The 113,642-nt window shown below is 62.7% G+C and carries 102 protein-coding genes and 2 pseudogenes (2 of these 104 cut by a window edge); 61 read left to right on the top strand and 43 right to left on the bottom strand.

Features of this window, described 5'->3' with window-relative positions:
- Positions 1-334 carry the 5' portion of a hemerythrin domain-containing protein gene (locus tag NIBR502773_RS02420; protein ID WP_141155263.1) on the bottom strand. It extends 152 nt beyond the left edge of the window, so only the first 334 of its 486 coding nucleotides appear in the window; the start codon lies at positions 332-334; its stop codon lies beyond the left edge, outside the window.
- A gap of 256 nt (positions 335-590) precedes the next feature.
- Between NIBR502773_RS02420 and NIBR502773_RS02415 the strand changes: the two genes are divergently transcribed.
- Positions 591-797: a PLD nuclease N-terminal domain-containing protein gene (locus tag NIBR502773_RS02415; protein ID WP_141155262.1), complete on the top strand. Its 207-nt coding sequence runs from the start codon at positions 591-593 to the stop codon at positions 795-797.
- A gap of 61 nt (positions 798-858) precedes the next feature.
- Here the strand turns inward: NIBR502773_RS02415 and NIBR502773_RS02410 are convergent, their stop codons facing one another.
- Both NIBR502773_RS02410 and NIBR502773_RS02405 read right to left on the bottom strand, forming a co-directional pair.
- Positions 859-1,419: a type 1 glutamine amidotransferase domain-containing protein gene (locus tag NIBR502773_RS02410; RefSeq protein ID WP_141155261.1), complete on the bottom strand. Its 561-nt coding sequence runs from the start codon at positions 1,417-1,419 to the stop codon at positions 859-861.
- Between the two features lie 30 nt (positions 1,420-1,449).
- Positions 1,450-1,953: a DUF4142 domain-containing protein gene (locus tag NIBR502773_RS02405; protein ID WP_065927205.1), complete on the bottom strand. Its 504-nt coding sequence runs from the start codon at positions 1,951-1,953 to the stop codon at positions 1,450-1,452.
- Positions 1,954-2,139: 186 nt separating this feature from the next.
- On the opposite strand from NIBR502773_RS02405, the gene NIBR502773_RS02400 reads away from it, so the two are divergent.
- Together NIBR502773_RS02400 and NIBR502773_RS02395 are read left to right on the top strand one after the other, a co-directional pair.
- Complete coding sequence (locus NIBR502773_RS02400; protein ID WP_115488268.1) at positions 2,140-2,352, top strand: hypothetical protein; 213 nt, start codon at positions 2,140-2,142, stop codon at positions 2,350-2,352.
- Positions 2,353-2,354: 2 nt separating this feature from the next.
- Entirely contained in the window at positions 2,355-2,789 is a 435-nt protein-coding gene (locus NIBR502773_RS02395) for a DNA methylase (protein ID WP_141155260.1), read from the top strand.
- Positions 2,790-3,140: 351 nt separating this feature from the next.
- Here NIBR502773_RS02395 and NIBR502773_RS02390 read toward each other — a convergent pair whose 3' ends face one another.
- Positions 3,141-3,926 carry a DeoR/GlpR family DNA-binding transcription regulator gene (locus tag NIBR502773_RS02390; RefSeq protein WP_141155259.1) on the bottom strand — a complete coding sequence of 262 codons (786 nt, stop codon included), beginning with the start codon at positions 3,924-3,926 and terminating at the stop codon, positions 3,141-3,143.
- A 121-nt stretch (positions 3,927-4,047) separates the two neighbouring features.
- On the opposite strand from NIBR502773_RS02390, the gene NIBR502773_RS02385 reads away from it, so the two are divergent.
- Entirely contained in the window at positions 4,048-5,205 is a 1,158-nt protein-coding gene (locus tag NIBR502773_RS02385) for an alpha-hydroxy acid oxidase (RefSeq protein WP_141155258.1), read from the top strand.
- A 195-nt stretch (positions 5,206-5,400) separates the two neighbouring features.
- Here the strand turns inward: NIBR502773_RS02385 and NIBR502773_RS02380 are convergent, their stop codons facing one another.
- Complete coding sequence (locus NIBR502773_RS02380) at positions 5,401-6,327, bottom strand: alpha/beta hydrolase (protein WP_141155257.1); 927 nt, start codon at positions 6,325-6,327, stop codon at positions 5,401-5,403.
- Between the two features lie 164 nt (positions 6,328-6,491).
- On the opposite strand from NIBR502773_RS02380, the gene NIBR502773_RS02375 reads away from it, so the two are divergent.
- The 5 genes from NIBR502773_RS02375 to NIBR502773_RS02355 all read left to right on the top strand — a co-directional run bounded on the left by NIBR502773_RS02375 (position 6,492) and on the right by NIBR502773_RS02355 (position 11,317).
- Positions 6,492-7,079: an NUDIX domain-containing protein gene (locus tag NIBR502773_RS02375; protein WP_027607152.1), complete on the top strand. Its 588-nt coding sequence runs from the start codon at positions 6,492-6,494 to the stop codon at positions 7,077-7,079.
- A 106-nt stretch (positions 7,080-7,185) separates the two neighbouring features.
- On the top strand, positions 7,186-7,776 hold the full coding sequence (locus NIBR502773_RS02370) for an antibiotic biosynthesis monooxygenase (RefSeq protein WP_115488263.1): 591 nt from the start codon (positions 7,186-7,188) through the stop codon (positions 7,774-7,776).
- A complete protein-coding gene (locus NIBR502773_RS02365; protein ID WP_027607150.1) occupies positions 7,773-9,611 on the top strand; it encodes an amidohydrolase in 1,839 nt (612 codons plus the stop codon). Before NIBR502773_RS02370 ends, NIBR502773_RS02365 begins: the two co-directional genes overlap by 4 nt.
- Before the next feature lie 27 nt (positions 9,612-9,638).
- A complete protein-coding gene (ycaC, locus tag NIBR502773_RS02360) occupies positions 9,639-10,256 on the top strand; it encodes an isochorismate family cysteine hydrolase YcaC (RefSeq protein ID WP_027607149.1) in 618 nt (205 codons plus the stop codon).
- 179 nt (positions 10,257-10,435) lie between these two features.
- Positions 10,436-11,317, top strand: coding sequence for a LysR family transcriptional regulator (locus NIBR502773_RS02355; RefSeq protein WP_065927198.1), 882 nt, complete (start codon positions 10,436-10,438; stop codon positions 11,315-11,317).
- Here the strand turns inward: NIBR502773_RS02355 and NIBR502773_RS02350 are convergent.
- Both NIBR502773_RS02350 and NIBR502773_RS02345 read right to left on the bottom strand, forming a co-directional pair.
- The gene (locus NIBR502773_RS02350) at positions 11,304-12,341 is read right to left on the bottom strand and encodes an AraC family transcriptional regulator (RefSeq protein WP_027607147.1); all 1,038 of its coding nucleotides are present in this window, start codon (positions 12,339-12,341) and stop codon (positions 11,304-11,306) included. The two genes, NIBR502773_RS02355 and NIBR502773_RS02350, sit on opposite strands and share 14 nt — an antisense overlap.
- 1 nt (position 12,342) lies before the next feature.
- On the bottom strand, positions 12,343-13,257 hold the full coding sequence (locus NIBR502773_RS02345) for a GGDEF domain-containing protein (RefSeq protein WP_024074876.1): 915 nt from the start codon (positions 13,255-13,257) through the stop codon (positions 12,343-12,345).
- A gap of 434 nt (positions 13,258-13,691) precedes the next feature.
- Here NIBR502773_RS02345 and NIBR502773_RS02340 point away from each other — a divergent pair, with 434 nt between their 5' ends.
- From NIBR502773_RS02340 to NIBR502773_RS02320, 5 genes are read left to right on the top strand one after another with little or no spacing between them, the layout of a single operon-like run.
- A complete protein-coding gene (locus tag NIBR502773_RS02340) occupies positions 13,692-16,205 on the top strand; it encodes a TonB-dependent receptor (protein ID WP_141155256.1) in 2,514 nt (837 codons plus the stop codon).
- Between the two features lie 46 nt (positions 16,206-16,251).
- Positions 16,252-18,117 carry a phytase gene (locus tag NIBR502773_RS02335; protein ID WP_141155255.1) on the top strand — a complete coding sequence of 622 codons (1,866 nt, stop codon included), beginning with the start codon at positions 16,252-16,254 and terminating at the stop codon, positions 18,115-18,117.
- Positions 18,118-18,164: 47 nt separating this feature from the next.
- Positions 18,165-18,857, top strand: coding sequence for a protein TolQ (gene tolQ / locus NIBR502773_RS02330; protein ID WP_141155254.1), 693 nt, complete (start codon positions 18,165-18,167; stop codon positions 18,855-18,857).
- Positions 18,858-18,871: 14 nt separating this feature from the next.
- Positions 18,872-19,318, top strand: a complete 447-nt coding sequence (gene tolR, locus NIBR502773_RS02325; protein WP_141155253.1) for a protein TolR — start codon at positions 18,872-18,874, stop codon at positions 19,316-19,318.
- The gene (locus NIBR502773_RS02320; RefSeq protein WP_141155252.1) at positions 19,315-20,088 is read left to right on the top strand and encodes an energy transducer TonB; all 774 of its coding nucleotides are present in this window, start codon (positions 19,315-19,317) and stop codon (positions 20,086-20,088) included. The genes tolR and NIBR502773_RS02320 overlap by 4 nt, the downstream gene beginning before the upstream one ends.
- A 5-nt stretch (positions 20,089-20,093) precedes the next feature.
- Here NIBR502773_RS02320 and NIBR502773_RS02315 read toward each other — a convergent pair whose 3' ends face one another.
- The 6 genes from NIBR502773_RS02315 to NIBR502773_RS02280 form a co-directional block, all read right to left on the bottom strand.
- Entirely contained in the window at positions 20,094-22,214 is a 2,121-nt protein-coding gene (locus NIBR502773_RS02315) for a TonB-dependent receptor (protein ID WP_141155251.1), read from the bottom strand.
- Positions 22,215-23,409: 1,195 nt separating this feature from the next.
- Positions 23,410-24,354, bottom strand: a complete 945-nt coding sequence (locus NIBR502773_RS02300; protein ID WP_141155249.1) for a D-isomer specific 2-hydroxyacid dehydrogenase family protein — start codon at positions 24,352-24,354, stop codon at positions 23,410-23,412.
- Entirely contained in the window at positions 24,351-25,520 is a 1,170-nt protein-coding gene (locus NIBR502773_RS02295) for an acyl-CoA dehydrogenase family protein (RefSeq protein ID WP_141155248.1), read from the bottom strand. Before NIBR502773_RS02295 ends, NIBR502773_RS02300 begins: the two co-directional genes overlap by 4 nt.
- Positions 25,521-25,559: 39 nt before the next feature.
- Positions 25,560-26,243, bottom strand: coding sequence for a peroxiredoxin-like family protein (locus tag NIBR502773_RS02290; RefSeq protein WP_141155247.1), 684 nt, complete (start codon positions 26,241-26,243; stop codon positions 25,560-25,562).
- Entirely contained in the window at positions 26,240-27,604 is a 1,365-nt protein-coding gene (locus tag NIBR502773_RS02285) for an LLM class flavin-dependent oxidoreductase (RefSeq protein WP_115488253.1), read from the bottom strand. Before NIBR502773_RS02285 ends, NIBR502773_RS02290 begins: the two co-directional genes overlap by 4 nt.
- Positions 27,605-27,615: 11 nt before the next feature.
- Positions 27,616-28,590, bottom strand: coding sequence for an ABC transporter substrate-binding protein (locus tag NIBR502773_RS02280; RefSeq protein ID WP_141155246.1), 975 nt, complete (start codon positions 28,588-28,590; stop codon positions 27,616-27,618).
- Positions 28,591-28,668: 78 nt separating this feature from the next.
- On the opposite strand from NIBR502773_RS02280, the gene NIBR502773_RS02275 reads away from it, so the two are divergent.
- On the top strand, positions 28,669-28,923 hold the full coding sequence (locus NIBR502773_RS02275; protein WP_141155245.1) for a hypothetical protein: 255 nt from the start codon (positions 28,669-28,671) through the stop codon (positions 28,921-28,923).
- Here NIBR502773_RS02275 and NIBR502773_RS02270 read toward each other — a convergent pair.
- Entirely contained in the window at positions 28,911-30,494 is a 1,584-nt protein-coding gene (locus NIBR502773_RS02270; protein ID WP_141155244.1) for a rhodanese-related sulfurtransferase, read from the bottom strand. The genes NIBR502773_RS02275 and NIBR502773_RS02270 overlap by 13 nt on opposite strands.
- Complete coding sequence (locus NIBR502773_RS02265) at positions 30,491-31,102, bottom strand: cysteine dioxygenase (protein WP_141155243.1); 612 nt, start codon at positions 31,100-31,102, stop codon at positions 30,491-30,493. Before NIBR502773_RS02265 ends, NIBR502773_RS02270 begins: the two co-directional genes overlap by 4 nt.
- Positions 31,103-31,318: 216 nt before the next feature.
- Here NIBR502773_RS02265 and NIBR502773_RS02260 point away from each other — a divergent pair, with 216 nt between their 5' ends.
- Positions 31,319-32,224: a LysR family transcriptional regulator gene (locus NIBR502773_RS02260; RefSeq protein WP_027608694.1), complete on the top strand. Its 906-nt coding sequence runs from the start codon at positions 31,319-31,321 to the stop codon at positions 32,222-32,224.
- 164 nt (positions 32,225-32,388) lie between these two features.
- A complete protein-coding gene (locus NIBR502773_RS02255; protein WP_027608693.1) occupies positions 32,389-33,183 on the top strand; it encodes a class II aldolase/adducin family protein in 795 nt (264 codons plus the stop codon).
- 130 nt (positions 33,184-33,313) lie between these two features.
- Here the strand turns inward: NIBR502773_RS02255 and NIBR502773_RS02250 are convergent, their stop codons facing one another.
- Positions 33,314-34,390, bottom strand: a complete 1,077-nt coding sequence (locus NIBR502773_RS02250) for an LLM class flavin-dependent oxidoreductase (protein ID WP_141155242.1) — start codon at positions 34,388-34,390, stop codon at positions 33,314-33,316.
- Positions 34,391-34,647: 257 nt separating this feature from the next.
- Here NIBR502773_RS02250 and NIBR502773_RS02245 point away from each other — a divergent pair, with 257 nt between their 5' ends.
- Positions 34,648-35,268 carry a phosphatase PAP2 family protein gene (locus tag NIBR502773_RS02245; RefSeq protein WP_373682408.1) on the top strand — a complete coding sequence of 207 codons (621 nt, stop codon included), beginning with the start codon at positions 34,648-34,650 and terminating at the stop codon, positions 35,266-35,268.
- Here NIBR502773_RS02245 and NIBR502773_RS02240 read toward each other — a convergent pair.
- Together NIBR502773_RS02240 and NIBR502773_RS30805 are read right to left on the bottom strand one after the other, a co-directional pair.
- Positions 35,220-35,552 (bottom strand): hypothetical protein, encoded by a 333-nt coding sequence (locus tag NIBR502773_RS02240; protein ID WP_141155240.1) that lies wholly within the window; start codon positions 35,550-35,552, stop codon positions 35,220-35,222. The two genes, NIBR502773_RS02245 and NIBR502773_RS02240, sit on opposite strands and share 49 nt — an antisense overlap.
- A complete protein-coding gene (locus NIBR502773_RS30805; RefSeq protein WP_223841602.1) occupies positions 35,549-35,857 on the bottom strand; it encodes a phosphomannomutase in 309 nt (102 codons plus the stop codon). Before NIBR502773_RS30805 ends, NIBR502773_RS02240 begins: the two co-directional genes overlap by 4 nt.
- A 230-nt stretch (positions 35,858-36,087) precedes the next feature.
- Between NIBR502773_RS30805 and NIBR502773_RS02230 the strand changes: the two genes are divergently transcribed.
- The 18 genes from NIBR502773_RS02230 to NIBR502773_RS02145 all read left to right on the top strand — a co-directional run bounded on the left by NIBR502773_RS02230 (position 36,088) and on the right by NIBR502773_RS02145 (position 55,295).
- A complete protein-coding gene (locus NIBR502773_RS02230) occupies positions 36,088-36,528 on the top strand; it encodes a low molecular weight protein-tyrosine-phosphatase (RefSeq protein WP_065941932.1) in 441 nt (146 codons plus the stop codon).
- Between the two features lie 41 nt (positions 36,529-36,569).
- Positions 36,570-38,789 (top strand): polysaccharide biosynthesis tyrosine autokinase, encoded by a 2,220-nt coding sequence (locus NIBR502773_RS02225; protein WP_141155239.1) that lies wholly within the window; start codon positions 36,570-36,572, stop codon positions 38,787-38,789.
- Positions 38,790-38,794: 5 nt separating this feature from the next.
- Positions 38,795-40,108 carry a lipopolysaccharide biosynthesis protein gene (locus NIBR502773_RS02220; protein ID WP_141155238.1) on the top strand — a complete coding sequence of 438 codons (1,314 nt, stop codon included), beginning with the start codon at positions 38,795-38,797 and terminating at the stop codon, positions 40,106-40,108.
- Complete coding sequence (locus NIBR502773_RS02215; protein WP_141155237.1) at positions 40,105-41,280, top strand: O-antigen ligase family protein; 1,176 nt, start codon at positions 40,105-40,107, stop codon at positions 41,278-41,280. Before NIBR502773_RS02220 ends, NIBR502773_RS02215 begins: the two co-directional genes overlap by 4 nt.
- Entirely contained in the window at positions 41,277-42,440 is a 1,164-nt protein-coding gene (locus NIBR502773_RS02210; protein WP_141155236.1) for a polysaccharide pyruvyl transferase family protein, read from the top strand. The genes NIBR502773_RS02215 and NIBR502773_RS02210 overlap by 4 nt, the downstream gene beginning before the upstream one ends.
- On the top strand, positions 42,437-42,988 hold the full coding sequence (locus NIBR502773_RS02205) for an acetyltransferase (RefSeq protein ID WP_027608684.1): 552 nt from the start codon (positions 42,437-42,439) through the stop codon (positions 42,986-42,988). The genes NIBR502773_RS02210 and NIBR502773_RS02205 overlap by 4 nt, the downstream gene beginning before the upstream one ends.
- 14 nt (positions 42,989-43,002) lie before the next feature.
- Positions 43,003-43,962, top strand: coding sequence for a nitroreductase family protein (locus NIBR502773_RS02200; protein WP_159440249.1), 960 nt, complete (start codon positions 43,003-43,005; stop codon positions 43,960-43,962).
- Position 43,963: 1 nt separating this feature from the next.
- Positions 43,964-44,899 (top strand): glycosyltransferase family 2 protein, encoded by a 936-nt coding sequence (locus tag NIBR502773_RS02195; protein ID WP_027608682.1) that lies wholly within the window; start codon positions 43,964-43,966, stop codon positions 44,897-44,899.
- A 69-nt stretch (positions 44,900-44,968) separates the two neighbouring features.
- A complete protein-coding gene (gene gmd, locus NIBR502773_RS02190) occupies positions 44,969-46,090 on the top strand; it encodes a GDP-mannose 4,6-dehydratase (protein ID WP_027608681.1) in 1,122 nt (373 codons plus the stop codon).
- Positions 46,091-46,092: 2 nt separating this feature from the next.
- Positions 46,093-47,070 carry a GDP-L-fucose synthase gene (locus tag NIBR502773_RS02185; RefSeq protein WP_065925164.1) on the top strand — a complete coding sequence of 326 codons (978 nt, stop codon included), beginning with the start codon at positions 46,093-46,095 and terminating at the stop codon, positions 47,068-47,070.
- The gene (locus tag NIBR502773_RS02180; protein ID WP_141155235.1) at positions 47,070-48,278 is read left to right on the top strand and encodes a glycosyltransferase WbuB; all 1,209 of its coding nucleotides are present in this window, start codon (positions 47,070-47,072) and stop codon (positions 48,276-48,278) included. Before NIBR502773_RS02185 ends, NIBR502773_RS02180 begins: the two co-directional genes overlap by 1 nt.
- A 5-nt stretch (positions 48,279-48,283) precedes the next feature.
- The gene (locus NIBR502773_RS02175) at positions 48,284-48,742 is read left to right on the top strand and encodes a GDP-mannose mannosyl hydrolase (RefSeq protein WP_141155234.1); all 459 of its coding nucleotides are present in this window, start codon (positions 48,284-48,286) and stop codon (positions 48,740-48,742) included.
- Positions 48,743-48,765: 23 nt separating this feature from the next.
- Positions 48,766-50,175: a mannose-1-phosphate guanylyltransferase/mannose-6-phosphate isomerase gene (locus NIBR502773_RS02170; RefSeq protein WP_141155233.1), complete on the top strand. Its 1,410-nt coding sequence runs from the start codon at positions 48,766-48,768 to the stop codon at positions 50,173-50,175.
- A 178-nt stretch (positions 50,176-50,353) separates the two neighbouring features.
- Entirely contained in the window at positions 50,354-50,593 is a 240-nt protein-coding gene (locus NIBR502773_RS02165; protein WP_141155232.1) for a hypothetical protein, read from the top strand.
- Positions 50,594-50,680: 87 nt separating this feature from the next.
- The gene (locus NIBR502773_RS02160; protein WP_141155231.1) at positions 50,681-51,793 is read left to right on the top strand and encodes a polysaccharide biosynthesis/export family protein; all 1,113 of its coding nucleotides are present in this window, start codon (positions 50,681-50,683) and stop codon (positions 51,791-51,793) included.
- 12 nt (positions 51,794-51,805) lie between these two features.
- Entirely contained in the window at positions 51,806-52,459 is a 654-nt protein-coding gene (locus NIBR502773_RS02155; protein ID WP_257228116.1) for a YjbF family lipoprotein, read from the top strand.
- Positions 52,456-53,223, top strand: a complete 768-nt coding sequence (locus NIBR502773_RS02150) for a capsule biosynthesis GfcC family protein (RefSeq protein ID WP_141155230.1) — start codon at positions 52,456-52,458, stop codon at positions 53,221-53,223. Before NIBR502773_RS02155 ends, NIBR502773_RS02150 begins: the two co-directional genes overlap by 4 nt.
- Positions 53,220-55,295 carry a YjbH domain-containing protein gene (locus tag NIBR502773_RS02145; RefSeq protein WP_141155229.1) on the top strand — a complete coding sequence of 692 codons (2,076 nt, stop codon included), beginning with the start codon at positions 53,220-53,222 and terminating at the stop codon, positions 55,293-55,295. Before NIBR502773_RS02150 ends, NIBR502773_RS02145 begins: the two co-directional genes overlap by 4 nt.
- A 190-nt stretch (positions 55,296-55,485) precedes the next feature.
- Here NIBR502773_RS02145 and NIBR502773_RS02140 read toward each other — a convergent pair whose 3' ends face one another.
- From NIBR502773_RS02140 to NIBR502773_RS02110, 7 genes are all read right to left on the bottom strand, one after another.
- Positions 55,486-56,877, bottom strand: coding sequence for an undecaprenyl-phosphate glucose phosphotransferase (locus NIBR502773_RS02140; RefSeq protein WP_141155228.1), 1,392 nt, complete (start codon positions 56,875-56,877; stop codon positions 55,486-55,488).
- A 224-nt stretch (positions 56,878-57,101) separates the two neighbouring features.
- On the bottom strand, positions 57,102-57,674 hold the full coding sequence (locus NIBR502773_RS02135) for a winged helix-turn-helix domain-containing protein (RefSeq protein WP_115488236.1): 573 nt from the start codon (positions 57,672-57,674) through the stop codon (positions 57,102-57,104).
- 32 nt (positions 57,675-57,706) lie between these two features.
- Complete coding sequence (locus NIBR502773_RS02130; RefSeq protein WP_141155227.1) at positions 57,707-58,399, bottom strand: EAL domain-containing protein; 693 nt, start codon at positions 58,397-58,399, stop codon at positions 57,707-57,709.
- On the bottom strand, positions 58,392-59,120 hold the full coding sequence (locus NIBR502773_RS02125; RefSeq protein ID WP_115488234.1) for a winged helix-turn-helix domain-containing protein: 729 nt from the start codon (positions 59,118-59,120) through the stop codon (positions 58,392-58,394). Before NIBR502773_RS02125 ends, NIBR502773_RS02130 begins: the two co-directional genes overlap by 8 nt.
- A 297-nt stretch (positions 59,121-59,417) precedes the next feature.
- Positions 59,418-59,960, bottom strand: a complete 543-nt coding sequence (locus NIBR502773_RS02120; RefSeq protein ID WP_065941947.1) for a thioesterase family protein — start codon at positions 59,958-59,960, stop codon at positions 59,418-59,420.
- A 175-nt stretch (positions 59,961-60,135) separates the two neighbouring features.
- A complete protein-coding gene (locus NIBR502773_RS02115) occupies positions 60,136-60,483 on the bottom strand; it encodes a hypothetical protein (RefSeq protein WP_141155226.1) in 348 nt (115 codons plus the stop codon).
- Between the two features lie 145 nt (positions 60,484-60,628).
- The gene (locus NIBR502773_RS02110) at positions 60,629-61,351 is read right to left on the bottom strand and encodes a pirin family protein (protein WP_027608665.1); all 723 of its coding nucleotides are present in this window, start codon (positions 61,349-61,351) and stop codon (positions 60,629-60,631) included.
- Positions 61,352-61,532: 181 nt separating this feature from the next.
- Between NIBR502773_RS02110 and NIBR502773_RS02105 the strand changes: the two genes are divergently transcribed.
- Together NIBR502773_RS02105 and NIBR502773_RS02100 are read left to right on the top strand one after the other, a co-directional pair.
- On the top strand, positions 61,533-62,483 hold the full coding sequence (locus NIBR502773_RS02105) for a GlxA family transcriptional regulator (protein ID WP_115488232.1): 951 nt from the start codon (positions 61,533-61,535) through the stop codon (positions 62,481-62,483).
- A gap of 95 nt (positions 62,484-62,578) precedes the next feature.
- Positions 62,579-64,102, top strand: a complete 1,524-nt coding sequence (locus NIBR502773_RS02100) for a winged helix-turn-helix domain-containing protein (protein ID WP_141155225.1) — start codon at positions 62,579-62,581, stop codon at positions 64,100-64,102.
- On the opposite strand, the gene NIBR502773_RS02095 is transcribed toward NIBR502773_RS02100, so the two are convergent.
- Together NIBR502773_RS02095 and NIBR502773_RS02090 are read right to left on the bottom strand one after the other, a co-directional pair.
- On the bottom strand, positions 64,049-66,811 hold the full coding sequence (locus NIBR502773_RS02095; RefSeq protein WP_141155224.1) for a winged helix-turn-helix domain-containing protein: 2,763 nt from the start codon (positions 66,809-66,811) through the stop codon (positions 64,049-64,051). The two genes, NIBR502773_RS02100 and NIBR502773_RS02095, sit on opposite strands and share 54 nt — an antisense overlap.
- Positions 66,812-66,869: 58 nt before the next feature.
- The gene (locus NIBR502773_RS02090) at positions 66,870-67,268 is read right to left on the bottom strand and encodes a helix-turn-helix domain-containing protein (RefSeq protein WP_027608661.1); all 399 of its coding nucleotides are present in this window, start codon (positions 67,266-67,268) and stop codon (positions 66,870-66,872) included.
- 204 nt (positions 67,269-67,472) lie between these two features.
- Between NIBR502773_RS02090 and NIBR502773_RS02085 the strand changes: the two genes are divergently transcribed.
- The 7 genes and pseudogenes from NIBR502773_RS02085 to uvrA all read left to right on the top strand — a co-directional run bounded on the left by NIBR502773_RS02085 (position 67,473) and on the right by uvrA (position 78,533).
- Entirely contained in the window at positions 67,473-68,381 is a 909-nt protein-coding gene (locus NIBR502773_RS02085) for a LysR family transcriptional regulator (protein WP_027608660.1), read from the top strand.
- 92 nt (positions 68,382-68,473) lie between these two features.
- Positions 68,474-69,090: pseudogene (lexA, locus tag NIBR502773_RS02080) on the top strand (transcriptional repressor LexA).
- Positions 69,090-69,704, top strand: a complete 615-nt coding sequence (gene imuA / locus NIBR502773_RS02075; RefSeq protein ID WP_141155222.1) for a translesion DNA synthesis-associated protein ImuA — start codon at positions 69,090-69,092, stop codon at positions 69,702-69,704. Before lexA ends, imuA begins: the two are co-directional and overlap by 1 nt.
- A gap of 7 nt (positions 69,705-69,711) precedes the next feature.
- Positions 69,712-71,127, top strand: coding sequence for a DNA polymerase Y family protein (locus tag NIBR502773_RS02070; RefSeq protein WP_141155221.1), 1,416 nt, complete (start codon positions 69,712-69,714; stop codon positions 71,125-71,127).
- Positions 71,103-74,195, top strand: coding sequence for an error-prone DNA polymerase (locus NIBR502773_RS02065; RefSeq protein WP_218938956.1), 3,093 nt, complete (start codon positions 71,103-71,105; stop codon positions 74,193-74,195). The genes NIBR502773_RS02070 and NIBR502773_RS02065 overlap by 25 nt, the downstream gene beginning before the upstream one ends.
- A gap of 109 nt (positions 74,196-74,304) precedes the next feature.
- Positions 74,305-76,017, top strand: coding sequence for an ATP-binding protein (locus NIBR502773_RS02060; protein WP_065948183.1), 1,713 nt, complete (start codon positions 74,305-74,307; stop codon positions 76,015-76,017).
- Positions 76,014-78,533 (top strand): excinuclease ABC subunit UvrA, encoded by a 2,520-nt coding sequence (gene uvrA, locus NIBR502773_RS02055; protein WP_141155219.1) that lies wholly within the window; start codon positions 76,014-76,016, stop codon positions 78,531-78,533. The genes NIBR502773_RS02060 and uvrA overlap by 4 nt, the downstream gene beginning before the upstream one ends.
- A 119-nt stretch (positions 78,534-78,652) precedes the next feature.
- Here uvrA and tkt read toward each other — a convergent pair whose 3' ends face one another.
- Entirely contained in the window at positions 78,653-80,710 is a 2,058-nt protein-coding gene (gene tkt / locus NIBR502773_RS02050) for a transketolase (RefSeq protein WP_141155218.1), read from the bottom strand.
- A 175-nt stretch (positions 80,711-80,885) separates the two neighbouring features.
- Between tkt and NIBR502773_RS02045 the strand changes: the two genes are divergently transcribed.
- Entirely contained in the window at positions 80,886-81,110 is a 225-nt protein-coding gene (locus NIBR502773_RS02045; protein WP_141155217.1) for a DUF465 domain-containing protein, read from the top strand.
- Positions 81,111-81,268: 158 nt separating this feature from the next.
- On the opposite strand, the gene NIBR502773_RS02040 is transcribed toward NIBR502773_RS02045, so the two are convergent.
- Entirely contained in the window at positions 81,269-82,645 is a 1,377-nt protein-coding gene (locus NIBR502773_RS02040) for a VOC family protein (RefSeq protein WP_141155216.1), read from the bottom strand.
- 288 nt (positions 82,646-82,933) lie between these two features.
- Here NIBR502773_RS02040 and NIBR502773_RS02035 point away from each other — a divergent pair, with 288 nt between their 5' ends.
- Positions 82,934-84,343: an OprD family outer membrane porin gene (locus tag NIBR502773_RS02035; protein ID WP_115488223.1), complete on the top strand. Its 1,410-nt coding sequence runs from the start codon at positions 82,934-82,936 to the stop codon at positions 84,341-84,343.
- A 69-nt stretch (positions 84,344-84,412) separates the two neighbouring features.
- Positions 84,413-87,049: a glucosidase gene (locus NIBR502773_RS02030; RefSeq protein WP_141155215.1), complete on the top strand. Its 2,637-nt coding sequence runs from the start codon at positions 84,413-84,415 to the stop codon at positions 87,047-87,049.
- A gap of 67 nt (positions 87,050-87,116) precedes the next feature.
- Here the strand turns inward: NIBR502773_RS02030 and NIBR502773_RS02025 are convergent, their stop codons facing one another.
- On the bottom strand, positions 87,117-87,431 hold the full coding sequence (locus tag NIBR502773_RS02025) for an SCP2 sterol-binding domain-containing protein (RefSeq protein ID WP_141155214.1): 315 nt from the start codon (positions 87,429-87,431) through the stop codon (positions 87,117-87,119).
- A 56-nt stretch (positions 87,432-87,487) separates the two neighbouring features.
- Positions 87,488-88,198, bottom strand: coding sequence for a histidine phosphatase family protein (locus NIBR502773_RS02020; RefSeq protein WP_141155213.1), 711 nt, complete (start codon positions 88,196-88,198; stop codon positions 87,488-87,490).
- 195 nt (positions 88,199-88,393) lie between these two features.
- Here NIBR502773_RS02020 and sohB point away from each other — a divergent pair, with 195 nt between their 5' ends.
- Positions 88,394-89,419 (top strand): protease SohB, encoded by a 1,026-nt coding sequence (gene sohB / locus NIBR502773_RS02015; protein ID WP_090403324.1) that lies wholly within the window; start codon positions 88,394-88,396, stop codon positions 89,417-89,419.
- Positions 89,420-89,917: 498 nt separating this feature from the next.
- Here sohB and NIBR502773_RS02005 read toward each other — a convergent pair whose 3' ends face one another.
- Positions 89,918-91,426: an MFS transporter gene (locus NIBR502773_RS02005; protein WP_141155212.1), complete on the bottom strand. Its 1,509-nt coding sequence runs from the start codon at positions 91,424-91,426 to the stop codon at positions 89,918-89,920.
- Between the two features lie 150 nt (positions 91,427-91,576).
- Between NIBR502773_RS02005 and NIBR502773_RS02000 the strand changes: the two genes are divergently transcribed.
- A complete protein-coding gene (locus NIBR502773_RS02000; protein ID WP_027608644.1) occupies positions 91,577-92,473 on the top strand; it encodes a LysR substrate-binding domain-containing protein in 897 nt (298 codons plus the stop codon).
- On the opposite strand, the gene dhaL is transcribed toward NIBR502773_RS02000, so the two are convergent.
- From dhaL to NIBR502773_RS01965, 7 genes are all read right to left on the bottom strand, one after another.
- Complete coding sequence (gene dhaL / locus NIBR502773_RS01995; RefSeq protein ID WP_115488218.1) at positions 92,430-93,077, bottom strand: dihydroxyacetone kinase subunit DhaL; 648 nt, start codon at positions 93,075-93,077, stop codon at positions 92,430-92,432. The two genes, NIBR502773_RS02000 and dhaL, sit on opposite strands and share 44 nt — an antisense overlap.
- Before the next feature lie 3 nt (positions 93,078-93,080).
- Positions 93,081-94,082, bottom strand: a complete 1,002-nt coding sequence (locus tag NIBR502773_RS01990) for a dihydroxyacetone kinase subunit DhaK (RefSeq protein ID WP_141155211.1) — start codon at positions 94,080-94,082, stop codon at positions 93,081-93,083.
- 85 nt (positions 94,083-94,167) lie between these two features.
- A complete protein-coding gene (locus NIBR502773_RS01985; protein ID WP_092485323.1) occupies positions 94,168-95,283 on the bottom strand; it encodes an alcohol dehydrogenase catalytic domain-containing protein in 1,116 nt (371 codons plus the stop codon).
- A gap of 27 nt (positions 95,284-95,310) precedes the next feature.
- Positions 95,311-96,066 carry an SDR family oxidoreductase gene (locus NIBR502773_RS01980; protein WP_065941969.1) on the bottom strand — a complete coding sequence of 252 codons (756 nt, stop codon included), beginning with the start codon at positions 96,064-96,066 and terminating at the stop codon, positions 95,311-95,313.
- 88 nt (positions 96,067-96,154) lie between these two features.
- A complete protein-coding gene (locus tag NIBR502773_RS01975; RefSeq protein ID WP_141155210.1) occupies positions 96,155-97,162 on the bottom strand; it encodes a substrate-binding domain-containing protein in 1,008 nt (335 codons plus the stop codon).
- 36 nt (positions 97,163-97,198) lie between these two features.
- On the bottom strand, positions 97,199-98,176 hold the full coding sequence (locus NIBR502773_RS01970; RefSeq protein ID WP_027608638.1) for an ABC transporter permease: 978 nt from the start codon (positions 98,174-98,176) through the stop codon (positions 97,199-97,201).
- Complete coding sequence (locus NIBR502773_RS01965; protein ID WP_065941970.1) at positions 98,173-99,660, bottom strand: sugar ABC transporter ATP-binding protein; 1,488 nt, start codon at positions 99,658-99,660, stop codon at positions 98,173-98,175. Before NIBR502773_RS01965 ends, NIBR502773_RS01970 begins: the two co-directional genes overlap by 4 nt.
- Positions 99,661-99,943: 283 nt before the next feature.
- Between NIBR502773_RS01965 and rpiB the strand changes: the two genes are divergently transcribed.
- The 3 genes from rpiB (at position 99,944) to NIBR502773_RS01950 (ending at position 103,430) form a co-directional block, all read left to right on the top strand.
- On the top strand, positions 99,944-100,405 hold the full coding sequence (gene rpiB / locus NIBR502773_RS01960; protein WP_016969738.1) for a ribose 5-phosphate isomerase B: 462 nt from the start codon (positions 99,944-99,946) through the stop codon (positions 100,403-100,405).
- 63 nt (positions 100,406-100,468) lie between these two features.
- On the top strand, positions 100,469-101,449 hold the full coding sequence (locus NIBR502773_RS01955; RefSeq protein ID WP_027608636.1) for a sugar-binding transcriptional regulator: 981 nt from the start codon (positions 100,469-100,471) through the stop codon (positions 101,447-101,449).
- Between the two features lie 412 nt (positions 101,450-101,861).
- Positions 101,862-103,430, top strand: coding sequence for a TerC family protein (locus tag NIBR502773_RS01950; protein ID WP_115488215.1), 1,569 nt, complete (start codon positions 101,862-101,864; stop codon positions 103,428-103,430).
- A gap of 88 nt (positions 103,431-103,518) precedes the next feature.
- Here NIBR502773_RS01950 and NIBR502773_RS30800 read toward each other — a convergent pair.
- A pseudogene (locus NIBR502773_RS30800) lies at positions 103,519-103,740 on the bottom strand (thioredoxin); the annotation flags it as partial.
- A gap of 75 nt (positions 103,741-103,815) precedes the next feature.
- Positions 103,816-104,064: a hypothetical protein gene (locus tag NIBR502773_RS01940; protein WP_027608634.1), complete on the bottom strand. Its 249-nt coding sequence runs from the start codon at positions 104,062-104,064 to the stop codon at positions 103,816-103,818.
- Positions 104,065-104,396: 332 nt separating this feature from the next.
- Here NIBR502773_RS01940 and NIBR502773_RS01935 point away from each other — a divergent pair, with 332 nt between their 5' ends.
- The 8 genes from NIBR502773_RS01935 (at position 104,397) to NIBR502773_RS01900 (ending at position 110,831) form a co-directional block, all read left to right on the top strand.
- Positions 104,397-105,245, top strand: coding sequence for a transporter substrate-binding domain-containing protein (locus NIBR502773_RS01935; RefSeq protein WP_065941972.1), 849 nt, complete (start codon positions 104,397-104,399; stop codon positions 105,243-105,245).
- 52 nt (positions 105,246-105,297) lie between these two features.
- The gene (locus tag NIBR502773_RS01930; RefSeq protein ID WP_115488214.1) at positions 105,298-105,960 is read left to right on the top strand and encodes an amino acid ABC transporter permease; all 663 of its coding nucleotides are present in this window, start codon (positions 105,298-105,300) and stop codon (positions 105,958-105,960) included.
- 11 nt (positions 105,961-105,971) lie between these two features.
- Positions 105,972-106,634, top strand: coding sequence for an amino acid ABC transporter permease (locus NIBR502773_RS01925; protein ID WP_065941973.1), 663 nt, complete (start codon positions 105,972-105,974; stop codon positions 106,632-106,634).
- Positions 106,631-107,413, top strand: a complete 783-nt coding sequence (locus NIBR502773_RS01920) for an amino acid ABC transporter ATP-binding protein (protein WP_027608630.1) — start codon at positions 106,631-106,633, stop codon at positions 107,411-107,413. The genes NIBR502773_RS01925 and NIBR502773_RS01920 overlap by 4 nt, the downstream gene beginning before the upstream one ends.
- A 16-nt stretch (positions 107,414-107,429) precedes the next feature.
- On the top strand, positions 107,430-107,819 hold the full coding sequence (locus NIBR502773_RS01915; protein ID WP_012723821.1) for a RidA family protein: 390 nt from the start codon (positions 107,430-107,432) through the stop codon (positions 107,817-107,819).
- A 107-nt stretch (positions 107,820-107,926) separates the two neighbouring features.
- Entirely contained in the window at positions 107,927-108,691 is a 765-nt protein-coding gene (locus NIBR502773_RS01910) for an IclR family transcriptional regulator (RefSeq protein WP_065942123.1), read from the top strand.
- Positions 108,692-108,700: 9 nt separating this feature from the next.
- Positions 108,701-109,909: an amino acid deaminase gene (locus NIBR502773_RS01905; protein WP_141155208.1), complete on the top strand. Its 1,209-nt coding sequence runs from the start codon at positions 108,701-108,703 to the stop codon at positions 109,907-109,909.
- Between the two features lie 10 nt (positions 109,910-109,919).
- On the top strand, positions 109,920-110,831 hold the full coding sequence (locus tag NIBR502773_RS01900) for a sugar kinase (protein ID WP_108572844.1): 912 nt from the start codon (positions 109,920-109,922) through the stop codon (positions 110,829-110,831).
- Positions 110,832-110,913: 82 nt separating this feature from the next.
- Here the strand turns inward: NIBR502773_RS01900 and NIBR502773_RS01895 are convergent, their stop codons facing one another.
- Positions 110,914-111,189, bottom strand: a complete 276-nt coding sequence (locus tag NIBR502773_RS01895; protein ID WP_010564624.1) for a peptidylprolyl isomerase — start codon at positions 111,187-111,189, stop codon at positions 110,914-110,916.
- Between the two features lie 31 nt (positions 111,190-111,220).
- On the bottom strand, positions 111,221-113,642 hold the 3' portion of the coding sequence (locus tag NIBR502773_RS01890; protein ID WP_141155207.1) for a PAS domain-containing protein. It continues 86 nt past the right edge of the window; 2,422 of the gene's 2,508 nt are visible here — the last part of the coding sequence; its start codon lies beyond the right edge, outside the window; the stop codon is at positions 111,221-111,223.

Here is a 113,642-nt window from a genome sequence, read left to right as displayed (position 1 = left end):
GGTGCTCCAGCAGTTCCTTGACCACTTTGACGCGTCCGGAAAACTCGGTGGTCGACGGTTCGGTCTGCTTCAGGTCGGGCAGCACCAGGGCGTCAACGGTGCGGTGCTCTTCCTTGGCCTCGTGGTACATGATGTCCTGTTCCTTGCCGCCGGCCTTTCTGAACGCTGGGTAGAGGATTTCTTCTTCCAGCCTGGTGTGCAGGCTGATTTCCGCTTCCAGCTTGGCCAGCAACTCCGTGCGTTTTTTAACCCCGCGTTCGGTGGATTCACTCAGTTGCGTCAACAGGGCCTTTACGCGTTCGTGGTCGGCTTTGAGCAGGTCAATGGCATTCATCGGTGACACCTCACGGGAAACTCAGGGCGCGTCGATATGCACGCCTCGTCCAGTGCAGTGGTGCATCAGGCGTACCAACTTGAGTGTTTTTAAATTGGCCTTTCAATTCAATTGGTTGAAGAGGATTGCAGAGAGAGCCTGTCGTGCAGGTTGCATGGTCTGCCTGGGGGCACGTTGCATTCCACCACCCAGGAAAATTTAAATGAACCCTCGCGGCCGATGCTTGAACTAACGCATACGACCTAGGAGGTGAAGCATGGAAATTCAATATATCTGGATTGCGTTGGCGGTGATTCTGCTGCTGTTGGAATTGTGGGCGATCAATATCGTATTGCGCAGCACCAGTGGCTGGGAGACCAAGGGCTTATGGCTGGTGATCCTGATCTTCGTACCGCTGGTGGGCCTGATTGCGTGGGCTATGTTCGGGCCCAAGCGGGAGATGCAGGAACAACGTAAAAGCTGAGTGGCAGGGGTAACGCAAAACAGGCGCCGAAAGGCGCCTGTTTGCGTTCAACGTGGGCGGTTCAACCAGCGACAGCCTGGGCAATCGCCTCGTTGAAAGCAGGCAGATCGTCCGGTGTACGCGAGGTGATCAAGGTCCAGCCATTGGCCTGGCATTGCTTGACTTCGGTATCGACCCACCCGGCCGCGCCGGCGTTTTCCAGGTCGATGCGCACGCTTTTGTACGAGGTCAGGGTCTTGCCCTTGATCACGCCGGCGTCGATCAGCGTCCATGGGCCGTGGCAGATCGCCGCGATGGTTTTACCGGCTTGGGCAAAGTCCTTGATCAGGCGCAGCGCCGCCGCGTCCTGGCGCAGGGTATCGGCATTGACGGTACCGCCAGGGATCACAAGGGCGTCAAAGTCGCTGCTGGCCACGTCTGACAGCTGCACGTCGGATTCCACGGTTTTGTCCTTTTCAGTGTCGCCGACAAAGGTCTGGGTGGAGCCGCCTTTGCTGGACGCGTGGATCACCGTGGCGCCATGGCCGCGCAGTGCTTCCAGGGGCTTGAGCAGTTCATCGCGCTCGATGCCGGTGTTGGAGGTGATGACCAGAATCTTCTTGCCGTTGAGTTGCGAACTCATGATCGAATGTCTCCTTGAGTCAGGAATGAATTAATGGTCGTGCTTGGCTTGCAGCTCCTTGGCCATTTTCAAATGGGCTTCAAGGGTTGGCAGCGTCTTGGTGGCGAAGGCTTTCAGCTCGGCATTGTCCGAGGAAGCAGCTTCCTTCTTGAACAGCTCGACGGTTTTTTCATGGGCGTCGACCTGGTTGTTGGCGTAGGCCTTGTCAAATGATTCGTCGCGCAGTTCCAGGATGGCTTTCTTGGCCTTGTCAGTCAGCGCCGCGTCATCCGGCACTTCGATGTCGAGTTTTTTTGCCAGGGCCATGAGTTCCTGATTGGCCTTGGTATGGTCGGTGACCATGTGCTGGGCAAACGTTTTCACGTCGGCCGAGCTGCTTTTTTCGAGGGCCAGTTTGCCGGCTTCCACCTCGGTGATACCGCCTTGGGCTGCGTCATCGACGAAGCTGTTGGAGGTGGCGGCCATAGCGTTGGATATTGCGCCGGCAACCAGTACGAAAGTCAGGCCCATTTGTTTCATCAGCAGAGTGGTCATGATGGAGCTCCTTGAAAGTGGCGGGATGCCGTTACCTGACTGTTGAGCCGAGGCCGGGCCAAAAGGTTTAAATTTTTTTGTTCCTGTTTGTCCGCGGCAATTTCCTTGAACTATCGACATTCACAGGCCTCTGCTGCGTAAGTGCCCGCCGCTTTCGCGGGCCTTCAACTGCCAGGAGATTTCACTGTGACTGCCGATAAAACCCCAGACCCGATCAGTTCCGAACAGGCGCAAAGAGGTACTGATAAAGCCGCCAAGGGCCAGACGCTGGAACGCCCGAATCCCAGCACCGAAACCGTCGACAAAGTGCTGACACCCACCTCGATCAAGGACACCGAACGCCAGGCCGACGCCATCAACGAACGGGCGAATGAGGTCGAGCGCAAGCTGGGGCACTGAGCATGGCCAAGGCTATTTCAGCGACTGAACTGGGCATCGATCTCACGCCTGGGGATGACGCCAGCCTGTTCAAGTGGTTTGTCGCCAGCTTCCTGATGGGCAAGCGCATCCAGGCGCCAATTGCGGCCCAGGCCTACAAGGTGATCGTTGAAGAAGAGGGGCGCGATACGGCGCGCAAGCTGCAACATTGCACCTCCAAGGAATTGGTGGCGATGTTGGGGCGTGCCCACTACGTGCGGTACGACGAAAGCACCGCGCAGCGTCTGCTGGACCTGAGTGCCAAGCTGAACGCCGAGTACGCCGGCAAGATCAGCCACATTCGCAGTGCCAGCGAAAACCGCCAGGCGTTCGAAAAGCGCCTGGGTGAATTTGACGGCGTGGGGCCCAAGACCATCGAGATTTTCATGCGCGATGCGGCCAAGGTGCTGTCGTGGTGAGCGGGCTTGTTGTGGCTAGTGAGCTTGCTGTGGTGAGCAAGCTTTTTTTGTGGTGAGCGGGCTTGTTGTGGTGAGCAAGCTTTTTTGGGGTGAGTGAGCTTGTTGTGGTGAGCGGGCTTGCCCCGCGCTGGGCTGCGAAGCAGCCCTAAAACCAGTCACCGCGTTCAGGCAGGATAATGGCGGTGGCCTTATGAGGGGCCGCTACGCGCCCCAGCGCGGGGCAAGCCCGCTCACCACAAAAAGCCTGCTCACCACAGCAAGCCCGCTCACCATAAAAAAGCTTGCCCACTACAAAAAGCCTGCTGGCCACAACAAAGCCTGCCAGCCACACCGCCATTTGATGCCCTGTACCTACTCGACCTCCACCCGCAACACCTCCAACCCCAACTGCTCATACGCCTCCACACTCGGCACATGCCACTCGGTAATCAACGTGTGAATACGGTTGCATGGCGCCACCACAAACGGTTCCACCGCACCGAGTTTGTCGGCCATGGTCACCGCCACCACATGGGAGGCGCTGTCGAGCAGGGCCTGCTTGACCGCGACTTCATCAAAATGCAGCGAGCTGATGCCCACTTGCGGATGCAGTGCGCACACTCCGGTAAACAGCAGGTCGGCCTTGATGCTCTGGATCAGGCGCACCGCCTCGTGACCGCTGGTGGACAAGGTGGCCGGGTTGAGTTGGCCGCCGGCAAGTATCACCTTCACATCGCGATGGTCGGCCAGGGCGATGGCGATCATCGGTGATGGCGTGACCACCGTCAGGCGGATCGAGTGCGGCAATGACTGGGCGATCTGCAAGGTGGTGGAGCCGGAATCGAACAGCACGATCTGGCCGTCTTGCACCTGATCGGCGGCGAGTTGCGCGAGTTGACGCTTGGCTTCATTGGTCTCGCCGACGCGGGTGAAGAAGTCCTTGCCGGTGTCCTTGGGCCGGGGCAGGGCGCCACCGTGCACGCGCTGCAACAGGCCGGCGGCGGCGAGTTCGCCGAGGTCGCGGCGGATGGTGTCCTGGGACACGGCGAAGTGGTCCACCAGCTCCGAGGCAGTGACTTTGCCGTCGCGTTCCAGCAGTAACAGGATCTTTTGTTTGCGCAGGGACGGCAGGTCCATGGCGTGATGGGTGTTATGCATGTTTGTGCGCTTTTTTGCGGGTTTGTGCGAGATTAGTCTGCGATCGATATAAACGCAATGGCTGGTTGCCCACTTGTGGGGCGGTTACTCTCTGTGCTCAGTTCAGGGAGAGGTGACCTAGATGTCGTTGATGACAACCATCGAAGATTTACGCAAGCTGGCGCAAAAGCGGGTGCCACGGATGTTCTACGATTACGCCGATTCCGGGTCCTGGACTGAAAGCACCTACCGCGCCAATGAAAGCGATTTTGCCCGGATCAAATTCCGCCAGCGCGTGGCGCGCAATATCGATGAACGTTCGATCCGCGCCACCATGCTCGGCCAGGACATGGCCATGCCCGTTGCCCTGGCACCGACCGGCCTGGCGGGCATGCAGCATGCCGATGGCGAGATTCTTACCGCCCGCGCCGCCGCTGCGTTTGGCCTGCGCTATACCTTGTCGACCATGAGTATCTGCTCGTTGGAGGACATCGCCGAACAGGTCGGCAAGCCGTTCTGGTTCCAGCTGTATGTGATGCGCGACCGTGGCTTTGTCGAGCAATTGATCGAACGTGCCAAGGCGGCCGGCGTGGACGCACTGGTGCTGACCCTGGACCTGCAGATCCTCGGGCAGCGTCACAAGGATTTGATCAACGGCTTGTCGGCACCGCCCAGGTTGACCTTGCCGAACCTCCTCAACATGGCCATCAGGCCGCGCTGGGTGATGGGCATGCTCGGTACCCGGCGGCGTGGCTTCGGCAATATCGTCGGGCATGTGAAGGGTGTGGCGGACATGCGGTCGCTGTCGTCGTGGACCGCCCAGCAATTCGACCCGCGCCTGAGCTGGGACGATGTGGAATGGATCAAGCAGTGCTGGGGCGGCAAGCTGATCATCAAGGGCATCCTCGATGTGGAAGACGCGCGCCTGGCCGCCGATTCCGGGGCGGATGCACTGGTGGTGAGCAACCACGGAGGCCGCCAGTTGGATGGTGCACCATCGAGCATCAGCCAGTTGCCGGCGATTGTCGATGCGGTGGGCGAGCGCATTGAGGTGTGGCTGGACGGCGGCATTCGCTCCGGCCAGGACGTGCTCAAGGCGATGGCACTCGGCGCCAAGGGCACCATGATCGGTCGCCCGCATTTGTATGGGCTGGGTGCGATGGGCGAAGCGGGGGTGACCAAGGCGCTCGAGATCATCGCCCGTGAATTGGACGTGTCGATGGCGCTGTGTGGCTATAACGATATACGCGATGTGAATCGTGAGATTTTGCTGCCGGGCACATTTCCAGAAACCGTTTAATCAGCAAAAAAATCGTAAAAAAATAAAAAGAGTTGTCCACGAAAACCGTGGGTATCTCTGTGGATAACTTTGCGAACGCCCGGCAGGGTTGGCGATTTAACCAAAGGTTAATATTTGATCAACTGCCGGCGAGGGCCAGTATGAGCAGGGTTTGCGCTTGACAGCCAAGCGCGAACCCAGTGCCGAAAAACGGATTTATGACTCGTTGTCACGGCCGGTTGCATGGGTGACAACCTGGGCGGGCATCTTCGCTTGCATCAGGTTGTCGAGCGCCTGGCGATAGCTGCGACCGGCCAGGCTCATGCTGTTGTTGTGGCTGGCACCCGGCACCAACAAGAGGCGTTTGGGTTGTCGGGCTGCTTCAAATAGTTGCTCGCTGAAACGGGGCGGCACATAGCGGTCATCCAGGCCATGCACCACCAGCAATGGCATATGGATATCGGCGATCTTGTCGATGGAGTCGAACTTCTGCGACAGCAACCAACGCACCGGCAGCGAGGTGTTGGCCACCGCCGTGGCCACATCGGCCAGGGAGGTGAAGGTGGATTCGATGACCAGCCCACGTACCGGCAGTGGCGTCTGCTTGCCCAGTTCGGCGGCCAGGTCGATGGCTACCGCGCCGCCGAGGGAGTGCCCGTAGATCAGGCGCTTGCCGGGGTCCGGCTGCAGCACCTGGAAGCGTTCCCAGGCGATGCGCGCGTCTTCGTAGACCGTGGTTTCGGAGGGCAGCTCGCCGTGGCTCTGGCCAAAACCGCGATAGTCGATGGCCAGCACCGAGTAACCCAGGGCGTGCAACTGCTCGATGCGAAACAGCTGCCCGGTGAGGTTCCAGCGTACGCCATGCAGGTAGAGGATCGCCGGTGCGTCCTTGTTGGCGGCCGGGTACCACCAGCCATGAATGTTCTGCCCCGATTTGAAACTGGCGGGCTTGAGTTCGAATTCCTGCACCGCCTTGGGCAAGCCGCTGTACCAACTGGCGGTGCCGGGTTCGATGCGAAACACCAGCTCGCGCTCCTTGTGTTGCAGCACCGCGCAGCCCACGGGCAGGCCGACGATCAACAGTGCCATGCACAGCAGGGGAAACCAGCGCAGGCTCAGGCGCGATAGAAAACGAGAGGGCATGAAGATTCCAGGGCAAAGGTGAAGTGGGGGTTTTACCAGATGGCCTGCACAGGCAGGTATAAATTCGACGGCCGCGCAGGGGGATTGCTTGCAAAGTGTTACAGCATTTGACGCCATCGATGCCGGCGCGACATGCTCGTGCTCTTTTGAACAAAGGCCTGACCATGGACAACAGCCCCGTTCGCATCACCGCCGAAGAGACCCTCTCGGACAACTGGTACCTGCTGAAAAAATACAGCTTCGACCTGCGTCGCCGCGACGGCAGTTGGCAAGCCCAGACCCGCGAGGTGTATGACCGCGGCAATGGCGCGACTATCCTGCTGTACAACCGCGAGCAACGCACCGTGTTGCTGATTCGCCAGTTCCGCATGCCCACCTTCGTCAATGACTACCACGGCTATCTGATTGAAGCGGCGGCGGGGCTGCTGGACAACGCCAGCCCCGAAGAGCGCATTCGCCTGGAGGCCGAGGAAGAGACCGGCTACCGCGTCGGCCATGTAGAGAAGATCTATGCGGCGTTCATGAGCCCCGGGTCGGTCACCGAGCGGATTCACTTTTTTCTCGGCGAGTACCAGCCGGGGGACCGGGTCGGCCATGGCGGTGGCCTGGAAGAGGAGGGCGAGGACATCGAGGTGCTGGAGCTGGGTTTCGAGCAGGCACTGGCCATGGTGCAGAGCGGCGAGATCGCCGACGGCAAGACCATCATGCTGTTGCAGCACCTGGAGTTGCGCATGCTGAAAGAAGGCTGGTGAGCCCTTTCCAGCCATCCCCCTCAAACAGCACGTACATGCAATTTTCCTGACGCTGTCCTCGGCAAACTCCCCTCATCGCTGACATTTCAAGGCAGAGGGGCATCCCATGGACCCAGCACCACAGACAGGGCCCGACGAAGTCGTCACCCTGGTCGTCAAACACCTGATCAAGGCCGGCCGCGAAGCCGACTACGAAGCCTGGCTGCGCCGCACCGTACGCATCGCCGGCGAGCGTCCCGGCCACCTGGGTGTCGATGTGGTGCGCAGCAAACAGAACGGCCTGGCGCTGTTCACCTGCGTATTGCGCTACCGCTCCACCGATGACCTGGAAACCTGGCTCAATTCCCCCGAGCGCAACACCCTGATCGCCGAAGCCACGCCGATGCTGGCCGACGGCGACAAGACCGAAATCGGTGCGGTCAACGAGTTCTGGTTCACGCCCCTGGCCGACAGCGCCGCCAAGCCGCCGCGCTGGAAGCAGGCGGTGGTGACCCTGTGCGTGATCCTGCCGCTGACCCTGCTGGTGCCGATCGTATGGGCCCCGATCCTCGGCCTGCACCCGTTTCTCTCCAACTACGTGGTCGCGACCTTCCTGGTCACCGTGACCATCGTCCTGCTGGTGGTCTACCTGCTGATGCCGGCCGCCACCCGCCTGTTCGCTCCCTGGCTTGAAGCCTCTGTAAAGGAAACCCTATGAACGCCGATCTGATTCTGTTCAATGGCCAGTTCCACACCGTGGACCGAGAAAACCCGCGGGCAACCGCCGTCGCCATCCGAGAGGGGCGCTTCGTTGCCGTCGGCACCGATGGCGAGGCCATGGCCCTGCGTGGCAGCGGCACCCAGGTCATCGACCTCAAGGGCCGCACCGTGATCCCCGGCCTCAATGACTCGCACCTGCACCTGATCCGTGGCGGGTTGAACTACAACCTCGAGTTGCGCTGGGAAGGCGTGCCGTCCCTGGCCGATGCCCTGCGCATGCTCAAGGAGCAGGCCGACCGAACCCCGACCCCGCAATGGGTGCGGGTGGTCGGTGGCTGGAACGAATTCCAGTTCGCCGAAAAACGCATGCCGACCCTGGAAGAACTCAACCAGGCCGCACCGGACACCCCGGTGTTCGTGCTGCACCTGTATGACCGTGCCTTGCTCAACCGCGCCGCCTTGCGCGTGGCCGGCTACACCAAGGACACGCCGAACCCGCCGGGTGGCGAGATCGTGCGCGACAGCCACGGCAACCCCACCGGCATGCTGGTGGCGCGGCCGAATGCGATGATCCTCTACTCGACTCTGGCCAAAGGCCCGAAACTGCCGCTGGAATACCAGGTCAACTCCACCCGCCAGTTCATGCGTGAACTCAATCGTCTCGGCCTGACCAGCGCCATCGATGCCGGCGGTGGTTTCCAGAACTACCCCGATGACTACGCGGTGATCGAGCAACTGGCCAAGGATGAGCAACTGACGGTACGCATCGCCTACAACCTGTTCACCCAGAAGCCCAAGGAAGAACTCAGCGACTTCAAGAACTGGACCGGCAGCGTCACCCTGCACCAGGGCGATGACTACCTGCGCCACAACGGCGCCGGTGAAATGCTGGTGTTCTCGGCCGCCGACTTTGAAGACTTCCTCGAACCCCGTCCCGACCTGCCGCTGACCATGGAGCAGGAGCTGGAACCGGTGGTGCGCCATCTGGTGGAGCAGCGCTGGCCGTTCCGCCTGCATGCCACCTATGACGAGTCCATCTCGCGCATGCTCGATGTGTTCGAGAAGGTCAACCGCGACATCCCGTTCAATGGCTTGCCGTGGTTCTTCGACCATGCCGAAACCATCACCCCGAAGAATATCGAGCGGGTCCGCGCCCTCGGTGGCGGTATCGCGATCCAGGACCGCATGGCGTTCCAGGGCGAATATTTTGTCGAGCGCTACGGCGCCAAGGCCGCCGAAGCCACGCCACCGATCAAGCGCATGCTGGCCGAAGGCGTGCCGGTGGGGGCGGGCACCGATGCCACGCGAGTCTCGAGCTACAACCCGTGGACTTCGCTGTATTGGATGGTCAGCGGCCGCACCGTCGGTGGCCTGGAGCTGCACGCCGAAGGCCTGCCGCGCCTGACCGCGCTGGAACTGTTCACCCATGGCAGCGCCTGGTTCTCGTCCGAGCAGGGTAAGAAAGGCCAGATCAAGGTCGGCCAACTGGCGGACGTGGCGGCGCTGTCGGCGGACTTTTTCAGCGTCGATGAAGAAGCCATCAAGTGGATCGAATCGGTGCTCACCGTGGTTGGCGGCAAGGTGGTCTACGGCGCCGGCGACTTCGAAGACTTTGCACCGCCACGCGTACCGGTGCTGCCGGACTGGTCGCCGGTGGTCAAGGTGCCGGGGCACTGGCGCCCGAGTTCGCCTGTGCAGGCTCAAGTACACCAATGCAGCGGCCCGTGCGGCGTGCATTCCCACAGCCACGAAAAGGCGCGCCTTTCCAGCGTGCCGGTCAGCGACTTCCAGGGTTTCTGGGGGGCGTTTGGCTGCTCGTGCTTTGCGTTCTGATACCTAAACCCACAAAGGAGTTAACCCATGACTTACAAGCGCTTGAACAAAGATGACGCCGTAGTGCTGTTGGTGGATCACCAGACCGGCCTGATCTCCCTGGTGCAGGATTTCTCCCCTAACGAATTCAAGAACAACGTACTGGCTCTGGCCGATGTGGCGAAGTTCTTCAACCTGCCAACCATCCTGACCACCAGTTTTGAAGGCGGTCCCAACGGCCCACTGGTGCCGGAACTCAAGGCACTGTTCCCGGACGCGCCGTACATCGCCCGTCCTGGTCAGATCAACGCCTGGGACAACGAAGATTTCGTCAAGGCGGTCAAGGCTACCGGTCGTAAGCAGATCATCATTGCCGGTGTGGTGACGGACGTGTGCGTAGCGTTCCCGACCCTTTGCGCCCTCGACGAAGGCTTCGAGGTGTTCGTGGTCACCGACGCCTCCGGCACCTTCAACGAAACTGTGCAACAAGCCGCCTGGGCGCGTATGACCGCCGCCGGTGCGCAACTGGTGAACTGGTTCGCCGTGGCCTGCGAGCTGCAAGTGGACTGGCGCAACGACATGGAAGGCCTGGCCAACCTGCTGTCGCCGCGCATCCCCAACTACCGCAACCTGATGAACAGCTACTCGGCGTTCACTGCCAAGTAACCGGTTTTCAAGCCTTTAGGTGATCAATGTGGGAGGGGGCTTGCCCCCGATAGCGGTGTATCAGTCAAAGCTATTGAGACTGACAGACCGCTATCGGGGGCAAGCCCCCTCCCACATTTGATTTGTGGTGTTGCGACCATCCAGTTATAAATCTCCAAACTGTCCACCGAGAAGCGACAATGAACCCCTTCGAAGACATGCGCCTGTTCTGCCAGGTCATGGAATCCGGCAGCTTCACCGCCGCCGCCGAACAATTGGGCCTGTCCAAGCAATTCGTCAGTCGCCGCCTGATCCAGCTGGAGGATCGCCTCGGCGTGCGCCTGCTCAACCGCTCCACGCGCCGCCTGGATGTCACGCCCCTGGGCCAGAGTTACTACGAGTCCGCCTTGCGCCTGCTCGGTGAAGTCGAGCAAGTGGAGCAGGGCATCGCCGGCCAGAACAGCGAACCGCGCGGCACCATTCGCCTGAGTGCGCCGTTGTCGTTCGCCATGGCGCACCTGGGTTGCCTGTTGCCGGTGTTCTTGCAGCGCCATCCCCAGGTGTCGGTGGAAGTTGACCTCAGCGACCGCCCGGTGGACCTCATCGGTGAGGGCTACGACCTGGTGCTGCGCATCGGCACCCTGGAAGATTCCACCCTCATCGCTCGGCGTATCGCCAGCATCGAGCGCGTGTATTGCGCCAGCCCCGAGTACCTGGCACTGCGCGGTACGCCGCTTAAACCCGAAGACCTCGCCGAACACGACTGCCTGCCCTACGGCCATGGCCGCCAGGTGCAATGGCGCTTCAAAGGCAAGCTGCAAGCACTGAATGTCACCGGCCGTATGCGCGTGAATAACGGCGAGTTGCTGCGCGATACCGCCGTCGCCGGCCTGGGCGTCACCTACCTGCCGACCTTTATCGTCGGCGACGCCTTGAAGGACGGCCGGCTGGTCACGCTCCTCGATGATTTTGCCCCCGAAGCCCTGACCCTGTCGGCGGTGTATCCCCAGCACCGGCAAAGCTCACGGCCGGTGCAGGCGCTGGTGGAGTTTTTGCGCGAACGCCTGGCTAGCGGCTGTTGAACAGCTGGCGGATCAGGTTCGGGGTGCTGCCGGTCCAGCGCTTGAATGAGCGCCGGAAGTTCGCCGCATCGTTGAAATTCAGGTACGCCGCCACCTCATCATTGCTGTAGCCCTTGACCTGATACAGGTGCAACGCCACCTGCTTGCGCACCCGGTCCACCTGCTGTTGAAAACCGGTGTCGTGCTTGTGCAGCTTGCGCTTGAGGGTCGCCGGGCTCATGGCGAAGGCCTGGGCCGCCTGTTCCAGGCTGGGCGGCTGGCGCACCTGGTCGCGCAGGTACTCGTAGAGGCAGTCGAGAAAGCTGCCGGCAAAGCCCAGTTGCTCGATCTGCTCGCGGGCTTGGCGGCGTGCAACCTGGCCGGCCGTGGCCGAGGCGCCCGGCCAGGTGCGGGTGAGGTATTCGCGCGGGATCGTCATCATGTCCAGCGGGCGCTCGAAGCGCGTGTCCTCGCCCAGGTGCACCCAGTACTGTTCGATGTAGCGCGGTTCGGCATGGCTGAAACTGCACGCCCACGGCAGGCGCTCGCCGCTGAGCCATTGGCTCATGGCAACCAGCGAGGTCATGCTGGCTTCCAGCAGGAAACGCCAGTGCTCGCCGGCGCCGCAACTGTCCAGCCAGTACAGGTAGGCGTGGTGCTCATCCAGCTCCAGTTGCAGGCTGGCCAACGGGCTGAGCAGCACCTGTTGCTGGATCAGGATCTCCAGGGCCTGGTGCAGGTTCTGCGCATGGCCAAGGGCGTGGCTGGCGGCACCGTAATAGCCCGGTAGCAGGCGCTGGCCAAACAGGAAACTGCTGTCGTCGGCGTCCAGTAACTTGCGGCTGTTGCCGATCAAGCCGAAAAACTGCTGCGGGCTCAAGTGCGCGGTGCCGGCCAGGATGTCCTCGTGAAACAGCCCGGTGCCGCGTAGCAGGCGATGGCTGTCGATGTCCCGGGACAAGGCCAGGTCGATCAGCGTGGCGGGTTGGTAATGCCCTGGAATGAAGCGGCTGTCGGCTTCATACCAGCTGGTTTTGACGGCCATCTCAGGCACTTTTCGCAAGGGGTTGCTTGGCCCTGGCCAAGGCCAGGTTCAGGCGCTTGAGCAAATCCTGGGGCGGTTCTTCAAGGGCCATGACCACGGCGGTGGTCGCCGCCAGTTGCAGGCGTTCGCCCTGTTGCCGGGTCTTGTGGGCCAGGCCGCGCACCGCTTGCTGCAACTCCAGCGCCAGCTCCTTGGCCTGGCGTTCGCCGGTGTTGGGCAGCAGCACCACAAAACGGTCGCCGGCCAGGCGGCACAGCAGGTCCTGGCGGCGCAGGTTGAGCAGCAGCAAATGGCTGAGGGCCTGCAACACCGCGTCGCCTTCGGCATGCCCGTAGGCCTGGTTGATGGCGGCGAAGTTGTCCAGGTCCAGGGCCAGCAGCGACAGCGGTTGTTGCTGCTCGCGGCTGTCCTGCAGGCTGTCGGCCAGCTGGCGCTTGAGGTAGTCGGCGCCGGCCAGCGGCGTGAGTTTGTCGAACAGTCGATGTTCACGGAACAAGCGCTCGCGCTTTTCCATCTGCGCGCTGATCGCCAGTTGTTCGCGGTGCCAGTGGTAGATGCCGATGGTCAGCAGGATCATGCCCACCGGCATCGGCCCGGACTCGAGCCAATGGTCCCAGGTGATGCTGTCGGGCAGGCGGATAAATTCGTCGAGACTGTCGATCCACCAGGAGAAAAAGATGCACGACAGGCCCAGCGCCAGGTAATTGGTGACGCGTCCTGCGGGGCGGCTTTTTAGCACCAGGCCCAGCCACACCAGGGCGAGCAGGGCGGAACCGCCTTCGCCGAAGATATCCAGCCACACCCATTCGCTGACGCTTTTCAACTCGCCGCAGGCCAGGTGCAGGATCAGCCCGAGGTTGGCCGCGATCAGCAGCAACGAGAGTTTCCAGCGGTGGGGCTTGAGCACGGAAAACATGGCCGCAGGTCCTTGGGCAAATGAGTGGTGGGCGCCAGCACAGCAGATGGATGTGACCGTTGGATGACGGTGGAGGAGGGTCGAATCAGCTCAGCTCAAACACACGGGCGATCAAAAAATGTGGGAGGAGCTTGCTGTGGTGAGCAGACTAGCTGTGGTGAGCGGGCTTGCCCCGCGCCGGTCTGCGAAGCAGGCCCCCCGTATCCTCAGTGAACCCGTCGGGGGGACAAGCCTCCTCACCACAGCAAGCCCCCTCCCACTGGGGATCTACACAGGTCATATCAGCTCATTTGCACCTGCAGGACTGCTCTAAACCCAGGTTTACAGGCCTTCGCGCCGACCCCTGTCACAGAACCGTCATCCCCCACCCCTAGCGTGCCCTCCCAGTTGCCGGGCCCCTTGCCTGGCGCCAACGGATTCTTGGGGAGGATTGCATGTACAAGCGCACCGGGCTCGTCAGCTTTACGCTTACCGCCTTGGCCCTGGCGATGGCCAGTGAACGGTTGAGCGCCGCCGAAGCGAGCGCCACCGAGCACGTCGAGGTGGTCGGCCAGGCCGCCGCCATCGACCAGGCGCTCAAGGAACAACGCAGCGCCGACAGCATCAAGAGCGTGGTGCATGCCGACGGTGTGGCCCAGTTGCCGGATCAGAACGTCGCCGAAGCGGCGCAGCGCCTGCCGGGCATCAGTGTGGAGCGCGACCAGGGCGAAGGGCGTTTTGTCAGCGTGCGCGGCCTGGGCCCGGACCTCAACAGCGTAACCATCAACGGCACCCTGGTGCCCGCCCCGGAAAGCGCGCGCCGCGCCGTGGCCCTCGATGTGCTGCCCTCGGAACTGGTGCAGTCGCTGTCGGTGATCAAGACCCTCACCCCGGACATGGACGCCAACTCCCTCGGTGGCACCGTCGATGTGCAAAGCCTCTCGGCCTTCGACCATAAAGGTTTGTTCTACACCGGCAGCAGCGAAGCCAGCTACGACAAGAACACCCGCCAGACCAGCCCGAAATTCTCCGGTGCCGCCAGTAACCGTTTCAGCCTCGGCGACGGCATCGACAACTTCGGCGTCGCCGCGGCACTGAGCTGGCAAAAGCGCGACTTCGGCTCGGACAACGTCGAAACCGGCGGCGCCTGGGACTTCACCGACGGCGCCCGGCTCAATGAGTTCGAACAGCGCGACTACGACATCAGCCGCGAACGCGCCGGCGGTGGCCTGAACTTCGACTACAAGCCCGATGACCTCAGCAGCTACTACCTGCGCACCCTATACAGCCGCTACACCGACACAGAAACCCGCAACTCCACCAGCATTGAATTTGCCGACCCCCAGGCCCCGGGCCAACTGGGCGATGCCGAGGGCAAGCGCAAGCTGAAAAACCGTGAGGAAACCCAGGAAATCCAATCCTATGTATTCGGCGGCGAACGCATGCTCGGCCTGTGGACCTTAAGCGGCCAGGCCGGCTACAGCCAATCCAGCGAAGACAGCCCGGCGCATATCGCCGGCGCCACCTTCGACGGCGGCGACTTTGCCAACAGCGGTTTCTACGACAAGGACAAACCCCGCCCGATCATCGGCAGCGGCTTCTACGACGCCAGCAACTTCAGCCTCGACAAGGTCGACTGGGAAAAACAGAACACCACGGACACCGAGAAAAACCTGCGCCTGGACCTGGCCCGCGACTATGACCTGAGCGGCTATGCGTCCCAGGTCAAGTTCGGCGGCAAGGTCAGCCGCCGCAACAAGGACAACGACCTGGAGGCCTGGGTCTACGAAGACTTCGACACCCTCGGTTTCAGCGCCGACCAACTCAACCTCACCCGGTTCCAGAAGGGCAGCGTCGACTATCGCCTGGGCAACTACGGCCCCGGCATCAGCCCCAGCGCCATCAAGCAGCTGATCGGCAGCCTCAACCCGGCGGATTTCTATGACGAGACCGAATCGCGGGTCAACGACTTCACCATTCGCGAGGACATCAACGCCGGCTACCTGATGAACACCCTCGATATCGACGACTGGCGCTTTATCGCCGGCCTGCGCTACGAGGGCACCGAGTTCGAAGCCAAGGGCACCGGCGCCACCGATGGCGTGTTCACCCCCACCGAGACCAAACGCCGCTATCACCATTGGTTGCCGGGGCTGCATGCGCGCTACCAGATCGACAAGAACACCCAGGTGCGCGCGGCCTGGACCAAGTCGGTGGTGCGCCCGACATTCGGCCAGCTGGCGCCGGGTTTTGTGATCGACGATGACGAAGCCACCTTCGGCAACCCGGACCTCAAGCCCCTGGAATCGAGCAACCTTGACCTGGGTATCGAGCACTTCATGGGCCGCGCCGGGACCGTATCGGCATTCGTGTTCTACAAGGACATCAAGAACTTCGTCTACAACACCGACCTTGCCGGCACCGGCGCCTGGACCAATTTCTCCGAGGCCCACACCTACGCCAACGGCGACAGCGCCAAGCTCTACGGCCTGGAACTGGCCTACTCACAGAAGTTCGACTGGCTGCCCGCACCGTGGAACGGCTTGCTGATCGGCGCCAACAGCACCTTCAGCCGCTCCAGCGCCGATATCGAAGGCTTCGACGCCGCCAGCGGCACGAATCGCAAGCGCAACATCAGCCTGCCCAACCAGTCGGACACCGTCGGCAACCTGATGCTCGGCTGGGAGGACGACAAGCTCAGCCTGCACCTGTCGGCCAACTACAAGTCGGCCTACCTGTATGAGCTGGCCTCGATCAACGACAAGGCCCACGACCTGCACGTCGACGCGCAGACGTTCGTCGACTTCAGCGCGCGCTACTCGCTGACCAAGAACCTGCAAGTCAGCTTCGAGGCCCAGAACCTCACCGATGAGTCGTACTTCGTCTACACCGGCCACCGCAGCTACAACGGCCAATACGAAGAGTACGGCCCGACCTACAAAGTGGGCCTGACTTTCACTCATTTTTGAATTCAACACATTTGATCTCCATTGTTTTTGAAGGATTTGCTTGTCCATGAGAATTTCCAAGCTGTACCTGCTGATTGCCCTGGTCACCAGCGGCCATGCGTTCGCCGCCGACCTGGCGCTGACCCCGTGGGCACCCAGCCTGAAGGCCGAAGCCGTGGCCTTCCTGCCCAATGGCACCGAGCGCTTGGCCGCCAGCACCCGCGACGGCCTGCAACTGCTTGACAGCCAGGGCGCCGAGCTGGCGCGTTTCAAGGGTAACTTCAGCAGCCTCGACACCCGCGCCGCAGGTGCCCAGGTGCTGCTCGCCAGCCTCGACAACGAGCGCCAGCAGGCGCTGCTGATCAGCCTGGACAGCGCCGGCAAAAACTGGGGCAAGCCGCTGTACCTGCCGACCCGCGACTACCCGGTAAATGGCCTGTGCCTGTACCGCGACGCCGCGGCCAACCTGTTTGTGTTCCTGGTGGGCGAAGAGGGCAAGGGCGAGCAATGGCTGGTGGGCAACGGCGCGACGCTGCTCACCGACCCCCAGCGTGTACGGGGTTTGCCGCTGCCGCCGTCGGCGCAGTTCTGCCAGGTGGACGATGCCACCCAGCAGTTGCTGGTGAATGAAGAGAATGTCGGCTGGTGGGCCTACCCGGCGCACCCGGAAGCCGAGGTGAAACGCACGCCGGTGGCGCTGTTCGACACTCCCAAGCGCGAAGCCGGGGCCATGGCGCTGGTACCCGGTGGCCTGGTTGCGCTGGACCCGAAGACCGCCCGGTTACACCTGTTCCAGCACACCGGCGAGCGCTGGGTGGAGCAATCGAGCCTGGGCCTGCCGGGCCTGAAAGAGCCGGAGCAATTGGCGCTCAATGGCCGCCAGTTGCTGGTGCGCGACGATGACAGCGGCACGCTCTACCAGGCCAGGCTCGACTGGCAGGCCAAGCCCGTCGCGGCGGCGCCGGTGCTGCCGGAAGTCGCGGCCTTGCGCCAGAGCGACCCGGTCGGCCGCCAGGGCGACGCGGCGGATGACCCGGCGATCTGGATTCACCCGCAAACCCCGGCCAACAGCCGTGTGCTCGGAACCAACAAGAAACAGGGCCTGCTCGCCTACGACCTCGACGGCAAGCTGTTGCAGGAACTGGCGGTGGGCCGCCTGAACAACGTCGACGTACGCCCCAACTTCAAGCTTGGCGCGCAAACGGTGGACCTGGCGGTGGCGAGCAATCGCGATCACAACAGCCTGAGCCTGTTCAGCATCGACCGTCAGAGCGGCGAGCTGCGTGAGGCCGGTGAAGTGCCCACGCCGCTCAAGGAAATCTATGGCATCTGCCTGTTCCAGCCCGCCAGCGGCGAGATCTACGCGATTGCCAACGGCAAGGACGGCACCTTCCTGCAATACCGCCTCAGTGCGCCGGACGGCCGTGTGCACGGCGAGCTGGTGCGTCAGTTCAAGGTCGACAGCCAACCCGAAGGCTGTGTAGCCGACGACCAGCGCCAGCGCCTGTTTATCGGTGAGGAAGACGTCGGCGTGTGGGCGGTGGATGCGCGCGCCGATCAACCGGCGACGTTGACCAGCGTGATCAAGGTCGGCGCGCAATTGCATGCGGATGTCGAGGGCCTAGCGCTGTACCAGAGCGATAAACATGACTACCTGGTGATCTCCAGCCAGGGCAATGACAGCTACCTGGTGGTGGATGCCGAACCGCCGTTTGCCGTGCACGGCGGCTTTCGCGTCGGCTTGAACGCCGCTGCCGGTATCGACGGTGCGTCGGAAACCGATGGCCTGGAAGTCACCGCCATCAACCTCGGCGGGCCATGGAGCCAAGGCATGCTGGTGGTGCAGGACGGGCGCAAGCGCATGCCCGAGCAGACCCAGAACTTCAAGTTCGTGCCCTGGGCCGAGGTCACCCGCGCATTGAAATTGCCGTGAACCGTCATCAACCGGTCATCACTTTTTAATCGAATGGGAGATTCACCATGCACGCGACGATGGAACATATGACGATCTGGGGTTTGATCAGCGACGCCAGCCTGTTGGTCAAGGCTGTCATGCTCACCTTGCTGTTGGCGTCCTTGCTCAGCTGGTACCTGATTATCCAGCGCGGCAGTGTGCTGCGCCGTCTGGAGCGGCAGTTGAATACGTTTGTGCAGCGCTTTCGCGCCGCGTCGGATTTGCAGGCACTGTCCCGTGAGCTCCAGCAGGCGGGCGAGGGCGGCATTGCGCCGATCTTTATCGCCGGGGTCCAGGAATACCAGCACTTGCACAGCCATGACCCGGCGGTGCTCGAAGGCGTGGAGCGGGCCTTGCAGGTGGCGATCACCGAGCAGGAAATCGAGCTGGAAAAGGGCCTGCAATTTCTCGCGACCGTGGGTTCGGTCAGCCCGTACATCGGCCTGTTCGGCACGGTGTGGGGCATCATGAATTCGTTTATCGGCTTGTCCCAGGTGCAACAGGCGACGTTGTCCACCGTAGCGCCGGGCATTGCCGAAGCCTTGATCGCCACGGCCATTGGCCTGTTTGCGGCGATCCCGGCGGTGATCGCCTATAACCGCTTCGCGGCGCGCGGCCAGACCCTGCTCACCCGTTACTACGCGTTTGGCAATGAGCTGCAGGTACGCCTGCACCGCACCCTGCGCGGTACGTCGATCAACCTGGCCGTCGCCGCCTGAAAGGAGCAACTCCCATGTTAGTCAGGCCGCAACGCAAACACGGGCCCAAGGCCGAGATGAACGTGGTGCCGTATATCGACGTGATGCTGGTGCTGCTGGTGATCTTCATGGTCACCGCGCCGATGCTGACCCAGGGCGTGAAGATCGACCTGCCCAAGGTCGCCGCCGAGGCGTTGGCCACCGACACCCGCCAGCAGATCCTCACGCTGTCGGTAAAGGCCGACGGCGGCTACTACTGGAACCTCGGCGGCGAACTCGATACCCAGCACCAGACCGACAGCGCCGTGAGCCTGGATGAAATGGGCGCCAAGGTCATGCAGGTGGTGGCGGCGCGCGGCGACACCCAGGTCTATATCCGCGCCGACGACAACGCCGGTTACGGCCGTGTGGTCGCGGCCATGGCGGTGTTGCAGAAGGGTGGTGTCAGCAACCTGGGGCTGGTGACCGAGGCCCCGCAATGACGGCGATGATCATGCACAGTCCCACCCTGACGATGGCGCCCCGGGAGGCTTCCGGGTTTTGGAGAAACAGCCTCGCCGCCAGCCTGGCGGTGGCGCTGCACGTCGGCGTGCTGGCCGCGTTGATGCTGGGCTGGTCGACGGAGAAGCCCGTGGCGGATGCCCCTCGGGTGATGCACACGCAGTTGGTCATGCTGCCACCGGCGCCAGCACCCGAGCCTGAACCGGTGGTGGCTGCCCCCGCACCGCCGGAACCGGTGGTGATACCAGTGCCGGTGCCGGCAAAGCCCACGGTCGACCCGCAGGTCCAGGCGCAAAAACTCGAGAAAGCCGCCTTGGCGCGTAAACGCGTCGAAGACAAGAAGATCGAGCAGCAGCAGGAACGCCTGGCCAGCGAACAACGCCACCGCGAGCTGGAACAACAACGCCTCGATCAGCAACGCCTGGCCGCTGAAAAAGCCCGGGCAGCCACACCCGCGCCAGCCCCGGCGCCGGCCTTCGACAGCCGCCAATACCAACCCCTGAGCAAGGAGGCACCGGACTATCCCGAGCGCGCCCTGGACAAGAACATCGAGGGCGACTGCACCTTGGAGTACAGTGTCAACACCCAAGGCCGCGTGGAAAATCCCAAGGTGCTGGACGGCTGCCACCCGTTGTTTATCCGGCCTTCACTGGCGGCGGCGAACACCTTTCGCTACCAGCCGAGGATCGTTGACGGCAAGGCCGTGGCCGTACCGGCGGTGCGCAATACCTTCCACTACCGCATCAAGTAACGCACTCAGAGGTCATAGCGCACCGACAGCAACAGCGTGCGCGGATCGTTGACCGAGTAATAACGGGCGCCGCTGGACGGCACATAGCCCACCGATTGCGGGTAAGCGCGGTCCAGCAGGTTTTTCACCGCCAGGGTGGTGGTCCAGTGGCCGTCGCCGCTGATGTAGCGAGTGTTGGCGTTCCAGAAGGTTTGCTGCGGCACTTCCTGGATGTCGTCGTTCAGCGCGTTGGCGTAGGACTTGGTCTGGAACTGCGCATCCGTGCCCGCCAGCCAGGTGCCCGGCAGGCCTGCGGAAATGGTGTAGTTCAGGCCGACACTGGCGTTCCAGCGCGGCGAGAACACCAATTGCTTGCCATTGGCATCGACCCCGGCACCGCTGGCGTTCTGGAAGTCGTCGTACTGGCTCTCCAGGTAGCCGAGGTTGGCGCTCAGTTGCAGGTCGCGGCTCAGGGCGGTGAGGGTTTCCAGCTCGACACCGTAGGTGTGGGCCTGGCCGACGTTGGTGCGCAGGCTCACCCCCAGCGCCGGGTCGTAGGCGTTGGTCTGCAGGTCTTTGTAGTCGTTGTAGAACAGCGCGACGTTGGCCCGCAGGCGCTGGTCGAAGAAGTCGCCCTTGAAGCCGGTTTCCCAGGTGGTCACGTCTTCCGGCGAAAACGCCTGCTCGGCGGCGGCGCGGGTCGGCGCACGGTTGTCGTATCCGCCGGCCTTGAAGCCCTTGGCGACGTAGGCGTACTGGTTGAGGTGCGGCGTCCAGGCATATTCGAAGCCGATTTTCGGGCTGGTGGACTGCCAGGATTTGCTCGACTCGGCCGCGAAGTTGGTGCCGGTAATCTGCCGGTCGGTATTGATCGCGTAATTGGTGAACTCGAAGTTCTTGTGTTCGCGGGTAAAGCGCAGGCCGGCGATCAGCGACAGCTGCGGGGTGATCTTGTAGGTGCCCTGGCCATACAGCGCGTAGCTTTCGGTGTTGGTGGTGCTGTACTGGCCCTGGCCTATCACCCGGTTGCGTGCTATGGAGTAGGTGAGGTTGTCGCGGTCGGCATCGAAGCGTTCGCGGTACAGGTACAGGCCGGTGCTGAAGCTGAAGTCGTCGTAGTCACCGTTGAGCTGGAATTCCTGGGTGGCGTAGTTTTGCTTGTAGAGGATCAGGTTGTTCTGGATCAGCGCGGCCTGGCCAGAGTTGTCGTAGTCCACCGGCTGGTTGAAGGACGACCAGGCAGTGACCGATTTGACATTCAAGTGATCATTGATCGCGTAGATCGCGCGCAACACCGAACTGCCCTGGTCAAGGCGGTTTTTCGGGTCGAGGCTGCTGTAGCTCTTGAACTTGTCGAAACGGCCGTTGGCGTCGAACGGCGAGTAGCTGGTGGTGTCGCCACGGTCAAAGGTGCCGGCCAGGGTCAACTGCACATCCCAGGGTGAATCCTCGGGCTTGTAGCGCAGCTTGCCGCGGTAGGACTGGATATCGACGTTGTTGACATCCTTGCCCCGGGTCGGGTTGGACACCGTGCCGTCGCGGCTCAGGCGGAGCGCCGAAAAGCTGCCGAACAACGCGTTGTCCACCAGCGGGCCGCTGATCAGGAAACGGCCGTTCTGCGCATTGTAGTTGCCGGCACCGAGCTCGACGAAACCACGGGTTTCCTGGTTGGGGTCGCGGGTGATCACGCGGATCGCCCCGGCGCTGCTGTTGCGCCCGTACAGGGTGCCCTGGGGGCCGCGCAGCACTTCGACGCGCTCGACGTCATTGAAGTCGAGCATCGAGGAAATCGCCCGTGGGATGTACAAGTCGTCGGCGTACACCGCCACGGCGGCTTCCTGGATCGGGTCGGTTTCACCGATGCCGCGAATGCCATAGGTCTGGGCGCTGTAGGAGATCGACTGGCGGCTGAGGGTCAGGTTCGGCACCTGGCCCGACAGATCGCGCACGCTGCGGATCTGCTTGTCGTCGAGGCTCTTCTCGTCGAAGGCGGAAATCGCCAGTGGGGTTTTCTGCAAGTCTTCACTGCGGTGCTCGGCCGTGACATTGACCACCGGCAGCGCGGCGTCATCGGCGTGGGCGTACGCGCCGAACAGGGCGAGGGAGACAGCAAGGGTGAGGCGATTGGGCGCGGCGATGTGGCTCATGGTAGGTCCCTGAGAAAGTGGTGGTTCAGGCAAGGCCTCCACCTGGTCAGGGGTCGGTGCTGGACATAACAATATGGATAGGAAAGGCGTTCGTAAAAGTCCGTTTTGTTATATGTTAATTATTAAAAATATGCAGTTAATGGTTATTTATAATGCGTATATCTGATGATATTCCTCGCCTGGCCGCATAACCAAATGTGGGAGGGGCGGTGCGACGATTCGACTTGCTCCCGATGGCGGCCTTCGGGCCGACCATGTATTTGGAGTTGACCGAGTACATATCCGTTGCTGCGGTAACGGCTGCCTATGGTTCCGCTCTTACAGCGGCTCACTTTTGGAGGGACCCAAAAGTAAGCAAAAGGTCCTCGCCCCAACACTCGGCACCTCGCCTAGGCTCGGTGTGCCCGAACGAAGGCTTTGGAGCGTGGGCCGCCGCGATGGGCCATCCCTGGCCCAGCGCGGCTAACCCGGCGTCCTGCCGGGTTACCCACGCTCCAAAGCCTGCGTTCGGCCAGCGTGTTTGACGGGGCGATTTGAGATCAAGAGCTAAAGCGCGGCGGCCTTAGAGCCGACCGGAGTTGGGTCTGGTGTACTCGGTAAATGTGGGAGGGGGCTTGCCCCCGATAGCGGTGAGTCAGTCAACCCAAGTATCACTGACCCACCCTCATCGGGGGCAAGTCGAATCGTCGCACCGCCCCTCCCACATTTGGATCTCCACATATCAGCTAGAACTCGGTCTGCTTTTGCTCTGCTTTTGCTCTGCTTTTGCTCTGCTTTTGCTCTGCTTTTGCTCTGCTTTTGCTCTGCTTTTGCTCTGCTTTTGCTCTGGCTTTTGATCTTGATCTCAGGCGCCCCGTTAACCACGCTGGCCGAACGCAGGCTTGAATCCGTGGGTAACCCGGCAGGACGCCGGGTTAGCCGTCCTGGGCCAGGGATGGCCCATGACGGCGGCCCACGGATTCAAGCCTTCGTTCGGGCATACCGAGCCTAGGCGAGGTACCGAGTGGTGGGGCAAGAGCCCTTTGGTTACTTTGGGGCTTTTCCAAAGTGACCCGCCGTAAGGGCGGAACCAATAGCGGCCGTTACCGCAGCAACGGATATGTACTCACCCAAACCCCAAAAAGCGGTCGGCCCGAAGGCCGCCACGGGAGCAAGTCGAATCGTCGCACCGCCCCTCCCACATTTTTGAACGGCGTCAGGCGTTAGCCAGATTCGCCAGTGCGATCCCTGAAACGTAGCGCTCCAGATTCGCCAAGAACGTATCGGCAATCTCGTTGCGGCTATTGGTCGAAATCGCTGACGTGTGCGGCGACAACCGTACCCGTGGGTGGCTGTACAGCGGGTGCCCGTCCGGCAAGGGCTCCGGTTCGGTCACGTCGAGCGATGCCAGGCCGATCTGGCCGTTATCCAGGGCCTCCAGCAACGCCTCCTGATCGAGCAGGCCCCCACGTGCGATGTTGATCAGGTGCAGTCCCGGCCTGGCGCTGCCCAGCACATCGCGGTTGATGATATGCCGCGTGGCGTCGGTCAGTGGCGCGGCCACTACCAGGTGGTCGGCGCGGGCGAACAGGTCGTGGATGTCCTGGGCGGCGTCCACGCCGGCGCCGAACGGTGCCTGGCTCTGACGCAGCGCGACCACCTTGATGCCCAGGCCCAGGGCTTTTTGCGCCAGGCTTTCACCAATCGCGCCAAAGCCGAGAATGCCCAGGGTGGTGCCCTTGAGGGGGCGCAGGGCGGTGAAATTCCATTGCGAGTCCTTCACCCAGATGTCCGGCAAATGCTTGGAGGCGGCAAAGATCGCTGCCAGGGCGAACTCGGCCAGGTTGTCGGCGGCGCTGCCTCGGGAGGTGGTCACCGGCGGGCCGTTGAACAGCCATTGCGGGTAGAAGTCGATGCCCGATGAGACCAGGTGCACCCATTGCGCGCCGTAGGGCCAGCCCGGTGGCGGGGTGTCCGGTGCGGTGTAGCCGCGCACGTTGATCGGGCGCAGCAGCAGGATATTCGCCTGGGGCGGCAGGTCGCTTGGCACGCCTGCCGGCACGCCGATCACCTGGGCTCCGGGGCGGATCGCAGTGAGGCGCGTGCGGATCACGTCGTTGTAGTCTTCGTCCAACTGGCTGGCAATAATCACCTGGCTCATGTGCGCTCCTTCTGGCGTTGGGCGAACACGGCTTTACCCACGCCCTGCAGCACCGCATCGTTCTGCGGGGTATGCACGCGACTGCACAGCACATCGCGGTAGTGGCGTTGCAGCGGGCTATGGCGTGACAGGCCGGGGTTGCCGGAGGCCTCGATGGCCAGCTCCACGGCACGGATGGCGTTGTGGGTGACCAGGTACTTCAACTGCGCGGCGTTGGCGGCCGGGGTGTGGCCGTCGGCGGCGGCGTCGAGCAGGCTGCGGTTGGCGAACAGCAGGGTGTCGATATGGCCGACGGTTTCCTGGAAACGCGGCAGTGTCGACAACGCCGCACCGAGATTGGATGGCTGGCGCTCTTCCAGCCAGTTCACCAGCCAGTCCCGCGCAGCCTGGGCCACGGCGTCATACACCGAGGACAGCAGCACCGACATCCACAGGAAACCCTCGGCATCCAGTTCCGGTTGCGGCGCGCTCCAGGGGCTGACGCTGACGGCGTGGTCCAGTGGCACCAGTACATTGTCGAGCACCACTTCATGGCTGCAGGTGGCGCGCATGCCGAGGTGGTCCCAGGTGTCGATGATGCTTACGCCGGGGCTGTCCTTGGGCACCAGCCAGGCGCCCACCAGCGGGTCGGCGTCATCGCTGCGCGCCCATACGCTGAACCAGCTCAGGCCATGGCTGCCGGTGGAGTAGATCTTGCGCCCGCTGATGCGCCAGCCCTCGGCAGTGCGCACGGCAGTCGTCGCCGGCAGTCCGCCACGGGCCGGGGTGCCGAGGTCGGGTTCGACGCGCAGGGCATTGATCAATGCACCGTTGCGCACCGCATCCTCGGCCACTTGGGTACGCAGGTGGGACGGCCAGGTCTTGCTGTCTTGCAGGCGCGTGTGTTGCAGGTACTGCATCACCAGGATCAGTGCGGTGGACGGTTCGCCCTTGGCAATCGCACTGATCGCTTTGCGCGCCTGGGGCAGACTGGCTCCACCGCCGCCGAGGGCCTTGGGCACGGTGAGGGCGACCAGGCCGTGGTCGTGCAGCCGCTGGAAGTTGGCATGGGGGAAGGCGCCGCTCTCGTCATACAGGTGCGCGGTGCCGGCCAGCTCGGCGCTGAGGCGCTCGAGCAGGGCCTCGAAGTTGGCGACCTCCACGGAGCGTAGAGACGGTTGGGTCATGAGAATGTACTCGGTCAAAATGTGGGAGGGGCGGTGGGCCTAGATGGCGATGCGTACAGGCTGTTGGCCCAACAAGCGCTCCACCACCTGCACCACCGGCTCGGCTTCGGTACGCACCAGCCAGTCCGGGCTGACGTCCACGAACGCCACCGTGCCGTCCTGGGCAATCACCACCACGGTCGGTTGCGGCAACTCCCAGGTTCCCGTACCGGTGGTTTCACCGATGTGATTGCCTTTGGCCAGGGCTGCATTGCGCGAGGCTTCGTCGAAGCTGTAGAGGATGCCCAGGCGGCGACCGAGGTGGTTGCCCGGGTCGCTGGCCACCAGAAATTGCAGGGCGTGGAGGCTCTTGATCTCAACCAGCCGTTCAGGCACTTGCGGGCTCACCGCGACCAGGGGCACGCCCAGTTCGCGCAGGCGTGGGTAGAGTTGGCGTTCGTAATAGGGCAGGGCGATATTGCACGCCGGGCAGCCGGCAAAGCGGAAGAAGATCAGCACCGCCGGGCCGTCGGCCAGCAGTCGTTCGCGGGTCAGTTCGCCGCCTTCCACATTGAGCAGGGTGAAGGGGTCCAGTTCATCGCCGAGCTGCACGTAGTCGTCTACCCGTGCTTCATCCACCAGGCGCTGGCGCTGGTCGATATTGACCTGCAACGCCGCCGGCGCCCAGGTGGCTACACGCTCGGCGTGCAGCGCCGCCAACTGACGGTTGAGGGATTCGCTCATGCCAGCGCCTCCTGTTGCGCTTCGACCTCGGCGGTGACGCTGTAACGGTTGGCCGGCACGTCCAGGCCGAGGTTGTCGCGCAGGGTGTGGCCGATGTATTCGCTACGGAACAGTCCACGCTGTTGCAGCACCGGCACCACCAGTTCGGTGAAGTACTGCAAGCCGTCCGGCAGCACCGAGTTGATGATGAAACCATCGCTGGCACCGCGTTCGAACCAGGTCTGGATCGCGTCGGCGACTTGCTCCGGGGTGCCGACAAAATCACGCTTGGGCCGCGAGAAGCGCAGCGCCACTTCGCGCAGGGTCAGGCCTTCGTCCCTGGCCAGTTGCTTGATGCGGTCGGAGCCGCCTTTCTGGCTGTTGGCGCCCAGGTCGCCGAGTTCCGGGAAGGGCGCGTCCAGCGGGTACTGGCTGAAGTCATGGTCGTTGAACGGGCGGCCGAGGGCGACGATGGCGTCTTCCACGGTGACCAGCTCCACCGCCTGCTGATAGCGGCTTTCCACTTCGGCCTCGTCGCGGCCGACAATCGGGCGGATGCCCGGCAGGATCGACAGGCTGTCGGCGTCGCGGCCAAAGCCCTTGGCGCGGCGCTTGAGGTCCTGGGTGTAGGCCAGGCCTTCTTCGATGCTCTCCACATGCACAAAGATGGCGTCGGCGTTCTGCGCCGCAAAGTTACGCCCATCTTCGGAGGTGCCCGCCTGGAAAATCACCGGCTGGCCCTGGCGCGAGCGCGCAATGTTCAGCGGGCCTTTGACCGAGAAAAACTCGCCTTTGTGGTTCAGCGCATGCAGCTTGCCCGGGGTAAAGAATTCACCGCTTTGCTTGTTGTAGGCAAAGGCGTCGTCTTCCCAGGAGTCCCACAGGCCCTTGACCGTGTTCAGGTGTTCCTTGGCGATGCGGTAGCGCACGGCGTGGGGTGGGTGCTCGGCTTTACCGAAGTTGTCGGCGGTGCCGCTGAGCCACGAGGTCACCACGTTCCAGCCGGCGCGCCCGCCGCTGATGTGGTCCAGGGACGCGAACTGGCGCGCCACCTGGTAGGGCTCGGTGTAGCTGACGGTCACGGTGGCCACCAGGCCGATATGCGTGGTCAACGCGGCCAGGGCCGAGAGGATGGTCAGCGGCTCGAAGCGGTTGAGGTAATGCGGGCTGGACTTGGCGTGGATGTGCAGGCTGTCGGCGATGAACACGAAGTCGAACTTGGCCGCTTCGGCGAGTTCGGTCTGCTGCTTGTAGAAGCCGAAATTCGTGCTGGCATTCGGTTGCGCCTGGGGATGGCGCCATTCGCCCCAGCCGTGGCCGACACCATGGACCATGGCGCCCAATTTCAAATGGCGGGGTTTCAATGGATGTGGCGTGCTCATGTTCTGCTCCTTCAGCGTGATGCTTGGTTGTTGGGGGCGCGCTTGGCGTTAAAGCTCGTGTCGAAGCCCTGGGACACGTCGATGTGCCGGGGCAGCAGGCCTTCTTGCTGGTAGGTGTCGGCGGTGGCCTGCAGGCCACTGATCACGCTGTCGTCAATCAGCACCGGGCTCAGGCGGGTTTCCTTGGCCACGGCCAGATGCACGGCCAGCGGCAGCCCGGTGATTTTGGCCTGGGCGGCGGCGTACTCGTCGGGGTGGGTATTGGCCCAGGCGTAGGCGCGGTCGACGCGGGCGACAAAATCGTCCAGCTGCGTGCGCTTGTCGGCGATGGCCTGGCGCGTGGCAGCGAGGTACAGGTGGTTGCTCAACAGCGTGTTGCCGCTGGCCACGATCCGCGCCTGGCTTTGGGACGTGACAACGGTGGTGTAGGGGTCCCAGGTCGACCAGGCGTCGACGGTACCGTTATCCAGCACCAGGCGCGACTCGCTGGGCAGCAGGAAAATGAACTGCACATCCTTAGTGGTCAGGCCGGCCGTGGCCAGGGCCTTGATCGCCAGGTAGTGGCCGATGGAGCCGCGGCCGGTGACGATTTTCTTGCCCTTGAGGTCGGCCACCGTCTTGATCGGCGAATCCTTGGGCACCAGCAGGGCGGTGGTGTTACGCCCTTCGGCGTGAATGATGCTGACCACCTTGAGCGAAGCGCCGGCGCCAAGGGCAAACACGTAGGGCGCATCGCCCAGGGCACCGATATCCACGGCACCGGCATTCAAGGCTTCGCCCAGGGGCGAGGCGGACGGGAATTCCGACCACTGGATTTCATAGGGCACGTTTTTCGTTTCGCCGGAGACTTCCAGCAGCGTCTTGATCGTCGATTTCTGATTGGCCACCCGCAGCGGTTGCAGGTCGGCGGCGTGGGCGCCGGTGGCCAGGCCAAGGGCCAGGGCGGTGCCCAGGAGCAGGCGTTTGAACGGAGTGAAAAAGACCATGGGATGCAGGCTCCAGGCAGATCGAAAAAGGGTTCGGCTACCTCCGCCTGGAGAAGGGGTCGGTGAGGAGTTCACGTTATGCCCATAAAAACCTGCTGTGAAGGTCTTTTTGGTTATATGGTAATTATTAAAATAATTGATTATTTTCTAATTAATTATTCTTTAATTTCATTTATTAGTGTTGAAGTAGATGCGGCCCATGTGGGAGGGGGGCTTGCCCCCGATTGCGGTCTATCAGTATCAGATGTACTGACTGACACACCTCAATCGGGGGCAAGCCCCCTCCCACAGAGATCTGTGCTGGACCTGCAAAAAAGTGATCAGATCACATAGAACCCATGGGTCCCATCACGGGCCAGTTGCTCCACCAGACCGAACTCCCAATCCAGATAAGCCTGCATGGCTTCCCTGGGGTTGTCGGTGCCTTCGTACGGCCGGCGGTAGCGGTCGATACGCGGCGAGGCCAAGTGGGTTTCGCCTTCTTCCAGCGGCAGTTGCGCGTTGATCCAGGCGGCGGTGCCGTCTTGCAGCAGGAACACCTGTTTGCCGGTGATCGCTTCGACTTCGGCCACCGCCAGGCGCGCCAGTTGGCTGCTGCCGCAGGTCAGCACATAACGCTGGGCGGCGGGTGCCTTGGCCAGGGCCTCGGGCAGTTGCGCACGCAACACCCACCAGGCACCGGGTATATGGCGCTTGACGTAGTTGGCGCTGGCGGTGAAATCCAGCACCACGGTGTCGCCATGGGCGAGCCATTCGGCGAGGGTGTGCGGGCTGATCAGTTCGGCCTGGGGCGGCGCGGGCACCGGGGCGACCCAGGCGCCTTTCGCGCTGAAATGCGCTGCCTGCAGGTCATCCAGCACATGCACCTCCCAACCCAGTTGGGCCAGCCAGGACGCAGACATATTCGCCCGCACGCCATCGTCGTCCGCCAGTACCAGGCGTGCCCCGCGCACGCTGGCGACATGGTCGGTTTCCTGTACCAGCTGGCCGCCCGGTGTGGAGCGTGCGCCGGGCAGGTGGCCGGCTTCGAATTCTTCCGGGGTGCGCACATCGAACAGGTAGGTGGTGCGCGCAGCGTCTTGCTGCCAGGCTTGCAGGTCGGCCAGGGTGGCGCGACCGACGCGGGCTTTGTCGGCGACGCGGCGGGCATCGACGGCAGCGATCTGACGATGTTCTTCCGAAGTTGGGGCAAAGCGCCGCGACTGGCCGTGGGCGAGCTTCTGGCCGGCCAGGGTCCAGCCGATGGTGCCATTGCGCAGCGCAGACACCGGGTTGGCCACGCCGGCATTGATCAGCGACTGGGTGCCGATAATGCTGCGGGTGCGCCCGGCGCAGTTGACGATGATGCGGGTGGCCGGGTCGGGCGCCAGTTCGCGCGCGCGCAACACCAATTCGGCACCGGGCACGCTGATGCCGGTGGGGATGCTCATGGTCTGGTATTCGTCGAAACGGCGGGCGTCGAGCACCACCACATCGGCCTGGCTGTCGAGCAGCGCCTGCACTTCTTCAGCGGCGAGGGACGGCGTGTGGCGCTCGCTTTCCACCAGCTCGCCAAAGGCCTTGCTCGGCACGTTCACATCGATAAACAGCTCGCCACCGGCCTGGCGCCAACCGTCCAGGCCACCTTCCAGCAGGCTGACCTGGGTGTAGCCCAGCGCAACCAGGCGTTCGGCTGCACGGGCGGCCAGGCCTTCACCGTTGTCGTAGACGGTGACCTGGGTATCGCGGCGTGGAATGCGCGAGTACACCTCCAGTTCCAGCTTGGACAGCGGGATATTCGCCGCGAACAGCGGGTGGGATTCGGCAAACGGCGCTTCTTCGCGCACGTCCACCAGGGCGACTTCTTCACGGTCCAACAGGGCCTGGCGAATCCGGGCAAAGCTACGGGTCGATACGGTGGTCATAGGGCAGGGCTCTTTTCTTTGGACAAATCCCAGATATTCGGGAGGAAGGCGTTGGAATAACCGGAGATAAACAGTTTCTCGCTGCCGTCGAGCTGGTACACCGCACGGCGCACCGCGCCGATATTGGCGCCGTACACATGAATGCTGATCGACACCTGGTCGCTGTGGGCGTTGCTCACCTGGTGGATGTCGCCGACCTTGGGCGACACCGCCTCGACCTGGCCCGGCACCAGTTGAATCGGCTGGCCTTCGGCGACGAGGCTGCCGTCGGGTGCGCGTTGGAAGCCTTGGGAGAACTCTGCGCCGCGCAGCATGCCGATCAGCCCCCACACCCGATGGTCGTGGATCGGCGTGCGTTGCCCCGGCCCCCAGACAAAGCTGACGATGCTGAAACGCTGGCGCGAATCGGCATGCAGCAAAAACTGCTGGTAGCGCTCGGGGTCGGGTTGGGCAAATTCATCGGGGAGCCAGTCGTCATGGCTGACCAGTTGCGCCAGCAGCTTGCCGCCACGGTGCAACAGGTCGCCTTCCCGTGGGTTGCCGTCGATCAATTCCGCCAGGGCGCCTATGAAGGCTCTGAGTCTCTCGGGGTGTCGGGCCTGGGTCATGGCACTTCCATCGTGTGGTCGCAGGGATGGGGTTATCTAAGCATAATGTTTATAGTTAATATGCTATTTTTTAATGATTAGCTTATAGCTGAAGGTAATTTAGAACCGGTCTGAATAGCGTTAGACGTTATCGATTGCAGCACGGGCTATTCACGCCACGTTCCTGCAACTATGCTTCACACACATCTTAATGACTGTTCTCTATGTGCGGCCCAAATGAAAATTGACGATATCGATGCCTTTGTCGAAGTGATTCGTTGCCAGTCCATCAGCCATGCCGCCGAGTCGTTGCAATTGACCCAGCCGGCCATTACCCGCCGCGTGCAGAACTTCGAGCAGGCGCTGGGCGTGGAGCTGTTCGACCGCAACACCAAACCCCTCAAGCCGACATTGATCGGCACCCGCGTCTATGAGCAGTGCCGGCTGATCCTGCGCGAGATGGATGCCCTGCGCGAGCTGGTGGCCACCGACGCACCGCCCACCGGCCTGTTGCGCCTGGGTGTGCCGCAGACCATCGGCGACGTGGTGCTGCTGGACGCGCTCAAGCACCTGCGCAGCGAATACCCTGACTTGCGTGCCCAGGTCGCCACCGGCTGGGGCAGCCAGTTGGTGGGCAAGATCGAACGCGGCGAACTGGATGCGGCGGCGGCGCTGTTCCCGGCAGGTAAGATCTTCCCGGACAACATCGTCGGCGAGTCCATCGGCAAGATGGAACTGGTGGTGGTCTGCGCCAAGGCCCAGTTGCCGAAAAAGCCGTGCAAGCTGGCCGATGTGTACCAGAACGGCTGGGTCCTCAACCCGGACGGCTGCGGTTTCCGCGCCGGCCTGCAGCGCACCTTGTCCGATCAGGGCCTGGCCCTGCGGGTCAACCTGGAGACCTTCGGCACCGAACTGCAACTGGGCCTGGTGGCCGACGGCCTGGGCTTGGGCCTGGTGCCACGGCCGTTGCTGGAACGCAGTGCGCACCGTGAGCAGCTGGCGGTGATGCCGCTCAAGGATTTCAAGCCGGTGATGGACCTGTGGCTGATCTATCCGCACTTCCTGGGCAACCTGCAGGGGCCGGTGGATGCGTTTGGCAAGCGGGTGGCGGCGTCGCTGCATAAAGTCCGCGACGCAGCCTGATCCATATGGGAGGGGGCAAGCCTGCTCCCATTTGCCTTGTGCTGTTGGTGAGGGTTATATGAAAAAAAATAATAATTAGCTTAGATTAAAATGTGCTTTTTATTATTTTTGGCCATCCCCTAGGCTTGCCTGGAAGTCCTTAAGGCCATCCAGGAAGTTTTGCCATGAGCAGCGTCACCTCGATCACCAACCTCACCAGCAATGTTCGCCAGCGCGTTACCCCGCAAGAGTGGGAGGTGCGCGTCAAACTGGCCGCCGCTTATCGCCTGGCCGCCTTGTACAAGTGGACCGACCATATCTATACCCACTTCTCCGCCCGCGTGCCGGGGCCGGAGGAGCATTTCCTGATCAACGCCTTCGGGCTGTTGTTCGATGAAATCAGCGCGTCCAACCTGGTCAAGGTCGACCTCGACGGCACTATCGTCGATGACCCTACCGGCCTGGGCATCAACTACGCCGGTTATGTGATCCACAGCGCGATCCACGGCGCACGCCATGACCTGCAGGCGGTGCTGCACACCCACACCCGCGACGGCATTGCGGTGTCGGCGCAGAAGGACGGCCTGCTGCCGATCTCCCAGCATTCCATTGGTTTTTCCGGGCGCGTGGCGTACCACGGGTATGAAGGCGTCGCCCTCGACCTGGACGAACGCGAGCGGCTGGTGGCGGACCTGGGCGACAAGAGCGTGATGATCCTGCGCAACCATGGCTTGTTGACCGCCGGCGTCAGCGTTGAACATGCGTTTGCGCAGCTGCAACAGTTGGAGCGCGCGTGCAATATCCAGGTGGCGGCGCAGGCGGCGGGGAATGCGGAGTTGATCTTCCCGCCGGCCGAAGTGGTGGCGAAAGTCGAACAACAGGCCAAGGTGTTTGCCAGTGGCGAAGGACCGGGGGTGGCGCGGCATTGGAATGCGCTGATTCGGCAGTTGGAGCGGACTGATACCGACTACAAGAACTGATTCCGAGCCAGGTGAAGATCAAAATGTGGGAGGGGGCTTGCCCCCGATGGCGGTGGATCAGTCAATTATCTTTGACTGACACTCTGCCATCGGGGGCAAGCCTCTCCCATACGGGGTTTGTGGTGTTTGGTCAGGCGACTTTCTGCTCGCGTTCAGCAATCAACTGCCGGGTGAGGGGGATCAACCGCTTGCCATAGTCGACCGCATCATTGAGCGGATCAAACCCACGGATCAGGAAGGTGGTGATGCCGAGGTCGTAATAATCGACCAATGCCTCTGCCACCTGTTCGGCGGTCCCCACCAACGAGGTGGAGTTGCCCTGCGCCCCCAGCAACCCGGCAATCCCCGTCCACAAACGCTTGTCCAGCCGCGAGCCCTGCGCCGCCGCCGCCAGCAACCGGCGCGAGCCTTCATTCGGCGGTTCACGCCGCACAAAGCCATTCTTTTCGGCCAGCTCGGTGGCCTGTTGCAGGATGCTGTCGGCACGGGCCCACGCCTGTTCTTCGGTCGCGGCGAGGATCGGCCGCAGCGACAGGCTGAAGCGAATCGTGCGCCCATGCCTGGCCGCTTCGGCGCGCACCTGGGTCACGATCTCGCGTACCTGCTCATAGGTTTCGCCCCACAGCGCGTACACATCGGCATGCTTGCCCGCCACTTCAATCGCGGCCTTGGACGATCCGCCAAAGTACAACGGGATATGCGGCTGCTGCGGCGACTTCACCGCAGAGTGGGCGCCTTCGACCTGGTAGTAGGTGCCGGCAAAGTCGAAGGGCTGATCGCTGGTCCATTCCTGGCGGACCACGCTCAGGTATTCATCGGTGCGCGTGTAGCGTTCGTCCTTGCCGATATGGCTGCCATCGGCGCGCAGTTCGCGGTCGTCGCCGCCGGTGATGATATGCACGGCGGTGCGCCCGCCATTGAACACATCGAGGGTGGCGAACTGGCGAGCGGCCAGGGTCGGTTGGGCGAAGCCCGGACGGTGGGCGATCAGGAACTGCAGTTTTTTCGTCACGCTGGCGGCATGGGCGGCGATCAGCGTGCTGTCCGGGCTGTTGGAATGGAACGCCACCAGCGCGCGGTCGAAGCCGGCGTCTTCGTGGGCGCGGGCCACGGTTTCCACGTAGTCCGGTTGCAGGGTAGGGCCGCTGCGTGGGTGGATCTCGGAAGCGTGGTGACCGCCGATATAGCCGATGAATTCAATGCTCATGGTCTGTCCTTGTCGAGTAGGGGTGAATACCTCCGCCGGGCAGGGGGTCGGTCATGCTCGTCCACGGTAGGGGCCGCGACAGCCGCTGTAAAATGCCGTTTGGTTCTAACCTAATTATTAAAATATAGAATCATATTTAGGTGTTGTGATCAGTAAATTGCATTTTGAGCGCGTTGCTGACCCTAGATAACGTTGTGTTTTTGCCGGGCCTGAGGTCTGATGAGCGCCGAAAATGGCACGTCGAAGGTTAAGCAGTGATGCGGGCAGAACTTGCGCAATATGGCGGCATTACCGTCATGATTCCGGCCGCACTGGTGATTGCTGTCTGGTTAAGGTATTCCGCGCCGTGGGCACTGCGGGCCTGGATAATAACCGTAGGTACGACTTATTCGATTGTGGCGGCCAGCAAGTTGCTGTTTAAAGGCTGGGGCTTATCGTCTCAGCACTTGGATATTGCTGTAATAAGTGGCCATGCCATGAACACCTGTTTGATGGTCACGGTGGCAACGAGTTTGCTGGCTCGCCAGTTCAACCTGGCCTGGCGCTGGCCGGCGGCGTTGGTGGGGTTAGTGATAAGTATCGGGTTCAGTGCTTATTGTGTTGCGCCTTATATACATCCGCTGAATGAAGCCCTGGCCGGTGCCGCACTGGGTGCGACAGCGGCCATTGTCTTTCTGTGGTGTGTTGATGCCGCGCCCATCAAGGTATCCCCCGTGTTCATCGGCGGCGGGCTGGTGTTTTTGCTGGTCTGTGGGCTGGTGCCCAAGTACAACGCGGAGTGGCTGCTCAACCGCGTCGCAGTGACCCTCTCAGGTGCCAACCAGGCCCATCAGGAGCCTGCCTGGCGCCTGGAAACCGCGCACCGGAAGGCCGAGTAGGTCGCCAGGTCCAGCGCCAGGTTGCTTTCCACCATCAGCGCCAGCAAGGTCGTCTGCGCGTTGAACCGTTGCGCATTGCCACGGCGCCGCGCGCGTTTCATCTGCTGGAACAGCGCATGGGTGATCTGCTGGGGGGAGCTGCCGCGCAACAGGTCCAGCCAATGGCCGATGGCCCGGGTGTTGCGCTGGTACTGCGCGCCCTGCACCGGTTCGGCAAACCCCTCGAACATCCCCGTCAGCCTGCGCAGCGCATAGCCGCGTCTCAAGCCCGCCCACAGGCTCATGGCCGCTCCTCGGTGCCGCAGATATTGGCCAGCAGTTCGGCCGTCTTGACCTGCATGAACTGGCTGTCGCCGCGACTTTCCACGCACAGGCATACCGACAACGGGTCACTGACCTGCAACTTGAAGCGCCAGTCGGCGAACACCATGGAAAACCCGGCACCGGACGCGTCGCTGTCCAGTGAGTTATCGGCATACAACACCTGCAGGCGTTCGACGACATGGGATGAATCATGCACTTCCACTTGAATATTTCCCGAAGAAGGAAATAGGCCAATACGCTCTACCAATAACTTTGACGTGTTCATGGCCGTCCCCTGTCTGGTGCATTCAAATCGCACTTTATTATGGGACGGTGAAAAAATACCGGAATGTTAGTTTTAGTCGGTTAATGCCGGTGTTGTTATTTTTTGTCTTGCGCGATAGATGGTCTCGGTTTGTAGGCTGTGGTCATAATTAGTCGGTCGTTAGTTGCAACTGATTAAATAAGGTCGTCCCTTTTGCCGAAGAATAAGTGTGCGGTGCGTGGGAGGTTGCCTTGTTCAAAAAGATATTGATTGTGTGCATCGGCAACATCTGCCGCAGCCCCACGGCGGAACACTTGCTGGGGGCCGCACTGACGTCCTCCGGAATCACGGTGAGTTCGGCGGGCTTGGCGGCGTTGCGTGACCATCCGCTGGAACCGACGGCCGGGCAAGTGCTGCAGGAGCATGGGCACGTTCCCCGGGCACACAAGGCGCGGCAACTCAGCGTTGAAGCCGTGAGTGAGGCCGACCTGATCCTGGTGATGGAACAACGGCACATCGACGGCGTGCTCGGCCTCGCTCCCGAGGCGCGGGGCAAGGTCTTCCTGTTGGGCAAGTGGCAGCACGATCGCGAGATCACCGACCCCTATCGCCAGGGCAAGCCCGCCTTTGTGCAGGCCTATGCCTTGATCGAACAGGCCGCACAGGCCTGGGCCCAGCGCCTGGCGCGCTGACGCTCCCTCTTTAAACGATTGCAAGGACGAAGACGCGATTTATGTATTCACCCCAGAACGCTTCCCCTGAAAGCCCTCACCGTGACGAGATCGATGTGCTCGGCATGCTTGGCACTCTGATCGATCACAAATGGCTGATCGCTGGGATCACCGGCACCTGCATGCTGATCGGTGCCGCCTACGCGATTCTGGCGGCGCCGGTGTTCCAGGCGAATGCGTTGATCCAGGTGGAGCCGAAGAAGAACGACATGCTCGGTTTCTCCGACGTCAGCAGCCTGCTGGGCAAGGAATCGCCGGCGGTGACCGAGATCGAGCTGATCAAGTCACGCACCATCATTGGCAAGACCGTCGATACTCTGGCGTTGGACATCACTGTCACGCCGCAGCATTTTCCGTTGATCGGTGGCTTCCTCGCGCGGCGTTATGCGCCTGAACACAAGGGCGATATTGCGCCGCCGCTGTTCGGTTTCAGCCGCTGGTCGGCAGGGGGCGAGGCCCTGGCGCTGAGCAGTTTGAACCTGCCGACGGCGTTGCTCGGGACCACCCTGGTACTGGTGGCCGGCGAGGCCCAGGCCTACACGTTATTTGATGAGGACGGCGTCGAGATCGCCGCAGGAAGCGTCGGCGTGCCGTTTGCCGCCGACGGCGTCGAGGTGCTGGTCAAGGAGCTGCGGGCCAATCCGGGCGCGCATTTCAAGATCGTACGCAAGCCGCGCCTGGACGCGGTGGCCGACTACCAGGACCTGCTCACCGTGATCGAACGCGGCAAGGAGTCGGGCATCATCAGCCTGTCCCTGGAGAGCACGCGCCCGGCCCTGGCGGTGCGGACGCTGAATGAAATCTCCAACCTGTATGTGAAGCAGAACGTCGACCGCACCTCGGCCGAGGCGGCACAGAGCCTGTCGTTCCTCAATGACCAGTTGCCCCAGGTGCGTCGCGACCTGGAGAAGGCCGAGAACGCCTTGAACCGCTTCCAGACCCGCAGCAAATCCATCGACATCAGCCTCGAAGCCAAGGCCGTGCTCGACCAGGTGGTGGCCCTGGACACCGGCATCTCCGAACTCAAGCTGCAACAGGCCGAGATGGACCGCAAATTCACCCCCCAGCACCCGGCATATCGCGCCTTGATCGCCAAGCTGGCGGAACTCAATGCCAAGCAGGCGCAGATGACCAAGCGCGTCGAAGGCTTGCCCACGACCCAGCAGGAATTGCTCAGCCTGACCCGCGACGTGCAAGTGGGCACCGAGATCTACACCCAGTTGCTCAACCGCTCCCAGGAGCTCGACGTAATGCGCGCCGGCACCGTGGGCAACGTGCGTTTGATCGACAGTGCCGATGTCAACCTGGCCAAGCCTGTGGCGCCGCGCAAGGTCATCGTGGTGCTGCTGGCGATGCTGCTCGGCGGCATGCTCTCGGTGGGCATCGTACTGGTGCGCAGCCTGCTCAACCGTGGCCTGGAAAGCCCGGATGAGATCGAGAAACTCGGCCTGCCGGTGTACGCCTCGATCCCCTTCAGCCTGTTGCAAAAGGCCGAGGAAACCAACGCCGCCAAGGGGCGTTCCGGCGCGCCGTCGCTGCTGGCGGTCAATCACCCCCATGACCTGGTGATGGAAGCCATGCGCAGCCTGCGCACCAGCCTGCACTTCGCCATGCTCGAGGCCAGGAACAACCGCCTGATGATCACCGGCCCGAGCCCCGAGGTGGGTAAGACGTTTGTCTCGGCCAACCTGGCGGCGATTGTCGCGCAGTCGGGCCAGCGCGTGCTGCTGATCGATGCCGACATGCGCAAGGGCTACTTGCACAAGATGCTCGGCAAGGCGGTGGAGGCGGGGTTGTCCGACCTGCTCGCCAAGCGCTGTGATCTGCAGGAAGCGATTCACCCGACTGCCGTGGAGCGCTTCGACTTTATCGGTCGTGGGCAGATTCCGCCTAACCCGTCGGAACTGCTGATGCACCCCAACTTCGCCGCGTTGCTGGCCGACGTCAGCGAGCGCTATGACCTGGTGATCATCGACACGCCGCCCTTGCTGGCGGTGACCGATGCCGCGATTGTCGGGCGCCAGGCCGGCACCAGCCTGATGGTCACCCGTTTTGGCGTGAACTCGGCGAAGGAGATCGAATTGACCCTGCGCCGCTTCCATCAGAACGGCATCGAGCTCAAGGGTGCGATCTTCAATGGTGTGGAAAAACGCCGGTCCGCCAGCTACGGCTATGGCGACTACGGCTACTACAGCTACGCCTATCAGTCCGACAAGGCCTGATGACCATGAGCAAAGTGCTTGAAATGCCGCGCTCGTTGTCGCGACGGTTTCGCCTCAACGTGCTGAGTTACGGCTACACCCAACTGGTGACGCTGGCGGCGCAACTGGTGCTGGTGCCGTTCTTCCTGCACGCCTGGGGCACCGGGCGCTATGCCGATTGGCTGGTGCTCACCGGCATTCCGTCGATGCTCAGCCTGCTGGACCTGGGGGTGGCCCAGGCGTCGGCCACCAGCGCCACGCTGCGTGCGAGCCAGGGCGATGTGCCGGGGGCGCGACGCAGTGTGCAGACCGCGCTGGCCTTTACCCTGGCGGTGGTCGCGCTGGTGCTGGTATTCGCCCTGACATTGGGCCAGTGGCTCGACTGGGTGTCACTGCTTGGGCTCAAGACCTTGACCGCCGAGCAGGCCGGCCTGGTGGTGCTGTTCATGTCGGGCTACCTGTGCACGCGCTTGCTGGGTGGGCCGATCGACGCCTGGTTTCGCACCATCGACAGAACCGTCGGCGGCGTCTTCATCATGGCCAACCGCAGGACCCTGGACATTGTGCTGTCCATCGTCGTGCTGCTGCTGGGCGGCACCGAACTGCAATTGGCCCAGGGCATGTTTTTCAGCCAGGTGCTGTTCCTGGTGCTGGTGACCCTGTTTGTGCGGCGGATTTCACCCTGGCCGCTGCTGGGGCTGGCGTCGGCGTCCTGGGCCGAGTTCCGTGGTATCTGGAAACCGGCGCTGGGCAGCGCGGCGATCCCGCTGGCGCAGGCGATCACCCTGCAAGGCGGCCTGCAAGTGCTCAACCAGATCGCCGGCCCGGCGGTGGTGGTGGGTTACACCATGGCGCGCACCCTGATGCGCCTGATCATCCAGTTGGGCATCACCTGCAGCAACGCCCTGACCCCGGAGATCTCACGGCTGGCCGGGCGCGGCGAGTTCGAACAGGCACGACGCTTTACCCAGCGCGCCAGCTCCCTGGTACTGGGCCTGTGCCTGCTGGTATATGTCGCCGGGATCTGGGCCGGGCCGCAGGTCATCCTGCTGTGGAGCCATGGCCTGGTGCAGGTCGATCGCCTGTCATTGGCGCTGATCGGCTCCCATACGATTTTGAATGTGGCCTGGTTCATCCTCGCGGCGATGCTGATTTCCACCAATCGCCACACCCTCACCTCAGTGATCTATGCCGTAAGCAGCGTGATGGCCTTGCTGCTGTGGCTGGCATGCAAGGAGCGCATCGATCCGCTGCTGGGCGCGTCGCTGTTGCTGTCGCTGCCGGAACTGGTGGTGTTGGTGTACCTGCGGGTGATTCGCGTGGGGGAGGTCGGTCCATGATGCTGTCCCAGGCGCGCCTGACCCTCTACTTGCCGCTGACGTTCTTCGCCTTGCCCCTGGCGCTGAGCAACAACCTCTCGCAACCGGTGGCGCTGCTGCTGTTGCTGCCGTTCGTGGTGTACGCGGCGCGTGGCTTTACCCGCGCGCTGCCATTGCTGGCGCTGGTGGTCGCGTCCAGTGTGTTGCAGGTATTGGTGAGCAGTGGGGCGAACATCTCGCTGTACCAGTTCCTGCGTTCCGGCATTCCGTTTTTCTATTTTGTGCTGCTGTTGGCCGGGTACAGCCATGTGTTGGCCAATGTGGAAAAAATCGCGCTGGCCCATAGCGTCAACTACCGGCGCATCCTCGAACGCATCATCTACATCTTCGCCCTTGGCCAGTTGCTGCAGGTCAGCCTGTATGGCGTGGGCATCGACCTCACCAACGCGGCGTCCAAGTCCAGCGACGAAGTCGGGCGGATCATGTTGTTCCCCACCAGCTCGGCGGTGCTGCTGTTTTTCTATGCCTGTTGCCAGCGCAGGGTCGGCTTGATGCTGATCCTCGCGGTCACGTTGCTGGCGGCCGGGTCCAAGACCATCCTCGCGGCGATGGCGGTGATGATCCTGTTGTCGGCGATTACCCAGCGCAAGCTCAAGTCGTTGGCGGTGCTGGTGGTGGCCATCGGCGCGCTGGGCACGCTGACGTTCTATGCCAGCCCCCTGGCGGTGTCGCGCTTTGCCACGTACCTGTTCGAGGAGAAGGGCGAGGACGTGACCCGTGCGTTCGAGATCGCCCATGCCAAGGAATCGTTTCTCGACAACCCGGCCACGGTGTTCCTGGGCAATGGCCTGGCCAAGCAATTGACCCCCGGCGTGCCCACCAATGACGAGCGCTGGTTCGAGAACTCCAAGTTCGATATCGAGAACGGCTACTGGGGCGTGACCGCCAAGCTGGGAGTGCTCGGCGTGGCGCTGTTTTGCCTGCTGTTCAGCGGGTTGCCGCGCAGCCCGGTATCCCTGGCCGTGGTGGCGATCCTGCTGATTTTCTCGTTCAAGACCAGCTACCAGTTCTTCACCACCTTCGATGGCAGCTACCTGCTGGTGTGGTCGATGTTCATCGGCCTGCTCAACAAGGCTGCGCCTGCACGCCAGGCGGTTTACCCCAATTACTTACTGAAACAGGCTGGATCATGAACGCACCTGCTAGCCCCATCAGGGCCGGGATACTGACGTACCACTTCAGCGAAAACTTCGGCGCGGTGCTGCAAGCCTATGCCTTGCAGCGCTGGTTGCAGCAACAGGGCTTGCAGGTAAGCCTGATCAACTACCACCCGGCTTACGTGGAGGATGGCAGCGAGATCCGCCAGCTGTTCAACCCGCGCCAGCTCAAGGCCAACCTCAAGGCCCTGTACCTCAAGACCCTGGCGTTGAAAACCCGGGTGCTGGGGCCGAATGCCCAGTCGCGCCAGTTCGAGGCGTTCAAGACGCGCTTCCTGAATATCCAGGCGCCGCGCTACGCCCACGCCCACCAGCTCCACCAGGCGGTGGCCGGCCAGCAGTTGCTGGTGGCCGGCAGCGACCAGATCTGGAACCCCTCGGGCCAGACCGGCCTCGACCCGGCGTACTTCCTGGCCTTCGACTGCGACAAGGCGATCCGGCGCATCTCCTACGCCGCAAGTTTCGGCAAGGAATACCTGGAGCCGCAGTACCACGCCGAAGCCGAGGGCCTGCTCAAGCAACTGTCGGCGATCAGTGTGCGCGAGGAGAGCGGGGTGGGCATCGTGCAACAGGTCTCGGGGCTGGCTGCCCAGTGCGTGCCGGATCCGACGCTGCTGCACCGCGACTATTCGGCGCTGCTCGCCACGTCCACCCAGACCCGCACCGGCCACGTGTTCTGCTATGCGCTGCGCACCGGCGTGGGCGTGCGCGAAGTGGCCCAGGCGCTGTCGCGGCAGGTGGCCGGGCCGATTGTCTCGCCGTACAACGCGCACCGGCGCTGGCGGCAGATCGGCGAGACCGTGCAGGTGGGCCCGCAGGATTGGCTCAAGTTGCTCAAGGAGAGCGCCTACGTGGTGACCAACTCCTTCCACGCCACGGTGTTCGCGATCATTTTCGAGAAGCCGTTTATCGCCGTGGGGTTGCCGGGCAACAAGGCCTCGCTGAACGCCCGTGTGCGCAACCTGCTGGAGAAGCTGGAGCTGTCACAACGCTTCCTGCCGGCAGACGATGCCGACCAAGTGCACGCCTTGATCGCGGCGCCCATCGACTGGGTGGCGGTGCGGGCCCGGCGCCAGGCCCTGCAACAGGTGGGCGAGCGCTACCTGATGGAACAACTGGCGGCGATCCGGTCATGAGCGACTTCGCGCAACTCAAGTACGTCGACACCCTGCCGCGCAGCAACAAGGCGCGCCGGCTGTTGTGGGGCATCGTCTACCAGCTGCTGTTTCGTCCCACGCCGCGCTGGATGCTGCACAACTGGCGGCGTTGGTTGCTGCGCTGCTTTGGCGCCAAGGTCGGCGTGGGCTGCCGCATCGCGCCCACGTGCAGCATCTGGGCGCCGTGGAACCTGGAGATCGGCGACTACACCGCCATCGGCGATGGGGTCGATGTGTACGCCATGGCCAAAATCACCCTGGGCTCCAAAGTCACCATCAGCCAGCGCAGCTTCCTGTGCACCGGCAGCCACGACACCCGCAGCCTGCTGCGGCCCCTGGTGACCCGCGAGATCGTGATCAAGGACCACGTGTGGGTCGCCGCCGAGGCCTTTATCCACCCTGGTTGCGTGCTGGAGGAGGGCTGTGTGGTCGGCGCGCGCTCGGTGGTCACGGCCAGCCAGCCGGCCTGGATGATTTGCGTCGGTGCGCCGTGCCGCCCCCTCAAAACGAGAGACATCGCACTATGAAACAGGTGAAACCCATGATGGATAAGGCATGGAAGTTGATGTATTTCGTCAGCGAGTTCTTTCGCGACATGCTCACGTTTATTCGTCACAACGGTTACTCGCCGTTGGAAAGCCGCAACAAGAAGCTGTTCTACAAAATCCTCATCGAAACCCACACCGTGGAAAAGGGCCTGTCCCTCAAGGAACCCAAGCCGCTGTTCGGCAAGGACAAGATCAACGGCATCATCCATATGCTCAACGAATACGACCGCACGTATTCGGCGCTGCCGGTGGAGATGGCCCTCGGCGCCTTCCAGGGTTACCTCGAGCTGCACCGCACCCTCGGCATCAGCGACGACTTCGTGTTTTACCTGGATGCCTATGTGGAGCACCTCAAGCGCGACGGCACCGCCGGCAGCGGCGGCATCAAGCGTGCGGCGCCGTGGCTGGGCAACGGCGGGCTGGATGCCAAGGCGTTCCTGCAATCGCGCTCCAGTTGCCGCATGTTCCAGGCCGGCAAGATCGACAGTGGCCTGCTGACGTCCTTGGTAGAACTGGCGCAGTCGTCACCCTCGCAATGCAACCGGCAGTCGTCGCGGGTGCATGTGTATCAGGACCGCGCGGTGATCGCGCAGCTGCTGGAGCTGCAAGGCGGCTCGCGCGGGTTTGCGCAGTCGGTGGACAACCTGTTTGTGGTCACGTCCGAAGTCACCGCCTGGGGCGGCGCCGGGCAGCGCAACCAGCTTTACGTCGACGGTGCGTTGTTTTCCATGGGCCTGCTGCTGGCCTGCCACGCCAATGGCCTGGGCGCGTGCCCGCTGAACCTGGCGATCCTCAATTCGGTGGAAAAGAAGATCCGTGGCATCGGCGCCATCCCGGCCAGCGAGCGGTTGATCATGATGATCGCCGTGGGGCTGCCCCTGGAAAGCCACTTCCGGGCCGCGCGTTCACCGCGCCGGCTCACCACCGAAGTCCTGCAGATGCACGGTGGCTGATATGAAGCGCGAAACCGTCAGTGTGATCATCCTCACCTACAACGAAAGCCTGCATATCGCCCGGGCCATCGAGTCGGTACGGGCCTTCAGCGACGAAGTGCTGGTGGTCGATTCGTTTTCCACCGACGACACCTGCGACATCGCCCGGCGCCATGGCGCGCTGGTGGTGCAGCACGCCTTCGTCAACCAGGCCAAGCAGTTCCAGTGGGCGCTGGATCACCTGCCGATTACCGGCAACTGGACGATGCGCCTGGACGCCGACGAAATCATCGAGGCCGACCTTGCCGCCGCGATCAATACCCGGCTGCCGACCCTGGCCCGCGACATCACCGGCATCAACTTCAAGCGCAAGCATATCTTCATGGGGCGCTGGGTGCGCCATGGCGGCCGCTACCCGTTGAAGATGCTGCGGCTGTGGCGCACCGGCCAGGGGCGCATGGAGGACCGTTGGATGGACGAGCACATCTCGGTCGCCGAGGGCCGCACCATCACCCTCGACGGCGGGTTTGCCGACCATAACCTGCATGACTTGACCTTCTTCACCCACAAGCACAACCAGTACGCCACCCGCGAAGCGATTGAAGTGCTTAACGCGCGGCTGGGGCTGTTTGCGATACGCGATGAATTGCATGCCGGGCAGAGTTCGTTCCAGGCCAAGGCCAAGCGCCTGGTCAAGAACCGCGTGTACAACCGCGTGCCGTTCACCCTCAGTTCCACCGCGTATTTCCTGTGGCGCTACATCATCCAGCTGGGGTTTCTCGATGGCCGCAGCGGCCTGGTCTATCACCTGCTCCAGGGCTATTGGTACCGCTTTCTGGTGGGCGCCAAAGTGCTCGAACTGGAAACCGCGATTGCGCACTTAAACGATAAGGAAGCCATTGTCCGGGAACTCTCAAAGTTGACCGGCCATAACTTGAACCTGCCCACACCGAAGTAACTGAGCGTTTTTAACAAACACCCAAGTCTGGGTGTCGGCCTTCGCTCGCCTATCAATTGGGAGACAGACATGAATAAAGTCGCGCTTATTACCGGGATCACCGGTCAGGATGGCTCGTACCTGGCCGAGCTGCTGCTGGAAAAAGGCTATACCGTGCACGGCCTCAAGCGCCGTTCTTCGTCGTTCAATACCCAGCGCATCGATCATATTTACCAGGACCCCCAGGCCCTGCGTAAAAACCTGATCCTGCACTATGGCGACCTGGCGGATTCGTCGAACCTGACGCGTATCATCCAGCAGATCCAGCCCGATGAAATCTACAACCTCGGCGCCCAATCCCATGTGGCGGTGAGCTTCGATTCGCCGGAATACACCGCCGATGTGGATGCCCTCGGCACCTTGCGCATCCTCGAGGCGATCCGCCTGCTGGGCCTGGAAAAGAAGACCCGTTTCTACCAGGCCTCGACCTCCGAGCTGTACGGGCTGGTGCAGGAAACCCCGCAGAAGGAAACCACGCCGTTCTACCCGCGTTCGCCCTATGCGGTGGCCAAGCTGTACGCCTATTGGATCACCGTGAACTTCCGCGAAGCCTATGGGCTGTATGCGTGCAACGGCATCCTGTTCAACCACGAGTCGCCGCGTCGCGGTGAAACCTTCGTGACCCGCAAGATCACCCGCGCCCTGAGCAACATCGCCCTGGGCCTGGAACAGTGCCTGTACATGGGCAACATGGATGCACTGCGCGACTGGGGCCACGCCAAGGACTACGTGCGCATGCAGTGGATGATGCTGCAACAGGAACACCCCGAGGACTTTGTGATCGCCACTGGTGTGCAGTATTCGGTGCGCGACTTTATTCGCTGGTCGGCGGCGGAACTGGGGCTGCATCTGCGCTTTGTCGGCGAGGGCGTGGAAGAGGTGGCGGTGGTCGAGCGGATCGACGGCGACCTGGCGCCGGGCATCCTGGTGGGCGATGTGATTGTGCGCGTCGACCCGCGTTACTTCCGCCCGGCGGAAGTCGAGACGCTGCTGGGCGACCCGTCCAAGGCCAAGCGCCTGCTCGGCTGGGTGCCGGAAATCAGCGCCCAGGAAATGTGCGCCGAGATGGTCCGCGAAGACCTCAAGGTCGCCCAGCGCCACGCCTTGTTGCGCCTGCACGGGCATGACGCACCGATTGCCGTGGAGAACTGAGCATGGCACGTGACTTTGATGCGCGGATCTTCGTGGCCGGCCATCGCGGCATGGTCGGCTCGGCCATCGTGCGGCGCCTGTGGGCCTTGGGCTACACACAGTTGCTCACGGCCGGCCGTGACGAACTGGACCTGCTCGACCCGGCCGCGGTGCAGGCGTACTTCGCCCGGCACCGTGTGGACCAGGTGTACCTGGCGGCCGCCAAGGTCGGCGGGATTCACGCCAACGCAACGTACCCGGCCGATTTCATCTACCAGAACCTGATGATCCAGGCCAACGTGATCCACGCCGCCCACAGCCATGGCGTGGAGAAGCTGTTGTTCTTGGGCTCGTCCTGCATCTACCCGGTGCATGCCCCGCAACCGATGATCGAAGCGGTGTTGCTCGACGGCGCGCTGGAGCCCACCAATGAACCCTACGCGGTGGCCAAGATTGCCGGGATCAAGCTGTGCGAAAGCTACAACCGCCAGCATGGCCGCGATTACCGCAGCGTGATGCCCACCAACCTGTACGGGCCGGGCGACAACTACCACCCGCAGAACAGCCATGTGATCGCCGCCTTGCTGCGGCGCTTCCATGAGGCGACCCAGCGCGGCGATGAGGAAGTGGTTATCTGGGGCAGTGGCAAGCCACGGCGCGAGTTCCTGCATGTGGATGACATGGCGGCGGCCAGCGTGCATGTGATGGAGCTCAGCCAGGAACGCTACCGCGAGCAGACCCAGCCGATGCGTTCGCATTTGAACGTCGGTACCGGGGTGGATTGCACCATCGCCGAACTGGCCCAGGCGCTGGTGCGGGTCACCGGCTTCAAGGGGCAGTTGCGCTTCGACGCCAGCAAGCCCGACGGCGCACCGCGCAAGCTGCTGGATGTGAGCCGGATCAATGCCCTCGGCTGGGAAGCCTATGTGCCGCTGGAAGAGGGGCTGCGCGACGCCTACAACGCCTACCTCGCGGCCCTCGAACAGCCTCGGGGCCACTGATGAAGATCCTCCTGTACGGCATCAACTACAGCCCGGAGCTCACCGGCATCGGCAAGTACAGCGGTGAACAGGCGCGCTGGCTGGCGGGCCAGGGCCATGAGGTGCGAGTGGTGACGGCGCCGCCGTATTACCCGCAGTGGCAGGTGGGCGAGGGCTATTCGCCGTGGCGCTTTCGCACCGAGCAGGACGACGGCGTGACGGTGATTCGCTGCCCGCTGTATGTGCCACGCCAGCCCACGGCGTTGACGCGCCTGCTGCACCTGATGAGCTTTTCCGCCAGTTCGTTTTTGGCGGTCATGGGGCAGTGGCGCTGGAAACCGAACCTGGTGATCCTGGTGGTGCCCACGTTGTTTTGTGCGCCCCAGGCACTGTTGTTGGCCAAGCTCAGTGGCGCGCGCTCGGTGCTGCATATCCAGGACTACGAAGTGGACGCGATGTTCGGCCTCGGCATCGGTGGCGGCTCCCTTGTGCGGCGCCTGGCGTTTGGGCTTGAACGCTGGCTGTTGCGGCGCTTTGACCGGGTCTCGACGATTTCCAGCGGCATGCTCGACAAGGCCCGGGGCAAAGGCGTGAACGGCAAGCGCCTGCTGTTCTTTCCCAATTGGTCGGAAACCGCCCGCTTTCGCCAGGTGCCCCGCAGCCCCGGACTGCTGCAGCGCCTGGGTGTGGCGCCGGGCCAAAGGGTGTTGTTGTACGCCGGCAATATCGGCGAGAAGCAGGGCCTGGAGCTGATCCTCGACGCCGCCCAGGCCTATGCCGATCGCCCGGAGCTGGTGTTCCTGATCGTCGGCCAGGGCACCGGCAAGATCCGTTTGCTCGAGCGTGTACAGCGCGATGGCCTGCGCAACGTGCTGTTTGCGCCGTTGCAGCCCTACGAGGATTTGCCGGTGCTGCTGGCCTCGGCCGACGTGCACCTGGTGATCCAGAAGCGCGGGGTAGCGGACGCGGTGCTGCCTTCCAAGTTGACCAATATCCTCGCGGTGGGCGGCCACGCCATCATCACCGCCGACCCCGGCACCACCCTCGGCCGCCTGTGCGAGGAACACCCGGGCATTGCGGTGCTGGCTGAACCGGAGTCCGTCGCGGCGCTGAACATCGGGATCGAGCGGGCACTGGCGTTGCCCGCGCGCAATGAGGTGGCGCTGAACTACGCCAAGGAGTTCCTCGACAAGGAACGTATTCTGCAACGCTTTATGGCACAGGTCTGATGGGTATGTGGCTTGATTTACCGACCTTCAATACGGTCGTGGCATCGACGCCGCTGGTGGCGATCGACCTGGTGGTGAGAAACGCCCGTGGCGAGGTCCTGCTGGGCCTGCGCGTCAATCGGCCGGCCTATGGTTTCTGGTTCGTGCCCGGCGGGCGTATCCAGAAAAACGAACACCTCGACAACGCTTTCCGGCGCATCACCCGCGACGAACTGGGACACCCGTTCGAGCGCGCCGAGGCGCGGCTGCTGGGGGTGTACGAGCACTTCTACGACGACAGCGTGTTCGCCAACGCCGGGGCCGGGCCGAACACCCATTACGTGGTGCTCGGCTATTGCCTGGACCTGGGCGAAGGCCAGACCCTGCAACCGCCCACGGAGCAACACCAGCATTACCGCTGGTGGTCCGCAGATGAACTGCGCATCAGCCCGCGGGTGCACGAACACACTCGCGCCTATTTCTGACTCTCTCTCCCGAGGACGCTCTCATGTTGTTACCGGTGATCATGGCAGGCGGTTCGGGGTCGCGCCTGTGGCCGCTTTCGCGGCAACTGAACCCCAAGCAGTTCCTGCGCCTGACCGACGCGCACCTGTCGATGCTGCAGCAGACCATCACGCGGCTGGAAGGCGCCAACGTCGCGCTGCCGCAGTTGATCTGCAATGAGCAGCATCGCTTCCTGGTGGCCGAGCAATTGCGCCAGTTGGGCATGGAGCAGGCCAGCATCCTGTTGGAGCCGGTGGGGCGCAACACGGCGCCGGCCATCGCGCTGGCGGCGTGCAAGGCGCTGGCCGAGGCACAGGACCCGATCCTGCTGGTGCTGGCGGCGGACCATTTGATCGAAGACGTCCCGGCGTTTCATGCCAGCCTGGAAGTGGCGCTGCCGCTGGCCCGTGACGGCAAGTTGGTGACCTTCGGCATCACGCCCACTTGCGCCCATACCGGCTACGGCTATATCGAACAAGGCGCGGCGGCGGGCGAGGGCGGTTATCGGGTCAAGCGCTTTGTGGAGAAGCCGGACGCCGCCACCGCTGCGGCGTACCTGGCCAGCGGCGGATATTACTGGAACAGCGGCATGTTCATGTTCCGCGCCAGTCGTTACCTGGAGGAACTGGAGCGCTTCCAACCGGCGATCCTCGAGGCCTGTCGCGTGGCGCTGGAAGGCGGCAGCCAGGATCAACCCTTCACCCGCGTGCATGCCGCGACTTTTGCCGCGTGCCCGGACGATTCCATCGATTACGCGGTAATGGAAAACACCCATGACGCGGTGATGGTGCCGTTGCAGGCCGGCTGGAGTGATATCGGCTCGTGGTCGGCGTTGTGGGAGGCCAGCGAAAAGGATGCCAGCGGCAATGTGATACGCGGCGACGGGCTGAGCCTGGACACCCGTGACACCTACGTCCACGCCGACAGTCGGCTGGTGGCCACGGTGGGGGTGCAGGACCTGATCATTGTCGAGACCAAGGACGCAGTGCTGGTGGCCCACAAGGACCAGGTGCAGCAGGTCAAGGCCATCGTCGACCTGCTCAAGCAGGCCGGGCGCCATGAGCATCTCAACCACCGCGAGGTGTATCGGCCATGGGGTATGTACGACTCTGTGGACAACGGCCAGCGCTATCAGGTCAAGCGCATCACGGTGAAGCCGGGGGCCAAGTTGTCGGTGCAGATGCACCACCACCGCGCCGAGCACTGGATCGTGGTCAGCGGTACGGCGCGGGTGACCAATGGCGAACAGACTTACCTGGTGTCGGAAAACCAGTCGACCTATATCCCCATCGGCCAGGTGCACGCCCTGGAAAACCCGGGGGTGATCCCGCTGGAGTTGATCGAAGTGCAGTCGGGCTCTTATCTGGGCGAAGACGATATTGTGCGCTTCGAAGACAAGTACGGCAGGGCCTGAGGTTTTCCGACAATTAATAACGTTTTTAATAACTTTGCCGGGCGCAACGCATTGAAGGCCGGGGCTTGCCGGGAAAACGTTATTTTCAACTAAGTCGGCTGAATATTATCCGTCTGGTGTGCTGTTTAGTTGAATGGCACTATCGGTTTGCCTGCTCACTGATGATAAGGAGTCTGAAATGAGAAAATCACTGGCTATTCTGGTACTCGGTGTCTTGAGTACTTCGGCGATGGCCGACGAGTTACCGTTGGGGCTTGATACCACAGTGGCCGGAACCGTTACGGTGGGGCAATCGTTGTTGGTCGGCGCTGCCCTGGTTGCCGGTGTTGCCGCTGTTTCCAACAGCGGCGGCAGCTCCAATGGCGGCACCACCACGGGTACTACCGGCACCACCGGCACTACGGGTACCAGCAACTAGTCGTACACCCTCCGCTTTTAAGACCGCTTGGAATCCCCGCCCAAGTGGTCTTTTTTTCTTGTCGTCTATCGCGAGTGTCCTAGCACTATGATGCGTATTTTTTCTATTGCAGCCGTGGCCGCTGCATTATTGCAAGGCTGCATGTTTGCCCCGGGTCAATCTATGGACACGGCCGCCCTGACCGAAGAGGGCGGGCCTGAAAACAGTCGCGTGGATTTAATTCCGATTACCCCAAAGTTATTGGCCATGGACGCGGCAAGTCATGTGCCTTATTCCATTCCTGCAGAACTCTTGAGTTATAAACCCGGGCCGTATTTGATCGGCGCCAATGACGCGCTGTATATCACGGTGTGGGATCACCCTGAACTTACCGCGCCATCCGGCCCGCAGCAGCAGATCGATGCCAACGGTCGCTTGGTCAGCCCCGAGGGCAACCTGTTTTACCCCTACGTCGGCGAGGTGGTTGCCAAGGGTCGCAGCATTGAAGCGCTGCGCAGCGAGATCACCGACAAGCTGCGCCAGTACATCGACAGCCCCCAGGTGGATGTCAGCGTGTTACGTTTTGCCAGCCAGAAAGTGGTGATCAGCGGCGCGGTGATCAAGGCCGGGCCGGTGCCCCTCACCACCATTGCCATGAACGTCAGCGAGGCCCTTGGCGCCGCCGGGATCGACCCAATCAACGCCGACCTGTCGAACCTCACCCTCACCCGTGGCGGCAAGCGCTACACCCTGGACCTCGACACGCTCAACCTTGAGCAGTCGCGCCTGAATGACATCTACCTCAAGGACGGCGACCAGCTGTACCTGGCCTACAACGACCGCAAGCGCATCTACGTGATGGGCGAGGTGATGCAACCCCGTGCGCTGAGTTTCAAGACCCGCAGCATGAACCTCTCCGACGTGCTGGGTTCAGTGGGCGGGGTCAACCAGAACACCTCCAACGCCGATGCCATCTACGTGATTCGCGGCGCGCAGAACATTGATGTGGAACCGGCCAAGGTGTTCCAGCTGGAAGCCGGCTCCCCCTCGGCCATGGCCCTGGCCACGCGTTTTGATGTGCAGCCCCAGGACGTGGTGTTTGTCGGCCCGGCGAATATCACGCGCTGGAACCGCTTTATCAGCCAACTGGTGCCGTCCGCGTCGATCATCGGCATTGGTGCATCCGCCCAGAACAACCTGAGCGAAGCCAGCAGCCGATAGGGTGGTACCTGCGTGAACAGTCTGAAAATCGGTACGTACGCGGGGTTGGCGTGGCTGTTGGCTGGCTGCAATCCGCTGATGCAGGCCTCGCTGGATACCTTCAAGGCTGCCGTCAGCGGCCCGCCGCCGTTGGTGTTGAGCCAGGCCCAGGTGGATGCGGTGCCGTTCCCCCAGATCAAGGTCACCACGGTGTCCGGCGCAGGGGTAATGGCGTTGATCCGCCAGCGCGACGACCTGCAGTTCTGGGTGGCGTCCGGCAAACAGGTGCTGCTGCTGCGCGACGGTCTGGTGGTGCGCACGGTGGGCCTGGGCACCGACCTGGATGGCACGCGCTGGCAGGGCCGGTCACCGTTCCAGCAGGGGTTGCATCGTGTCCCGGACGGCTATCGCAGCACGCGCCAGATCGACGTGGTGGACGGCTATCGCCTGGGCGTTACGGTCAACAGCCGCATGACGCGCCAGGGGCTGGAGAGCGTCGAGATTCTCGACAAATCCTATGCCTTGCTGCGGGTGGATGAAGACATCGAGGCCCCCGGCTTTCACGCGCGTAACCGTTACTGGGTCGACCCCGGCGACGGTTTTATCGTGCAGAGCGAGCAGCACCTGACGCCCGACCTGACGCTCACCATTACCCAACTGCAACCGACTCGCAAGGATGCCCCATGATGCTGCGAAAATTGGCCGCGCTGGTGCTGTTGTGCAGTGGCGCCAGTATGTCCCAGGCGGCGATGACCGTCAGCGGCGAGGTGCGCAATCCGGGGCCGATCCCCTTGGCGTCCGAGGCGCGCTTGCTGGATGTGATCACGGCGTCGCAACCGGATGCCCAGGGCTATTGGCTCGGTGCGGCCTGGTTGCGCCAACCCTTGCTGGCACAGCAGGCACGGCTCAAGGCCGGTGTGCTGTTTGACCTGCAAACCCTGCAGCGTGCGGCGTTGGCGGCCAGTCGCGAAGGTCGCGCGCTTGCGGCGGCTCGGCTCTATCAACAGGTGCAGGCCTTGCCGGTGACCGGCCGCCAACAGGCGATGCTGGATCCGGTGGCGGTGGAAGTCGGCTTTGCGCCGAACCCGCTGGTCAGTGAGGGCGACCGCCTGGTTTATCCGCCGAGGCCGGACAGCGTGCGTGTCGTGGGGGCCGTCGCCGCAGCCTGCACGTTGGCATTCCAGCCGATGCAGCGGCCCCTCGATTACCTCCACGCCTGTCCGGCCCTGGCGGAAGCGGACCGCGATTACCTGTGGCTGATCCAGCCCGACGGTCATGTCACGCGCCTGGGTATCGCGGCATGGAATCGCGAGGAAGGCACGCCTCCCGCACCGGGCAGTACGTTGCTGGTGCCGATCCGCAGCGACGACCTGGACCCACCCACCCCTGAGCTCAATCAGCAACTGGCCGAGTTTCTTGCCACCCAACCCCTGGCCGAGGTCACGCCTTGAAATTATGTATTGCAGCCGTGCTGCTGGTGCCCTGTGGCGTCACCCATGGCGATCCCCGTTACACCCAAAGCGATTTCGGTGGCGTCGGGCTGCTGCAAACCCCCACCGCCCGCATGGCGCCCGCCGGCGAACTCAGCGTGAATGCCAACCGCACCGAACCCTACAGCCGCTACAGTTTTTCGGCGCAACCCCTGGACTGGCTGGAGGGCACCTTTCGCTACACCGCGATCACCAACCGCCCCTATGGCGCCGAGTCCTTCAGCGGCGGCCAGAGCTATAAGGACAAGGCGGTCGACGCCAAAGTGCGCCTGTATCAGGAAAGCCACTGGCTGCCCGAGGTGGCGCTGGGGTTCATGGACCTGGGTGGCACCGGGTTGTTTTCCAGCGAGTACCTGGTGGCCAACAAGCGCTACGGTGATGTGGATTTCAGTGCCGGCATCGCCTGGGGGTACCTGGGCAGTCGCGGTGATTTCGGCAACCCGTTGGGCGCCTTGGATGATCGTTTCAACCAGCGGCCCGCCGCCGAAGGCTCCGGCAGTTTTTCCAACGGCTACTTTCGCGGCCGGCCCGCGTTGTTCGGTGGGATTGCCTATCAGACGCCCTGGGCACCGCTGAGCCTCAAGCTGGAATACGAGGGCAACGACTATCAGAACGAACCCCGCGACGACAACCAGCGCCAGGACTCGCCCATCAACCTCGGCCTGGTCTACAAGCTGGCCGACTCCATCGATGTGAGTGCCGCCTGGGAACGTGGCAACACCGCTATGTTCGGCATCACCCTGCACACCAATTTCGTCAGCCGCAAGGCCCCGGTAAAAACCTACGACCCGCCGGCCCCCAAGTTGCCTGCCAAGGCCCCGACCACGCCGATGGACCAGGTGGATTGGGCCGCCGTCTCCCAGCGCCTGCATGACAATGCCGGCTACAACGTGCAGCGCATTACCCAGCGCGGGCCGGAGTTGTTGGTGTACGGCGAACAGCAGCGCTACTTCTACAGCGCCAAGGCGGTGGGCCGCGCCAGTCGGATTCTCGATAACAGCGTGAATGACCAGATCGATTGGTTCACCCTGGTGAGCGAGCGCTACGCCATGCCGATCGAAGAAACCAGCGTGCCGCGCGAGACCTTTCGCGAGGTGGTCAACCACCGCGAGGACCTGCAGAACCTGCATCGCCAGGTCGAGGTCAATCGCGCCAGCAACCGCAGCCAGACAGTGCTGTACACCCAGCCACCCAAGCCCTTCACCTATGGTGTGGGGCTGGGCTACAAGCAGAACGTCGGCGGGCCGGATGGCTTGCTCTACCAGCTGTCCGCCGACCTCGACGGCGAGTATCGTTTCACCCGCACTACCTGGTGGAGCGGCCTGCTCAGCGTCAACCTGCTGAACAACTACGACGGGTTTACCTACGATGCGCCCAGTGGCTTGCCCCGGGTGCGGACCGACCTGCGCCGGTACATGACCACCTCCGATGTGACCCTGCCGACCTTCCAGCTCAACCATGCGCAGCAGTTGGACCAGGACCTCTACGGCATGGTCTACGGTGGTTTGCTGGAGTCGATGTACGCCGGTGTCGGCAGTGAAGTGCTGTACCGTCCGATGGGCCAGCGCTGGGCGTTGGGGGCCGACCTGAACTACGTGCGCCAGCGCGGTTTCGAGCAGGATTTCAGCTTGCGCGATTACCGCACCGTCACCGGGCATATCACCGGCTATACCGATCTGCCGTTCAACATTCAGGGCGCCTTGAGTGTGGGGCGCTACCTGGCCAGGGACTGGGGCGCGACCCTGGACCTGTCGCGGGAATTCAACAATGGTGTGCGGATTGGCGCGTGGATCACCCGCACCACTGCATCCAGCGCAGAGTACGGCGAAGGCAGCTTCGACAAAGGCCTGTACCTGTCCATTCCGTTCGATGAGTTGATGAGCCTGTCGACGATGCGGCGCGCCAACCTGGTATGGGCGCCGCTGACCCGCGATGGCGGCGCTCGCTTGAACCGCGCCTACTCACTGCATTCGATGACCGATGGGCGCGACAGTGAGCTGTTCTACAAGAACATCGACAAGATCACTGAATAGACCTAGCGCTGTCGCGCAGCAAGCTGGGACCTTTGTGGTGAGCGGGCTTGTCGAAGCGTCGCACCGCCCGCGTTGGGGTGCGAAGCGCCCCTGATGAAGACGAATGCGGTGTATCAGGCACTCCTCTGGGCCTGGTTTTGGGTCTGCCGCGCAGCCCCTCCCACATTTGAACTGTATTGATTGTCGGCTATCAGTAGATGTCCTTGGACAGCAGCGTAAACGGCGTCTTCAACAGGATCTTGATGTCCAGCCACAGCGACCAGGTATTGATGTAGCGCAGGTCGATGTCGACGCGCTGTTGCATCTTCTCCAGGGTCTCGGTCTCGCCCCGGCAGCCATTGACCTGCGCCAGGCCGGTGATGCCGGGTTTGATCCGGTGGCGGGCCATGTAGGCGCGGATTTTCCCCGAGTAGTAGTCGTTGTGTGCAATCGCATGGGGGCGTGGGCCGACCAGGGCCATGTGCCCTTGCAGCACGTTGAACAACTGCGGCAATTCATCGATGGAGGTGCGCCGGATAAACCGGCCCACCGGCGTAATGCGCGAATCGTTGCGACTGGCCTGGCGTACCTCATGGTCGTCATGCACACGCATGGAGCGGAATTTCCACACCTTGATCACCTCGCCATTCCAGCCGTGGCGGTCCTGCTTGAAGATCACCGGGCCGGGGGAGGTGAGCTTGATCAGCAGGGCGACCAGCAGCAGTAACGGGCTCAGCACGATGATCGCCAGAGCCGCCAGGCTCTTGTCCAGCAGCGACTTGCTCAGTGCAGCAGTGGGGCGGCTGGTCAGCGGGCTTTCGTTGAGGTAGATCGCCGGCAGCCCATCCACTTCGGCCACGCAATGGTTGAGCAGCAGCATGTTATTGAGGTCGGGCACCCAGATTACATCCACGCTGATCTCCAGCAGGTTGAGGTACAACGCCTCAATGTGGGTGGCGTCCTGCAATGAATGGGTGATGTAGAGCCGACGGATACCGTGTTGCCGGATCAATTGGGGCAGTTGCGGCAGCTCGCCCAGGATCTGCGCTTGCGCACCCTCCGCGGCGCCGGCAGGGTTGCCGACGAGCCCCACCAGGGGCGAACGCTTTTGACGGGAGAGGGTTCTGGCCAGGTCCACGGCAAGCTTGCCGGTACCCACGATCAATGACTTTTGGCGCTCGTGAAGTTGGCGGTGGTAATACCGGGACAGGCTATGTAAAGGGATATAGCACAGGGCCAGTAACGGATAACTGATTGCCGCCCAGAGTAATAAGGTTTCCCAAGGAAATAATGAACTTGCATTGCACGCCATGCCCACGATAAACACTATTGCGACGGTCAGCAGCCAGCCCATGAACAGTCGTCCCAGGCCCACGCCGTAGTCATCTTTTTTACTGTAGACGTCACACAGGCTATACGCCGGAAGAGATGCCAATATGGTAAATGCGGCCAGCGCTCGGTAGTTGTATTCAAGTTGGCCGGTCTTTAAAAAGACCAACATGAATAACGCTGTAACCACCAATCCCGATGCCAATGTCCACTGGCCCCAAAACGTTAAACCCTTGGGGGTCAGGTTGCGATGCATTCTAGTATTGTTCAACATAGTTCTGCTCCCGGTGGTGACCACGCACGTGGTGGCAGGGTTTAATCAACAGGCGGGCACGCGCACGCGCGTACCCTTGGATAGTAATGAACGGCGGGGGGCAGTGGCTGACGACTTATAACAAGGTCGCAAGGATGTTGTTATGGCGCTGATGTTATAAAAAGGCAGGTAGAAGAGGGTGGTAGTAGGCAGGGTGCGTGATAAGGTCTGATGTATTTATTATTTTAGCGGCGCGCTTGGGTCGGCTCTAATGGCTTCTTGATTTTCTGTGTCAGGCAATAACCGCGATTTCTGACGGCGCGAAATAAACGTTCGCCTTCGTTGGCTCGCTTGAACTTTTCCTGCAGGCGACTCAAGCACATCTCCAAGCCGCGATAGTATTCCGGCTCGCGCCCGATATTACGGATCAGTTCTTCTTTGCTGACCACACGGTCTTCGTGGTTCAGCATCTTTTTAATCAAGGCCGACTCAATGGCGGTCAGCGAAATGCGCAGGCCGCCTTTGACCAGCGTTCGGTCATGCTGGGTAAGTAACCAGAAATCCTGGGGATACAGTTGAGTTCTTTCCAGGCCGATGTCCATGGAACGAGAGTGGGGATCCCCCAGGTCGTCGGGAGTCTTGGGCGTAGGCATTCTTGCTTCTTGCCGCGCGGCATTAAAAGGGTGTGAGAGCAAGGTGATGGAGTGCGTCGCCAGCGCGTTCAAATCGTAGTGGAACGTTTCTGCACTGGGGGTGAAGTCCTGCAGTGCGATAGCCGGGAGTGTCGGAGTGAAGGCATATTTCTTGAGGGAGCTCATAGTGTCCACCGAGATCAGTGAGAGGCAGGTTTTTATAAGCGATCAGCTGGGGCGTAATACCCGCCCTGAAAGTATTTGAATGGCAGGTTTTTAGCCAACATTGCGCTGTCGCAAAACTCGACATGGTCGGCAATGAAACGCACCCCCGTGGCATTGATCAGCTCAAGCATGTGGTCGTAGAGCCGATCGAACAGGCCCGACCGCGTGTTCAGGCTCAGCCGGAGGGCGGAGTCGGGGAAAGGCATTTTTATGTAGTCGTAGAGGTCCAGCTCGATCAACAGGTCGCCACGTGTTGTATCGAGTGTGTAGCCACTGTAGGCCAGCTTGATACAACCCTGGTCTTTGAGCTTATACAGTTGGCGCACCATGCCCCGGCGTTCTGCAGGATCCGGGAGTGCGCCCAGCGGGTTGTGGAGGCTGAGTGTCAAGGTCTGGCCGTGGGTTTTCAGGACGTGGGCGGCTGCAATGATGTCCTTGACCAGAGGCTCGTTCATCAAGGCAGCCTGATCTATATTCACAAGCCGGTGGCCCACCTGCTGGAGGGCTTTGTGGCGTGGGTGGCTGCGTTGCAGCGCCTCACGGTAAGCAACCTCGAGTTGCTCGCGGTGGCCGCTGCCCACTACGCTGATTTCGCTGCCCCATAGAGCATGCGTACGCTCGACGATGGCCTGCCGGGCCAGTGTGAAGTCCACCGTGTATGCGGGTGATAGTTGCTCGTTATTCACGGTCCGACCGCTCCCTGGAACGTTGGAAATGGCTGGCGCAAATAAGACCGCTGCTGAGTTTGTAGCCGTAGCCGCGGATGTTCTGGATGATATTGTCGCCGTAGTGCGCCTTGATCTTACTGCGCAGTCGACTGATAGACTTTTCCAATGCCCTGGAGTCGTAGTACTTGGTGTTAAGCCCCATGACCGCCGCAATTTCATTGTGACTCAGCAGTCTGTTCTGAATAAGGGCTTCGAGAACTTTCATCTCGACGAAGGATATTTCCAGCTTTTTACCGTCGCCATAGATGCACATGCGATCCTGATCCAGCACCAGGCCACAACGTTTCAGTCGAGCGCTTTCACTCAAAAAAGCATCAAACAGGCTTAGTTCTTTTTCGGCAGAGGTTTCCAGCGCTTTGATGCAATAGTCAGCACCGGCCAGATAATATTTTGTCTTGCTCAGTGTGGAGGCAAAGGTCACGACAACGAATATCGTGCAGCCCGGATTATCGCTGCGGGTCTTTCTGATAATGTCCAGGGTCTGATTGCTGGCAGAGGGTGTATCAATTTCTATAATAATGGCGCGGTAATGCTTATGACTTTCCAGGGACTCGGTTAGTTGCCCGTAGCATCGTGTATCGATTTTTAAATCATTCGGTACAGTGCGAACTATCAGCGCCCGAAAGTCCTCCGACTTCGATGGGGTCCGTGCAATAGCGAGGACATTGGAAAAATGCATCACCTACTCCCTTTTCTGGCATGCAAGGCCATCAGTTCAATCGCCGCTAGCATTTAGATACTAATCGAATTGAATACGCTCAAACGTGACAAATTTTAACATTCATCACGTTATTTTTGATGGCGAAGCGAGGGGGGAGGCGGTTGTTTCGAGGATCTTTACCTGAACTTACACATAGGCTAGTGCAAATTTGTAATGCGCGGTAAGTATTTTAGCCCTAACGATTTTTTGAGCGGGGCAGGGTTTAAGCCTTGCCCATTTATGCGGCGCTAACAGGGGGCTGGGACGCTGGCATCCTCAGGTCAATTCCTCTTCCCGCAACTGCACGCTCATGTCATCGCAACTCTGCGCCCAGTCGATCAACCATTGCGGCATCGGCGGTGATGCCTCGTCCAGACCCAGTTCCCGCACGAACTCACCCGGAGGCAAAGTGCCCTTGGCCGAGCGGAACAGCCCGCGCATCACCACCACGCCGACTACGCGACCGCGACTGATAAAACGGTGTTCCATCAGGCTCCACTTCGCGTCCCAGCCCAGCATGCGGGTGTGCACCTCGAACACCTCGAACAGCTTCAACTCCCGTCGAAACTTGCCCCAGGTGTCGCCCACGATGGGCAGGGCCTTGTGGCGCAGTGCGACGCGAAAGGCACCGGTACGCAAGACGAAATCCATGCGTGCGACATCCGCCAGTGAAAAGTACCGGCCATTGGTGACATGCCGGTTGATATCCAGGTCCAGGGGCCACACCCGCATGCGCACCACCGTGGTGGCCAGGCCGTGGGCGGGGGTTCGCCATGGGCGGCGGCAGAGCATGTACAGCAAACGCAACCAGAGATTCATAAGTACGCCCGTCAATTGCTCAGTGGCAGCACTTTAAGGACCTGGAGTCGGCCATGGTAGGTCCGTAAATGACTTATTTGCGCAGGAAAGCGCAATTCGGTGACTTCTCTGATGAGGCAGACGAAAAAAAACCGGCTGATCAGGCCGGTTTGGGGATCTCGCAAACGCTGCGGTATCAAGCGTGGTTGTCCAGCAGGCGATCGGAACCGCCTTCTGCCAGGCCACGTTCCTGCAGGCGATCGGCACCGCCTTCTGCCAGGCCACGTTCCTGCAGGCGATCGGCACCGCCTTCTGCCAGGCCACGTTCCTGCAGGCGATCGGCACCGCCTTCGGCCAGGCCACGTTCCTGCAAGCGATCGGCACCGCCTTCGGCTACACGATTGTCTTGCAGACGGTCAGCCCCGCCTTCGGCAACACGACTTTCGATCAGGCGATCCGCGCCGCCTTCAGCAACAACAGGGTGGGCAAATGCGTTTGCAGCGAGTACCGAGAAAGCGAGGCTAAGCAAGATTTGGCGTTTCATGAGGGTGTGCTCCGAGTGTTTTAGTGGGGTGTTGCCGGGTATGGGTTTGATGTTACGCGTTGCATTTTTTAAGAGAACTTCATTGGGCTGATGGTGACTATCGATGCCAGCGATGGCCCGTTTCAAAGGGCCATCGCTGAGCCGGTCACGGCATCTGTGGCCGTTCCTGGGGGCGCAGGTCGAACACCAGCACCTCGGCATCCTGGCCCTGGCTCAAGCGGATTTGCCGCTCATCGCGCACTCGGGCACCGTCGCCTTCCTGCAAGCGCTGGCCGTTGATGTCCACGCTGCCCCGAGCCACATGGATGTACACGTGGCGATCCGGCGGCAGGTCGAGGGTCGCGGCTTCGTCGCCATTGAACAGTCCGGCGTACACCCTGGCGTCCTGGCGCACGGTCAGGGAGCCGTCGCTGCCGTCCGGCGAGATGATCAGTTGCAGGCGCCCTTGTTTCTGCGCCGCGCTGAAGTGCTCCTGTTGATAGCGCGGTTCGGCACCGGCCACGGCGGGTACGATCCAGATTTGCAGGAAGTGCACGCCACGGGTCTGGCTGTGGTTGAACTCGCTGTGGGCTACGCCACTGCCGGCGCTCATCAGTTGCACATCGCCGGGGCGGATCACCGAACCGGTGCCCAGGGTGTCCTTGTGTTCCAGGGCGCCTTCAAGCACATAGGAGAAAATCTCCATGTCGCGGTGCGGGTGCTGGCCGAAGCCTTTGCCGGCCGCGACGCGGTCGTCGTTGATCACCAGCAGGTCGGAAAAACCCTGTTCATCGGGGTTCCAATAGTTGGCGAACGAGAAGGTGTGGAACGACTTCAACCAACCGTGATTGGCGGCGCCGCGTTCGGAAGCTTTGCGAAGGGTCAGCATGGTCTTGTCCTCAAGTGAGCGCGGGCTGCGAGATGCAGGGCGCTTGCGTTGAGAAGAAGGTTACTGGTAACCGAAATATTCATTAAGAAGATGAAATCTGAATAACTGTCTCCTTGAGATTGACAGTGAAGGGCATGCCATAATGCCTTTCGCTTTCTTACCCTCGATGGATGCTTCCCGTATGAAAACCGTGGCCATGGCGCTGTTCCCGGACTTCCTCCTGCTTGACATGGCCGGGCCGCTCGAAGTGTTTTCCATTGCCAACCGCTACCTGCCGGCGGCGGAGCATTACCAGATCCTCACCCTGGGCACCGAGCCCGGGCCGTTGCGCGCCTCCAATGGGGTGCTGGTCCAGGCCGACCTGCTGCTGGACCAGGCCCAGGCGGCTTATGACCTGCTGCTGGTGCCCGGCGGCCCGGGTGCCTATAACGAATGCCATCCGGCGCTGCTGCCCTGGCTCAAGGCGGCGGCGCCACGGGCGCGGCGCTTCGGCTCGATCTGCACCGGTGCCTTTGTGCTGGGCCACGCCGGGCTGCTCGACGAACGCCGCGTGACCACCCACTGGCACTACACCGAGCGCCTGATCAAGGCCTTCCCCAAGGCCATCGTCGAGACGGATCGCATCTACCTGCAGGACGGGCGGTTGATTACCTCGGGCGGGGTCACCGCCGGTATCGACCTGGCGCTGTCGATCGTCGCCCAGGACCATGGCAAGCAAGTGGCGGTGGATGTGGCCAAGGTGCTGCTGGTGGTGATGAAGCGCCAGGGCGGCCAGGCCCAGTTCAGCCCGATGACCGCGTCGGTGGCGCCCCAGGAAACCCCGATCACCCGCGTGCAGAACCATGTGCTCGCCCATCTGGACCAGCCCTTCACCATCGAGTCCATGGCCGAACTGGCCGGCATGAGCCCGCGCCACTTTGCCCGGTTGTTCGCCAAGGACGTACAGATGACGCCCATGGCCTTCCTGCAGGGCGCGCGCATCGACCGCGCCCGGCAACTGCTGGAAACCACCGACCTGCCGCTCAAGACCGTGGCGTTCCACGCAGGCTTCGGCAGCGTGCGGCACATGCGCTTTCTATTCAGTGAAAAACTCGGCCTCAACCCGACCCAATATCGCCAGCAGTTCAGTTAACGACAGGATGTCCGTCTCGCGCACCCGATTGTCCGTATCGCTCCCCGTGCCAGCATTGCCCTGTCACGGGTAGCTGGCAAGATAACGTCGAGCCCATGGAAAAGGATGCGCGGACGCCCAAGACCGGGTGTTCCAGCGCGATTGCAGACATGAATATGCCTCAGGCGATTGACGCGGATAGCACGGTGCGCTTCGGTGACTATGCCTTTCATCGGCAGCAGCGGCTGGTGAGCAAGGCGGGTTGGCCGGTGCCGTTGGGCGGGCGGGCATTGGATATTCTGGCGGTGCTGCTGGAGTCGCCAGGGCAATTTATCAGCAAGGCCACCCTGATCGAGCGGGTCTGGCCGTCCAGCGTGGTGGAAGAGAACAACCTGCGGGTGCACATCGCTGCACTGCGCCGTGCCCTTGACGGGCAACGCTTGATTATCAACGACCCCCAGCGCGGTTACTGCTTCGCCGCCCCCGTGCGGGTCGCGGCTGCCGCGGTGCTGCCCCGGCATAACCTTGCCCCCCGGCTCAGCCCGCTGATCGGTCGCGATGAACTGCTGGGCGTGCTGGTGCGGCGTGTGTCCGGGCAGCGCCTGATGACCCTGACCGGTTGCGCCGGCGTGGGCAAGAGCAGCCTCGCCCTGGCGCTGGCCGAGCGGGTGTTGCCGCGCTATCGCGACGGTGTGTGGTGGATCGACCTGGCCACGGTGGAGGCGCCGTTGATGATGCTGCGCCACCTGGCCACGGTGCTGCATCTGGAACCCGGCGGCAGTGTCACGCAGTTGTGCCGCCAGCTGGTCTCCCGGCAATTGCTGCTGGTACTCGACGGCGCCGACCTGCTGCTCGGTGCCTGTCGACATCTTTTACGGGCGCTGCGCGAAAATGCGCCCCAGGTCAGCGTGCTGGTCAGCAGTCGCGAAGCGTTGCAGGCCCCAGGCGAATGGGTGCTGCGCGTCCCCCCGCTGGGCGTGCCGGCACCGTCGGCGTTGGGCAGTGTTGAACAGGCGATGGCGTTCCCCGCCGTGCAGCTGTTCGTCGCCCGGGCGTGTGCCGGCCAACAGGGCTTTGTGTTGCGCCGACAGGACCTGGCACCGTTGCGGGACATCTGCCGGCGCCTCGACGGTATTCCCCTGGCCCTTGAACTGGCGGCAGCCCAAGTGGATGCGCTGGGCGTGCGCGGTCTACAGGCGCAGTTGCACAGTGGAGTGCAGGTACTGACCAGGGGCCGCCGCACAGCGGTGGAGCGCCACCAATCCCTGACCGCCGCCCTGGACTGGACCTACGAGCGCCTGAGCCTGCCGGAGCGCTGGCTGTTCCTGCAACTGAGCCTGTTCAAGATGGCTGTGACCTTGCCCACCCTGGGTAAGCTGGTGGCCGGCACCGAGCTGGAACACGCCGATTTGTCGTACCTGCTCGGGCGGCTGGTTGGTACCTCGCTGCTGAGCCTCGAACCCGGTCCGGGTTATCCACGCTATCGTCTGCTCAACAGCACGCGCAGCTATGGCCTGGCACTCCTGCGCAACCCGCAGCAGGTGGCGCGTTTGCAGCAGGGCTATGGGCATTACCTGGGGACGTTTTCAGGCCGGCCGTTTGTCCTGCAACTCGTCGAGCAGGCGGCGTACGCGGACTAGGTCCTGGGTGGCGAAGCCTTCGGTAAATCGCGCGTAGACCGAACCCAGCAGGTCGCGGGCGGCCTGCACACGACCCTGCTGTTGCCACAGCCGCGCCAACGAGTCTGCACAGCGCAGCTCCCAGGCCAGCGCGCCTTGCTGGTGTGCCAACTCCAGGGCTTCGAGCAGCAGCGCCTCGGCCCCTTGGGGATCGGCCATGGCCTCGGCGCGCACGCGCAGGATTTCCGGGCTGCACCAGCCGGCCGCACCGCTCCGGGCGCGTTCGAACAAGGCTTCATCCACGGCTCGGGCGTTGAAGGTCACCAGGATGTCTGCGACCAGCCCCAATCCCTGCATATCGGCGATCTGCGCCGTGCCTTCGTAGCATTGCGCCCAGGTGTGGAACAACTGCACCGAATGCTTTTGCGCCTGTTGCAGGAGGAGGTCCAAGCGGTCGCGGGCCGTGAGGGTGTCGCCGTTGCAATGGGCGATGACCACCCCGGCCAGGGCCAGGGTGTAGCAAATCGACGTGCCGTGGTTGATCTGCAACGCCAGCTCCAGCGCCTGGCTGGCGGTGCGCCACGCACGTTCGGGAAAACCGCGCAGCCACAGGATGCGCGCGAGGATGGTCAACGAGGCCACGCTCTGGTCGTACTGTACGCCAAAGCCGTGAGTAAACCGGTTGAGATGGCCGCTCTGGGCCATGCGCTGGATCACCTGTTCGGCATTCTGCTGCGCCAGTATCTGATTGCCGGCGAAGTGCTGCGCCAGCACCCTCAGGCGTTGGGCGCTGAGGGCCAGCAACGGCTCGGCCTGTGGCCCCAACCGGTCGAAATGCAGGCTTTGCTCCAGGGCCTCGCGGTAGTTGCCGCCACACAGGCTGACCGCCATTTGCCCCGACACCGCGCGCAGTTGGCCAACCAGGTTGCTGTCGGCTTCGGCCAGGCGCCGTGCATGGGCAAAGGCTTCGATGGTCTGCGGCGTACCGCCCTGGGTGTGATAGGAAAAACTGCCGAAGGCCAACTGCAAGGCCATGTTCAAGTGCGTGCTCGGCGTGCTCGATTGCCCCAGCCGAGCCAGGGCCTTGCCCACGTACAGGCCGTGTTCGCGCAGCAGCGACAGCTCCTGCCACAACGGCATGGCGCTGACGGTGAGACGAATACCCAGCAGGTGCACGCCCTGGTCGCCCAGGCCCCAGTCGAGGGCGGCACGAATGTCTTCGCGCAGCGGGGCATAGCGGTCGATCCAGGTTTGGGTGGCGGTCTGTTCCCAATCGTCCTGCGCCTGGTTCATCAGCACCAGGCAGCGCTTGGCGTGGTGTTCACGGGTGGCATCGAGTTCATTGGCGACGCTGAGTTTTTCCAGGGCATAGGTGCGGGTGATGTCCAGCAGGCGGTAGACCACCTCGTCATCCCCGGCTTCCACCGTGAGCAGGGATTTCGCCACCAGTTGGGTGATCGAACCCAGCACCTCGGTCGGTGCAACCTGTTGCCCGGCGATCACCGCCGCCGCACTGGCCAGGCTGAAACCACCGCGGAACACCGCGAGCCGACGCAGGCAGATCTGCTCGCAGCCGGTGAGCAATTCGAAGCTCCAGTCCAGGGTGGCACGCAAGGTTTGATGGCGGGGCAGGGCGCTGCGTCGGCCACGGGTGAGCAGGCGGAAGTTGTCTTCCATCTGCACCAGCAGGCCGGGCAAGCCGAAGCGCTCGATCTGCGCGGCCACCAACTCGATTGCCAGGGGAATGCCGTCCAGGCGTTGGCAGATATCAATGGCCAGGGGCAGTTCGGCTTCGCTCAGTTCGAAGCTGTCCTGATGGGACATGGCCCGCTCGATCAGCAGTTGCAGGGCCGGATAACCCAGGGCCTGGGCGCGGTTGCCGGTGGCGGGCGGGCAGGCCAGGGGTTCCAGGCGCTGCACCGACTCGCCCTCGGCGCGCAAGGCCTCGCGGCTGGTGGCGAGGATGTGCAATTGGGGCGCGTGGCGCAGCAGGGTCTCGCTGATCAGCGCGATGTCGTCCAGCAGGTGTTCGCAGTTGTCGATCACCAGCAGCAACTGGTGCTCCTGCAGGCGGCGTGCAAACACGGGCAACGGTTCGTGCTCGGTGTGGGTGAGGTCGAGGAGCGCGGCGAGATTGGGCAGGATCATCGACGGCGCGCTGAGAGGTGCCAGGTCCAGCAGGCGAATACCGTCGCGGTAATGTCCGATCAACAATTCCGCAACGCGCAACGCGACGGTGGTCTTGCCGATGCCGCCGGCGCCGGTCAGGGTGATAAAGCGTTGCTCGGGCAGCTGCTGTACCAGGCTGTCGATCAGGGCCTGGCGGCCAAGCATGCGCGTGCGTCGCAGCGGCAGGTTGTGGCTCGGGCGTTGGGGGGCGCCTTCGGTCGGTAGGCTCATCGGCTCGATGCTCAGTGGCGCCACAAAACTGTAGCCACGCTGGGCCACCGTAACGATATAGCGCTGCCCGGCCTGGCCATCGCCCAGGGCCTTGCGCAGCGCCGCCATATGCACCCGCAGGTTGCCGTCTTCCACCACGCTCTTGGGCCAGACCCGGGCGATCAGTTCCTGCTTGCTCACCACCGTGCCGGCCTGCTCCAGCAGGATCAGCAGGATGTCCACGGCTCGCCGTCCCAAGCGCAATGGGCGACCGGCCTCCAGCACCAGGCGCTGGCGCGGGTGGATGCGGTAAGGACCGAAATGCACGGCCTGGTCGCGTGGGTCACTCATGGGTGGCCATGCTCTGGGAAAAGTAAGCGGCCAGCATATTCCAGGTGCGTGCCGACCACTAGGCAGCGATCTCCCGAGGCTTGTGACGCAGTTGGTGATTTCGCCAGGTCATCGGGTTGACGCCCTCGCTGCGCGTGAACATATGGCAGAAATGCGCCTGGTCGCAAAAACCGCACTCCAGGCTGATTTGCGTGAGGCTCAAGGAGGAACCGGTGATCAACTCCTTGGCCCGCTGGATGCGTTGCTGGCGTATCCATTCCTGGGGCGACAGCCCGGTGGTGCACTTGAACGCGCGGGAAAAATGGCTGCGCGACAGGGCGCAGGCCTGGGCCAGGTCGGCAATCGCCAGGCTTTCACCGAGGTTGGCGAGGATCAATTGCTTGGCGATTCGTTCGCGCCGGGGGCACAGGCCGCCGGTGGCGGATAAGCGAGGAGCACAATACGCAGGTCGGGCCATGACGGATATCCGCAGTCGATGGGAGCGTTCCCGGTGAATGGATGCAGTGTAGACCGGCTCATTTTTGGCGCCGTACCGTCTGGCTGGCGAGTTAATCGTTGTTAATTTCGCCAGGTTCGGTCGCGGAAAAGACAGCACAGGCATGCAATCCAGGCAGTGTCCTGTCTGCTTAGCTGGGAGCCTGCTAACCGTTTGGATACCGCCATGAACCGCAATGACCTGCGCCGCGTCGACATGAACCTGTTGGTGATTTTCGAAGCGCTGATGTTCGAGAAGAACCTGACCCGGGTCGCCGAAAAGCTCTTCATGGGCCAACCGGCGGTGAGTGCGGCATTGGGCCGGCTGCGAGATTTGTTCGACGACCCGTTGCTGCTGCGCAACGGCCGGGGCATGGAGCCCACGCCACGTGCCGTGGCGATACTCAAGGAGCTGCAACCGGCCATGGACACCATTTCAGGCGCAGTCAGCCGCGCCAAGGATTTCGACCCTTCCACCAGCTGTGCGGTGTTCCGCATCGGCCTGTCCGACGACGCCGAGTTCGGCCTGTTCCCGCCGCTGCTCAGCCAACTGCGCGAAGAAGCCCCGGGCATTATCGTGGTGGTACGCCGCGCCAATTACCTGCTGATGTCCGCGTTACTGGCCAGTGGCGAGATCTCGGTGGGCGTGAGCTACACCACTGAACTGCCGGCGAATGCCAAGCGCAGGAAACTGCGGGACATTCCCTGCAAGGTGCTGCGCGGGGATGACGGCGTCGAACCGCTGACCCTCGACGACTATTGCGCACGGCCCCATGCGATGGTGTCGTTCTCGGGGGACTTGAGCGGCAATATCGACCTGGACCTGGCCCGTATCGGCCGTGCCCGGCGGGTGGTGCTGGCGGTGCCGCAGTTCAGTGGCTTGCGGGCATTGCTGGCCGGTACGCAGATTATTGCCACGGTGCCCGACTATGCGGCGTGTGCGTTGACCGAGGGCACGGCGCTGCGGGCAGAGGATCCGCCGTTTGCGATCGATGCGGCGGAGTTGTCGATGGTGTGGAGTGGGGTGCACGACAATGACCCGGCGGAGCGGTGGTTGAGGGGCAGGATTGCGCAGCATATGGCGGGAGGGGGATGAGCTTGGCGGCTTCTGGGCCTCCCATAGTTTGATCTGCATAACCTCCAGCCCCGACTACCGGCTCTTGTAAGAAATTTCCCAGAGGAGTACAAATGTACTCCATGACGACCCTGACCCCCGCCGCACCGCCATCCTGACCTTCATCCGCGACCGTATCGCGCAGCAAGGCCAACCCCCCAGCCTCGCCGAGATCGCCGAGGCGTTCGGCTTTGCCTCCCGCAGCGTCGCGCGCAAGCACGTCGTGGCCCTGGCCGAAGCCGGCTTCATCGAGGTCAACCCCAACCAGGCGCGCGGCATTCGTTTGCTCAACCAGCCCCTGCGCCCGGAGTGGCTGGATGTCCCGGTGCTCGGCCGAGTGGCAGCCGGCCGGCCCATCGGCGCGGATGCCGACGTGCACAGCCGCCTGCAACTCGACCCCGCCACTTTCGCGAAAACCCCGGATTATCTGTTGCGGGTGCAAGGCGACTCGATGATCGAGGACGGCATCCTCGACGGCGACCTGGTGGGCGTGCGCCGCAGTGCCGAAGCGGTGAACGGGCAGATTGTGGTGGCGCGCCTGGACGGTGAAGTCACCATCAAGCGTTTCGAGCGCAGTGGCGAGCGTGTGCGTCTGCTGCCGCGTAACCCCGCATACGAACCTATCGTGGTCGGCCCCGACCAGGACCTGGCCATCGAAGGGGTGTTCTGCGGCTTGGTGAGGCAAGGCTGATGGGCGCCGTGGTTGCACTGGATACGCTGTTCAATGGCGGCCGCGTCTGGAAAGGCCGGCCTGTCGCGCCTCCGGCCAGCGTGCAGCCTACGGGGCTGGCGGCGCTGGATGCGGTGCTGCCCACGGGCGGCTGGCCGGAGTCGGCCTTGAGCGAAATCCTGATGGCCAAGGACGGTATCGGCGAACTGCAACTGGTGCTGCCGACCCTGGCGCGATTATCGGCGGCGGGGGAGCGCATTGTGCTGGTGGCGCCGCCCTACACCCCGTACCCCCACGCATGGCAGAACGCCGGGGTGGATTTGCGCCAGCTGTCGGTGGTCCAGGCCGAGGCGCGCGATGTGCTGTGGGCGGTGGAACAATGCCTGCGCTCCGGCAGTTGCGGCGCGGTGCTGTGCTGGCCGCACAAGGCGGATGACCGCGCCTTGCGCCGCTTGCAGGTGGCCGCGGAAACCGGGCAGACCCTGGCGTTTGCCTGGCGCGCCTTGAGTGAAGCGATCAACCCTTCGCCCGCCGCCCTGCGCCTGGCCGTCGAGGCCAAACCTGCCCGGGTGCGGGTGCTCAAGTGCCGGGGTGGCTTGGCTCATCCGGCGCCGATTGCACTGGCGGGGCACTGAGGTTGCCATGCGCTGGGTGTGTATTGTCTTCCCGCAATTGGCGCTGGACGGGGTGCAGCGCCTGCACCCCGAGCCCGACCAACCCCTGGCGCTGCTGGCCGGCACGCCGCAGCGGCGCGTGCTGCAAACCGTCAATGACGCCGCCCGCGCATTGGGCCTGCGCCCGGGGCAATCGCTGACGGCCGCCCATGCCCTGGCCAAGACCTTTGCCTGTGCCGAATACGACCCCGTGGAGATCGAGCGCTGGCAGCAGTTCCTCGCCGCCTGGGCCTACCGTTTCAGCTCCCAGGTCAGTGTGTATTACCCGCGTGCCTTGCTGTTCGAGATCGAATCGAGCCTGGGCCTGTTCGGGCCCTGGCCTCGGTTCGAGGCACGCCTGCGTCAGGAGTTGACCGAGCTGGGCTTTCGTCACCGTATCGTCGCCGCCCCCAACCCGGCGGCGGCGCGGGTGCTGGCCAATCTCTACGATGGCCTGGCCGTGGCCGATGAGGAGGGGTTGCTCCGGGCCCTGGCGCCATTGCCCATCGACCGCGCCGGCCTCGACCCGCAGGCGGCTACCGCGTTGTCGCGCATGGGCCTGCGTACCCTGGCCCAAGTGCAGGCGTTGCCTCGGCACACCCTGGCGCGGCGCTTTGACGCCAGCCTGCTCAAGCACCTCGATGCCTTGACCGGACAACGGCCGTTGGCCCTGGCGTTCTATCAGCCGCCGGACCAGTTCGATGTGCGCATCGAGCTGAATTTCGATGTGCAATCCCACCAGGCCTTGTTATTCCCCCTGCGCCGTCTGACCGGCGACCTCTCGGCGTTCCTCTGCGGCCGTGACAGTGGCGTGCAGCGTTTCGACCTGCACCTGGAACATGCCGATGCACCGGACAGTGTGATCAAGGTCGGCCTGCTGGGCGCCGAGCGTGAGCCGGCGATGCTGTTCGAACTGGCCCGTGGGCGCCTCGAGCACGTGCAAGTCACCTCGCCGGTGCGCGGTTTTCGCCTGGTGGCCCAGGACCTGCCGGTGTTCGTGCCGCAACGCCAAGACCTGTTCGACGATCGCCCGCAACAGACCCTGCCGTGGGAACAACTGCGCGAACGCCTGCGTGCACGCCTGGGGGATGAGGCGGTGCAAGGCCTGCGCTTCCATGCCGACCATCGCCCCGAATGCGCCTGGCAAATGGCGGCGGATAAAAGCCCGTGCGCCACCTTGAGCAAGGTGCGGCGTCCCGGCTGGTTGCTTGACGAACCGACCTTGCTGGCCGAGCAGGGCGTGCAGATCCTCATGGGCCCGGAGCGCATCGAATCCGGCTGGTGGGACGGTGCTGATATTCGCCGCGACTACTACCTGATCCAGACGCGCGCCGGCCAGCAAGGCTGGGCCTATCGCTGCGTGGGGCAAAGCGATGGGCTATGGCTGCAGGGCTGGTTTGCATGAGTTACGCCGAGCTGCACTGCCTGTCCAACTTCAGCTTCCAACGCGGTGCCTCCAGCGCCCTGGAGTTGTTCGAGCGGGCCAAGCGCCAGGGCTACAGCGCCCTGGCGATCACCGATGAATGCACCTTATCGGGCATCGTGCGGGCCTGGCAGGCGGCGAAGGCGGTGGGCTTGCCGCTGATTATCGGCAGCGAAGTGCGCATCGAAAACGGCCCGAAACTGGTGTTGCTGGTGCAGGACCTCAGCGGCTACCAGCACCTGTGCCGCTTGATCACCGTGGCCCGACGCCGGGCTGAAAAAGGTCGCTACCGCCTGCTGCTGGAAGACTTCGAGCAGCCGTTGCCCGGCCTGCTGGCGCTGTGGGTCGCCGAAGACAGTGACACCCAGGCCTCCATCCACTGGCTGCGCCGTACCTTCGCCGAACGCCTGTGGCTGGCGGTGCACCTGCACTGCGGCCAGGACGATGCGCGGCATCTGGAGCAACGCCTGCACCTGGCCGCCAGCCTGCAGATTCCGGCGGTGGCCTGCGGCGATGTGCATATGCATGCCCGTGGCCGCCGCGCCCTGCAAGACACCATGACCGCGATCCGTCATCACGTGCCGGTGGCCGACGCCGGCACGCGCCTGCACCCCAATGGCGAGCGGCATCTGCGCAGCCTCGACGCCCTGGCCACGCTGTACCCGCAGGCGCTGCTCGACGAAACCCTGGCCATCGCCCAGCGCTGCCACTTCGATCTTGGCCAGTTGCGCTATCACTACCCGCGCGAGCTGGTGCCCGAGGGCCACGATGCCGAATCCTGGTTGCGCGCCGTCACCGACGAAGGCATCGTCCGGCGCTGGCCCCACGGGGTCGATGCCAAGACGTTGCAGCAGATCCATCACGAGCTGACACTGATCAGCAAACTGGGTTACGAAAGCTACTTCCTCACGGTGCACGACATCGTGCGCTTCGCCCGCAGCCGGTCGATCCTGTGCCAGGGCCGGGGTTCGGCAGCCAACTCGGCGGTGTGTTTTGCCCTGGGCATCACCGAGATCGACCCGAGTCTGACGAGTACGTTGTTCGAGCGCTTCCTGTCAGAGGAGCGCAACGAGCCGCCGGACATCGACGTCGACTTCGAGCACGAACGTCGTGAAGAAGTGCTGCAGTACGTGTTCCAGCGCTATGGCCGTACCCGCGCGGCGCTGACGGCGGTGGTCAGCAGTTACCACGCCGCCGGCGCAGTGCGCGATGTGGCCAAGGCCCTCGGCTTGCCGCCGGACCAGATCAACGCGCTGGCCGAATGCTGCGGGCGCTGGAGTGACGATGCGCCGCCCCTGGAACGCCTGCGCGAAGGCGGCTTCGACCCGGACAGCCCGATCCTGCGCCGTGTGCTGACGCTCACCCAGCAACTGATCGGTTTTCCCCGGCACCTGTCCCAGCACCCCGGGGGCTTCGTGATTTCCGAATACCCGCTGGATACCCTGGTGCCGGTGGAAAACGCCGCCATGGCTGAGCGCACCATCATCCAGTGGGACAAGGATGACCTCGATGCGGTCGGCCTGCTCAAGGTGGATATTCTCGCCCTGGGCATGCTCAGCGCGATCCGCCGCTGTTTCGATCTGCTGCGCCGCCATCGTGGCCGTGACCTGTCGCTAGCGACGATCCCCAAGGAAGACCCGGCCACCTACGCGATGATCAGCAAGGCCGACACCATCGGCGTGTTCCAGATCGAGTCGCGAGCGCAGATGTCGATGTTGCCCAGATTGCGGCCGCAAAAATTCTACGACCTGGTGATCGAGGTGGCCATTGTGCGCCCCGGGCCGATCCAGGGTGGCATGGTGCATCCGTACCTGCGCCGACGGAACAAGGAAGAACCCACGACTTACCCGTCGCCGGAGTTGGAAACCGTGTTGGAGCGCACCCTGGGCATCCCGCTGTTCCAGGAACAGGTGATGCAGATCGCCATGGTCGCCGCCGACTACAGCCCCGGCGAGGCCGACCAGTTGCGCCGTTCCATGGCCGCTTGGAAACGCCACGGTGGCCTGGAGCCGCATCAAGCACGCCTGCGCACCGGCATGTTGAAAAACGGCTACACCGAGGCTTTTGCCGCGCAGATCTTCGAACAGATCAAGGGCTTCGGCAGCTATGGTTTCCCCGAGTCCCACGCCGCCAGTTTTGCCTTGCTGACCTACGCCAGTTGCTGGCTCAAGTGCCATGAACCGGCGGCCTTCGCCTGTGCGTTGATCAACAGCTGGCCCATGGGGTTCTACAGCCCGGACCAGATCCTGCAGGATGCGCGGCGCCATCGCTTGCAGATCCGCCCGGTGGATGTGCAGGCCAGCGACTGGGATTGCAGCCTGGAATCCATCGATGGTCAGCAACCGGCGATTCGCATGGGGTTGCGCATGATCTCGGGGTTTCGCGAAGAGGATGGGCGGCGTATCGAGGCCGCACGTCAGCGCCGGGCGTTCAGGGATATTGCCGATCTGGACGCCCGCGCCGGGCTGGATGCGCGCACCCAGGCGTTGCTGGCGGATGCCGGGGCCTTGCGTGCCCTGGCCGGCAACCGGCATACGGCGCGCTGGGCCGTGGCAGGGGTGCATAAGCAGCTTGGCTTGTTCGCCGGCCTGCCCAGCCCCGATGAGGCGCGGGTGGAACTGCCGAAACCGACGGTGGGCGAGGATCTGCACGCCGACTACGCCATGCTTGGCACCACCCTTGGCCCGCACCCATTGGCGCTGCTGCGCGCCGAGTTGCGTAAGCGGCGTTGCCGCAGCTCGAATGAACTGCAGGCGGTGGAGCATGGGCGCACTGTCAGCGTCGCCGGGCTGGTCACTGGTCGCCAGCGCCCCGGCACGGCCAGTGGCGTGACCTTTGTCACCCTCGAAGATGAATTCGGCAACCTCAACGTGGTGGTCTGGCGCGACCTGGCCGAACGCCAGCGCCAGGCCCTGGTGGGGTCGCGGTTGCTCAAGGTGGACGGGCGTTGGGAGGCGGTGGGCGAGGTGCGGCACCTGATCGCCGGGCGCCTGACCGACCTGACGCCGCTGCTGGACGGCATCACGGTGCGCAGCCGGGATTTTCACTGAGGCGGGTAGCGCCGGCGATGATTACCCCCTAATTTATACAAAATGAAACCATCGCCCCTTGATACGCTCCAAATTTTGCGACCGTCCTTTCTCTGCGCAGAGCCGAACGATGCAATTCTTATCCGACCCCCACGGCTGTGAAGGTTGGGCCGGCGAAATGGCCCAGCGCATTCGCGCATTTGACTGGTCCACCACCGACCTGGGCCCCCTTGATCGCTGGTCCACCAGCCTCGCCTGTACCGTGCAGATGATGCTGGCATCCCCCGTGCCCATGGTGATGCTCTGGGGGCCGGCGGGGTACATGATCTACAACGACAGCTATTCGGTGTTTGCCGGTGGCCGCCATCCTTATTTGCTCGGCACGCCGGTGGAGCTGGGCTGGCCGGAAGTCGCCGACTTCAACCGCCATGTGGTGGACACCTGCCTGGCTGGCGGCACCTTGTCGTTCAACAACAAAGACTTGGTGCTGCTGCGCAACGGCCAGCCGGAAACGGTGTGGCTGGATCTCTATTACAGCCCCGTCGCCGGGGATAACCAGCAACCGGCCGGTGTGCTGGCGATTGTGGTGGAGACCACCGCCCACGTGCATTCCGAACGCGTGCGCCAGGAACTGACCCATAACCTGGAGCAGCGCGTGGCCGCCGAAGTCCAGGCGCGCTCCGCCGCCGAAGACCAACTGCGCCAGTCGCAAAAGCTCGAAGCCATTGGTGGCCTGACCGGTGGCGTGGCCCACGACTTCAATAACCTGTTGCAAGTGATCGCCGGCAACCTGCACCTGCTGGCCCGCCATGAACCGGAGAATGCCCAGGTGCAACGGCGGGTCACGGCGGCCATCGCCGCGGTGGAGCGGGGCGCCAAACTGTCCTCGCAGCTGCTGGCCTTTGCCCGGCGCCAACCGTTGTCACCGGCCGTGTATAACCCGCAGCGCATCTACGCCGGGCTGGGCGAACTGCTGCAACGTGCGTTGGGTGAAACCATTCATATCGACGTGCAGCTGCCCCAGGATTCCTGGTGCATCAACGTCGATCGCAACCAGTTGGAAAATGCGCTGCTCAACCTGGCGATCAACGCCCGCGACGCCATGAAAGGCGAAGGCGTGATTCGCATCACCGGCGAAAACATCATCCTCAACCCCAAGGATTGCCGCGGCAAAAGCATCAAGCCAGGCGAGTATGTGCGCCTGGCCGTCACCGACATTGGCGTGGGCATGCCGGCGGCGATCCTGTCGCGGGTGTTCGAGCCGTTTTTCACCACCAAGCGCGATGGCCACGGCACCGGCCTTGGCTTGAGCATGGTGTTTGGTTTTGTCCGCCAGAGCGGTGGGCATGTGGACGTGTGGAGCGAGGAGGGCAAGGGCACCGTGGTGCAAATGTACTTTCCGCGCAGCCTGGGCGAAGAAGTCCAGGAGACTCACCCAGAACCCGTGCCCCACGACATGGGCCAGGAGACCATCCTGGTGGTGGAGGACAACGAGGATGTGCGGGTGACCGTGGTGGACCTGCTCGAACAGGCAGGCTACACGGTGTTGACCGCCGAAGACGGCGACCGCGCGATGCAAGCCTTGCAGGACGGCGTGCGGCCCGACCTGATCTTCACCGATGTGGTGATGCCCGGCCGTATCAAAAGCACCGACCTGGCCGAGTGGGCCCGCGTCCAGTCGCCGCCGGTGGCGGTGCTGTTCACCTCGGGGCACACCCGCGACATCCTCTCCAGCAATCACCTGCTCAGCGCTGACATTCATTTGCTGAGCAAACCCTACAGCCCCGAGGCCCTGACGCAACGGTTGCGCAGCGTGCTCACCGCCAGACAAGGTTGTTCATGACGTCACAGCGCAACATGCCTCCGATCACTGCCCAGCACCTTGGATTCGTAAAGGTGCGCGGCGCCCGCGAACACAACCTGAAGAACGTCGACGTGGACATTCCCCGGGATGCCCTGGTGGTGTTTACCGGCGTCTCCGGCTCGGGCAAATCGTCCCTGGCGTTCTCCACGGTGTATGCCGAGGCCCAGCGCCGCTATTTCGAATCGGTGGCGCCCTATGCACGGCGCCTGATCGATCAGGTCGGCGTGCCGGATGTGGACAGCATCGAAGGCCTGCCGCCCGCCGTGGCGCTGCAGCAGCAGCGCGGCACGCCGAGTGCGCGTTCCTCAGTGGGCAGTGTGACCACCCTGTCGAGCCTGATCCGCATGCTGTATTCGCGTGCCGGCAGCTACCCGCCGGGACAGGCGATGCTGTATGCCGAGGACTTCTCGCCGAACCTGCCCCAGGGCGCGTGCCCGCAATGCCATGGCCTGGGCCGTGTGTATGAAGTGACCGAGGCGCTGATGGTGCCCGATCCGTCCCTGACCATCCGCCAGCGAGCGGTGGCGTCCTGGCCCCTGGCGTGGCAGGGCCAGAACCTGCGCGACATTCTCGTGACCCTGGGCTATGACGTGGATGTCCCCTGGCGCGACCTGCCGAAAAAGCAGCGCGACTGGATCCTGTTCACCGAAGAAACCCCTACCGTACCGGTGTATGCCGGTTTCACCCCGGCGCAAACCCGCGATGCACTGAAACGCAAGCTGGAGCCAAGCTACCAGGGCACGTTCAGCGGCGCGCGGCGCTACATTTTGCACACCTTCACCCACACCCAAAGCGCGCTGATGAAGAAGCGCGTGTCGCAGTTCATGCAGGGCAGCGCCTGCCCGTTGTGCGAGGGCAAGCGGCTGACCCGGGCGGCGCTGTCGGTGAAGTTTGCCGGGGTGGACATTGGCGAGTTGTCGCAACTGTCATTGACGCAATTGGCCACGTTGTTGCGGCAGGTGGCGGCGGGGCAGGACAAGATGAAGCTGTCGGTGGAAAAACGCCTGGCGGCCCAGCGTATTGCCGAGGATCTGCTGGAGCGGGTCAGTACCTTGATCGAATTGGGGTTGGGCTATTTGTCCTTGGAGCGCAGCACGCCGACCCTGTCGTCCGGGGAGTTGCAGCGCCTGCGCTTGGCCACGCAATTGGGTTCGCAATTGTTCGGGGTGATCTATGTGCTGGATGAACCTTCGGCAGGCCTGCACCCGGCGGATGGCGAAGCGTTGTTCAGCGCGCTCGAACGTTTGAAAGCGGCGGGCAATTCGTTGTTTGTGGTGGAACATGACCTGGAAACCATGCGCCGCGCCGACTGGCTGATCGATGTGGGCCCGGCCGCCGGCGAGCATGGCGGGCACGTGCTGTACAGCGGGCCACCGGCCGGTCTGGCGGACGTTGAAGCGTCGCAGACCCGGGCCTATCTGTTCGCCGACAAGCGCCCTGGGAACCCGGCGCGCCGTGAACCCAGCGGCTGGCTGAGCCTGGAAGGCGTGACGCGCAATAACCTCAAGGACTTGAGCGTGGATGTCCCGTTGGGCTGCTTTACGGCGGTCACCGGTATTTCCGGCTCGGGCAAGTCCAGCCTGGTCAGCCAGGCGCTGCTGGAACTGGTGGGCAGCGGCCTCGGCAGCCGGGTGGAAAACGACGAAGAGCCGAGCCTGGAAGACGACGCCCCGCAAATCAGCGGCGGGCGCATCAGTGCCGGCCTGGAGCACATCCGCCGCCTGGTGCAGGTGGACCAGAAACCCATCGGCCGCACCCCGCGTTCCAACCTGGCGACCTACACCGGTTTGTTCGACAACGTGCGCAAGTTGTTCGCCGCCACGCCAGCGGCGAAGAAGCGCGATTACGACGCCGGGCAGTTCTCCTTCAACGTCGCCAAGGGCCGTTGCCCGAACTGCGAAGGCGAGGGTTTTGTCAGCGTCGAATTGCTGTTCATGCCCAGCGTCTACGCACCGTGCCCGACCTGCCACGGCGCGCGGTACAACCCTGAAACCCTGGCCGTCAAATGGCAAGGCCTGAGCATCGCCCAGGTGCTGGGGCTGACCGTGGAACAAGCGGTGGAGGTGTTCGCCGAACAACCTGGGGTACTGCGTTCACTGCAAGTGCTGCGGGATATCGGCCTGGGTTACCTGCGCCTTGGGCAGCCGGCGACGGAACTGTCCGGCGGCGAAGCGCAACGCATCAAACTGGCCACCGAGCTGCAACGCAATGCCCGGGGCGCGACCTTGTATGTGCTGGACGAACCCACCACCGGGCTGCATCCGCGGGATGTCGACCGCCTGCTCAGTCAGCTCAATCAACTGGTGGATGGGGGGCATACGGTGGTCGTGGTGGAACATGAAATGCGCGTGGTGGCCCAGAGTGACTGGGTGATCGACATCGGACCGGGAGCCGGGGACCGGGGCGGCAAGGTGGTTGCCAGTGGGACGCCGCAGAAGGTGGCCAAAAACAAAACCAGCCGCACCGCTCCATTCCTGGCCCGAGAGCTGCTCTGACAAGCGATGTAGTCCAAATGTGGGAGGGGGCTTGCTCCCGATGAGGGAGTGTCAGTCGCTAATGATTTGACTGAGCCACCGCCATCGGGGGCAAGCCCCCTCCCACATTTTGCTCAGCGTTAGGTCAGTTGGATCTGTGCCCTGGCCTGCTTCACCACATTCTCAACCGTAAACCCGAACTGCTCCTGCAACTTCGCCAACGGTGCCGACGCGCCGAAGCTGTTCATCACCACCTTGGCGCCGGTCTGGCCGACATAGCGGTCCCAGCCCAAGGGGCCGGCCTGTTCCACCACTACCCGGGCCTTCACTGCCGGCGGCAACACGCTGTCGCGGTAGGCCTGGTCCTGGTCTTCGAACAGTTCCCAGCTGGGCATTGAAACCACCTGCGCGGGAATCCCTGCGCTTTTCAATTGCTCATACGCCGCGACCGCCAGGCTGACTTCACTGCCGCTCGCCAGCAGAATCACCTGAGGATCATCTGCCCTCGCCAGCACATAGGCGCCCTTGGCCGCCCCCGATGCCGCCGCGTATTTCGTACGATCCAGCGTCGGCAGTGGCTGGCGGGACAGTATCACGCAACTTGGCCGGTGGGTCTGCGCCAGTGCGACCTTCCACACTTCCAGGGTTTCATTCGCGTCGCCGGGGCGCAGGGTCAGCAGCCCCGGCGTGGCGCGCAGTTGGGTCAGGTGTTCGATGGGCTGGTGGGTCGGCCCATCTTCGCCCACGCCAATCGAGTCATGGGTAAACACGAACACCACCGGCAGCTCCATGATCGCGGCCAGGCGGATCGGCGGCTTCATGTAGTCGCTGAACACCAGGAACGTCGAGGTGTACGGCCGCAGGTAGGACAGCGCCATGCCGTTGGCAATCGCGCCCATGGCGTGTTCGCGGATGCCGAAGTGCAGGTTGCGCCCGCTGTAGTCGTCGGCACTGAAACGCCCGGCACCGTCGAAGGTGAGGTTGGTCTTGGTCGAGGGCGACAGGTCCGCCGAGCCGCCGAGCAGCCACGGGATCTGCCGGGCAAAGGCATTCAGCACTTCGCCACCGGCGGCACGGCTGGCCACGCCCTTGGCGTCGGGGTCGAAACCGGGCAGGTCATCCTGCCAATGCTCCGGCATTTCGCCGGCACGCATGCGGTGCAGCTCTTCGGCCAGTTGCGGCTCGTGCTGCTGCAACTGCGCCAGGCTGTGCTGCCAGGCGTCATACAACGGCTGGCTGCGCTCCAGCAGGGCGTCACGCAACACCGTGCGGGCCTCATCGGGGACCAGGAAGCTGGAATCCTGCGGCCAGCCATACGCGGCCTTGGTCAGGCGGATTTCCTCATCGCCCAACGGCTCGCCATGGGCGGCGGCGGTGTTGTGTTTGTGTGGCGAACCGTAGCCGATCACGCTGTCGACCACGATCAGGGTCGGCGCGCCGGTGTTGCCCTTGAAGGTGTTGAGCGCTTCGCTCAAGGCCTGCAAGTCATTCGCATCGGTGACGTGCACGGTGTGCCAGCCATAGGCCTGGAAGCGCTTGATCACGTCTTCGCTGAAGGCCAGCTCGGTGTGGCCTTCGATGCTGATGGTGTTGTTGTCGTAGATCCAGCAGAGGTTATCCAGCTTCAAGTGCCCGGCCATGGACGCGGCTTCACTGCTGATGCCCTCCATCATGTCGCCGTCGCCGCACAGGGTGTAGACGTTGTAGTCGAACAGCACCTGGCCGTCGCGGTTGAAACGCTTGCCCAGCCAACGCTCGGCCATGGCCATGCCGACGCTGTTGGCGCAGCCCTGGCCCAGCGGCCCGGTGGTGGTTTCCACACCGGTGGTCATGCGGTACTCGGGGTGGCCAGGGGTCTTGGAACTCATCTGCCGGAACTGCTTGATATCGTCCAGGCTGATCGCCGGTTGCCCCGAACGTTTGCCGTGGGCATCGATCTCGACCACACCGGCCAGGTGCAGCAGCGAATACAACAGCATCGACGCATGCCCCACCGACAACACAAAGCGGTCACGGTTGGGCCAATCGGGATGCTCGGGGTGGTAACGCAGGAAGCGGCTCCACAGCGTATAGCCCACCGGCGCCAGGCCCATGGGCGTGCCGGGGTGGCCGGAGTTGGCCTTCTGCACGGCGTCCATGGCCAGGGTGCGCAGGGTGTTGATGCATTGGGTGTCGACAGCGGTGGCAGCATGAGTCATGAAACCGTTCTCCCTCGGGTGGCGATTTACAGTGGAGGGCGGGGTGTGGCAAAGGTTTGATCCCATTGCCCGCGCCGCGACGAACGGGGATGGATTGACCCTGAACATGACAAGACCGGCTGGAATGGGCTAGCTTCAAGGGGGTAAGCCATTGATCAACATGCGGAGGTACGCCATGCCAGTGAAACACGACCTGTATCAGGACTTGGGGTTGAGCAAGGAAGCCGTTCACGAACGCAGGGCGAACGACAAACGCCTGGACTCGCTGCTCACTCAATACGCTGCGGCCGACGGGGAGGTGCTGAAGGCGGAATCGGCCAAGGCCAGCGATGAGGAGGTGGAGAAGCTGAAGAAGAAACGCCTGTTGGTCAAAGACGAGATTGTGGGGCGATTGGGTTAAGCGCAACACTGCGCCTGCCATAGCGGGCGCAGATTTTTTCAGAATTGCCTGAAAGACATCTCTGCGCCGCCTGCCTATGATCCCGCTCGCCCGCCCGGCCCTGGGGACTGTTGCGGCGCAAGGATTGCGCCGGTGAGCCGGGTGGGCACTTTCCGTTTCTACACCAGCAGTGCCCGGGTGCATTCATCTATGGAGCGCTGCTGCGTCTCGCCATACACCTTCAATTCATCGACAGTCGTGCGCCCCAGGGCCTTCTCGAATTCGGCCTGGTTCGAATTGGCCGCGTAGTGACTCTGCGCCCCATCCCCCAGGTTCGACTGGAAAATCCCCGCCGCACTCACCGGCAGGAAATCCTCATACACCAAGGGTTCGACGGCCACATGGCCGGCGGCGACCAGTGCCTCCAGTGTGCGCGGTTGATCGGCCTGGCCGCGTGCCGCCAGGCCTTTCTCCGTGGCGAAGTAGCGGAAGTAGGCCAGATCCTGCTCACGCATCTGCCCGTGGTTATCCGGGAAGGCCTGGAAGTGCTGTTCCATCAACTGCATGTAGCGCGCGGCGTTGCCCTCGTTGGGGAAGGCACCCAGTTCGTCGCGCGCGGCATTCAGCAACTGGTCGTACAGCGCACGGCCCTTGGGCGTCAGCGCCACGCCACGTTGTTCGATTTCGCCGAAGCGCGCGCTGTGGCTGCCCTGGGCATCGGTGAAGGCGATGGGTTCGTCGAGGGCCTTGAAGCTGGTCTGGCGCAACAGGATCGGGCACTGGCGGCGGGGCGGCCCTTCGATCACGGCCTTGGGGGGGATGCCCTTGCCGGGCATGGCGGCCTGGACCTGGTCGATGTCCAGGGTGCGCGGGGTCAGGTGGTTGATGTGCGGGCCCTTGAAGGCCACCACGTCAGCGATCAGGCGGTGCTGGTCGCTGAGTTGCTGGTACTGCGCGGCGGTAACGGTCGCGGTGTGGTGCCAGCGGAAGGTTTCCAGGGCCTGGCGCACAAACTCATCGGCATCCGCAGCGTTGAGGCCACCGTCCTTCTCCGCTTGTTCGATCAACGCCAGGGCGCGGGCAGTGAATATCGAGCGCTTGGCCAGGGCGGTTTCGGCAAACCCGCGCAGCTCGGGGTTTTCGATCAGTTCCAGGCGCAGCAATGAGGTAAACACGCGAAACGGGCTGGTCTGCAGCGCGCTTTCGTGCACGGCGCGGAACGCCGTGGAATGCACCGGCACGCCGGCGGGGGTCAGGTCGTAGTAACCCACCGGCTGCATGCCCATCACCGCGAACAGGCGGCCGATGGTCGCCAGTTCCGCCGCGGTGCCGAGACGGATGGCGCCATGGCGTTCCATGTCCAGGCGCTGGATCTCACCGGTGCGTTGCAGCTGTTGCGCCAGGCCCGGTTCGCTGGCGAGTACGTGGGCGTTGGTGGCGGCGACCAGCTCCATCAGTGCGCCATACAGCGGAACTTCATCTCGGTACATGTCGGACATGGCCTTGGAAAAGCCCTTGCGGATCTGGTCGGGGCTGACATGTGCGGTGCTGTGCATAGAAAAATTCCTGATCACGATGCTGATGGGCGCGGCCGATACCTGGATTTTGTTGGGCTGTGGGCGGGCGTGCAAACGAAGAATCCTCTGGACTTCATTCTGCAAATGAATGAAATGACGTGAATATGACAAAAAACGGCGGCAGGGAAATTTCATTTTCCAGGCCCTTTTCTAAAGAAAGCTTCACGAGGTCCGCCCTGGCCGGCATGAAAGAATCGTCACGTTTGCAGAGCCGACAGTGGGTTTGCACGCCAAACACGATAAAAAAACATTCAGGGGCCGCAGTTAATGAAAATTTCTACACTGGCGCTGTCGATCACCGCCGCCGTTCTTGCACAACAGGCTTACGCTGATGACTTCGGGCTCGGCGCGCTGGGCACAGGCAATGGCCACAGCGGCTTTCTCGAAGACAGCCATGCGTCCGTCAGTTCGCGGACCATGTACTACAGCGCAGATAACCGCTCGGGGACCAACAACGACTTGCGCGAAGCAGCCACCGCGCTGCGTTTCGACTATAAATCCGGTTTCACCCAAGGCACCGTTGGCCTGGGTTTCGACGTGATGGCCTTCGGCGCCCTGCGCCTGGACGGCGGCGATGGTCACACTGCGGGCCCGGGCCTGGCGGGTAATGGCAACAGCTTCTTCCCGACCAAAAACAACGGCACCGAGCCGGCTGATGCCTTCGGTCGCGCGGCCGGCAACGTGAAGTTCCGCATTTCCCAGACCGAGTTGCATGTCGGTGGTGGCCTGGCGCCGGTGCTGCCGATCCTGGTCTCCAACGACAGCCGCGTGGCGCCGCAAACCTTTGACGGCGGCATCCTCACCTCCAACGATATTCCCAACGTCACCTTCACCGGCGGCGAGCTGAACCGCGCCGAAGGCCGTGCCTCCAGCAACTCCACGGGCTTGAGCGTGGCCGGCGGTACGCGCGACAGCGACAGCTTCAAATTCGGTGGGGTGGACTACAAGCCGTTTGGTTCGTCCGACAACGCCATCGCAAAAAACCTGACGTTGCAGTACTACTACGCCCAGTTGCAGGACTTCTACAAACAGAACTACGTCGGCTTGGTCCACGTGCTGCCCCTGGGCAACGACCAGTCGTTCAAGACCGACCTGCGTTACTTCGACAGCAGCAGCGACGGCAAGAATGGCGAGAGTGGCTACCAATTCAACAACAACGGCGGCTACGCCAAGCACGCCAACGAAGTGGACAACAAAACCTACAGTGCCGCGTTCACCTACCAACTGGGTGGCAGCAGCTTGATGCTTGGCCACATTGGCGTGGGTGACGATGGTGGTTTTGTCTGGGTCAACCAGGGCAGCCTTGCCGATCCCCACGCCCAAGGTGCCGGCGGCAGCGACTTCTACCTGTTCACCGATGCGGTGGTGGGCCAGTTCTCCCGGGCGGGCGAGCAGGTCAACTTCGGGCAGTATGCGTATGACTTCAAGGCCTACGTGCCGGGCCTGAAAGCGTCCGTGGCCTACCTGGACGGTACGGATATCAAGTCGAAGGTCGCCGGTGGCCCTGACCAGAAAGAAAACGAAACCGACTTCCGCCTGGACTACGTGGTGCAGGCCGGGCCTCTGAAAGGCTTTGGTACCACCTTGCGTACCGGCACCTATCACGGCAAAAACACCGGCACCGCCGACCAGGACCAGACCCGCCTGATCTTCAACTACACGTACGCCATCTTCTAAGTCTTCATGTGCACCCGGGCGTCATTGGGCTCTACACTGCTCCTCACCTGGTAGGCGATGGAGGACCCGATGACGGCCACACCCGACACCCGAATACTGGACACGATTGAAGGCCAACGCCTGGCGACGCCGGAGGCCGAGCGTTGGCGCGAGTGGGGCCCCTATCTGAGCGAACGCCAATGGGGCACGGTGCGCGAAGACTACAGCGCCGACGGCGATGCCTGGGCTTACTTCCCCCATGAACATGCACGCAGCCGCGCCTACCGCTGGGGCGAGGATGGCCTGGCCGGGTTCAGCGACAAGGCGCAACGCTGGTGCCTGGGCCTGGCCCTGTGGAACGAGCGCGACGCGATCCTCAAGGAGCGCCTGTTCGGCCTGAATAACGCCGAGGGCAACCACGGGGAAGACGTCAAGGAACTGTACTTTTTCGTCGACGGTGTGCCCAGCCATGCCTACATGCGCATGCTCTACAAATACCCCCATGCCGCCTTTCCCTACGCCGACCTGATCGCCGAAAACGCCCGCCGTGGGCTGGGCGATGCCGAGTACGAGATCCTCGATACCGGCGTGTTCGAAGACAACCATTACTGCGACGTCAGCGTCGAATACGCCAAGCATCAGCCCGACGATATCTTCATGCGCGTCACCGTGCACAACCGTTCGCAGCAGCCGACGCGCCTGCAGGTGCTGCCGCAGCTGTGGGCGCGCAATGACTGGAGCTGGACCTCGGATGCGCCCAAGCCGCAGTTGAGGCTGGACGGCGAACACGTGCTGGCCCGTCATCATGCATTGCCCGATCTGCGCCTCAGCGCCTGGGGGCAGGAGGGCGTGGAATGGCTGTTCTGTGAAAACGAGAGCAACTTCCCGCGACTGGGCGGGCAACCGGCGCCGGGGCCGTTCAAGGACGGGATCAACGATTATGTGGTTGAAGGGCTGGACGCTGCGATTCGTCGCGACACCGGTACCAAGGTTGCCGCGCGCTTTATCCTTGAACTGGCGGGCCTGCAAAGCCAAAGCCTTTACCTGCGCCTTGCGCCCGTGGACGCGCCCGAGGTCAACGCGCGCAAACTGTTTGAACAGCGGCGCCAGGAGGCCGATGACTTCTACGCCGCCTTGCAGCAAGGCATCGCCGATGACGATGCGCGCAATGTGCAGCGCCAGGCCCTGGCTGGCTTGCTGTGGTCCAAGCAGCTCTACTATTTCGATGTGAACCAGTGGCTCGACGGCGACCCCGCCCAGCCCGCGCCACCGCCCGAGCGTCTGCATATCCGCAATACCCATTGGCGGCACCTGTCCAACTTCGACATCCTGTCCATGCCCGACACCTGGGAATACCCGTGGTACGCCTCCTGGGACCAGGGTTTCCAGGCGGTGGCGTTTGCCCTGATCGATCCGGGGTATGCCAAGCAACAGTTGTTGTTGCTGGTGAAGGACCGCTTCATGCACCCCAACGGCCAACTGCCGGCCTATGAATGGCGCTTCGACGACGCCAACCCACCGGTGCATGCCTGGGCCAGCTGGCGCGTGTACCAGCAGGACAAGGCGCTGACCGGTGTGGGCGATCTGGATTTCCTCGAGCGGATCTTCCACAAGCTGCTGCTGAATTTTTCCTGGTGGGTCAACCGCAAGGACGCCGAGGGTCGCAACCTGTTCCAGGGCGGCTTCCTGGGGCTGGACAATATCGCCTTGTTTGACCGCTCGGCCGCGTTGCCGCCGGGGTATCAGCTCGATCAGGCCGACGGCACCGCCTGGGTGGCGGCGTATGCGCTGGACTTGATGCGCATCGGCCTGGAGCTGGCCAAGCGCAATGCGGTGTATGTCGATATCGCGGTGAAGTTTTTCGAGCACTTCCTGTACATCGCCGGCGCCATCAACCGCGTCGATGACAGCGCCGAAGGCCTGTGGGATGAGCAGGACCTGTTCTTCTACGACGTACTGCACCGTCCCGACGGCCAGAACGAGCCGGTGCGCCTGCGCTCCATTGTCGGCCTGATGCCGTTGTTTGCCGTGCTGGTGCTGGAGCAGCGCGAACACGAAGGGCTGGCGGGGTTGCGTGAACGGCTGTTGGGGTTCATGCATCACCGGCCGGACCTGGCCAAACTGGTGTCGCGCTGGAACGAACCGGGGCAGGGCAATCGCCTGTTGCTGGCGCTGTTGCGTGGCGAGCGCACCAAGGATCTGCTGCGGCGCATGCTCGATGACGACGAATTCCTCTCGGCCTTTGGTGTGCGTTCCCTGTCCAAGGCGTTCGCCGAGCAGCCACTGGCGCTGAAGATGAATGGCGACACCCTGTGCGCCCGTTACCAGCCAGGTGAATCCGACTCGCGCCTGTACGGCGGCAACTCCAATTGGCGCGGGCCCTTGTGGATGCCGGTGAACTACATGCTGATCGAATCGCTGCGGGAATTTCACCGCTACTACGCGGACAACTTCTCGGTGGAATACCCCACGGGCAGCGGGTATCTGGCATCCCTGGAGGACGTGGCCGACAGCCTCAGCCAGCGCTTGACCCGCCTGTTTCTGCGGGATGAAAACGGTTCACGACCGTCGATGGCGGGGTATGCGCAGTTGGAGGCGGACCCGGCCAGTCGTGACCTGGTGTTGTTCCATGAGTATTTTCATGGCGAGACGGGGCGGGGGTTGGGGGCTTCGCACCAAACCGGATGGAGTGCGTTGGTGGCGTTGCTGCTACAGCCCAGGATCTGAATACCACCGTAGGCCAAATGTGGGAGGGGCTTGCCCCCTCCCACAGAGATTCAGGGTTGCCCGTGAATCAGGAAGGGAACAGTTCGCTCAGCTTCATGGCCAGCATCATGTCGCCTTCGGTGCGCAGCTTGCCGCCCATGAAGGCCTGCATGCCGTCGGTCTCGCCGCTGACGATGCCTTTCATGGTGTCGCCGTCCATGACCAGGGTCACTTGGGCGTCAGGGTTTTCGCCTTCCAGCAGTTCGCAGGTGTTGTTCTTGACCACCAGCGAGAAGTTCTGGGTGTCGTCGATACGGAAACCGAACACCAGGTCCAAGCCTTCGGCAGCGCTTGGGTTGAATTTGGCTTTCATTGCTTCTACGGCTTTAGCTACGTCAGTCATGGTTTCGATCCTTTTATGGTGAGTCCAGTGACCTAGGGGTCACGGTTGGCCGCACTTCATCGGAAGGTGATGAGTTGCGGCGCCTTCAACAGTTGCAAGTGGGTGTGACTGTTGAAGGAAGCCAGTGCCACCTCGCGCCCGCGGAATTTCAGCTGGTTGAGCGAGGTGTTAACAATTTGCCAGTTCAGCTCGAAGGCCTGGGCGGCAGGCATCCGGGTAATCAGGTGGAGCAGGGCGGTGATGGTGCCGCCGGAGGTGAACACCGCGATCTTCTGCGTGTTGTCCGCCGCTTCCAGAATGCGTTGCAGGCCACCCTGGACGCGCTCGATGAACCCCAGCCAGCTCTCCAGTCCCGGCGGGTCATAGGTGCCGGCCAGCCAGCGTTCGATGATCAGGGCGAAGATGCGTTGGAACTCGCTGCGGTTTTGCGCGGCGTTGCGCAGGATGTCCAGGGCGTCGGGTTCGCTGCCGAGCAGGTCGGGGAGCAGGGCGCGGATGATTGCGTCGGCGTCGAATTCGTTGAAGGCGCTGTCGGTTTCCAATGCAGGCACCGGCAGGCCGAGGGTGCTGTATTGATCGAAGGCGGCAGTGGCGGTGTGCTGCTGGCGGCGCAGGTCGCCGGCGATGCAGCGGTCGAACACCAGGCCCATATCCGCCAGGTGGCGGCCGAGCACTTGCGCTTGTTCCACGCCGACGGGCGACAGCACGTCATAGTCGTCTGCACCGAAGGAGGCCTGGCCATGTCGAATCAAATAGATGCTGCCCACGTCCGTTTTCCCGGTACGTTGAAAGTCTGGCGAGGTTATGAGGATGCCAGGGTGCTGTCAATGAAAAAACATACGCTTGTTTTAAAAGCTCGTTGGAGCGCGTTCCTGCTGGCGGTTTGAGCACTGGTCGCCCGGCGATCCCGTCGGTATGCTTGGGCAATCCGCGCCTGGCGCCGTGCATTGTTAAGGAGACACATGGATTTTTTGGCTGAATACGCGAGCTTTCTGGCGAAGACCGTCACCCTGGTGGTCGCTATTCTGGTGGTCTTGATCAGCTTCGCGGCACTGCGCAGCAAAGGGCGTCGCAAAGCCGCCGGCCAACTGCAGGTCAGCAAGCTCAATGACTTCTATAAAGGCCTGCGTGAGCGCCTGGAGTCGAGCCTGCTCGACAAGGAGCAGCTCAAGGCCCTGCGCAAGTCCGAAAGCAAAGCCGAAAAGAAGAACAGCAAGAAGAAGCCCGAAGCAAAGCCACGGGTGTTTGTGCTGGATTTCGACGGTGACATCAAGGCCTCGGCCACCGAGAGCCTGCGCCATGAAATCACCGCGCTGCTGAGCCTGGCCACGCCCAAGGACGAAGTGGTGCTGCGCCTGGAAAGCGGCGGCGGCATGGTCCACAGCTACGGCCTGGCGTCGTCGCAACTGGCGCGTATCCGCCAGGCGGGCGTGCCGTTGACCGTGTGCATCGACAAGGTCGCGGCCAGCGGCGGCTACATGATGGCGTGCATCGGCGAGAAGATCATCAGCGCACCGTTTGCCATCCTCGGCTCCATTGGCGTGGTGGCGCAGTTACCCAACGTCAACCGCCTGCTGAAAAAGCATGACATCGACTTTGAAGTACTGACCGCCGGCGAGTACAAGCGTACCCTCACGGTGTTTGGCGAAAATACCGAGAAGGGCCGCGAGAAGTTCCAGGAAGACCTGGACATCACCCATCAGTTGTTCAAGAACTTCGTCTCGCGTTATCGCCCACAGCTGGCGATTGACGACGTAGCGACCGGGGAGGTGTGGCTGGGAGTTGCAGCGCTGGATAAGCAACTGGTCGACGAACTGCAAACCAGCGACGAATACCTGGCCACCAAGGCCAAGACCGCCGAAGTGTTCCACCTGCACTATGCCGAGCGTAAAAGCCTGCAGGAACGGGTGGGCCTGGCGGCCAGCGGCTCGGTAGACCGGGTGCTGCTGACCTGGTGGAGCCGCCTGACCCAGCAACGCTTCTGGTAAGACCCTTTGGGGTATAGGTAATACCTGTGGGAGGGACGGTGCGACGATTCGACTTGCCCCCGATGGCGGCCTGACAGTCGACCAGGCCGACCAGGATGTTGGATCAAACCGAGTACATATCCGTTGCTGCGGTAACGGCTGCTGTTGGTTCCGCCCTTACGGCGGCTCACTTTTGAAAAGCGCAAAAGTAAGCAAAACGCTTCGCCCCACCACTCGGCACCTCGCCTAGGCTCGGTGTGCCCGTAATCCGACAGTGATTTGGGGGGCCGCCGCCACGCGCCATCCATGGCGCGGGGCGGCTAAACCGGCATCCCTGCCGGTTTACCCCCCAAATCACTATCGAATTCCGGCCAGCGTGGTTTAACGGGGCGCCTGAGATCAAGATCAAGATCAAGAGCGGCTCGCTTCGCATCGTGGTTAGCGTTGGCTGCTACAAATTTTTGTAGATACCTATGCTCATCGGGGGCAAGTCGAATCGTCGCACCGTCCCTCCCACATTTAGTTCGGTGTGGGTATCGGCTTGCGCATCAGCCTCCCCACCACCAGCGCTCCGAGCAATCCCAGCACCCCCGCCACCCACAATACGTAACTGAATCCACCCACAAACGCCTGTCGCGCCAGCGGTTGCACCATCGCCCGTGCCGGCTCCGGCAACAAGCTCATTGCCGCCGGCATATCCCCGGCCACCACCCGTGAAGCAATCCCCGCCGCCTGCGCCTGCCATTGCGTGTCGATACGTGCGCGCAACACGTGCTCGCTGTGGCTGCTCAGCAGTGCGCCATACACGCCAATCGCCAACATGATCGCGCTGAATCGCATGGTGGTGCTCATGCCCGACGCCATCCCCGCACGGTCCCGTGGCACGCAGGCCATGATGTTTTTTTGCGTATCACCATTGAGCAAACCGGCACCGGCACCGGTGACGGCAATCGCCAGGGCGAAGGGCGGGTAGCCGCCGATATTCACCGCCCAGGCACTCAGCAGGTTGCCGCAGCCTACCAGGGTCAACCCGGCCGCCATCATCGTTGCCGGTGCGAAGCGCCCCGCCAGCCGCGCGCCGATCCGGGGGCAGACCAGCATGGTCAGGGCGAACGGCAGCATGCCCAGGCCCGAGGCAATCGCGGAGAAGCCCAGGCCGTTCTGCAGATAGAACGGCAGCAGCGTCATCATCACTTGGGCGCAGCCAGCGTAGGCAAACATCCCGAGCAAAGCGCCGATAAAACGCGGGTGGCGAAACAGTTGCAGGTCCACCATGGGCCGCTGCTGCACACGTTCGACCCCTACAAATACACCCAGCAACACCGCACCGCCGATCAGGCGTGCATAGGTCAGCGGGTTATCCCAGCCGATACGGTTGGCTTCGATCAGGCCCCAGATCAGGCACAACAGGCTCGCGCTGAAGGCCAGGCTGCCCCACGGGTCGAGGCGGGCGGATTGGCTATCGCGGGATTCCGCAATGGCGTGCAGCACCAGGCTCATCAGCGCCAGGCCCACGGGCAGGTTGAGGTAGAAAATCCAGCGCCAGCCCAGGTACTCGGTGATCACGCCGCCCAGGGTCGGCGCGGCCGTCATCGCCACGCCCATGCAGGCGCCCCAGAACGCCCAGGCCTTGGCCCGCTCGACTTCATCGTGGAAGGTGTGGCCAATGGAGGCCAGGGCTGACGTGAGCAATAACGCTGCACCGACGCCCTTGACCGCGCGGGCGATATCCAGCCACAACGCACTCGGCGCCGCCCCGCAGCCAAGGGAGGCGAGGATAAAAATACTCAGGCCCCAGACCAGGGATTTCTTGCGTCCGAACCGATCGGCCAGGCTCCCGGCCGGCAGGAGCAAGGCGGCAAACGCCAGCATATAGGCGCTCACCACCCACTCGATATCGGCAAAGTTCGCCCCCAGGTCGCGAGCGATGCTCGGCAGGGTCACGGCGACGATATTGGTGTCGAGCACGATCAGCGAGCAGACGCCGGACGCGGTCAGCAACGTCAGGCGTGGGCTGACCCGGCTCATGATTGGATTACCTTACAGGCAATAGGGTGAATACAGTTGAAGGACATCACAAGGGCTCTCCAGTGTTGAGGAGCTTCGAGCTTATCCCCGGCTACTGCTGGTATTGTTAGCCGCTGTGGAGCACTTCATTACCTTTGAGCTAATCCTGTTATGGATATCCGCCATTTTCGCTACTTCCTCGCCGTGGCCCGGCAGCGCAACTTCACCCGTGCCGCCGAGCAATTGGGCATTGCGCCGCCGACCCTGAGCCGACAGATCCAGGACATGGAAACCAGCCTGGGCACGCGCCTGTTTATCCGCCGGCAACGCGAAGTCAGCCTCACTGAAGCCGGCGCCGCCTTGCTGGTCGAAGCCGAAGCCACCGTGCGCCAGTTCGAATTCGCCCAGCATCATGCCCAGCGCGCCGGGCGTGGCGAGATCGGCCATATCGAATTGGGTTACGTCGCCTCGGCGCTGTACGCCGGGCTGTTGCAGCGGCAAATGCGTGCGTTCGGCCAGGCATTTCCCGACGTCAGCGTGACGGTACGCGAATGCGCCATGGCCACGTTGCCGAGTGCGGTGGCGGACGGGCGCTACGACATCGGCTACATCCGCTCGCCGATGACCTTGCCCGAGGGGGTGGAGGCGGTGCGCCTGGACGGCGAAGGTTTTGTCCTGGCGCTGCCCCAGGATTCCTGGCTGCTGGGGCTCGCGGCCATTGGCTGCGAACACCTGCAAAACGAGACATTTATCCTGCCGGAGCAAATCAGCGGCACCCTGCATGTCGCCGCGCAAGGCGGTTATGCCCCGCGCCTGGGGCCACAGCCGGGTGGGCTGGTCGCGGTGGTGGCGCTGGTGTCGATGGGGCAGGGCGTGGCGGTGGTGCCCGCATCAATGGTCGGGCATGTGCAGTTGCCGGGCGTGGTGTATCGCAGCATTCAGGGCTGCGACGCGTCCTCGTGGCTGTCGCTGATTCACCGGCGCTTCGAGAAAGCGCCGGCGGTGGCGCGGTATATCCAGCAGGTCAAGCACTCAGGCGCGGCTGCACCGAATCCGCCAGGCGCGTAAGGATCAGGCAGCACGACACCGCCCCCGCATCCAGCACGCCCAGTGAGCGCTCGCCCAGGCGACTGGCGCGGCCGATCTTCGCTACCAGGTCCTTGGTGGAGTCGCGCCCCTGGGAGGCAGCGGTTTTCATCGCCTCCAGTGCATCACTGAAAGACGCCCCCGAGGCGTGCGCGCGCTCGAAGGCTTCCACCGCCGGGATCAATGTGTCCATCAGGCACTTGTCGCCCACGCCCGCTTCGGTGATGTCCTGCAACGAGGTCAGGCCGCCGCGCAACAGGTGGGCGAAGGTGGCCGCGTCGATGTCGTCATGGCCGCGCACTTCGTCGGCCATGCCGATAAACAGGCTGCCATACAACGGGCCCATGGAGCCGCCGATGCCTTCCATCAGGCTCAGGGTCAGTTCATCCAGGGCTTCGGCGAGGGTCAGTTGGCGACCTTCGATCGTGCGCCCGCAATGGGCGAAGCCCTTGGCCATGTTGATGCCATGGTCGCCGTCGCCAATCGCGCCGTCGACTTCGCTGAGGTATTCACGGTTGGCCACGATCACGCTGACCAGGTCGGTGACGATGGCGCTGCCGTGGTGGCTGGAAAAATGCTGGCTCATGGTTCAGTCCGCCTGGGTCATGCCGATGGAGCGGCAGGGTTGGTCGATCAGGGTTTTCAACTCCGTGTCGAGGCCGAGCAGGGTCAGGGTCACGCCCATCATTTCCAGGGAGGTGAAGTAGTTGCCGACGTAGCAGCGGTGAATCTTCAAGCCCTTGGCCTTGAGTTGGCGTTCCACCTCGGCATAGAAAATATACAGCTCCATCACCGGCGTGGCGCCAAGACCGGAGACCAGCACCACCACGCTGTCATCCTGGCTGAAGTCGCGGTCGGCGAGGATCGGCGCGAGCATGCGCTCGGCCATGGCGGCGGCGGACTCAATGGGGATGACCTCAATGCCCGGTTCGCCGTGATGGCCGATGCCCAGTTCCATTTGGCCGTCGGGGATCTGGAAGTTGGGCTTGCCCACGGCGGCAATGGTGCAGGGCGTGAGGCCGATGCCAATCGAGCGGCAGTGGTCGACGGTTTTCTGCGCGACGCGAATCACCCCGTCGAGGTCGTAGTGCTGGGCGGCGGCGGCACCGCCGATCTTCCACATGAAGATTTCCCCGGCCACGCCGCGACGCTTGGCGATCTCGGCCTTGGGCGCGGAGGCCACGTCGTCGTTGGCGACCACGGTGCGGATGCGCATGTCTTTGCTGGCGGCCATTTTCATCGCCAGCTTCACGTTCATATTGTCGCCGGCATAGTTGCCGTACAGGCAGGCCACGCCGGCGCCATGGTCGGCGGCGCGGAAGGCGTCGAAAAAGCTCTTGGCGGTGGGCGAGGAGAAAATCTCACCGATGGCCACCGCGTCGACCAGGCCGGGGCCGACATAGCCGAGAAAGGCCGGCTCATGGCCGGAGCCGCCCCCCGTGACAATGCCGACACGCCCTGGCCCGGAAGGCCTGGCCTTGACGATCACCCGTGGGTTGCTTTCGTACTGGCGCAGTTCGGGGTGCGCGACCAGGATGCCGCGCAGCATGTCCTCGACCACTTGGTCCGGATCGTTGATGACTCGATTCATAACGCGGGTTCCTGTTTTTATTGATTCACCGCTATCCAAGTGTGGCGGGGGCTTGCCGCCTCCCACATTTGGACCTGTGGGGTGCTTAGGGCTCTAGTACAACCTTGAGCGACTTGTCGCCACGTTCCATCACCGCAAACGCTTCCTTGAAGTCCGCCAGAGCGAACTTGTGGGTGACTACATCGCGCATATCGATCTTGCGGTTGCCGATAAAGTCGATGGCCCGCGGGTACATGTACGGCCCCAGGTGCGAGCCGAGGATGTCCAGCTCCTTGCGGTCGCCGATGATCGACCAGTCCACCGTGGCTTCGTCGTTGAACACGCTGAACTCCACGAAACGCCCCAGCTTGCGCAGCATCGCCAGGCCCTGGTTCACCGCCTTGTGGTGCCCGGTGGCCTCGATATAGATGTCGCAGCCATAGCCGTCGGTGATCGCGCGGATGTTGGCCAGTACGTCCACTTCGGCCGGGTTCCACACTTCGTCGGCGCCCATGCGCAGGGCGAGGGCGGCGCGTTCGGGTTTCATGTCGAGCACGATGAGTTTTTTCGGGTTGCGCAGGCGTACGGCGCCGATGATACCCAGGCCCAGGGTACCGGCGCCGGCCACCACCACAATGTCGTCATGGTCGACGTTGGCGCGTTCCGCCGCATGCAGTGAGCAGGCCAGGGGTTCGATCAGGATCGCTTCGTCGGGGGCGATGGATTCCGGCACTTTGTGAATGATGCCTTCCTTGGTGAATATCATGTACTGGGCCATGGCACCCTGCACATTGTTCTGGAAGCCATAGAGGTCGTGTTTCTGGCACATCCAGTACTGGCCGTGGTTGCAGAAGCGACAGCCCCAGCACGGCACGATCTGCTCCGAGATCACCCGGTCACCGACCTTCACGCCGCGCTTTTCCGCGCCTGGGCCCAGGGCCACCACGCGACACACGAACTCATGGCCGGGGATCATCGGCGGCTTGACGTAGCGCGGTTGTTCGGCATCGCCCCAGAACGACGGCGCGCCGCGATAGGTCTTGATGTCGCCCATGCAAATGCCGCACAACTCGACCTTGGTGAGGATTTCATCGGGGCCGGGCGTGGGCACGTCGACGGTTTCCAGGCGATAGTCTTCCGGGCCATGGCAAACCACGGCCTGCATGGTTTTCGGGATGACCGGCGAGAGTTGTTCGGGTGTGCGTTCGGTGACAGTGGACATGACAAAACCTCACGACAGATAAATGAATTACTGAATGCTGTAGCCGCCGTCGATCACCAGGTTGGCGCCGGTGATCATCTGCGCGGCATCGCTGAGCAGGTACAACGCCAGCCCGGCGATTTCCTCCGGCTGCGCAAAGCGGCCCGCCGGGATCTGCAGTTTGGCCCGTTCGCCGACTTCACCGGCCCAGGCCTTCTTGCCCAGCGCGGTCTCGACGATGGTGGGGGAGATGGCGTTGACGTTGATGTGCGGCGCCCATTCCATGGCCAGCACCTTGGTCATGCCGACGATGGCCGCCTTGCTGGCGCAGTAGGCGACGTGGCGGTCGAGGCCGATCACCGCGGCCTGGGACGCGAGGTTGACGATGCGCCCGCTGCCCTGGGCGAGCATGTGCCGGGCGCAGGCCTGGGCCACGAAGAAGCTGGCCTTGAGGTTGATGTCCAGGGTGGTGTCCCAGGCGCTTTCGCTGACATCGACGGCCTTGTCCAGCAGGGCCACGCCGGCGCTGTTGATCAGGTAGTCCAGGCGTTGGAAGTGTGCGAAGACCTGGTCGATGGTGTGTTGCACCTGGTTGATCCGGCTGAGGTCGACGGCAATGCCCAGATGCCCGGCACCCAGGCCTGCCGCCACTTCAACCACCGCCGGGTCGCGGTCGAGCAAAGCCACGCGAGCGCCGCGCTCCACCAGCAGGCTGGCGCAGGCCAGGCCGATACCGGCGGCACCGCCGGTGATCACCGCGCAACGGCCGTTGAGGTCGAAGGCTTGGTTCCAGAATCCAGACATGCATGACTCCTCTTTCAATAACCATCAAGATCCAATGTGGGAGGGGGGCAAGCTCTCTCCCACACTTGCCTGTATTTCAAGCCAATAACTACTTACCGCCACTGACCTGTTTGTACAGCGCATCGGCGTTGGCGTTAGTCACGGGCACCCACGGCAGGATGTAGGTCTTGGCCGTGCCATCGCCCCATTTCAGGTCCTTGGCATAGCGCTCCCAGATCACCGACTGCGGCTTGTAGTCCTTGCCGGCCAGTGCGCGCAACGCCACGTCCAGTGCGCCCTGGGACTGGGCCTGGGCGTCCTGGAGGAAGGTGGTGACTTCGTCTTTCTTCGCCGCCTGGATCGCGTCCGGCATGCCGTCGATGGACGTGACGGGCACATCCTTGGAGGTCAGGCCGTGGGATTTGAGGGCCTGCACGGCGCCGAGGGCCATGTCGTCGTTCTGCGCGATCACGCCGTTGATGCCTTTGGGGTGGGCGTTCAACCAGTCTTCGGTCAGCGCCAGCGCCTGGGCGCGGTCCCAATTGGCGGTCTTCTTCTCGATGATCTTGATGCCAGGGTGCTTGCCCAGCACTTCCAGCTCGCCTTTCTCGCGGTCGATCTGTGCCGACTGGCCAATCGGGCCCTGGATGATCACCACGTTGCCCTTGCCGTTGAGCTTGTCGACCATGGCCTGGGCCTGCAGGCGGCCGCCTTCGACGTCATCGTTACCGACGTAGGGCACCGAGGTGTCGGCGACCTTGGTGTTGGAGGCGATAACCACCACGTCGTTGCTCATGGCTTGCTTGACCGTGCCGACGCCGGCCTTGGTGTCGATCGGCACGAACAGGATCGCGTCGTAGCGCTGGGTCACCATGTTTTCGATCTGGTTGTTCTGGGTCAGGGCGTCGTAGTTGCCGTCGAACACGGTCAACTGTACGGTGCCATCCTTGACCGCCGGGTGTTCCTTGAGCTCGCGGACCCAGTTCTGCATGAACTGGCCCTTGAGGCCGTAGACGGCCGCGCCGACCTTGTAGGTCTTGCCATCGGCGGCCATTGCGATACTGCCGGCGAGCAGGGAGAGAGCCGCCGCGGCGGCCAGGGTGGTACCAAGTTTCATGGGGGGAACTCCGGTTATTGTTGTAGTGGTCGTTCTCTAGCGTTTTTTCTTGCGCCACACGTCGATCAGTACTGCAAACACGATGATCAGGCCCTTGGCGACCTGCTGGTAATAGGAGGACACGCCGAGCAGGTTCAGGCCGTTGTTGATCACGCCGATCAACAACGCGCCGAACAGCGTGCCGACAATGCTGCCGGTACCGCCCGACAGGCTGGTGCCGCCGATCACCACGGCGGCAATCGCGTCCAGCTCATAGGACACCCCGGCCTGGGGCAGGGCGGAGGTGGTGCGTGCCGACAGCACCACGCCGGCCAGCCCGGCGAGCAGGCCGGACACCACGTACACCGAAAACATCACCTTGCGCACGCCGATCCCGGAGGTGCGCGCGCTTTTTTCATTGCCGCCCACCGCGTACACGTAGCGGCCGTAGGTGGTGTAGCGCAGCACCATCCAGAAGATCAGCGCGACCACCGCAAAGATGATGATCGGCACGCCAATCGGGCCGATCTTGCCGATGCCCAGGGCCAGGTAGGCGTCGGGCAGGTCGGTGATCGGGCTGCCGTCGTTGAGGATGAAGGTCATGCCGCGGGCAATGCTGAGCATGCCGAGGGTGGCCACGAACGGTGGGATCGACAGGTTGGCGACCATAAAGCCGTTGACCACGCCGAGCATCGCCCCGGCAAACATCCCCGCGCTCACCGCCGCCAGCAGCCCGTAGCCCTGGGTCGCGACCATGGCGCTGCACAATCCGGCAAAGGCCAGGATCGAGCCGACGGAAAGGTCGATGCCCTTGGTCAGGATCACGTAGGTCATGCCCACCGCGAGGATGCCGTTGATGGAGGTCTGGCGCAGGATGTCCATCCAGTTGCGCCAGGTCATGAAGTACTCGCTGGAAAACGCCATCACCACGCACAGCAGGATAAACACCAGCGGCAGGCCGAAACGGTCGAGGGACAGGCGCAGGCGGTTGCGCGGTGCGGTGGTGATAGGGGCGGCAATGGTTTTGGCGTTCATGAGGCAAGACTCAACAGGGCTTCCTGGGAAAGGGCAGTGTCGGTGCTGATGGTCACCAGGCGACCGCCCTTGAAGACGGCGATGCGGTCACTCAGGTGCAACAGTTCCGGGGCTTCCGACGACACCACGATGGCGGCGCCACCGGCGCGCACGAATTGATCCAGCAGGTGGTAGATCTCCTGCTTGGCGCCCTCATCGATACCCCGTGTCGGCTCATCGCAGAGCAGGCACACCGGTTCGGTCGACAGGCATTTGGCGAGCACCACTTTCTGTTGGTTGCCGCCGCTCATGGACGCCACCGGCAGTTCCAGTGAGGTGGTTTTGATCTGCAGGCGCTTGACCATGTCCTGGGCCAGTTGGGTTTCCTTGCGCGCATTGATCAGCGACCAGCTCGACAGGCGCTTGTAGGCCGACAGCGCAATGTTGGAAAGAATGCTGCCGGTCAGCACCAGGCCGCTGTCCTTGCGGTCTTCGGTGACCAGCGACATGCCGGCATTGATGGTCGCCTTGGGCAGGCCGACGGGCATGGGCTTGCCTTGCAGGGTGACGCTGCCGGAGTCCGCCACGGTCAGGCCATAGATGCAGTTGAGGAATTCACTGCGCCCCGAGCCCATCAGGCCGTAGATGCCGAGGATTTCACCCTGGCGCAGTTGCAGGCTGATGTCGTGGAACTCGCCGGCGCGGCTGAGGTTGTCGACTTGCAGGCAGGTGTCGGCGGCGCATTCGCGGCCGACCTTGTGGTCGATGCGGGTCAGTTCCTGGCCAACGATGCCGCGCACCAGGTGGTCGCGGTCGATATCGGCCATGCGTCCGCTTTCCACAAAGGCGCCGTCGCGGAAGATGCTGTAGTCATCGGCGATCTGCGCCAGTTCGCTCAAGCGGTGCGATACATAGACGATGCCGGCGCCGCGCGCGGTGAGGCGGCGAATCGCCTTGAACAGGGTTTCGGCTTCGCGCTCGCCAATGGCCGAGGTGGGCTCGTCCATGATCATCACCTGGCAGTCATGGCTGAACGCCTTGGCGATTTCCACCAGCTGGATCTGCGCCACGCTCAGGCGGTGCATGGGGCTGCTGGCGTCCACCTCGAATTCCAGGCTTTCCAGCAGTTCGCGGGTGCGGCGGTTCAAGGCCTTGTTGTCGACGATGCAGCCGGCGCGGCGCGGTTCGCGGCCCAGCCAGATGTTTTCGGCGACGGTCATGTAGGGGATCGGTTCCAGTTCCTGGGTGATCATCGCGATCCCCGCCGCGAGGGCTTCGCTGGGGCGATTGAACTGTACGGCGGTGCCGTTGAGCAGAATGCTGCCGGCATCACGCGGGGTGATGCCCATCAGGATGCTCAGGAAAGTCGACTTGCCTGCGCCGTTGCCGCCGCACAGGGCGTGGACGCTGCCGGCCCGCAGAGAGAGGCGCCCGTCACGCAGGGCAGGGATCCCGGCGTAAGCCTTAGCGACGTGTTCAGCCTGGAGCAGTAATGGCGTGGCCATCGGCGTGTCCTCGTGCTGTGAATTCTTATTAGGTCGCACAGTCATGTTTCGCTGTGATCATATGTGTATCAAATGAAATTCTGATCAGTCAATCTCTTTCATGTAAATGCGGTGATTCTGATCTTTTTCGCCAATTACCCTTTTTTAGAGCGCTTTGACTGGCAGGTCAGTTAAATCCCGCTTGACAGAAGAGGGGTACCGCCTGCGAAATGAATGAGAGAAATTTCATTGAGTGATCAATTGATCAGTCGTAAGCACCCTCACGGCAGCGGAGCCAGACACCATGAACACACCTTTCCCGGTGGCTATCGGATGCGATGAAGCGGGTTTTGAGCTCAAGGAGCTGTTAAAGCGCCATATCGAGGCTCTGGGCTATCCGGTGACCGACTTCGGCACCCATTCCACCGCGCCGGTGTTGTACCCGGACATCGCCCTGGCCGTGGCCACCGCCATCAACGCCGGGCAGCAGCGCCTGGGCGTGCTGGTGTGCGGCACGGGGATCGGCATGGCGATCTCGGCCAACAAGGTGCTCGGGATTCGCGCGGCCCAGGCCCATGACACGTACTCGGCAGAGCGGGCGCGCAAGAGCAACGATGCGCAGATCCTCTCTATCGGCGCGCGGGTGATCGGCGCCGAACTGGCGAAAAGCATCGTCAAGTCGTTCCTGGAGTCGGAGTTCGAGGCGGCCCGTTCCGGGGCCAAGGTCGAGCGCATCAATGCGATCGAGCGCGATGGGCATCAATAGTGGACGTAGCAGGGCAAGAGTCGGGAGAATGCGCCTTTGACGCCGAAACGGAAGCCCATCCCCATGAGTGACAGTACCCAGCGCATGGCCAGCGATATTGATCAGATGACCGAAGTGGCGATGCTCTATTACCTCGAGAACGTCACTCAGGAAGCCATCGCCAAGCGCTTCGACCTGTCCCGGGCCAAAGTCAGCCGATTGCTCAAGCGCGCGCGGGATGAAGGCATTGTCGAGGTGCGCGTCTTGCAGCATCCGGCGATGAACAACGAGCTGGAACAGGCCTTGGTGGCGCGCTTCAAGCTGGATCGCGCGTTGATCGCGGTGGACCACAGCGACCCCGATACCCAGCGCTCGGCCGTCGCCAGCCTGGTGGCCAACTACCTGAACAAGACCTTGAGCGACGGCATGATCGTCGCCGTGGGCATGGGTCGCAACGTCGGCGCCGTGGCCGATAACGTGTTCCTGCCGGTGACGCGCAACTGCACATTTGTCTGCGCCATTGGCGGTTCTCTCAAGGCCGGCGAATACATGAACCCCGATCACATCTGCCGGCGCCTGGCCCTGCGCTTTGGCGGCGAGAGTGAAAGCCTGTACGCCCCGGCCCTGGTGGCCAACCCGGAGTTGCGCGGGGTGTTGATCAACAATGACACGGTGCGCTCGACCCTCGACCGTGCGCGGCGGGCTGACATGGCGCTGATCGGCATCGGCGACATGAGCGAAAACAGCAACATGGTACGCATGGGCTGGTTCTCGCCCCAGGAGATCGCCCAGGCACGCCTGTCCGGTACCGTGGGCGACATGATGGGCTATGACTTTATCGACATCCACGGCCAGCCGGCAGTCAACGCGATCCAGGGGCGAGTGATCGGGTTGACGGTGCAGGAGTTGTTTCGCATCCCGGACGTGGTGGCGATTGCCAGTGAGAACACCAAGGCGGCGGCGACGTTGGGGGCGTTGCGGTCGGGGGTGATCAATACCCTGGCGACGACGGTGACGAATGCCCACACCATCCTGGCGCTGGACGATGCAACCCGTAAAACCTGACACGCCCTCATCTGGGCATGGGTATCTACACAACGTTGGCTCGACGCCGGACGCCCGGCAGACAAGCCCGCTCACCACAGAGATTTGGCAAGATCTTAAAAGTTGTGTAGATACTCATGCTCATCGGGGGCAAGCCCTCTCCCACATGATTTTGTGTGGGGTTCGAAGACAGGTTTTGTAATAGTTTTGCGTTGTAGGGAATTTGTATTTCGCCTGTAGGATTCAAGTCCTTTTGTTATTTCAGGACCTGCATGAACATCCTCTCGGAGCCTCCCAGTCGTCTTTCCCCAAGACATCCGCCGCCGCTGTTCCCGCTGAAAAACCCCGTATCCCGACTGCCAGCCGTGTCCCGGTCCATCGACCGCGCCTTGCCGTGCCCGGCATTCTGAAACCTGTAGAGAGACTGATATAAATGGAATGGTTAGCGGATCCAACGGCCTGGCTCGGCCTGTTGACCTTGATTGTGCTGGAACTGGTGCTGGGCATCGATAACCTGGTGTTTATTGCGATCCTGGCGGACAAACTGCCGCCGGAGCAGCGCGACCGTGCGCGCTTGATCGGTTTGTCCCTGGCGTTGCTGATGCGCCTGGGCCTGCTGGCGAGTATTTCCTGGTTGGTGACCCTGACCCAGCCGCTGTTCGAGGTGTTCGACAAGAGCTTCTCCGGCCGTGACCTGATCATGCTGTTCGGCGGTGTGTTCCTGTTGTTCAAGGCCACCATGGAATTGCATGAACGCCTGGAAGGCCATGTGGCCCAGCGCACCGGCAACGTGGCATACGCGATGTTCTGGCCGATTGTGGCGCAGATCGTGGTGCTCGACGCGGTGTTCTCCCTGGATGCGGTGATCACGGCCGTGGGCATGGTGGATGAGTTGGCGGTGATGATGATCGCGGTGATCATTTCCATCGGCCTGATGATCGTCGCGAGCAAGCCGCTCACACGCTTCGTCAACGCCCACCCGACGGTGATCATGCTGTGCCTGGGCTTCCTGATGATGATCGGTTTCGCCCTGACCGCCGAAGGCCTGGGTTTCCATATTCCCAAGGGCTACCTGTACGCGGCGATTGGTTTCTCGATCCTGATCGAGGTGTTCAATCAGATTGCCCGGGCGCGTCGCAAGAAGTCGGCCCAGGGCGTGTTGCCGGTGCGTGAACGTACGGCCCATGCGGTGATGCGCTTGCTCGGCGGTCGCAGCCTGGCGGTGGAGGAAGTGGGTGAAGAGGTGGCTGACCTGTTGGGCGAGACGGATGCCGCCCAGGGGCCGCTGTTCGACCGACGCGAGCGGGTGATGATCAGCGGTGTGCTGCAACTGGCCGAGCGGCCGATTCGCAGCTTGATGACGCCGCGGGCCAACGTCGACTTTATCGACCTGGCGGACGACCCCGACACGATTCGCCTGAAGCTGATGCATTCGTCCTATTCGCGCCTGCCGTTGATCCGCAATGGCGCGGTGGATGAGCCGTTGGGCTTCGTGCACAAGAAGGAACTGCTCAAGGAATACCTGGCCGGCAACGAGCCGAACCTGGAGCACCTCGCACGCCGGGCGATCAACCTGCTGGAGAGCTTTTCGATCCTCAACGCCCTGGAACAGATGCGCCAGGAATCCACCCATATCGCCTTCGTGATCAACGAATTCGGTGACTTCATGGGCGTACTGAGCATGACCGACATTCTTGAATCCATTGCCGGTGAGTTGCCGGATGCCAGTGAGATCGAAGGACCGGATATTGTCGAGGAGGGCGCGGGTTTTCGTGCCAATGGCGCCCTGAATCTCACCCAGATTCGTCAGCGTACCGGCTTCAAGGCCGTCGCGACCGAGGATTATCAGACCCTGGCCGGTCTGGTCATGAGCCTGCTCGACCGCCTGCCGGTGGTGGGCGATGACCTGGAGCATGAGGGCTGGCGCCTGACGGTGGCTGCGGTGGAGGAGCGGCGGGTGACACAGGTGCTGCTGCATCCTGGAGAAGCGCATAGCGCTTGAATAGCGCTTCTACCCGCTGTGGTTGTTGATCCTCGGGGCCGAAACCCTTGAGTTTCTCGACCAGGTTGCCGTTGAGGTAGATCAACAGCGTTGGGGTGCCCGTGACCTCCGGGTGCCTTGGCGTCTGGGCGCAATCCAGTACCCGGCTCGTCACAGCGGGGTATTTGCCCGCTATCCGTTCAAACAAGGGTGCCGAGCCTGCACAGGCAGCGCAATGCTGCGAGACAAACAGCAGGAAAACCGGGGCGGGTGTGCTCAGTATGCTTAGATACTCCTCGGCGTTGATGACGGTTGCAATGTTATACCCCATGACAATGTTCCTCCTGGACGCTGCGGCTTTTTGCCAACGCTAGGCCGGAGGATCACCTTCGTCTACTGTCAACCTTCACAGGTCTGCCTCACGCTCCACACGTTCCCGGGCCTTGCGCGCCTGGTTCGCGCATTTGCGGTATTCCTCATTGTCCCGGGAGGCCTTGGCCCGGCGGTAGTCGTGGTGGTTCTGGCTGGTGTAGTTGGTGTCGAAGGCTTCCTTGAGCCTGCGCAGTTCTTCCTTGCAGTCGCGGCGGTCGTTGCTGGCCGACGCGTTGCCGGCTGCCAGCAAGGTGAGCACCACCAGGGTAAGACATGACTTCATCAGGGCAGGGTCCTTGTCGGCAGGGATGTGCCAAGGCTAGTCCAGCGTGGGAATTTTTCCACGCTGCACGCGCACTGCAACGGTGCGCGGTAACGCTGTTGCAGTGCGTCCGCCGGGACCTGTCACCGCCTTATGGGGCCCTGGGTAGCAAAGTGATTGCAGGTGCTGGCGTAGCGCCTTATCTCCCAGAAATATTTATCTATCTGATTTAACAAGCCTTTATCCCAGGCATGTTTTTCTGCGGGTGCGTGTGGCACACTTTCTGCTGTCTATTCCGTTGTTACATACTAAGTTCCGGTATAGCGGAATACACAACTCCTGGAGTGCTTGTCATGCATCACCGACCTTCCGTGTTCAAAGCGTGTGTTTTTCTCTTCGCCGCATCGGCTTCCCTCGCAGGCATCGTGCAGGCGGCGGACAGCAAGCTCGATGATGTGCTCAAGCGTGGGCACCTGATCGTGGGTACAGGCAGTACCAATGCGCCGTGGCACTTCCAGGGAGCGGATGGCAAGTTGCAGGGGTTTGATATCGACATCGGCCGCATGGTGGCCAAGGGGTTGTTCAACGACCCGAGCAAGGTCGAGTTTGTGGTGCAGTCGTCCGACGCACGCATTCCCAACCTGCTGACCGACAAGGTCGACATGAGCTGCCAGTTCATCACCGTCACCGCCAGCCGTGCCCAGCAAGTGGCGTTCACGCTGCCGTACTACCGCGAAGGCGTGGGCCTGCTGCTGCCGAACAACAGCAAGTACAAGGAAATCGAAGACCTGCAGGCAGCGGGCGATGGCGTCACCGTGGCGGTGCTGCAGAACGTGTATGCCGAAGAACTGGTACACCAGGCGCTGCCCAAGGCCAAGGTCGACCAGTACGACAGCGTCGACCTGATGTACCAGGCGGTGAACTCCGGTCGCGCCGATGCCGCCGCCACCGACCAGTCCTCGGTCAAATACCTGATGGTGCAGAACCCCGGCCGCTACCGCAGCCCGGCCTACGCCTGGAGCCCGCAGACCTACGCGTGCGCGGTCAAGCGTGGCGACCAGGACTGGCTGAACTTCGTCAACACCGCGCTGCATGAAGCCATGACCGGTGTGGAATTCCCCACCTACAAGGCGTCGTTCAAGCAGTGGTTCGGTGTGGACCTGCCGGAACCTGCCATCGGCTTTCCCGTCGAGTTCAAGTGATTCGTGAAAACCGGGGCGCCGCCAACGGCGCCCCCATCAGGTACTGCTGACCATGAACTATCAGTTGAACTTTGCCGCCGTGTGGCGCGATTTCGACACCTTGCTGGCGGGGCTCGGCCTGGGCTTGCAACTGGCATTGCTGTCGATCGCCATCGGCTGCGTGATCGGCCTGTTGATGGCGTTTGCCATGCTGTCCAAACACCGCGCGTTGCGAATCCTGGCCTCGGTGTATGTGACGGTGATCCGCAATACGCCGATCCTGGTGCTGATCCTGTTGATCTACTTTGCGTTGCCCAGCCTGGGTATCCGCCTGGACAAGATCCCGTCGTTCATCATCACCCTGTCGCTGTACGCCGGTGCCTACCTGACCGAAGTGTTCCGCGCCGGGCTGTTGAATATTCCCAAGGGCTTGCGTGAAGCCGGACTGGCCATCGGCCTCGGCGAATGGCGGATCCGCGCCTACATCACCGTACCGGTGATGCTGCGCAATGTGTTGCCGGCGCTGTCGAACAACTTCATTTCGCTGTTCAAGGACACCTCCCTGGCCGCCGCCATCGCGGTGCCCGAGCTGACCTATTACGCCCGCAAGATCAACGTCGAAAGCTACCGGGTGATTGAAACCTGGCTGGTCACGACCGCGCTCTACGTGGCGGCCTGTTATCTCATCGCCATGCTGCTCCGTTACCTGGAACAGCGTCTGGCAATCCGTCGTTAAGGAGGGTGTCCATGTACGAGTCCCCCAGCTGGCTGCATGAGTTGTGGATCGCCCGGGATACGCTCTGGGCGGGGTTTCAGGCCAGTGTCGCGGTGTCGGCGCTGGCGATTATCTTTGGCACGCTGATCGGTATCGTCGCCGGGTTGATCCTGACCTACGGCAAATTCTGGATGCGCGCACCGTTTCGCCTGTATGTCGACCTGATCCGTGGCACGCCGGTGTTTGTGCTGGTGTTGGCGTGTTTCTACATGCTGCCGGCGCTTGGCTGGAAAATCACCGCGTTCCAGGCCGGCGCCGTCGGGCTCACGCTGTTCTGCGGCTCCCACGTGTCGGAAATCGTGCGCGGTGCACTGCAAGCCATTCCCCGTGGGCAGTTGGAAGCAGGCAAGGCGATTGGCCTGACATTCCGGCAGTCCCTGGCCTACGTGCTGCTGCCCCAGGCGCTGCGGCAGATCCTGCCGACCTGGGTCAATTCCTCGACGGAAATCGTCAAGGCCTCGACCTTGCTCTCGGTGATCGGCGTGGCCGAATTGCTGTTGAGTACCCAGCAAGTGATCGCGCGCACCTTCATGACCCTGGAGTTCTACCTGTTCGCCGGGTTTCTGTTCTTTGTCATCAACTACGCCATCGAGTTATTCGGGCGCTACATTGAAAAGCGGGTGGCCTTGCCATGAACCAACCTCAAACAACCGAGCCGCTGCTGGACATCCGCGGCCTGCGTAAACAATACGGCGAGGTCGAAGTGCTCAAGGGCGTCGACCTGTCCATGGCGCGCGGCAACGTGGTGACGTTGATCGGCTCCAGCGGCTCGGGCAAGACTACCTTGCTGCGTTGCGTCAACCTGCTGGAAGAATTCCAGGGCGGACAGATCACCCTGGATGGCGAGTCCATCGGCTACAGCGACATCGGCGGCAAGCGCGTGCGTCACCCCGAACGCGTGATCGCCCAGCACCGGGCGATGACCGGCATGGCGTTCCAGCAGTTCAACCTGTTTCCCCATCTGAGCGCATTGCAGAACGTCACCCTCGGCCTGTTGAAAGTTAAGAAAATGCCTAAGGACGAGGCGGTGGCACTCGCGGAAAAATGGTTGGACCGTGTAGGACTTCTGCAGCGCCGTGATCACTTTCCCGGCCAGCTGTCCGGCGGCCAGCAGCAGCGTGTGGCGATAGCCCGTGCCATTGCGATGAACCCGAGCCTGATGCTCTTCGACGAAGTCACGTCGGCCCTCGACCCGGAATTGGTGGGCGAGGTGCTCAGTGTGATCAAGGGCCTGGCGGAAGAGGGCATGACCATGTTGCTGGTCACCCACGAAATGCGCTTTGCCTATGAAGTCTCGGACAAGATCGTCTTCATGAACCAGGGCCGGATTGAAGAGCAGGGCTCGTCGAAGGACATCTTCGAGCGGCCGCAATCGCCGCGCCTGGCGGAATTTCTCAAGAACATTCGTTTTTAATCAGGAGCATCGTTTTATGAGCATCACTCGTTACGGAGCCGGCAGTACGGCCGGCGGTGGCCAGCCGCGTCCCTTCGCCCGCGCGGTGGAAGCGGACGGTTGGCTGTACGTCTCGGGCCAAGTGCCTGCGGTGGACGGCGAAATCATCACCGGCGGGATCATCGAGCAAACCCGGCAGACCCTGCGCAACGTGGTGGCGATCCTCGAAGAAGCCGGCTACGAGTTGAAAGACGTGGTACGGGTCGGCGTGTGGCTGGAAGACCCGCGGGATTTCTGGAGTTTCAACAAGGTCTTCGGCGAATACTTCACCCCGGAACACGCCCCGGCGCGCGCCTGTGTGCAGGCCAACATGATGGTGGACTGCAAGGTCGAGATTGATTGCGTGGCCTACAAGAAAAAGGGCTAAATTGCCCTCGCTCTTAAGCCCACCAGAGATCAAATGTGGGAGGGGGCAAGCCCCCTCCCACAGTGGACCTGCGCCAGCCCTACCATTTCGACCGGACCGAAATTGCCATGACCGAAGACACCATCAAACGCCGCGCCAAAGGCCTGGACCGTGCATTCGATATCCTCGATTTTCTCAAGGAAATCGGCCAGCCCCTGCGCCCGAATGATATTGCCAGTGGCATCGGCAGCCCCAAATCCACGGTCTACGAATTGGTCGCCTCCTTGTTGGAGCGGCGCATCCTCGAAACCGTGGGCAAGGACGGTCACGTCTACCTCGGCCGTCAGTTGTATTTCCTCGGCCAGGCCCACTTGCGTCATTTCGACCTGACCCGCGAGGCCGACCACGCCTTGCAGGAGATCGTCAGCCAAACCCACGAAACCGCGCAGATGTGCCTGCTCAACGGGCGCAAATACACGGTGGCGCTGATGCGCGAAGGCGAGCGGCATTTCCGTATTTCCTCGGACATCGGTGAAGACGCGCCGATCCCATGGACCGCCTCCGGGCGCCTGTTGCTGGGGCATTTGAGCGACCAGCAGATCATCGACCTGATCGACCACGACGACTTTATCCTGCCGGACGGCCAGCGCCTGCCGCTGGAGACCTTCCTCGCGCAAATCCGCCAGGCGACCCTCGATGGGTTCTTTTCCTTCGACAGTGTGGCCGACACCTTTACTCACTGCTTTGCCGCCCCGGTCCGGGACGCGCAGGGCGTCAGCATTGCGACGCTGTGCATCGTCGCCCCTCGGGCCGATGCGAGCAAAAACTACAACGACTATCGCCGGGTGTTGATCGACAGCGCCAACAACCTGGCCCGTCGCATCAACGAATAGGAGTACTTCATGTCTGCCATCAATGCCGTTGAAAAGGGCGCCGCCGCCGTCGGTGCCCACCTGGTCCGCGACGTCAGCCTGCCCGCCCTGGTGCTGCACCGCGACGCCCTGGAACACAACATTCGCTGGATGCAGGACTTTGTCAGCAACAGCGGCGCGGAACTGGCGCCCCACGGCAAGACCAGCATGATGCCGGCATTGTTCCAGCGCCAGCTTGCCGCGGGCGCCTGGGGCATCACCCTGGCCAACGCGGTGCAGACCCGCGCCGCCTATGCCGGTGGCGTGCGCCGGGTGCTGATGGCCAACCAGTTGGTGGGCGCACCGAACATGGCGTTGATCGCCGACCTGCTGGCCGACAAGGATTTTGACTTCCACTGCATGGTCGACCACCCGGACAACGTCGCCGACCTGGGCCTGTTCTTCGCCGCCCGTGGCCTGCGCCTGAACGTGATGATCGAATACGGCGTGGTCGGCGGCCGTTGCGGTTGTCGCAGCGAGCAGGAAGTGCGCGACCTGGCCAAGGCGATCAAGGCCCAACCGGCCCTGGCCCTCACCGGTATCGAAGGCTACGAAGGGGTGATCCACGGCGAGCACGCCATCAGTGGCATCCGCGACTTCGCCGCGAGCCTGGTGCGCCTGGCCGTGGACCTGCAAAACAATGGGGCCTTCGACCTGCCCAAGCCTATTATCACGGCGTCGGGGTCGGCCTGGTACGACCTGATCGCCGAGTCCTTCGAAACCCAAAACGCCGCCGGCCGTTTCCTCAGCGTATTGCGCCCCGGCAGCTATGTGGCCCACGACCATGGCATCTACAAAGAGGCGCAGTGCTGCGTGCTCGACCGTCGCGGCGACCTCCAGGAAGGCCTGCGTCCGGCCCTGGAAGTCTGGGCCCATGTGCAATCGTTGCCTGAGCCGGGGTTTGCGGTGATCGCCCTGGGCAAGCGCGACGTGGCCTACGACGCCGGTTTGCCGGTGCCGCTTAAACGCTATCGCGCCGGGATCCTGCCGGCGGAAGGCGATGATGTGAGCGCCTGCACCGTCACCGCCGTGATGGACCAGCACGCGTTCATGACCGTCGCGGCAGGTGTCGAGCTGCGCATCGGCGACATCATTTCCTTCGGCACCTCGCACCCTTGCCTGACCTTCGACAAGTGGCAGGTCGGCTGCCTGGTGGATGAGCAGTTGCGGGTGATCGAGTCCCTGGAAACCCGTTTCTGAGTGTAAAGCCATGACCACCACCCACCCCCGCATCGCCCTGATCGGCGAATGCATGATCGAATTGCAACACCGCGCCGACGGCAGCCTGCAACAGAGCTTCGGCGGCGACACCCTGAACGCGGCGGTGTACCTGCGCCGTGAGCTGGGGGATATCGGTACGGTGGACTATGTCACCGCCTTGGGCGATGACAGCTTCAGCGACGCCATGTGTGCGCACTGGGCCGAAGAAGGCCTGGGGCTGGAGCGGGTCCAGCGCCTGCCCGGACGTTTGCCCGGCTTGTACTGCATCCAGACCGATGCCAACGGCGAGCGCAAATTCCTCTACTGGCGCAACGAAGCGGCCGTGCGCGACTGCTTTACCACGCCGGCGGCTGCCCCGATCCTGGCGGCATTGCCGGACTACAACGTGGTGTATTTCAGCGGCATTACCCTGGCGGTGCTGGGTGAAGTCGGGCGCCAGCGCCTGCTCGAAGTCCTGATCGAAACCCGCCGACGGGGCGGTGCAGTGGTGTTCGACAACAACTACCGGCCACGGCTCTGGGCCACGGTGGACGTTGCCCGCGAGGCTTATCGCAGCGTACTGGCCGAGGTGGATATCGCCTTGCTGACCGAGGATGACGAACGCGCGTTGTTTGGTTATGCCGACAGCGAACAGGTATTCGCGGCGTACCCGGCGATTGCGGAAGTGGTGCTCAAGCGCGGTGCGGATGCGTGTTTGATCCGTTGCGACGGCGAGCGCCTTGCCGTGCCGGCGCTGAAGGTGGAGAAGGTGGTGGACACCACTGCGGCGGGGGATTCGTTCAGTGCGGCGTACCTGGCCAGTCGGCTCAAGGGTGGTTCGCCCCAGGAGGCGGCGTTGGCCGGGCATCGATTGGCGAGCCGGGTTATCCAGGTGCCGGGTGCGCTGATCCCCAGGGAGTAGGTGAATGGCCGCCTGCGGCGGATCGGGAGCAAACCCCCTGTGGGAGGGGGCTTGCCCACGATAGCGGCCTTAAGCCAAAGCCTCAATCCCGGTAAAACACCTGCACCAGGTGATACCCGAACTTGCTCTTGATCGGCCCGTGCACCACCTTCACCGGTTTCTTGAAGATCACCGCATCGATCACCCCGACCATCTGCCCAGGCCGCACTTCACCCAAGTCGCCGCCGCGCTTGCCGGACGGGCACGTGGAGTACTTCTTGGCCAGCACATCAAAGGCTTCGCCCTTGGCAATGCGCTGCTTGAGCTGTTCGGCTTCTTCGCTGGTTTTCACCAGGATATGGCGGGCTTGGGCTTTCATCGATCTCTACCAGGTGTGCGACGGCGCGCGATTATGCCTGAACTGAATCATCGATGCTGATCATGCTGCGGATTTTGGTCGCCAGCAGGTCGATGGAAAACGGCTTGGCGACCATGTCCATGCCGTCCTCCAGGAAGCCCTGGCGTTCGGCGGCTTTCTCCGCGTAGCCGGTCATGAACAGCACCTTGAGCCCCGGCCGATGCTGGCGGGCGATCTCCGCCAGTTGGCGGCCGTTCATGCCGGGCAGGCCGACGTCGGTCACCAGCAGGTCCACGCGCAAGTCCGACTCCAGCAACGGCAGCGCTGCACGCGCGTCCGCCGCCTGGTGCGCGGTATAGCCCAACTCGTCGAGCACATTGACCACCAGCATGCGCACCGCCGGGTCATCCTCGACCACCACCACCGCTTCGCCGGCAAGGGCCAGCGGGACTTCGCCCAGATGGGCGGGCTGGCTGCTTTCCAGGGAAGTGCCGTGCAGGCGCGGCAGATACAGGCGCACGCAAGTGCCCTGGCCCGGTTCGCTCTGGATGGTCACGTGGCCACCGGACTGCTGGGCAAACCCATAGATCATCGACAGCCCCAGGCCAGTGCCCTGGCCGATGGGCTTGGTGGTGAAGAACGGGTCAAACGCCTTGGCGAGAATCTTCGGCGCCATGCCGCTGCCGTTGTCACACACGCCGAGCATCACGTAGTCGCCGGCCCTGACCGGTTCGAGGGTGGTGATATCGGTGCCGTCCAGGTAACTGTTGGCGGTTTCGATCAGCAGTTCGCCGCCATCGGGCATGGCGTCGCGTGCGTTGATCACCAGGTTGAGCAGGGCGTTTTCCAGTTGGCTGGCGTCGGTGTTGACCGGCCAGATGTCGCGGCCCAGTTGCACCTTGAGCGTGATATGCGCGCCCTTGGTGCGCTGGAACAGCTCCTCCAGGGACGCTACCAACTGGTTCGGATCCAGCGGGCGAAGGTCCAGCGACTGGCGCCGCGAAAACGCCAGCAGGCGGTGGGTGAGGGCGGCCGCGCGATGGGCCGAGGACACGGCGGCGTCGGTAAAGCGGCCGATCTCGTCGCTGCGCCCGGCGGCGATGTAGCGCTGCATCAGGTCCAGGCTGCCGATGATGCCGGTGAGCATATTATTGAAATCGTGGGCGATACCGCCGGTGAGCTGGCCCACCGCTTCCATCTTCTGCGCATGGCGCAGGGCATCTTCGGCGCGCTCGCGCTCGAACATCTCGTTTTGCAGGCGTTCGTTGGCTTCGGCCAGCGCCTGGGTGCGCTGGGCCACGCGCTCCTCAAGGTTCTCGTTGAGGTGGCGCAGGGCTTCTTCGGTGAGTTTGCGTTCGGTTTCATCGATGACAAAGATGTAGAAACCGTTCACCGAGCCGTCATTGCTGAAGCGCGGCAGGTATTTCATCAACGCATGGCGCGGGCGGCCATCGCGATGGGGGGTGACGGTCATGAAACTGCAGGCCTTGCCCCTGAGCGCAGCGGCGATCTTGTCCTCGCGCCCGGCGTACACATCGTCGCCGAGCACCTCGCGGATGGTCTTGCCGTACAGCTCCTGGGGCGTCAGGCCGTACCAGTCGAGGTAGGCACTGTTGTTCAGGCGAAAACGCTGCTCGTGGTCGACGTAACCGATCAGCACCGGCATGGCGTTGATGATCAACTGCAGTTCGGTCTGGCTCTGGCGCAGGGCCTGCTCGGTGTTTTTGCGCTCGGTGAGGTCCAGTGCCGCGCCGAGGAAGCGCGCGGGGCGGCCTTGATGATCCTTGTAGCAACGGCCCCGGGCGAACACCCAGCGCACCTGGCCGTCGGCCTGTTGCAGGCGATATTCCTCGGCGTATTCAGTGCCGAAGGTGATGCAATGCTTGATGCTGCGCGCCACCATGCCGCGGTCTTCGGGGTGTACGCCTTGCAGGTAGTCGCTGATCGGCAACCGGCTGGCGTCGCTTGGATCAACCCCGTGCAGGTAGGCGAAGTGCGCGTCGGCGATAAAGCGGTCTTCGCCAATGTCCCAGTCCCAGGTGCCCACCGCATCGGTGGCGGCCAGGGCCAGTTGCAGGCGTTGTTCGGTGTTGTGCTGGGCCTTGCGCCGTTCGTTGGTTTCGATGGCCGTGACCAGGATGCCGGCCACATTGGCGCTTTCATCGCGGATCGGGCTGTAGGTCAGGTCCAGCCAGATTTCGGTGTCGCGATTGTTGCGTTGCAGGACAAAACGCTGCTCGCTGAAGGTGCGCACCTGGCCGGTCAGCACGGCGTCGTAGATCGGCGCAGTGAAGCTTTCGAGTTCCGGCCAGGTCTGGTGCGCCGGCTGGCCCATGGCGTCCGGGTGTTTATTGCCCGCCAGCAGGGCGAAGCCGTCGTTGTAGAGCTGGGTGAGTTCGCTGCCCCACAGCAGGAGCATCGGCATCGGTGAGTGGATGACAATGTCCACGGCTGTGCGCAGGCTTTGCGGCCAA

The organism is Pseudomonas sp. NIBRBAC000502773, assembly GCF_006517195.1.
GTDB lineage: Bacteria > Pseudomonadota > Gammaproteobacteria > Pseudomonadales > Pseudomonadaceae > Aquipseudomonas > Aquipseudomonas marginalis.
This window is presented reverse-complemented; position numbering and strand designations above follow the sequence as displayed.

Bases quoted from the DNA above. Each gene is read 5' to 3' on its own strand.
- NIBR502773_RS02415 (WP_141155262.1), top strand. From the start codon at position 591: ATGGAAATTCAATATATCTGGATTGCGTTGGCGGTGATTCTGCTGCTG.
- NIBR502773_RS02410 (WP_141155261.1), bottom strand. From the start codon at position 1,419: ATGAGTTCGCAACTCAACGGCAAGAAGATTCTGGTCATCACCTCCAAC.
- NIBR502773_RS02405 (WP_065927205.1), bottom strand. From the start codon at position 1,953: ATGACCACTCTGCTGATGAAACAAATGGGCCTGACTTTCGTACTGGTT.
- NIBR502773_RS02395 (WP_141155260.1), top strand. From the start codon at position 2,355: ATGGCCAAGGCTATTTCAGCGACTGAACTGGGCATCGATCTCACGCCT.
- NIBR502773_RS02390 (WP_141155259.1), bottom strand. From the start codon at position 3,926: ATGCATAACACCCATCACGCCATGGACCTGCCGTCCCTGCGCAAACAA.
- NIBR502773_RS02385 (WP_141155258.1), top strand. From the start codon at position 4,048: ATGTCGTTGATGACAACCATCGAAGATTTACGCAAGCTGGCGCAAAAG.
- NIBR502773_RS02380 (WP_141155257.1), bottom strand. From the start codon at position 6,327: ATGCCCTCTCGTTTTCTATCGCGCCTGAGCCTGCGCTGGTTTCCCCTG.
- NIBR502773_RS02375 (WP_027607152.1), top strand. From the start codon at position 6,492: ATGGACAACAGCCCCGTTCGCATCACCGCCGAAGAGACCCTCTCGGAC.
- NIBR502773_RS02370 (WP_115488263.1), top strand. From the start codon at position 7,186: ATGGACCCAGCACCACAGACAGGGCCCGACGAAGTCGTCACCCTGGTC.
- NIBR502773_RS02365 (WP_027607150.1), top strand. From the start codon at position 7,773: ATGAACGCCGATCTGATTCTGTTCAATGGCCAGTTCCACACCGTGGAC.
- ycaC (WP_027607149.1), top strand. From the start codon at position 9,639: ATGACTTACAAGCGCTTGAACAAAGATGACGCCGTAGTGCTGTTGGTG.
- NIBR502773_RS02355 (WP_065927198.1), top strand. From the start codon at position 10,436: ATGAACCCCTTCGAAGACATGCGCCTGTTCTGCCAGGTCATGGAATCC.
- NIBR502773_RS02350 (WP_027607147.1), bottom strand. From the start codon at position 12,341: ATGGCCGTCAAAACCAGCTGGTATGAAGCCGACAGCCGCTTCATTCCA.
- NIBR502773_RS02345 (WP_024074876.1), bottom strand. From the start codon at position 13,257: ATGTTTTCCGTGCTCAAGCCCCACCGCTGGAAACTCTCGTTGCTGCTG.
- NIBR502773_RS02340 (WP_141155256.1), top strand. From the start codon at position 13,692: ATGTACAAGCGCACCGGGCTCGTCAGCTTTACGCTTACCGCCTTGGCC.
- NIBR502773_RS02335 (WP_141155255.1), top strand. From the start codon at position 16,252: ATGAGAATTTCCAAGCTGTACCTGCTGATTGCCCTGGTCACCAGCGGC.
- tolQ (WP_141155254.1), top strand. From the start codon at position 18,165: ATGCACGCGACGATGGAACATATGACGATCTGGGGTTTGATCAGCGAC.
- tolR (WP_141155253.1), top strand. From the start codon at position 18,872: ATGTTAGTCAGGCCGCAACGCAAACACGGGCCCAAGGCCGAGATGAAC.
- NIBR502773_RS02320 (WP_141155252.1), top strand. From the start codon at position 19,315: ATGACGGCGATGATCATGCACAGTCCCACCCTGACGATGGCGCCCCGG.
- NIBR502773_RS02315 (WP_141155251.1), bottom strand. From the start codon at position 22,214: ATGAGCCACATCGCCGCGCCCAATCGCCTCACCCTTGCTGTCTCCCTC.
- NIBR502773_RS02300 (WP_141155249.1), bottom strand. From the start codon at position 24,354: ATGAGCCAGGTGATTATTGCCAGCCAGTTGGACGAAGACTACAACGAC.
- NIBR502773_RS02295 (WP_141155248.1), bottom strand. From the start codon at position 25,520: ATGACCCAACCGTCTCTACGCTCCGTGGAGGTCGCCAACTTCGAGGCC.
- NIBR502773_RS02290 (WP_141155247.1), bottom strand. From the start codon at position 26,243: ATGAGCGAATCCCTCAACCGTCAGTTGGCGGCGCTGCACGCCGAGCGT.
- NIBR502773_RS02285 (WP_115488253.1), bottom strand. From the start codon at position 27,604: ATGAGCACGCCACATCCATTGAAACCCCGCCATTTGAAATTGGGCGCC.
- NIBR502773_RS02280 (WP_141155246.1), bottom strand. From the start codon at position 28,590: ATGGTCTTTTTCACTCCGTTCAAACGCCTGCTCCTGGGCACCGCCCTG.
- NIBR502773_RS02275 (WP_141155245.1), top strand. From the start codon at position 28,669: ATGCCCATAAAAACCTGCTGTGAAGGTCTTTTTGGTTATATGGTAATT.
- NIBR502773_RS02270 (WP_141155244.1), bottom strand. From the start codon at position 30,494: ATGACCACCGTATCGACCCGTAGCTTTGCCCGGATTCGCCAGGCCCTG.
- NIBR502773_RS02265 (WP_141155243.1), bottom strand. From the start codon at position 31,102: ATGACCCAGGCCCGACACCCCGAGAGACTCAGAGCCTTCATAGGCGCC.
- NIBR502773_RS02260 (WP_027608694.1), top strand. From the start codon at position 31,319: ATGAAAATTGACGATATCGATGCCTTTGTCGAAGTGATTCGTTGCCAG.
- NIBR502773_RS02255 (WP_027608693.1), top strand. From the start codon at position 32,389: ATGAGCAGCGTCACCTCGATCACCAACCTCACCAGCAATGTTCGCCAG.
- NIBR502773_RS02250 (WP_141155242.1), bottom strand. From the start codon at position 34,390: ATGAGCATTGAATTCATCGGCTATATCGGCGGTCACCACGCTTCCGAG.
- NIBR502773_RS02245 (WP_373682408.1), top strand. From the start codon at position 34,648: ATGCGGGCAGAACTTGCGCAATATGGCGGCATTACCGTCATGATTCCG.
- NIBR502773_RS02240 (WP_141155240.1), bottom strand. From the start codon at position 35,552: ATGAGCCTGTGGGCGGGCTTGAGACGCGGCTATGCGCTGCGCAGGCTG.
- NIBR502773_RS30805 (WP_223841602.1), bottom strand. From the start codon at position 35,857: ATGAACACGTCAAAGTTATTGGTAGAGCGTATTGGCCTATTTCCTTCT.
- NIBR502773_RS02225 (WP_141155239.1), top strand. From the start codon at position 36,570: ATGTATTCACCCCAGAACGCTTCCCCTGAAAGCCCTCACCGTGACGAG.
- NIBR502773_RS02220 (WP_141155238.1), top strand. From the start codon at position 38,795: ATGAGCAAAGTGCTTGAAATGCCGCGCTCGTTGTCGCGACGGTTTCGC.
- NIBR502773_RS02215 (WP_141155237.1), top strand. From the start codon at position 40,105: ATGATGCTGTCCCAGGCGCGCCTGACCCTCTACTTGCCGCTGACGTTC.
- NIBR502773_RS02210 (WP_141155236.1), top strand. From the start codon at position 41,277: ATGAACGCACCTGCTAGCCCCATCAGGGCCGGGATACTGACGTACCAC.
- NIBR502773_RS02205 (WP_027608684.1), top strand. From the start codon at position 42,437: ATGAGCGACTTCGCGCAACTCAAGTACGTCGACACCCTGCCGCGCAGC.
- NIBR502773_RS02200 (WP_159440249.1), top strand. From the start codon at position 43,003: ATGATGGATAAGGCATGGAAGTTGATGTATTTCGTCAGCGAGTTCTTT.
- NIBR502773_RS02195 (WP_027608682.1), top strand. From the start codon at position 43,964: ATGAAGCGCGAAACCGTCAGTGTGATCATCCTCACCTACAACGAAAGC.
- gmd (WP_027608681.1), top strand. From the start codon at position 44,969: ATGAATAAAGTCGCGCTTATTACCGGGATCACCGGTCAGGATGGCTCG.
- NIBR502773_RS02185 (WP_065925164.1), top strand. From the start codon at position 46,093: ATGGCACGTGACTTTGATGCGCGGATCTTCGTGGCCGGCCATCGCGGC.
- NIBR502773_RS02180 (WP_141155235.1), top strand. From the start codon at position 47,070: ATGAAGATCCTCCTGTACGGCATCAACTACAGCCCGGAGCTCACCGGC.
- NIBR502773_RS02175 (WP_141155234.1), top strand. From the start codon at position 48,284: ATGTGGCTTGATTTACCGACCTTCAATACGGTCGTGGCATCGACGCCG.
- NIBR502773_RS02170 (WP_141155233.1), top strand. From the start codon at position 48,766: ATGTTGTTACCGGTGATCATGGCAGGCGGTTCGGGGTCGCGCCTGTGG.
- NIBR502773_RS02165 (WP_141155232.1), top strand. From the start codon at position 50,354: ATGAGAAAATCACTGGCTATTCTGGTACTCGGTGTCTTGAGTACTTCG.
- NIBR502773_RS02160 (WP_141155231.1), top strand. From the start codon at position 50,681: ATGATGCGTATTTTTTCTATTGCAGCCGTGGCCGCTGCATTATTGCAA.
- NIBR502773_RS02150 (WP_141155230.1), top strand. From the start codon at position 52,456: ATGATGCTGCGAAAATTGGCCGCGCTGGTGCTGTTGTGCAGTGGCGCC.
- NIBR502773_RS02140 (WP_141155228.1), bottom strand. From the start codon at position 56,877: ATGTTGAACAATACTAGAATGCATCGCAACCTGACCCCCAAGGGTTTA.
- NIBR502773_RS02135 (WP_115488236.1), bottom strand. From the start codon at position 57,674: ATGAGCTCCCTCAAGAAATATGCCTTCACTCCGACACTCCCGGCTATC.
- NIBR502773_RS02125 (WP_115488234.1), bottom strand. From the start codon at position 59,120: ATGCATTTTTCCAATGTCCTCGCTATTGCACGGACCCCATCGAAGTCG.
- NIBR502773_RS02120 (WP_065941947.1), bottom strand. From the start codon at position 59,960: ATGAATCTCTGGTTGCGTTTGCTGTACATGCTCTGCCGCCGCCCATGG.
- NIBR502773_RS02115 (WP_141155226.1), bottom strand. From the start codon at position 60,483: ATGAAACGCCAAATCTTGCTTAGCCTCGCTTTCTCGGTACTCGCTGCA.
- NIBR502773_RS02110 (WP_027608665.1), bottom strand. From the start codon at position 61,351: ATGCTGACCCTTCGCAAAGCTTCCGAACGCGGCGCCGCCAATCACGGT.
- NIBR502773_RS02105 (WP_115488232.1), top strand. From the start codon at position 61,533: ATGAAAACCGTGGCCATGGCGCTGTTCCCGGACTTCCTCCTGCTTGAC.
- NIBR502773_RS02100 (WP_141155225.1), top strand. From the start codon at position 62,579: ATGGAAAAGGATGCGCGGACGCCCAAGACCGGGTGTTCCAGCGCGATT.
- NIBR502773_RS02095 (WP_141155224.1), bottom strand. From the start codon at position 66,811: ATGAGTGACCCACGCGACCAGGCCGTGCATTTCGGTCCTTACCGCATC.
- NIBR502773_RS02090 (WP_027608661.1), bottom strand. From the start codon at position 67,268: ATGGCCCGACCTGCGTATTGTGCTCCTCGCTTATCCGCCACCGGCGGC.
- NIBR502773_RS02085 (WP_027608660.1), top strand. From the start codon at position 67,473: ATGAACCGCAATGACCTGCGCCGCGTCGACATGAACCTGTTGGTGATT.
- imuA (WP_141155222.1), top strand. From the start codon at position 69,090: ATGGGCGCCGTGGTTGCACTGGATACGCTGTTCAATGGCGGCCGCGTC.
- NIBR502773_RS02070 (WP_141155221.1), top strand. From the start codon at position 69,712: ATGCGCTGGGTGTGTATTGTCTTCCCGCAATTGGCGCTGGACGGGGTG.
- NIBR502773_RS02065 (WP_218938956.1), top strand. From the start codon at position 71,103: ATGGCTGCAGGGCTGGTTTGCATGAGTTACGCCGAGCTGCACTGCCTG.
- NIBR502773_RS02060 (WP_065948183.1), top strand. From the start codon at position 74,305: ATGCAATTCTTATCCGACCCCCACGGCTGTGAAGGTTGGGCCGGCGAA.
- uvrA (WP_141155219.1), top strand. From the start codon at position 76,014: ATGACGTCACAGCGCAACATGCCTCCGATCACTGCCCAGCACCTTGGA.
- tkt (WP_141155218.1), bottom strand. From the start codon at position 80,710: ATGACTCATGCTGCCACCGCTGTCGACACCCAATGCATCAACACCCTG.
- NIBR502773_RS02045 (WP_141155217.1), top strand. From the start codon at position 80,886: ATGCCAGTGAAACACGACCTGTATCAGGACTTGGGGTTGAGCAAGGAA.
- NIBR502773_RS02040 (WP_141155216.1), bottom strand. From the start codon at position 82,645: ATGCACAGCACCGCACATGTCAGCCCCGACCAGATCCGCAAGGGCTTT.
- NIBR502773_RS02035 (WP_115488223.1), top strand. From the start codon at position 82,934: ATGAAAATTTCTACACTGGCGCTGTCGATCACCGCCGCCGTTCTTGCA.
- NIBR502773_RS02030 (WP_141155215.1), top strand. From the start codon at position 84,413: ATGACGGCCACACCCGACACCCGAATACTGGACACGATTGAAGGCCAA.
- NIBR502773_RS02025 (WP_141155214.1), bottom strand. From the start codon at position 87,431: ATGACTGACGTAGCTAAAGCCGTAGAAGCAATGAAAGCCAAATTCAAC.
- sohB (WP_090403324.1), top strand. From the start codon at position 88,394: ATGGATTTTTTGGCTGAATACGCGAGCTTTCTGGCGAAGACCGTCACC.
- NIBR502773_RS02005 (WP_141155212.1), bottom strand. From the start codon at position 91,426: ATGAGCCGGGTCAGCCCACGCCTGACGTTGCTGACCGCGTCCGGCGTC.
- NIBR502773_RS02000 (WP_027608644.1), top strand. From the start codon at position 91,577: ATGGATATCCGCCATTTTCGCTACTTCCTCGCCGTGGCCCGGCAGCGC.
- dhaL (WP_115488218.1), bottom strand. From the start codon at position 93,077: ATGAGCCAGCATTTTTCCAGCCACCACGGCAGCGCCATCGTCACCGAC.
- NIBR502773_RS01990 (WP_141155211.1), bottom strand. From the start codon at position 94,082: ATGAATCGAGTCATCAACGATCCGGACCAAGTGGTCGAGGACATGCTG.
- NIBR502773_RS01985 (WP_092485323.1), bottom strand. From the start codon at position 95,283: ATGTCCACTGTCACCGAACGCACACCCGAACAACTCTCGCCGGTCATC.
- NIBR502773_RS01980 (WP_065941969.1), bottom strand. From the start codon at position 96,066: ATGTCTGGATTCTGGAACCAAGCCTTCGACCTCAACGGCCGTTGCGCG.
- NIBR502773_RS01975 (WP_141155210.1), bottom strand. From the start codon at position 97,162: ATGAAACTTGGTACCACCCTGGCCGCCGCGGCGGCTCTCTCCCTGCTC.
- NIBR502773_RS01970 (WP_027608638.1), bottom strand. From the start codon at position 98,176: ATGAACGCCAAAACCATTGCCGCCCCTATCACCACCGCACCGCGCAAC.
- NIBR502773_RS01965 (WP_065941970.1), bottom strand. From the start codon at position 99,660: ATGGCCACGCCATTACTGCTCCAGGCTGAACACGTCGCTAAGGCTTAC.
- rpiB (WP_016969738.1), top strand. From the start codon at position 99,944: ATGAACACACCTTTCCCGGTGGCTATCGGATGCGATGAAGCGGGTTTT.
- NIBR502773_RS01955 (WP_027608636.1), top strand. From the start codon at position 100,469: ATGAGTGACAGTACCCAGCGCATGGCCAGCGATATTGATCAGATGACC.
- NIBR502773_RS01950 (WP_115488215.1), top strand. From the start codon at position 101,862: ATGGAATGGTTAGCGGATCCAACGGCCTGGCTCGGCCTGTTGACCTTG.
- NIBR502773_RS01940 (WP_027608634.1), bottom strand. From the start codon at position 104,064: ATGAAGTCATGTCTTACCCTGGTGGTGCTCACCTTGCTGGCAGCCGGC.
- NIBR502773_RS01935 (WP_065941972.1), top strand. From the start codon at position 104,397: ATGCATCACCGACCTTCCGTGTTCAAAGCGTGTGTTTTTCTCTTCGCC.
- NIBR502773_RS01930 (WP_115488214.1), top strand. From the start codon at position 105,298: ATGAACTATCAGTTGAACTTTGCCGCCGTGTGGCGCGATTTCGACACC.
- NIBR502773_RS01925 (WP_065941973.1), top strand. From the start codon at position 105,972: ATGTACGAGTCCCCCAGCTGGCTGCATGAGTTGTGGATCGCCCGGGAT.
- NIBR502773_RS01920 (WP_027608630.1), top strand. From the start codon at position 106,631: ATGAACCAACCTCAAACAACCGAGCCGCTGCTGGACATCCGCGGCCTG.
- NIBR502773_RS01915 (WP_012723821.1), top strand. From the start codon at position 107,430: ATGAGCATCACTCGTTACGGAGCCGGCAGTACGGCCGGCGGTGGCCAG.
- NIBR502773_RS01910 (WP_065942123.1), top strand. From the start codon at position 107,927: ATGACCGAAGACACCATCAAACGCCGCGCCAAAGGCCTGGACCGTGCA.
- NIBR502773_RS01905 (WP_141155208.1), top strand. From the start codon at position 108,701: ATGTCTGCCATCAATGCCGTTGAAAAGGGCGCCGCCGCCGTCGGTGCC.
- NIBR502773_RS01900 (WP_108572844.1), top strand. From the start codon at position 109,920: ATGACCACCACCCACCCCCGCATCGCCCTGATCGGCGAATGCATGATC.
- NIBR502773_RS01895 (WP_010564624.1), bottom strand. From the start codon at position 111,189: ATGAAAGCCCAAGCCCGCCATATCCTGGTGAAAACCAGCGAAGAAGCC.